This is a genomic window from Paraburkholderia sp. CNPSo 3076, from assembly GCF_026343935.1.
In the GTDB taxonomy this organism is placed as follows: domain Bacteria; phylum Pseudomonadota; class Gammaproteobacteria; order Burkholderiales; family Burkholderiaceae; genus Paraburkholderia; species Paraburkholderia nodosa.
On sequence record NZ_JAPMAL010000021.1, the window covers coordinates 1 to 115343 of the forward strand.

At 64.0% G+C, this 115343-nt stretch carries 98 protein-coding genes, 2 tRNA genes and 3 pseudogenes (1 of these 103 running past the window's edge); 68 read left to right on the forward strand and 35 right to left on the reverse strand.

Translation table 11 applies throughout. The features are described from left to right. The 7 genes from pstS to phoR all read left to right on the forward strand — a co-directional run. The coding region (pstS, locus tag M3A49_RS24060) for a phosphate ABC transporter substrate-binding protein PstS (protein ID WP_266231331.1) at positions 1–665 on the forward strand (665 nt) is incomplete at its 5' end. Between the two features lie 206 nt (positions 666–871). Then, on the forward strand, positions 872–1858 hold the full coding sequence (pstC, locus tag M3A49_RS24065) for a phosphate ABC transporter permease PstC (RefSeq protein WP_266231332.1): 987 nt from the start codon (positions 872–874) through the stop codon (positions 1856–1858). Continuing rightward, the gene (pstA, locus tag M3A49_RS24070; RefSeq protein WP_254354904.1) at positions 1855–2751 is read left to right on the forward strand and encodes a phosphate ABC transporter permease PstA; all 897 of its coding nucleotides are present in this window, start codon (positions 1855–1857) and stop codon (positions 2749–2751) included. The genes pstC and pstA overlap by 4 nt, the downstream gene beginning before the upstream one ends. A gap of 20 nt (positions 2752–2771) precedes the next feature. Beyond that, positions 2772–3626, forward strand: coding sequence for a phosphate ABC transporter ATP-binding protein PstB (pstB, locus tag M3A49_RS24075; RefSeq protein WP_375542105.1), 855 nt, complete (start codon positions 2772–2774; stop codon positions 3624–3626). A 19-nt stretch (positions 3627–3645) separates the two neighbouring features. Continuing rightward, on the forward strand, positions 3646–4350 hold the full coding sequence (gene phoU / locus M3A49_RS24080; protein ID WP_028208453.1) for a phosphate signaling complex protein PhoU: 705 nt from the start codon (positions 3646–3648) through the stop codon (positions 4348–4350). Positions 4351–4380: 30 nt separating this feature from the next. Continuing rightward, positions 4381–5082 (forward strand): phosphate regulon transcriptional regulator PhoB, encoded by a 702-nt coding sequence (phoB, locus tag M3A49_RS24085; RefSeq protein WP_028208452.1) that lies wholly within the window; start codon positions 4381–4383, stop codon positions 5080–5082. Positions 5083–5214: 132 nt separating this feature from the next. Beyond that, positions 5215–6528: a phosphate regulon sensor histidine kinase PhoR gene (gene phoR / locus M3A49_RS24090; protein WP_254354901.1), complete on the forward strand. Its 1314-nt coding sequence runs from the start codon at positions 5215–5217 to the stop codon at positions 6526–6528. An 81-nt stretch (positions 6529–6609) separates the two neighbouring features. On the opposite strand, the gene ppk1 is transcribed toward phoR, so the two are convergent. Beyond that, a complete protein-coding gene (gene ppk1, locus M3A49_RS24095) occupies positions 6610–8673 on the reverse strand; it encodes a polyphosphate kinase 1 (RefSeq protein ID WP_254354900.1) in 2064 nt (687 codons plus the stop codon). 214 nt (positions 8674–8887) lie between these two features. On the opposite strand from ppk1, the gene ppx reads away from it, so the two are divergent. Next, complete coding sequence (ppx, locus tag M3A49_RS24100) at positions 8888–10489, forward strand: exopolyphosphatase (RefSeq protein ID WP_254354899.1); 1602 nt, start codon at positions 8888–8890, stop codon at positions 10487–10489. 115 nt (positions 10490–10604) lie between these two features. On the opposite strand, the gene M3A49_RS24105 is transcribed toward ppx, so the two are convergent. Both M3A49_RS24105 and sixA read right to left on the reverse strand, forming a co-directional pair. Continuing rightward, the gene (locus tag M3A49_RS24105; RefSeq protein ID WP_254354898.1) at positions 10605–11423 is read right to left on the reverse strand and encodes a GNAT family N-acetyltransferase; all 819 of its coding nucleotides are present in this window, start codon (positions 11421–11423) and stop codon (positions 10605–10607) included. 284 nt (positions 11424–11707) lie between these two features. Next, positions 11708–12172, reverse strand: a complete 465-nt coding sequence (gene sixA, locus M3A49_RS24110; RefSeq protein ID WP_266231333.1) for a phosphohistidine phosphatase SixA — start codon at positions 12170–12172, stop codon at positions 11708–11710. A gap of 164 nt (positions 12173–12336) precedes the next feature. Between sixA and M3A49_RS24115 the strand changes: the two genes are divergently transcribed. The 5 genes from M3A49_RS24115 to M3A49_RS24135 all read left to right on the forward strand — a co-directional run bounded on the left by M3A49_RS24115 (position 12337) and on the right by M3A49_RS24135 (position 20385). Beyond that, positions 12337–12413 (forward strand) — tRNA-Pro (locus M3A49_RS24115). Positions 12414–12585: 172 nt separating this feature from the next. Continuing rightward, positions 12586–14208, forward strand: a complete 1623-nt coding sequence (locus M3A49_RS24120) for an NAD(P)/FAD-dependent oxidoreductase (protein WP_254354897.1) — start codon at positions 12586–12588, stop codon at positions 14206–14208. Between the two features lie 295 nt (positions 14209–14503). Continuing rightward, positions 14504–15361 (forward strand): translesion DNA synthesis-associated protein ImuA, encoded by an 858-nt coding sequence (gene imuA, locus M3A49_RS24125; protein WP_266231334.1) that lies wholly within the window; start codon positions 14504–14506, stop codon positions 15359–15361. Continuing rightward, a complete protein-coding gene (locus M3A49_RS24130) occupies positions 15270–16868 on the forward strand; it encodes a Y-family DNA polymerase (RefSeq protein WP_266231335.1) in 1599 nt (532 codons plus the stop codon). Before imuA ends, M3A49_RS24130 begins: the two co-directional genes overlap by 92 nt. 34 nt (positions 16869–16902) lie before the next feature. Then, entirely contained in the window at positions 16903–20385 is a 3483-nt protein-coding gene (locus tag M3A49_RS24135) for an error-prone DNA polymerase (RefSeq protein ID WP_266231336.1), read from the forward strand. 29 nt (positions 20386–20414) lie between these two features. Here M3A49_RS24135 and M3A49_RS24140 read toward each other — a convergent pair whose 3' ends face one another. Then, complete coding sequence (locus M3A49_RS24140) at positions 20415–21338, reverse strand: dTDP-4-dehydrorhamnose reductase family protein (protein WP_266231337.1); 924 nt, start codon at positions 21336–21338, stop codon at positions 20415–20417. Positions 21339–21349: 11 nt separating this feature from the next. After that, positions 21350–21556, reverse strand: a complete 207-nt coding sequence (locus M3A49_RS24145) for a heavy-metal-associated domain-containing protein (protein ID WP_201698136.1) — start codon at positions 21554–21556, stop codon at positions 21350–21352. A gap of 164 nt (positions 21557–21720) precedes the next feature. Here M3A49_RS24145 and cueR point away from each other — a divergent pair, with 164 nt between their 5' ends. The 3 genes from cueR (at position 21721) to M3A49_RS24160 (ending at position 23171) form a co-directional block, all read left to right on the forward strand. After that, complete coding sequence (gene cueR / locus M3A49_RS24150) at positions 21721–22146, forward strand: Cu(I)-responsive transcriptional regulator (RefSeq protein WP_266231338.1); 426 nt, start codon at positions 21721–21723, stop codon at positions 22144–22146. Between the two features lie 297 nt (positions 22147–22443). Beyond that, entirely contained in the window at positions 22444–22593 is a 150-nt protein-coding gene (locus tag M3A49_RS24155; RefSeq protein WP_081772024.1) for a DUF3563 family protein, read from the forward strand. A gap of 287 nt (positions 22594–22880) precedes the next feature. After that, a complete protein-coding gene (locus tag M3A49_RS24160) occupies positions 22881–23171 on the forward strand; it encodes a hypothetical protein (RefSeq protein WP_254354890.1) in 291 nt (96 codons plus the stop codon). Positions 23172–23201: 30 nt separating this feature from the next. Here M3A49_RS24160 and M3A49_RS24165 read toward each other — a convergent pair whose 3' ends face one another. After that, positions 23202–24047 (reverse strand): 23S rRNA (adenine(2030)-N(6))-methyltransferase RlmJ, encoded by an 846-nt coding sequence (locus M3A49_RS24165; RefSeq protein ID WP_254354889.1) that lies wholly within the window; start codon positions 24045–24047, stop codon positions 23202–23204. 209 nt (positions 24048–24256) lie between these two features. Further along, complete coding sequence (locus M3A49_RS24170) at positions 24257–25228, reverse strand: potassium channel beta subunit family protein (protein ID WP_028208437.1); 972 nt, start codon at positions 25226–25228, stop codon at positions 24257–24259. A 262-nt stretch (positions 25229–25490) separates the two neighbouring features. On the opposite strand from M3A49_RS24170, the gene M3A49_RS24175 reads away from it, so the two are divergent. Together M3A49_RS24175 and M3A49_RS24180 are read left to right on the forward strand one after the other, a co-directional pair. Next, positions 25491–26294, forward strand: a complete 804-nt coding sequence (locus tag M3A49_RS24175) for a 3-hydroxybutyrate dehydrogenase (protein ID WP_266231339.1) — start codon at positions 25491–25493, stop codon at positions 26292–26294. Positions 26295–26323: 29 nt separating this feature from the next. Next, positions 26324–27589 (forward strand): patatin-like phospholipase family protein, encoded by a 1266-nt coding sequence (locus M3A49_RS24180; RefSeq protein ID WP_266231340.1) that lies wholly within the window; start codon positions 26324–26326, stop codon positions 27587–27589. 124 nt (positions 27590–27713) lie between these two features. On the opposite strand, the gene M3A49_RS24185 is transcribed toward M3A49_RS24180, so the two are convergent. Next, positions 27714–28913: an amino acid aminotransferase gene (locus M3A49_RS24185; RefSeq protein WP_266231341.1), complete on the reverse strand. Its 1200-nt coding sequence runs from the start codon at positions 28911–28913 to the stop codon at positions 27714–27716. Positions 28914–29249: 336 nt separating this feature from the next. Between M3A49_RS24185 and uvrB the strand changes: the two genes are divergently transcribed. The 6 genes from uvrB to M3A49_RS24215 all read left to right on the forward strand — a co-directional run bounded on the left by uvrB (position 29250) and on the right by M3A49_RS24215 (position 35506). Continuing rightward, the gene (gene uvrB / locus M3A49_RS24190) at positions 29250–31331 is read left to right on the forward strand and encodes an excinuclease ABC subunit UvrB (protein ID WP_266231342.1); all 2082 of its coding nucleotides are present in this window, start codon (positions 29250–29252) and stop codon (positions 31329–31331) included. 318 nt (positions 31332–31649) lie between these two features. Beyond that, a complete protein-coding gene (locus M3A49_RS24195; RefSeq protein ID WP_266231344.1) occupies positions 31650–32198 on the forward strand; it encodes an iron transporter in 549 nt (182 codons plus the stop codon). Positions 32199–32280: 82 nt separating this feature from the next. After that, positions 32281–32634, forward strand: a complete 354-nt coding sequence (locus M3A49_RS24200) for a cupredoxin domain-containing protein (protein ID WP_266231345.1) — start codon at positions 32281–32283, stop codon at positions 32632–32634. A 52-nt stretch (positions 32635–32686) separates the two neighbouring features. Further along, positions 32687–33532 (forward strand): FTR1 family iron permease, encoded by an 846-nt coding sequence (locus tag M3A49_RS24205; RefSeq protein ID WP_266231346.1) that lies wholly within the window; start codon positions 32687–32689, stop codon positions 33530–33532. After that, positions 33529–34956, forward strand: coding sequence for a 4Fe-4S binding protein (locus M3A49_RS24210; protein WP_266231347.1), 1428 nt, complete (start codon positions 33529–33531; stop codon positions 34954–34956). Before M3A49_RS24205 ends, M3A49_RS24210 begins: the two co-directional genes overlap by 4 nt. A gap of 142 nt (positions 34957–35098) precedes the next feature. Then, on the forward strand, positions 35099–35506 hold the full coding sequence (locus M3A49_RS24215) for a GlcG/HbpS family heme-binding protein (RefSeq protein ID WP_266231348.1): 408 nt from the start codon (positions 35099–35101) through the stop codon (positions 35504–35506). 328 nt (positions 35507–35834) lie between these two features. Here M3A49_RS24215 and hemP read toward each other — a convergent pair whose 3' ends face one another. From hemP to M3A49_RS24235, 4 genes are all read right to left on the reverse strand, one after another. Continuing rightward, entirely contained in the window at positions 35835–36095 is a 261-nt protein-coding gene (gene hemP / locus M3A49_RS24220) for a hemin uptake protein HemP (protein ID WP_266231349.1), read from the reverse strand. Positions 36096–36269: 174 nt separating this feature from the next. Next, positions 36270–36755, reverse strand: coding sequence for an SRPBCC family protein (locus M3A49_RS24225; protein ID WP_133183540.1), 486 nt, complete (start codon positions 36753–36755; stop codon positions 36270–36272). A 38-nt stretch (positions 36756–36793) separates the two neighbouring features. After that, positions 36794–37192, reverse strand: a complete 399-nt coding sequence (locus M3A49_RS24230) for an OsmC family protein (RefSeq protein ID WP_028208425.1) — start codon at positions 37190–37192, stop codon at positions 36794–36796. A 137-nt stretch (positions 37193–37329) separates the two neighbouring features. Further along, the gene (locus M3A49_RS24235; RefSeq protein ID WP_266231350.1) at positions 37330–38211 is read right to left on the reverse strand and encodes a pirin family protein; all 882 of its coding nucleotides are present in this window, start codon (positions 38209–38211) and stop codon (positions 37330–37332) included. 121 nt (positions 38212–38332) lie between these two features. Between M3A49_RS24235 and M3A49_RS24240 the strand changes: the two genes are divergently transcribed. Then, positions 38333–39373 carry a LysR family transcriptional regulator gene (locus tag M3A49_RS24240; protein WP_254354876.1) on the forward strand — a complete coding sequence of 347 codons (1041 nt, stop codon included), beginning with the start codon at positions 38333–38335 and terminating at the stop codon, positions 39371–39373. Positions 39374–39790: 417 nt separating this feature from the next. Here M3A49_RS24240 and M3A49_RS24245 read toward each other — a convergent pair whose 3' ends face one another. The 9 genes from M3A49_RS24245 to M3A49_RS24285 form a co-directional block, all read right to left on the reverse strand. Next, positions 39791–40210, reverse strand: coding sequence for an ExbD/TolR family protein (locus M3A49_RS24245; protein ID WP_254354875.1), 420 nt, complete (start codon positions 40208–40210; stop codon positions 39791–39793). Positions 40211–40228: 18 nt separating this feature from the next. Beyond that, positions 40229–40975, reverse strand: coding sequence for a MotA/TolQ/ExbB proton channel family protein (locus M3A49_RS24250; RefSeq protein WP_069262508.1), 747 nt, complete (start codon positions 40973–40975; stop codon positions 40229–40231). 47 nt (positions 40976–41022) lie between these two features. Continuing rightward, a complete protein-coding gene (locus tag M3A49_RS24255; RefSeq protein ID WP_266231351.1) occupies positions 41023–41754 on the reverse strand; it encodes an energy transducer TonB in 732 nt (243 codons plus the stop codon). 288 nt (positions 41755–42042) lie between these two features. Next, positions 42043–42297, reverse strand: a complete 255-nt coding sequence (locus tag M3A49_RS24260; RefSeq protein ID WP_266231352.1) for a (2Fe-2S)-binding protein — start codon at positions 42295–42297, stop codon at positions 42043–42045. A gap of 366 nt (positions 42298–42663) precedes the next feature. After that, the gene (gene murI, locus M3A49_RS24265) at positions 42664–43524 is read right to left on the reverse strand and encodes a glutamate racemase (RefSeq protein WP_266231353.1); all 861 of its coding nucleotides are present in this window, start codon (positions 43522–43524) and stop codon (positions 42664–42666) included. Positions 43525–43594: 70 nt separating this feature from the next. Then, complete coding sequence (gene bfr, locus M3A49_RS24270) at positions 43595–44074, reverse strand: bacterioferritin (protein ID WP_028208418.1); 480 nt, start codon at positions 44072–44074, stop codon at positions 43595–43597. A 200-nt stretch (positions 44075–44274) separates the two neighbouring features. Beyond that, a complete protein-coding gene (locus M3A49_RS24275; RefSeq protein ID WP_266231354.1) occupies positions 44275–45798 on the reverse strand; it encodes a fumarate hydratase in 1524 nt (507 codons plus the stop codon). A 53-nt stretch (positions 45799–45851) separates the two neighbouring features. After that, positions 45852–46496, reverse strand: coding sequence for a TIGR00645 family protein (locus tag M3A49_RS24280; protein WP_266231355.1), 645 nt, complete (start codon positions 46494–46496; stop codon positions 45852–45854). A 247-nt stretch (positions 46497–46743) separates the two neighbouring features. Continuing rightward, entirely contained in the window at positions 46744–47640 is an 897-nt protein-coding gene (locus tag M3A49_RS24285; protein ID WP_266231356.1) for a DMT family transporter, read from the reverse strand. A gap of 337 nt (positions 47641–47977) precedes the next feature. On the opposite strand from M3A49_RS24285, the gene acs reads away from it, so the two are divergent. From acs to M3A49_RS24320, 7 genes are all read left to right on the forward strand, one after another. Then, a complete protein-coding gene (gene acs, locus M3A49_RS24290) occupies positions 47978–49960 on the forward strand; it encodes an acetate--CoA ligase (protein WP_266231357.1) in 1983 nt (660 codons plus the stop codon). 100 nt (positions 49961–50060) lie between these two features. Beyond that, entirely contained in the window at positions 50061–50426 is a 366-nt protein-coding gene (locus M3A49_RS24295) for a DUF4212 domain-containing protein (protein WP_254356092.1), read from the forward strand. After that, entirely contained in the window at positions 50423–52441 is a 2019-nt protein-coding gene (locus M3A49_RS24300) for a sodium:solute symporter family protein (protein WP_266231358.1), read from the forward strand. Before M3A49_RS24295 ends, M3A49_RS24300 begins: the two co-directional genes overlap by 4 nt. Positions 52442–52840: 399 nt before the next feature. After that, positions 52841–53203: a hypothetical protein gene (locus M3A49_RS24305; protein WP_266231359.1), complete on the forward strand. Its 363-nt coding sequence runs from the start codon at positions 52841–52843 to the stop codon at positions 53201–53203. Positions 53204–53696: 493 nt separating this feature from the next. Continuing rightward, a complete protein-coding gene (locus M3A49_RS24310) occupies positions 53697–53963 on the forward strand; it encodes a hypothetical protein (RefSeq protein WP_266231360.1) in 267 nt (88 codons plus the stop codon). Positions 53964–54025: 62 nt separating this feature from the next. Next, entirely contained in the window at positions 54026–54724 is a 699-nt protein-coding gene (locus M3A49_RS24315; RefSeq protein WP_266231361.1) for a site-specific integrase, read from the forward strand. Between the two features lie 258 nt (positions 54725–54982). Then, positions 54983–56227 (forward strand): tyrosine-type recombinase/integrase, encoded by a 1245-nt coding sequence (locus M3A49_RS24320; protein ID WP_266231362.1) that lies wholly within the window; start codon positions 54983–54985, stop codon positions 56225–56227. A gap of 29 nt (positions 56228–56256) precedes the next feature. Here the strand turns inward: M3A49_RS24320 and M3A49_RS24325 are convergent, their stop codons facing one another. Then, positions 56257–57303 (reverse strand): hypothetical protein, encoded by a 1047-nt coding sequence (locus tag M3A49_RS24325; protein WP_266231363.1) that lies wholly within the window; start codon positions 57301–57303, stop codon positions 56257–56259. A 577-nt stretch (positions 57304–57880) separates the two neighbouring features. Between M3A49_RS24325 and M3A49_RS24330 the strand changes: the two genes are divergently transcribed. The 4 genes from M3A49_RS24330 (at position 57881) to M3A49_RS24345 (ending at position 65178) form a co-directional block, all read left to right on the forward strand. Then, positions 57881–58081, forward strand: coding sequence for a helix-turn-helix transcriptional regulator (locus M3A49_RS24330; protein WP_266231364.1), 201 nt, complete (start codon positions 57881–57883; stop codon positions 58079–58081). Between the two features lie 299 nt (positions 58082–58380). Next, positions 58381–60444 (forward strand): VapE domain-containing protein, encoded by a 2064-nt coding sequence (locus M3A49_RS24335; RefSeq protein WP_266231365.1) that lies wholly within the window; start codon positions 58381–58383, stop codon positions 60442–60444. Between the two features lie 537 nt (positions 60445–60981). Then, the gene (locus M3A49_RS24340; protein WP_266231366.1) at positions 60982–63444 is read left to right on the forward strand and encodes a hypothetical protein; all 2463 of its coding nucleotides are present in this window, start codon (positions 60982–60984) and stop codon (positions 63442–63444) included. A 297-nt stretch (positions 63445–63741) separates the two neighbouring features. Beyond that, complete coding sequence (locus tag M3A49_RS24345; RefSeq protein ID WP_266231367.1) at positions 63742–65178, forward strand: hypothetical protein; 1437 nt, start codon at positions 63742–63744, stop codon at positions 65176–65178. 279 nt (positions 65179–65457) lie between these two features. Here the strand turns inward: M3A49_RS24345 and gvpU are convergent, their stop codons facing one another. Further along, positions 65458–65919 carry a gas vesicle accessory protein GvpU gene (gene gvpU / locus M3A49_RS24350; protein WP_266231368.1) on the reverse strand — a complete coding sequence of 154 codons (462 nt, stop codon included), beginning with the start codon at positions 65917–65919 and terminating at the stop codon, positions 65458–65460. 120 nt (positions 65920–66039) lie between these two features. After that, positions 66040–66810, reverse strand: a complete 771-nt coding sequence (locus M3A49_RS24355) for a hypothetical protein (protein ID WP_266231369.1) — start codon at positions 66808–66810, stop codon at positions 66040–66042. Positions 66811–67253: 443 nt separating this feature from the next. Here M3A49_RS24355 and M3A49_RS24360 point away from each other — a divergent pair, with 443 nt between their 5' ends. After that, positions 67254–67670, forward strand: coding sequence for a hypothetical protein (locus tag M3A49_RS24360; RefSeq protein WP_266231370.1), 417 nt, complete (start codon positions 67254–67256; stop codon positions 67668–67670). 234 nt (positions 67671–67904) lie between these two features. Here M3A49_RS24360 and M3A49_RS24365 read toward each other — a convergent pair whose 3' ends face one another. Together M3A49_RS24365 and M3A49_RS24370 are read right to left on the reverse strand one after the other, a co-directional pair. Next, positions 67905–68336, reverse strand: coding sequence for a hypothetical protein (locus tag M3A49_RS24365; protein WP_266231371.1), 432 nt, complete (start codon positions 68334–68336; stop codon positions 67905–67907). A gap of 16 nt (positions 68337–68352) precedes the next feature. Next, positions 68353–68443 (reverse strand) — tRNA-Ser (locus M3A49_RS24370). Positions 68444–68745: 302 nt separating this feature from the next. Between M3A49_RS24370 and M3A49_RS24375 the strand changes: the two are divergent. Both M3A49_RS24375 and M3A49_RS24380 read left to right on the forward strand, forming a co-directional pair. Next, a pseudogene (locus M3A49_RS24375) lies at positions 68746–69461 on the forward strand (porin); the annotation flags it as partial. Between the two features lie 88 nt (positions 69462–69549). Continuing rightward, positions 69550–70064 (forward strand): annotated as a pseudogene (locus M3A49_RS24380) (nitroreductase). A 37-nt stretch (positions 70065–70101) separates the two neighbouring features. Here M3A49_RS24380 and M3A49_RS24385 read toward each other — a convergent pair. Further along, positions 70102–70518: an HIT family protein gene (locus tag M3A49_RS24385; protein ID WP_254356097.1), complete on the reverse strand. Its 417-nt coding sequence runs from the start codon at positions 70516–70518 to the stop codon at positions 70102–70104. Between the two features lie 234 nt (positions 70519–70752). Here M3A49_RS24385 and cfa point away from each other — a divergent pair, with 234 nt between their 5' ends. Continuing rightward, a complete protein-coding gene (cfa, locus tag M3A49_RS24390; RefSeq protein ID WP_266231372.1) occupies positions 70753–71916 on the forward strand; it encodes a cyclopropane fatty acyl phospholipid synthase in 1164 nt (387 codons plus the stop codon). Between the two features lie 67 nt (positions 71917–71983). Here the strand turns inward: cfa and crcB are convergent, their stop codons facing one another. The 5 genes from crcB to M3A49_RS24415 all read right to left on the reverse strand — a co-directional run bounded on the left by crcB (position 71984) and on the right by M3A49_RS24415 (position 77916). After that, a complete protein-coding gene (gene crcB / locus M3A49_RS24395; protein WP_028208288.1) occupies positions 71984–72364 on the reverse strand; it encodes a fluoride efflux transporter CrcB in 381 nt (126 codons plus the stop codon). Between the two features lie 179 nt (positions 72365–72543). Beyond that, the gene (locus tag M3A49_RS24400) at positions 72544–73290 is read right to left on the reverse strand and encodes an SDR family oxidoreductase (RefSeq protein ID WP_266231373.1); all 747 of its coding nucleotides are present in this window, start codon (positions 73288–73290) and stop codon (positions 72544–72546) included. Between the two features lie 123 nt (positions 73291–73413). Next, entirely contained in the window at positions 73414–74892 is a 1479-nt protein-coding gene (styD, locus tag M3A49_RS24405; protein WP_266231374.1) for a phenylacetaldehyde dehydrogenase StyD, read from the reverse strand. Positions 74893–74945: 53 nt separating this feature from the next. Then, positions 74946–75926, reverse strand: coding sequence for a hypothetical protein (locus M3A49_RS24410; protein WP_266231375.1), 981 nt, complete (start codon positions 75924–75926; stop codon positions 74946–74948). 7 nt (positions 75927–75933) lie between these two features. Next, complete coding sequence (locus M3A49_RS24415) at positions 75934–77916, reverse strand: primary-amine oxidase (RefSeq protein WP_266231376.1); 1983 nt, start codon at positions 77914–77916, stop codon at positions 75934–75936. A gap of 206 nt (positions 77917–78122) precedes the next feature. Between M3A49_RS24415 and M3A49_RS24420 the strand changes: the two genes are divergently transcribed. The 9 genes and pseudogenes from M3A49_RS24420 to M3A49_RS24460 all read left to right on the forward strand — a co-directional run. After that, positions 78123–79139, forward strand: coding sequence for an AraC family transcriptional regulator (locus M3A49_RS24420; protein WP_154678170.1), 1017 nt, complete (start codon positions 78123–78125; stop codon positions 79137–79139). 356 nt (positions 79140–79495) lie between these two features. Beyond that, the gene (locus M3A49_RS24425) at positions 79496–80905 is read left to right on the forward strand and encodes an APC family permease (protein WP_266231377.1); all 1410 of its coding nucleotides are present in this window, start codon (positions 79496–79498) and stop codon (positions 80903–80905) included. A 140-nt stretch (positions 80906–81045) separates the two neighbouring features. Further along, positions 81046–82257 (forward strand): porin, encoded by a 1212-nt coding sequence (locus M3A49_RS24430; protein WP_266231378.1) that lies wholly within the window; start codon positions 81046–81048, stop codon positions 82255–82257. Positions 82258–82377: 120 nt separating this feature from the next. Then, the gene (locus M3A49_RS24435) at positions 82378–83121 is read left to right on the forward strand and encodes a (Fe-S)-binding protein (RefSeq protein ID WP_266231379.1); all 744 of its coding nucleotides are present in this window, start codon (positions 82378–82380) and stop codon (positions 83119–83121) included. Beyond that, a complete protein-coding gene (locus tag M3A49_RS24440; RefSeq protein ID WP_266231380.1) occupies positions 83118–84512 on the forward strand; it encodes a lactate utilization protein B in 1395 nt (464 codons plus the stop codon). Before M3A49_RS24435 ends, M3A49_RS24440 begins: the two co-directional genes overlap by 4 nt. Further along, positions 84499–85086, forward strand: a complete 588-nt coding sequence (locus M3A49_RS24445) for a LutC/YkgG family protein (RefSeq protein WP_266231381.1) — start codon at positions 84499–84501, stop codon at positions 85084–85086. Before M3A49_RS24440 ends, M3A49_RS24445 begins: the two co-directional genes overlap by 14 nt. Positions 85087–85098: 12 nt before the next feature. Next, positions 85099–87339, forward strand: coding sequence for a cation:proton antiporter (locus M3A49_RS24450; RefSeq protein ID WP_266231382.1), 2241 nt, complete (start codon positions 85099–85101; stop codon positions 87337–87339). Then, positions 87336–88142, forward strand: coding sequence for a hypothetical protein (locus M3A49_RS24455; RefSeq protein ID WP_266231383.1), 807 nt, complete (start codon positions 87336–87338; stop codon positions 88140–88142). Before M3A49_RS24450 ends, M3A49_RS24455 begins: the two co-directional genes overlap by 4 nt. A 64-nt stretch (positions 88143–88206) precedes the next feature. Further along, positions 88207–88437: pseudogene (locus M3A49_RS24460) on the forward strand (hypothetical protein); the annotation flags it as partial. Between the two features lie 262 nt (positions 88438–88699). Here M3A49_RS24460 and M3A49_RS24465 read toward each other — a convergent pair. Continuing rightward, positions 88700–90052, reverse strand: coding sequence for an NYN domain-containing protein (locus M3A49_RS24465; protein ID WP_266231384.1), 1353 nt, complete (start codon positions 90050–90052; stop codon positions 88700–88702). A 282-nt stretch (positions 90053–90334) separates the two neighbouring features. Between M3A49_RS24465 and M3A49_RS24470 the strand changes: the two genes are divergently transcribed. The 3 genes from M3A49_RS24470 (at position 90335) to M3A49_RS24480 (ending at position 93870) form a co-directional block, all read left to right on the forward strand. Then, the gene (locus M3A49_RS24470; protein WP_266231385.1) at positions 90335–92212 is read left to right on the forward strand and encodes an alkaline phosphatase family protein; all 1878 of its coding nucleotides are present in this window, start codon (positions 90335–90337) and stop codon (positions 92210–92212) included. Positions 92213–92288: 76 nt separating this feature from the next. Next, the gene (locus M3A49_RS24475) at positions 92289–93530 is read left to right on the forward strand and encodes a cytochrome-c peroxidase (protein ID WP_266231386.1); all 1242 of its coding nucleotides are present in this window, start codon (positions 92289–92291) and stop codon (positions 93528–93530) included. 61 nt (positions 93531–93591) lie between these two features. Beyond that, positions 93592–93870, forward strand: coding sequence for a hypothetical protein (locus M3A49_RS24480; protein ID WP_416339001.1), 279 nt, complete (start codon positions 93592–93594; stop codon positions 93868–93870). Here the strand turns inward: M3A49_RS24480 and M3A49_RS24485 are convergent. Further along, complete coding sequence (locus M3A49_RS24485) at positions 93867–94751, reverse strand: IclR family transcriptional regulator (RefSeq protein ID WP_266231387.1); 885 nt, start codon at positions 94749–94751, stop codon at positions 93867–93869. The genes M3A49_RS24480 and M3A49_RS24485 overlap by 4 nt on opposite strands. A 164-nt stretch (positions 94752–94915) precedes the next feature. On the opposite strand from M3A49_RS24485, the gene M3A49_RS24490 reads away from it, so the two are divergent. From M3A49_RS24490 to M3A49_RS24505, 4 genes are all read left to right on the forward strand, one after another. Beyond that, positions 94916–97255: a cytochrome P450/oxidoreductase gene (locus tag M3A49_RS24490; protein ID WP_266231388.1), complete on the forward strand. Its 2340-nt coding sequence runs from the start codon at positions 94916–94918 to the stop codon at positions 97253–97255. Positions 97256–97302: 47 nt separating this feature from the next. Continuing rightward, positions 97303–98676, forward strand: a complete 1374-nt coding sequence (locus tag M3A49_RS24495) for an MFS transporter (protein ID WP_266231389.1) — start codon at positions 97303–97305, stop codon at positions 98674–98676. 269 nt (positions 98677–98945) lie between these two features. Further along, positions 98946–100478, forward strand: a complete 1533-nt coding sequence (locus tag M3A49_RS24500; protein ID WP_266231390.1) for a class I adenylate-forming enzyme family protein — start codon at positions 98946–98948, stop codon at positions 100476–100478. A gap of 69 nt (positions 100479–100547) precedes the next feature. After that, positions 100548–101705, forward strand: a complete 1158-nt coding sequence (locus M3A49_RS24505; protein ID WP_266231391.1) for an acyl-CoA dehydrogenase family protein — start codon at positions 100548–100550, stop codon at positions 101703–101705. Between the two features lie 42 nt (positions 101706–101747). Here M3A49_RS24505 and M3A49_RS24510 read toward each other — a convergent pair whose 3' ends face one another. Then, positions 101748–102650 (reverse strand): LysR substrate-binding domain-containing protein, encoded by a 903-nt coding sequence (locus tag M3A49_RS24510; protein WP_266231392.1) that lies wholly within the window; start codon positions 102648–102650, stop codon positions 101748–101750. Between the two features lie 303 nt (positions 102651–102953). Between M3A49_RS24510 and M3A49_RS24515 the strand changes: the two genes are divergently transcribed. From M3A49_RS24515 to M3A49_RS24570, 12 genes are all read left to right on the forward strand, one after another. After that, the gene (locus tag M3A49_RS24515; RefSeq protein WP_266231431.1) at positions 102954–103859 is read left to right on the forward strand and encodes an SDR family NAD(P)-dependent oxidoreductase; all 906 of its coding nucleotides are present in this window, start codon (positions 102954–102956) and stop codon (positions 103857–103859) included. After that, entirely contained in the window at positions 103859–105151 is a 1293-nt protein-coding gene (locus M3A49_RS24520) for an acetyl-CoA hydrolase/transferase family protein (RefSeq protein ID WP_266231393.1), read from the forward strand. Before M3A49_RS24515 ends, M3A49_RS24520 begins: the two co-directional genes overlap by 1 nt. Positions 105152–105210: 59 nt before the next feature. Further along, entirely contained in the window at positions 105211–106410 is a 1200-nt protein-coding gene (locus M3A49_RS24525) for an acetyl-CoA C-acetyltransferase (RefSeq protein WP_266231394.1), read from the forward strand. A 45-nt stretch (positions 106411–106455) separates the two neighbouring features. After that, the gene (locus M3A49_RS24530; protein ID WP_266231395.1) at positions 106456–107631 is read left to right on the forward strand and encodes a phenylacetate--CoA ligase family protein; all 1176 of its coding nucleotides are present in this window, start codon (positions 106456–106458) and stop codon (positions 107629–107631) included. Next, the gene (locus tag M3A49_RS24535) at positions 107628–108764 is read left to right on the forward strand and encodes a lipoate--protein ligase family protein (RefSeq protein ID WP_266231396.1); all 1137 of its coding nucleotides are present in this window, start codon (positions 107628–107630) and stop codon (positions 108762–108764) included. Before M3A49_RS24530 ends, M3A49_RS24535 begins: the two co-directional genes overlap by 4 nt. Beyond that, positions 108761–109552 (forward strand): enoyl-CoA hydratase/isomerase family protein, encoded by a 792-nt coding sequence (locus M3A49_RS24540; RefSeq protein ID WP_266231397.1) that lies wholly within the window; start codon positions 108761–108763, stop codon positions 109550–109552. Before M3A49_RS24535 ends, M3A49_RS24540 begins: the two co-directional genes overlap by 4 nt. 21 nt (positions 109553–109573) lie before the next feature. Beyond that, positions 109574–110443, forward strand: a complete 870-nt coding sequence (locus tag M3A49_RS24545; protein WP_266231398.1) for a MaoC/PaaZ C-terminal domain-containing protein — start codon at positions 109574–109576, stop codon at positions 110441–110443. Between the two features lie 32 nt (positions 110444–110475). Continuing rightward, positions 110476–111264 (forward strand): citryl-CoA lyase, encoded by a 789-nt coding sequence (locus M3A49_RS24550; protein WP_266231399.1) that lies wholly within the window; start codon positions 110476–110478, stop codon positions 111262–111264. 157 nt (positions 111265–111421) lie between these two features. Continuing rightward, complete coding sequence (locus tag M3A49_RS24555) at positions 111422–112267, forward strand: FAS1-like dehydratase domain-containing protein (RefSeq protein ID WP_266231400.1); 846 nt, start codon at positions 111422–111424, stop codon at positions 112265–112267. 38 nt (positions 112268–112305) lie between these two features. Continuing rightward, positions 112306–113469 (forward strand): acyl-CoA dehydrogenase family protein, encoded by a 1164-nt coding sequence (locus tag M3A49_RS24560; protein WP_266231401.1) that lies wholly within the window; start codon positions 112306–112308, stop codon positions 113467–113469. Positions 113470–113484: 15 nt separating this feature from the next. Further along, positions 113485–114663 (forward strand): CaiB/BaiF CoA transferase family protein, encoded by a 1179-nt coding sequence (locus M3A49_RS24565; RefSeq protein ID WP_266231402.1) that lies wholly within the window; start codon positions 113485–113487, stop codon positions 114661–114663. A gap of 45 nt (positions 114664–114708) precedes the next feature. Next, positions 114709–115343, forward strand: the 5' end (the start) of a protein-coding gene (locus M3A49_RS24570) for an MmgE/PrpD family protein (protein WP_266231403.1). Its footprint extends 745 nt past the window's final position; the window shows 635 of its 1380 coding nt (coding positions 1–635); the start codon lies at positions 114709–114711; its stop codon lies beyond the right edge, outside the window.

Sequence of the window (115343 nt, forward strand, 5' to 3'; positions counted from 1 at the left end):
ACATCTACCTCGGCAAGATCAAGAAGTGGAACGATCCGGCCATCGTCGCGCTGAACCCGAAGGTCAAGCTGCCTGATCTCGACATCGCCGTGGTCCGCCGCGCCGACGGCTCGGGCACCAGCTTCATCTGGACGAACTACCTCTCGAAGGTCAACCCCGAGTGGAAGAGCAAGGTCGGCGAAGGCACGACCGTGAGCTGGCCGACGGGCACGGGCGGCAAGGGCAACGACGGCGTGGCAGCCTTCGTGCAGCGTCTGCCGGGCGCGATCGGCTACGTCGAGTGGGCGTACGCCAAGCAAAATCACATGGTCTACACTGCCATGAAGAACGAGTCGGGCGCTGTGGTTCAGCCGGACACCGAAACGTTCAAGGCAGCGGCCGCTGGCGCGGACTGGAAGAAGTCGTTCTACCAGATCCTCACGAACGAGCCGGGCAAGGACGCATGGCCGGTCGTCGGCGCGACCTTCGTGCTGCTGCACACGGCACAGGACAAGCCGGACCAGGGCAAGGAAACGCTCAAGTTCTTCGACTGGGCGTTCAAGAATGGCACGCCGGCTGCTGACAGCCTCGATTACATCTCGCTGCCGCAGTCGGTCGTGAGCGAAATCAAGTCGCAGTGGAAGGAGAAGGTCAAGGACGCGAGCGGCAAGCCGATCGCTGAGTAAGCAAGGCGTCAGGCAAGCGTAAAAGAGGCCGCCGCGTGACGCGCGCGGCCTGTTCGCTTGTGGCTTGCCTGAATCCGCGCTGTCCAAGATGTGCCGCCTGCCTTCCGGCTGTCAGTGTTTACGGCCGGAAGCCGGGCGATCTGCAGTCCCACGGCTGCATCAACGTCGTGAGCCCCGCGCTTGCGGCAACTGGAACCCAGGTCACCATGTCCGACGTCCCGCTCGTGTCGAACCCGCCCGGCAACGCCGCGCAGCAGAAAGCGCCCAGCCCGGCAGGGGACATCATTTTTGGCGGCCTCGCACGCCTCGCCGCCATCGTCACGTTGTTGCTGCTCGGCGGCATCATCGTGTCACTGATCATCGCCTCGTTGCCGACGATCCAGAAATTCGGTCTCGCATTCCTCTGGACTGCCGACTGGGATCCACCCAGCGAGCAGTTCGGCGCGCTCGTGCCCATCTACGGCACGATCGCCACCTCGATCATCGCGCTCGTCATCGCCGTGCCTGTGAGCTTCGGCATCGCACTGTTCCTCACCGAGCTTTCGCCCGCGTGGCTGCGCCGCCCGCTCGGCATCGCCATCGAACTGCTCGCCGCGATCCCGTCGATCGTCTACGGTATGTGGGGTCTGCTCGTATTCGCGCCGATCTTCGCGCAGTGGTTTGAAAAGCCGCTCGGCTCGCTGCTTGGCGGCATGCCGATCGTCGGCGCGCTGTTCCAGGGCGCGCCCATCGGCATCGGCATTCTGTGCGCTGGCGTGATTCTCGCGATCATGATCATTCCGTACATCGCCTCGGTCATGCGCGACGTGTTCGAAGTCACGCCCGTCCTGCTCAAGGAGTCGGCCTACGGCATTGGCTGCACGACCTGGGAAGTGATGTGGAAGATCGTGCTGCCGTTCACCAAGACCGGCGTGATCGGCGGCGTGATGCTGGGTCTCGGCCGCGCGCTCGGCGAGACGATGGCCGTCACGTTCGTGATCGGCAATACGAACCTGCTCGACAACGTGTCGCTCTTTTCACCGGGCAACAGCATCACCTCGGCCCTCGCCAACGAGTTCGCGGAAGCGAGCCCGGGCCTGCACACCGCCGCGCTGATGGAACTCGGCCTGATCCTCTTCGTGATTACGTTCATCGTGCTGTCGATCTCGAAGCTCATGTTGCTGCGCCTTGAAAAATCGGAGGGTGCGCGATGAGCGAACCGATGCTGAAAATTCCAGGTGCGATTTACGGCACCGAACTGGATCGCATGCGCGACAAGCTGCAGCGCCGCCGCCGCATGACCAACGCGATCGCGCTCACGCTCTCGCTCGCCGCCATGGCGTTCGGCCTTCTTTGGCTCGTGTGGATTCTCTACACGACGATTTCGCTTGGCATCGGCGGTCTTTCGGTGGATCTGTTCACGCAGTCGACGCCGCCGCCGAACACCGATGGCGGCGGTCTTGCCAACGCCATCGTCGGCAGCCTGCTGCTCGTTGTGATCGCAACGTTCGTCGGCACGCCGATCGGCATTCTCGCGGGCATCTATCTCGCGGAATATGGCCAGAAGGGCTGGCTCGCCAGCGTCACGCGCTTCATCAACGATATTCTGCTGTCGGCGCCTTCGATCGTCGTGGGCCTGTTCGTGTACGCGCTCGTCGTGGCGAAGATGGGCCACTTCAGCGGCTGGGCCGGCGCGATTGCGCTCGCATTGCTGCAGGTTCCGATCGTGATCCGCACGACCGAGAACATGCTCAAGCTCGTGCCGAACGCGCTGCGCGAAGCGGCCTTCGCACTCGGCACGCCGAAGTGGAAGATGGTGCTCTCCATCACGCTCAAGGCGTCGATCGCGGGCATCGTGACGGGCGTGCTGCTCGCAATCGCCCGTATCGCTGGCGAAACCGCGCCGCTGCTCTTCACCGCGCTGTCGAACCAGTTCTTCAGCGCCGACATGAATCAACCGATCGCGAACCTGCCGGTCACGATCTTCAAATTTGCGATGAGCCCGTTTGCGCAGTGGCAGTCGCTTGCGTGGGCCGGCGTTTTCCTGATCACGCTGGGCGTGCTGGGTCTGAATATCCTCGCGCGCACGGTATTTTCGAAGAAATAAGGGCGGAGTTCCCGATGAACATGGCTGAGAGTCACCTCAACACCGCTGCCCACGGCAATGCGCCCTCCGCTGGGTTTGAACCTGCGGATCCCGCCCAGAACGCACGCCTGCCGGCGCTGGGCAAGCCGAAGATCGAAGTGAAGGACCTGAACTTCTTCTACAACAAGTATCACGCGCTAAAGAACATCAACCTGCAGATTCCCGAAGGCAAGGTGACGGCGTTCATCGGCCCGTCGGGCTGCGGCAAGTCCACGCTGCTGCGCACGTTCAACAAGATGTACGCGCTCTATCCGGAGCAGCGTGCCGAGGGCGAGATCCTCATGGACGGCGAAAACCTGCTCACCACGAAGCGCGACATCTCGCTCTTGCGTGCGCGTATCGGCATGGTGTTCCAGAAGCCGACCCCGTTCCCGATGTCGATTTACGACAACATCGCGTTCGGCGTGAAGATGTTCGAGAAGCTCTCGCGCCCGGAAATGGATGACCGCGTGGAATGGGCGCTCACCAAGGCCGCGCTCTGGAACGAAGTGAAGGACAAGCTCGGCCAGAGCGGCTACGGCCTCTCGGGCGGCCAGCAGCAGCGCCTGTGTATCGCGCGCGGCATTGCGATCCGCCCCGAAGTGCTGCTGCTCGACGAGCCGTGCTCGGCGCTCGACCCGATTTCCACGGGCCGTATTGAAGAGCTGATCGCGGAACTCAAGAGCGACTACACGGTGGTGATCGTCACCCATAACATGCAGCAGGCCGCGCGTTGCTCGGACTACACTGCATATATGTACCTTGGTGAACTGATCGAGTTCGGCGACACCGAAAAGATCTTCATCAAGCCGGTCCGCAAGGAAACGGAAGACTACATCACCGGCCGCTTCGGCTAATCGGAGCAGGGAGCAAATCATGTCCGACAAACACTTGTCCAGCCAGTTCGACGCCGATTTGAACCTCATTTCGTCGAAGGTGCTCGAAATGGGCGGCCTCGTCGAATCGCAGATCATCACGGCAATGCAGGCGCTCAACGACTTCGACAGCGAGGCCGCCGCACGCGTGATCGCCGCCGAAGACCGCCTCAACACGATGGAAGTCGAGATCGACGAGGAGTGCAGCAACATCATCGCGCGCCGCCAGCCGGCCGCGCGTGACTTGCGCCTCGTGCTCGCCATTTCGAAGACCATCACGAATCTCGAGCGCGCCGGCGACGAAGCCGAGAAGATCGCCAAGCGCACGAAGCGCCTGATGGAAGACGGCGCTTCGCGCACCGTCAACATCGCGGAGATCAAGGTCTCGGGCGAAATGGCCGTGTCGATCCTGCGCCGCGCGCTCGACGCGTTCGCACGCCTCGACACCGTGGCCGCCGCGCAGATCGTGCGCGACGACAAGGCGATCGACGAGGAATTCCGTGCGTTCGTGCGCAAGCTCGTGAGCTACATGATGGAAGATCCGCGCACGATTTCGGTGGGCCTCGATTATCTGTTCATCGCCAAGGCGATCGAGCGGATCGGCGACCACGCGAAGAACATCGCGGAATTCATCATCTACATCGTGAAGGGTACCGACGTGCGCCACAAGTCGCGCGACGCCCTCGAACGCGAAGCACTCAGCTAATTCAACAGGTAACAAGGTCAAGAGGTGCCGATGCCTAGCAGCATTCTCGTCATCGAAGACGAGCCCGCCATTTCCGAGCTGATTTCGGTGAACCTGCAGCACGCAGGCCACTGCCCGATCCGCGCCTACAACGCGGAGCAGGCGCAGAACCTGATCAGCGATGTGCTGCCCGATCTCATCCTGCTCGACTGGATGTTGCCGGGCAAGTCGGGTGTGAACTTCGCGCGCGACCTGCGCACCAACGAGCGCACGAAGCATATTCCGATCATCATGCTGACCGCGCGCGGCGACGAGCAGGACAAGGTGCTCGGCCTCGAAATCGGCGCTGACGACTACGTGACGAAGCCGTTCTCGCCCAAGGAGCTGATGGCGCGCATCAAGGCGGTGCTGCGCCGCCGCGCGCCGCAACTCACGGAAGACGTGGTGGCGATCAACGGTCTGAAGCTCGATCCGGCCACGCACCGCGTGGCGGCCGCCGCCGAAGGCTCGGAAATCAAGCTCGATCTCGGCCCGACCGAGTTCCGCCTGCTGCACTTCTTCATGACGCATCCCGAGCGTGTGCACAGCCGCACGCAGCTGCTCGACCAGGTGTGGGGCGATCACGTGTTCGTGGAAGAGCGCACGGTGGACGTGCATATCAAGCGTCTGCGCGCCGCGCTCAAGCCGGCTGGGTGCGATGCTATGATCGAAACGGTGCGCGGCAGCGGCTACCGTCTCGCCAAGAGCGCCTGAGCTGGATCCATGGCCGCGCCGCAGGGTGAATCACCGGGCGGCGCGGCCGTTTCACTGCCGCCGGTACTCGCGCGGTAGTCACTAGATGTCGCGTGCCCGCAACCGACCGTATTTATCTTCGATCGCAGGAACATGAACATCATCTGGGCGCGCTCCCTCGTATCGATCGTGTTGCTCGCGCTCATTTGCGCGGGTGTTGGCGCGATTTTCGGCGTCAAGATTGCGCTGAGCATCGCCGTGCTGGCGCTGCTCGCGCAGATGCTCTTCAGCACGTTTCACAAGCAGCGCCTCTGGCGCCTGCTCGACGCGCCGGTCTACGGCGAAGTGCCGAGCGCTCCCGGCATCTGGGGCGATATCTACTACCGTCTGCACAAGCTCGCGAAGCGCTGGCACGCTCAGGTGCGCCAGGTGGAGCAGCAGCACTCGCGTTTCATCCAGGCGATCCAGGCTTCGCCCAACGGCGTCGCCATGCTCGACGACCACGACCAGATCGAGTGGTGCAACGCGATCTCGGAAGTCCACTTCGGCCTCGACGCCAAGCGCGACCTGCGCCAGCACATCACGCATCTCGTGCGTCAGCCCGACTTCGTGCGCTACCTCAATTCGCACGATTACAAGGACATGCTGATCATGCGCGGCATGGGCGCGAAGCGTCAGAACGTGATCTCGGTGCAGGTGTTTCCGTACGGCGAGAACCGCAAGCTCATCCTTTCGCAGGACATCACGGAACTCGAGCGCACCGACGCCATGCGGCGCGATTTCGTGGCCAACGTCTCGCACGAGCTGAAAACGCCGATCACGGTGCTCTCGGGCTTCCTCGAGACGATGCGCGAACTGCCGCTTGGCGAAGCCGAGCGCAGCCGCTACCTGGAGCTGATGGAGCAACAGGCCTCGCGCATGCGCCACATCGTCACCGATTTGCTCGTGCTCGCCAAGCTCGAAGGCGAGGGGCGCCAGCCCGGCGACCATATGGTCGATATGCGCGCAGTGCTCGGGCACGTGCGCGAGGACGCCGAAAGCCTCTCGGGCGGGCATCACCGCATCACGGCCGATTTCGACGATGGATTGAGCGTCACCGGTTCCGAAACCGAGATCATGAGCGCGCTCGGCAATCTGGCGACCAACGCAGTGCGCTACACGCCGGACGGCGGCACGGTGCATCTGTCCTGGCGCGCGGAACACGGTAACGCGGTATTTGCGGTCACCGACAGCGGCCTTGGCATTCCGGCCGCCGATATTCCACGCCTGACCGAGCGCTTCTACCGCGTGGATCGCAGCCGCTCGCGCGACACGGGCGGCACGGGACTGGGCCTTGCGATCGTCAAGCACGTGCTGCAGCGTCACGACGCCGCGCTCGAAGTGAAGAGCGAGGAAGGGCGGGGCAGCACGTTCACGGTGCGCTTCCCGACCGCGCGCACGACGAGAAGGCAGCCGGCGCCGGTGTAACGAAACGCCCCCGCAATTGAAAAAGCCGCTTCATTCGAAGCGGCTTTTTTTTGCGTCCAGCGTTATCGAGCCGTCAAGGCATCACGGACAGAACTTCGCCAGCAAGCTCAACTGCGCATTGCGCACGGCCTTGCCCGCCCGGCGGCGGCGATAGTGGCCGTCGCTTTGCATGAGCCACGCCGATTGATTGTCGCCGAGGAAGGTGGAAAGCCCTTCGGCGATCACGCGGCGCTTGAGCCTGCGGTCGTGAATCGGGAATGCCACTTCGACGCGGCGGAACAGGTTGCGATCCATCCAGTCCGCGCTCGACAGGTAGACGTCTTCCTTGCCGCCCGCATAGAAGTAATAGATGCGGTGGTGCTCGAGGAAGCGCCCGACGATCGAGCGCACCGTGATGTTCTCGGAGAGCCCGGGCACACCCGGCTGCAACGAGCACACGCCACGAATGATCAGGTCGATCTTCACGCCGGCTTGCGATGCTTCGTACAACTCGTCGATCACGGTCGGCTCGAGCAGCGCGTTCATCTTCGCGACGATGCGCGCCTTCTTGCCCGCGCGCGCGGCATCGGCTTCGTTGCGGATCGCCTCGATCATCTTCGGATGCAGCGTGAACGGCGACTGCCACAGATCGTGCAGCTGCAGCTCGCCGCCGATGCCCGTGAGCTGCTGGAAGACGTGGTGCACGTCCTCGCACATCTTCGGCTCCGAGGTCATGAGGCCGAAGTCGGTGTAAAGGCGCGCCGTGCGCGGATGGTAGTTCCCCGTGCCCAGGTGGACGTAGCGGCGCAGCGCCATGCGCCCGTTCACGGGCACGCGGCGCACGATCAGCATCATCTTGGCGTGGCACTTGTGGCCCACCACGCCGTACACCACGTGCGCGCCCACGGCTTCGAGCTGCGCGGCCCAGTTGATATTGGTCTCTTCGTCGAAGCGCGCGAGCAGCTCCACCACCACCGTCACTTCCTTGCCGTTGCGCGCGGCCTGCATGAGCGCGTCCATGAGCGGCGAGTCGGTACCGGTGCGGTAGATCGTCTGCTTGATCGCGAGGACGTTCGGATCGTTGGCGGCCTGCAGCAGCAGTTCGAGCACGGGCTGGAAGCTCTCATACGGATGATGCAGGAGCACGTCGCCCTGATCGATCACGTCGAACATGTTGCTGTTCGCGGCGATGCGCCGCGGAATGGCAGGCACGTGCGGCACGAACTTGAGGTCGGGGCGATCGACCATCTCGGGCAGCTGCATGAGCCGCACGAGATTCACGGGGCCATCGACGAAATAGCAGTCTTTTTCGTCGAGACCGCTTTCGTCGAGCAGGCGCTTCACGAGATGCGGGGGCGTTTCCGCCGACACTTCGAGCCGCACCGCATTGCCCAGGTGCCGCGCGGGCAGTTCGCCCTGCAGCGCCACGCGCAGGTTGGTGATTTCGTCTTCGTCGACGAAGAGTTCACTGTTGCGCGTGATGCGGAACTGGTTGCAGCTGCGCACGACGAGGCTCGGAAACAGCTCGCCCACGAAGCGCTGCAAGAGCGAGCCGAGCAGCACGAAGCCGTGCTGGAAGCCGGAAAGCTCCTGCGGCATGCGCACGAGGCGCGGCAGTGCGCGGGGCGCCTGCACGATGCCCATGACGGCTTGACGCCCAAAGGCGTCCTTGCCTTCGAGTTCGACCACGAAGTTCAGGCTCTTGTTGAGCACGCGCGGGAACGGGTGCGCGGGATCGAGCCCGATAGGCGTGAGAACGGGCAGCAGTTCGTCGAGGAAGTATTTGCGCGCCCAAGCGGTTTGCGCTTCGTTCCATGCGTCGGTGCCGTGGAAGTAAATGCCTTCCTGTTCGAGCGCGGGTAGCACGGTGTCGTGCAGCATGCGGTACTGGCGATGCACGAGACGCTGCGCGCGCTCGACCACGAGGTCGTACACGTGCTGCAGCGACATGCCGTCAGGCGAGAGCACGCCCGGGTTGTCGCGCATCTGCTCCTGAAGCCCGGCCATACGGACTTCGAAGAATTCGTCGAGGTTGCTGCTGGTGATACAGATGAAGCGCAAGCGCTCCAGCAAAGGAACAGCGGGATCGGACGCCTGTGCGAGCACACGCTCATTGAATCCCAGAATGCCCAGTTCGCGATTGAGTAGGGGATAGCGGATGGACATCGGCAATGAAAACGGAATGTCAGGAATTGATTCGAACGGACGCTCGGAAATTCTCACAGTAATATGACTTTATTGTGACATTCGAAGTGTCATAAATTTTACGCCGCATTTTCACGAAATCGACAAGACGCGTTGCGAACATGCACCCTGGGTAAAAGTACCCATGGTCATGACCAATGCGAGGAGCGACATGGTGAAGTCGGCTACGCTTAAAATGACGCATTTGGACAGCGCGGCGGCGGCGCAACAAGCCCGCATGGCCGCGCGTTCGTCTCTGTATGCACGCATGGAGCCTGCCCCTTCGATGGTCACCAACCCCCAACTGCTTGCCGCCGTCGATCTCGGTTCGAACAGCTTTCGTCTGATCGTAGGCCGCGTCGAGGAAACCGACGCCGGCAGCCAGATCTACCCGGTGGACGCGCTGCGCGAACCGGTGCGCCTCGCGGCCGGCCTCTCGAGGGACAAACTGCTCGACCGCGCCTCACAGGTGCGCGGCTGGGATGCGCTCAAGCGCTTCGGCGAGCGCCTGCGCGACTTCCATCCCGATCAGGTGCGCGCGGTGGCGACCAATACGCTGCGTGTCGCCAAGAACTCGCGCGAGTTCCTCACCGAAGCGGAAGCCGCGCTCGGCTTCCCGATCGAAGTGATCGCGGGGCGCGAAGAAGCGCGTCTCATCTATGCGGGCGCCGCGCACTCGGTGCCGGCGAGCGCGGGCAAGCGCTTCGTGGTGGACATCGGCGGCGGCTCGACCGAGTTCATCATCGGCGCGCACTACACGCCGATCCGCATGGAAAGCCTCTATATCGGCTGCGTGAGCCATAGCCGCCAGTTCTTCCCCTCGGGCAACGTCGACGAGTACACCATGCGCCAGGCCGAACTCGCGGCCACGCGCGAAATCCAGATCATTTCCGCCGACTACCGCAAGACCGGCTGGGACCAGGCGATCGGCTCGTCGGGCACGGCGCGCGCGCTCGCGGAACTCGTCGAGGCGAACGGCTTCAACGATCCCGGCATCACGCACGGCATTTCGCGCGGCGGCCTCGAGCGCCTGAAGCGCGCGCTCATCAAGGCCGAGAACGTCAACCGGCTCAAGCTCGTCGCGCTCAAGCCCGACCGCATCCCGGTGCTGGCGGGCGGCCTCTCGATCATGATCGCGGTGTTCGAGGAGCTCGGCATCGACTATGTCGACACCACGGACGGCGCGCTGCGCCTGGGCGTGCTCTACGACCTGCTGGGCCGCTCGCAGCACGAGGACATGCGTACGGTCACGGTGGAGGGCTTCATGCGCCGCTACGGCGTGGATCGCGCGCAGGCGGGGCGCATTGGCGAGCTGGCCGTGAAGTTCTACGATCAGTTCGAGGAGCCCGACGAGGAGCGCCGCGAAGAGAACCGAATGTTCCTTACGTGGGCGGCGTCGCTGCACGAAATCGGGCTTTCCATCTCGCACAGTGCGTACCACAAGCATTCGGCCTACATCGCCAGCAACGCGGACATGCCCGGCTTCTCGCGCACCGACCAGGCGCGCCTCGCCGCGCTCGTGCTCGGCCACGTGGGCAAGCTCGGCAAGCTCTCGCAAACGCGCGATGTGGAATGGACGCTGCTGTTCTGTCTGCGCCTCGCTGCGCTGCTGACGCGCCGCCGCGCCGATGTCGGCCTGCCGCACATCACGGTCGAGGAGGAGGGCAACGGCTACGAAGTGCTGTTGCCCAATGCGTGGGTCCAGAACAATCCGCTCACCGATTACAACCTCGTTCAGGAAGCGGCGGAATGGGGCAAGATCGGCATTCCGTATCGCGTGGTCTATACGGAGGAGTGAGCGCCGCGCGCGGCGCGTCTCGCCGATAAAAAAGCCCGGCTCGTTTGTGAGCCGGGCTTTTTTTGTCCGCTGATTTTGCCCACCGATTTTTGCCGACTGAAGGGCGGGCGAGGCCTTAACGCGTGACGGCTTCGCCGAGGAAGTGGCGCGCGTAACGTTCGTTGATTTCCGAGAGCCGGAAGAGGGTGAGGAAGTCGGCGGTGTTGAAGTCGGGGTCCCAGGCGGGCGCACCGCAGATCTTCGCGCCAAGGCGCAGGTAGCCCTTGATGAGCGGCGGCGGCACGGCGGGCGTGCCGGTGCGCAGTTCCTCGACGGGCAGCGGCGTGTGCGGGAACGCGCGGTATTCGGGCGCGGTCAGCGCGTTCGCGCCGAGCGCGCAGTACAGGTTCGCTGCGTAGTGGCCACCGTCGGCCATGGCGACGCTCGCGCAGCCGAGCATCGTCTCGTAGCCGTTGTGCTGCATATAGCCGCCCAGACCGCCCCACAGCGACATGATGACCGAGCCGCTGCGGTAGTCGGGGTGCACGCACGAGCGGCCCACCTCGACCATTTTCGGGCGCAGATGTGCGAGGCGCGAGACGTCGAATTCGCTTTCGGCATAGAGGCGGCCGATGCGCGCCGCCTGGTGCGGCGGCAGCACGCGGTAGGTGCCGACGACCTTGAGCGTGTCGAGGTCGCGCACGAGCAGGTGGTCGCAGTAGGCGTCGAAGGCGTCGACGTCGAGGCCGGCGGGGCCGGTCAGGCGTGCGCCCATCTCTTCGGCGAAAACGCGGTAGCGCAGGCGCTGGGCTTCGCGCAGTTCCTCGTCGGTGCGAGCCCAGGCCACCTGCAGCCGATGCTGCGCGGTGACCGTTTCTTCGGCACGCGGCAAGCGTCGGTTCGACTCGAACAGCGTCGAGGCGAACGGCAGGGTGGGCGTCGGCATATCTCGCATGGGGCGTCCTGGTCGGAAGTAAGAGAACTTTTCCGGCAATGTAGTAATACGCGGTTACGTTTCCATGAAAACGCAATGACGATTCGATGACGTGGTGTAAGGCACACGGACGCGGCTGCCGAAGGCCGGGGGCGGTGGGAGCGTTTGAAGCGCGCTTGAACCGCGCTTGAACCGCGCTTGAACCGCGCTTGAACCGCGCTTGAACCGCGCTTGAACCGCGCTTGAATCGTTGTAGGGGCCGCATGCAGGCGGCCCGGTGAGGCAGGCGTAGGCGGGGGGGAAGGCTAGACGAGATCGGGCGTGATGGCCGCGTGCAGGACGGCCTGGTCGCCGCCGTCGCGCTCGCGGCTCGCGAGCCAGAGCACGCCAGCCTTCTTCACGGCCCAGTTGCGCGAATCGGCGCCGCCCGAGAGCAGCCGCGCGGCGACTTCGCCGAGCGTGGGCTGATGGCCGACCACCACGACCGTGGACGCGAGGCCCTCGGGCCAGCCGACGGCGGTCAGCACCTCCTCGACGCTCGCATCGGGCGCGAGTTCGCGCACGACGCGATACTGGTCGGTCAGCGCCTCGGCTGTCTGGATGGTGCGTGCGGCGGGGCTGGCGAGGATCACGGCGTCCTCGGGCAGGCGCGCGCGCAGCCAGCGCGCGACGTTCTGCGCCTGCTTGCGCCCGCGCGTGGTGAGCTGGCGGGAGAGGTCGCTGGCGGCGATGTCTTCGGCTTCGGCGTGGCGCCAGAGGATGAGGTGCATGGCGTCTCCTTTTTTTGGGGTATGGGGGTGCACGTGCTGTGTGTGCTCTCATGGTGCACGCCTCGCTGGTGTGCGGCAAGCACGTGCTGCGGATCTCTTTTCGTCGTTATCGTTCGCGCAGATTTGACGGCATGGCATCAGTACCGATACAATCGATGATTCGTCGGAGCGTAGCGCAGCCTGGTAGCGCATCTGATTTGGGATCAGAGGGTCGTAGGTTCGAATCCTATCGCTCCGACCAGCAATACCGAGGGGTTACACGCCATTGGCCTGTAGCCCCTTTTTCTTTTTCTCCCATGTTGGGTCATACGCGCTCGCGTTTCGTCGTACCGCTTGCGTTCCATTTGAAAAGCCGCCGAGCTTATAAAATATGGATCGGCCACAATCCCCGTGGCGATCGCACCCTGGCAGCCATGTTACGTTTATCCGAAGTCAAACTCCCCCTCGACCACGCCGAAAGCGAACTTGAAGCCGCGATTCGGGGACGCCTCGCGGATCTCGGCGTAGCGGCGGACGCGCTCGTGCGTTACACCGTATTCCGCCGTGCGCACGACGCACGCAAGCGCTCGGATATCAAGCTGACCTATATCGTCGACGTCGAAGTCAAGGACGAAGCGGCCGTGCTCAAGCGGATCGCCGGCCAGCCGCATTGCGGGGTGACGCCGGACATGACCTACCGCTTTGTTGCGAAGGCGCCCGAGCATTCGACGCGTCCGCGTCCGGTGGTGATCGGCATGGGACCGTGCGGCCTGTTCGCGGGACTGATCCTCGCGCAGATGGGCTTTCGTCCCATCATCCTCGAACGCGGCAAGGCCGTGCGAGAGCGCACCAAGGACACCTTCGGGCTGTGGCGCAAGTCCGTGCTCAACCCCGAATCCAACGTGCAGTTCGGCGAAGGCGGGGCCGGGACGTTTTCCGACGGCAAGCTGTACAGCCAGATCAAGGATCCGCACCACTACGGCCGCAAGGTGCTCGAGGAGTTCGTCAAGGCGGGCGCGCCGGAAGACATCCTGTATCTGAGCCGGCCGCACATCGGCACGTTCCGTCTTGTCAGCATGGTGGAAAAAATGCGCGCCACCATCCACGAGCTGGGCGGTGAAGTGCGCTTCGAAACCCGCGTCGAAGACATCGAAATCGAACAGGGCAAGGTGCGCGCGCTCAAGCTTTCGAACGGCGAGACGCTGCCGTGCGACCACGTCGTGCTGGCCGTCGGCCATAGCGCCCGCGACACCTTCCAGATGCTGCACGAGCGCGGCGTGTTCATGGAAGCCAAGCCGTTTTCGCTGGGCTTTCGCATCGAGCATCCGCAGGGGCTGATCGATCGCAGCCGTTTCGGCAAGTTCGCGGGCCACAAGCAGCTCGGCGCGGCCGACTACAAGGTGGTGCATCACGCCAATAATGGACGGGCGGTCTATAGCTTCTGCATGTGTCCGGGCGGCACGGTGGTCGCGGCGACTTCCGAACCCGGCCGCGTGGTCACCAATGGCATGAGCCAGTATTCGCGGGCCGAGCGCAACGCGAATGCGGGCATCGTCGTCGGCATCACGCCGGAGGACTATCCGGGCGGCCCGCTCGCGGGCATCGCCTTCCAGCGCAAGTGGGAAGAACGGGCGTTCGAACTCGGCGGCGGCAATTACCAGGCGCCGGGCCAGCTGGTGGGCGACTTTATCGCCGGCCGTCCGTCGACGTCGCTGGGCTCCGTGGTGCCGTCTTACAAGCCGGGTGTGCACCCGACCGATCTCAGCACCGCGCTGCCCGACTACGTGATTGAAGCCATCCGCGAAGCCCTGCCTCAGATCGACAAGAAGATCGCAGGCTTCGCGATGCACGATGCCGTGCTCACCGGCGTGGAGACGCGCACGTCGTCGCCGCTGCGGATTCGGCGCAAAGACAATTACCAGAGCATGAACGTCGAAGGTCTGTATCCGGCCGGCGAGGGCGCCGGGTATGCCGGTGGTATCTACTCGGCGGCCATCGACGGCATCGAAGTGGCGCAAGCCGTGGCGCTCGATCTGACGTCGGCGCACGCGTCCTGATAGCAACAAGGTCCGCGCCCTTTATCGCCGTCACCCGCATCGGGCTGGCGGTGTGTATCAAGCGGCGTTTGCCCCGGACGTAAGCACGACGTCCGGCGGCCGGTCCATCGCGCAAGATGCATGGATCATGCATCTTGCAATGGATCGCAAAATGATAAGTCTCCAATTTCAGCCTCCTCCAATCTCTCAAAATACTGTATAAATATACAGGTGGAGGCGAGTCGACCTCCTTCCTGCCGATGCCCCATTTCTTGCCGGGCAGGGCGGAGCGTTCCCATCAATCAGGCCACGAACCATGGCAGCAGCCGCCCACATCACTGCGCAGACCACCGCGCAACTCGCCGCGCACTTGCCCCCCCGGCTGCAAAGCCGCGTGTGGCAAGGCGATCAGCTCGCGCGCGCCAGCGAGCGCACGGTGCCGAGCGGCCACGCCACGCTCGACGCCCAGCTCCCCGGCGCCGGCTGGCCCGCGGGCAGCCTGACCGAACTGCTCGTCGAGCAGGGCGGCGTGGGCGAGATGCGGCTCGTCGCGCCGGCGTTGCGTGCGCTCAGCGCGCAGGCGGGCCGGCACGTGCTGCTCGTCGCGCCGCCGTGGCGCCCCTACGCCTGCGCGCTCAAGGCATGGGGAGTCGCGCTCGAGCGCGTGATCTGGGTGCGCGCGGCCGAAGACGAAGCTGCCTGGGTGGCCGAGCAGGCGCTCAAGCAGGAAGGCATGGGCGCCGTGCTGCTCTGGCAGACGAAGGCGCGCGCCGACGCCGTGCGCCGTCTACAGGTCGCCGCCCAGGATTCGCAGGCGCTCGCGTTTCTCGTGCGGCCGCTCGCCGCGCGCAACCAGTCGTCGCCGGCGCCGCTGCGCATGACCTGCGCGCCGGTGCCGCCGCCCGACGACGCGAACCTGAACCGTCGGCAATGGATGCAGTTCGCCGCGCTCTCCGTCGATATCTTCAAGCGCCGCGGGCCGCCGCCCGCCCAGCCACTCGTCATTACATTGCCGCTGCAGGACGCGGTGCTGCCCCAGCCGGACGCAGCCTCCGTCGTCATGCCGTGGCCCGGGGTCAATCATGCTGTGGATCGCCGTCACCTTGCCGTTGTTGCCGCTGGAGGCCGTCAGACCTCTGATGCCGCCGGCGCCGTCAACGCCGCTCCTGTCTGAGAGCGTCGATGCCGATGTCGCCAGTGCGCCGCGCTGCTACGCGCTCGCCGACCACACGCGCATCCTGATCGCCGATCTCGACGCGCTGCGCTCAGGCGTCGAGCCCGGCAACACGCGCTCGCACGCGCTTGCGCTCGCGCCGGGGCTCGTGCTGCTCGAAGCCGATCCGGCGCGCGAGACCCGCGCGTTCGAGGCGCTCGCGCTCGCGTTGCTCGCCTATACGCCCAAGGTGTCGTTCGCGCCGTCGCACACGTTGTTGCTCGAGGTCGGCTCGGGCTTGCGTCTTTTCGGCGGCGTGCGTGCGCTGCTCGCCAGGGTCGCGGCGACGGTGGCCGGTTGCGGGCACACCGCGCGCATGGCGTGTGCGCCCACGGCTTGGGGGGCGTGGACGCTCGCGCAGGCGCACGTCACGCGCTCGTCGCGCCGCTGGCACGTGCTCAAGGAAACGACGCTCGCACGCGTGCTCGATTCGCTGCCGGTCACGCTCGCGCCGTTCGCCGCGCAGCACGACCACGCGCTCACGCAGATCGGCTGCGCGACGCTCGGCGACTTGCGGAGGTTGCCGCGCGACGGCATCGTGCGGCGTTTCGGCGACGGCGTGCTCGGCTGGCTCGCGCAGGCGCGCGGTGAAGCGCCCGATCCGCGCGTCTGGTTCGCCGCGCCGCCGTCGTTTCACGCGTCGCTCGAATTGCAGGCGCGCGTGGAGAGCGCCGAGGCGCTGCTCTTTGCCGCGCGCCGGCTCGTGATGCAGCTGGCCGGCTGGCTGGCCGCGCAGCACGCGGCGTTGAGCGGCTTCGAGCTGCGTCTGGAGCACGAGCTGGCTTCGCGTCACGCGCCGCGCACGTCTAGCCTCACGATCGCCTGGGCGTCGCCTTCGCGCGACGCCGAGCATCTGCTATGGCTGCTTCGCGAGCGCCTGAATCAGACCGAGCTCGCCGCGCCCGTGATCGGCCTTGCACTCGTCGCCTCGCAGGTGAGCGAATACGCGGCGCCCACCGACACGCTCTTTCCGATGGCCGAGGCCGCCGAGGCGTCGCTCGGGCAGCTCTTCGAACGCATCGGCGCGCGGCTTGGCGAGCAGAACGTGCTGCAGCTTTTCATCGAGGACGATCATCGGCCCGAACTGGCGATGTCGGCCCGGCCTTACCGCGAGAGCGGCGCGAAGCGTACGCGCAAGCCGCGCAAGGCCGGCAAGCCGCAGCAGGACGCCGGCGCGAGCGCGCCCGTGCAAAGCGCCTTCGACCTGCCCGAGGTGCCGCTGCCGACCCAGCCGCGCCCGGCGTGGCTGCTCGAAAAGCCGCTCAAGCTCGCGACGCGCGGCGACCGGCCCGTTTATCGACGGCCGCTGAAGACGCTCACGCGGACCGAGCGCATCGAGTCCGGCTGGTGGGACGGCGAGGGCGTCGGGCGCGACTACTACGTCGCCGCCGACGACCAGGGCCGCATGTTCTGGCTGTATCGCGAGCGCATTGGCGGGCAGTGGTATCTGCAAGGGCTTTTCGGCTAGCGCTTATTCGTCGTTCTTTCGGATTTCAGGAATCATGTCGATCAGCGGGACGGGCGCGTCGTCGCCTCCACAGTTGCCGGCGCAGTGGGCCGCGCAGCTGCCTGACTACGCCGAGCTGCACTGCCTGACCAATTTCACCTTCCTGCACGGCGCGTCGCGCCCGGGCGAGATGGTCGAGCAGGCGATCCGCCACGGCTACCGCGCGCTCGCGATCACCGACGAATGCTCGTTCGCGGGCGTCGTGCGCGCCTGGAGCGCGCTCAACGAATACGACGAGGCGCGCAAGAAGGCGTATGACGAAGCCGTGCGCGAGGCCCGCGAACGCGGCGGCCATACCGCCGCCGCAGCCCTGGGCCCGTTCGAGCCGTCGCTGCACCTGCTCACCGGCAGCGAGCTGAATCTCGTCGACGAACATGGCGCACCGTTCTGCACGATCGTTGCGCTCGCCATGACCCGCGAAGGCTACGGCAATCTTTGCGAGCTGATCACGCTTGCGCGCTCGCGGACGGCAAAGGGCAGCTATCGCGTGCATCCCGCCGATTTCACCGAGCCCGGGACGGGCTTCGAGCATCTGAAGCACTTGCGCGAGTGCGTGTTGCTGCTCGTGCCGCAGCGCACGGCCACGCTCGCGCAAACGCTGCGCGCCGCGCACTGGCTCGCGGGGTTCGCGGCCGAGCGCGCCTGGCTCGCGCTCGAACTCTGGCAAACCGGCGGCGACGACACGCAGATCGAAGTGCTGCGCCACGTCTCGCAGGAGAGCGGCCTGCCGCTCGTCGCGGCGGGCGGCGTGCTGATGCACGCGCGTTCGCGCAAGCCGTTGCAGGATACGCTGAGCGCGATCCGTATCGGCAAGCCGCTCGCTTCGTGCGGGCGCGCGCTGGAGGCGAATGCGGAGCGGCATCTGCGCTCGCGCGTGCGGCTTGGCGCGATTTATCCGCGCGAGGCGCTCGACGCGACACTCGACGTCGCGCGCCGCTGCACGTTTTCGCTCGGCGAGCTGGCCTACGAATATCCCGAGGAACTGGTGCCGCCCGGCGAGACGCCGCAGTCGTGGCTGCGCAAGCTCGTGATGAAGGGCGCACTGGAGCGCTGGCCCGACGGCCTGAACGACAAGCGCCGGAATCAGATCGAACAGGAGCTCGAGCTCATCGACGAGCTGAAGTACGAGAAGTACTTCCTCACGGTGCACGACATCGTCCGCTTCGCGCGCGATCAGAAGATCCTGTGCCAGGGGCGGGGCTCGGCGGCGAACTCGGTGGTCTGCTACTGCCTGAAGATCACGGAGATCGACCCCGTGCGCATGAACATGCTCGTGGCGCGTTTTCTCTCTCGCGCGCGCAACGAGCCGCCCGACATCGATGTCGACTTCGAGCATCAGCGCCGCGAAGAGGTCATTCAGTACATCTATCGCAAGTACGGCACGCGCCGCGCCGCGCTGGCCGCGACGCTCATCACCTATCGCTCGCGCAGCGCGTTGCGCGATGTCGGCAAGGCGCTCGGCCTCGACAGTGCGCTCGTCGAAAAACTCTCGGGCGCGCATCAGTGGTGGGACGGCCCCGATTCGATTGCGCGCCATCTGGAGGAAGCGGGCTTTTCGCCCGACTCGCACGTCACGCAGCAGCTCATCCGCCTCACGCGCGAGCTGCGCGGTTTTCCGCGCCATCTCTCGCAGCACGTGGGCGGTTTCGTGATCGCGCGCGACAAGCTCTCGCGCCTCGTGCCGATCGAAAACGCGGCGATGAAGGACCGCTACGTGATCGAGTGGGACAAGGACGATATCGACGCGCTGCGGCTGCTGAAAGTGGACGTGCTCGCGCTCGGCATGCTCTCGGCGATCCGCCGCTCGCTTGAATTCGTGGCGCTCAGGCGCGGGCTGCCCGAGATGCGCGTGCAGGACATTCCGGTCGAGGACCCGGCGGTGTATCGCATGTGCGCCAGGGCCGATACGGTCGGCGTGTTCCAGATCGAGTCGCGCGCGCAGCAGAGCATGTTGCCGCGTTTGCGGCCGCGCACGTACTACGACCTCGTGATCCAGGTGGCGATCGTGCGGCCGGGGCCGATCCAGGGCGACATGGTGCATCCGTACCTCAAGCGCCGGCACGGCGACGAGGCGGTGGAATATGCGAAGGAAGAATTGCGCCCGGTGCTCGAACGCACGCTCGGCGTGCCGATCTTCCAGGAGCAGGTGATGCATCTCGCGATGGTCGCCGCCGACTACACCGGCGAGGAAGCCGACAAGCTGCGCCGCGCGATGGCCGCATGGCGGCGCGATGGAGACCTGCGGCCGTATCAGGCCGATCTCACGAAGCGCATGCTCAAGAAGGGCTACTCGCTGGAATTCGCCGAGCGCATCTGCAAGCAGATCGAGGGTTTCGGCGACTACGGCTTTCCGGAAAGCCATGCGGCGAGTTTCGCGCTGCTCGTCTACACGAGTTCGTGGCTCAAGCGTTACGAGCCCGCGGCATTTCTGGCAGGATTGCTGAATAGTCAGCCGCTCGGTTTCTATTCGCCTTCCCAGCTCGTGCAGGATGCGAAGCGTCACGGCGTGCAGGTGCGCGCGCCCGATATCGCGTTAAGCGACTGGGCGTCGGTGCTGGAGCGGCGCGGCGCACCCGGCGAGCGGCTCGATGACGAGGCGGTTCGCGCGCGCAACGCCGAGGGGCTGCGTTATCGCGCGCTGCTGGGCGCGGCCGCGTTGACGCGCAGGGGCACGCTCAAGCGCGGCGGCCGGCGGCACAGGTTCATGGACGGCCTCAAGCGCGTCGTGCGCTCGCGCATTGCGCTTGCGCCGCGGCGCTATGGACGCGGCGGCCCGGCCGTGCGCCTCGGCTTCAGTCTCATCAAGGGCTTTTCCGAAGATGCCGCGCGGCGTGTGATTGAGGCGCGCGATCGTGCGCCATTCACCGACGTCGACGATCTCGCGCGCCGCGCGGCGCTCACGCGGCGCGAGCTGGAGGCGCTGGCGGCGTCGAACGCGCTCGCGAGCATCGCGGGCCATCGGCGCGAGGCGTGGTGGGCCGTGACCGCGCAGCACGCGGTGCCCGCGCTGTTGCGCGACGCGCCCGTGGCCGAGGCGCCGCTGGCGTTGCCGCGCGCTTCCGAAGGCGCGGAAATCGTCGCCGATTACGCGAGCCTGCGTCTCACGCTCAATCGCCATCCGCTCGAGCTGCTGCGCCACGGACTCGCGAAGCAGCGCTTTCGCACGGCGGAGCAACTGGCGCACTGCCGGCACGGCATGCTCGCGCGCGTGTGCGGGATCGTGACGGTGCGGCAGCGGCCGGGCACGGCGAACGGCACGATCTTCGTATCGCTCGAGGACGAGACCGGCAGCGTCAACGTGATCGTGCACGCGTCGCTCGTCGAATCGCAGCGCAAGGAACTGCTAGGGTCTTCGCTGCTGGCGGTGGCGGGCGTGGTGCAGCGCGAGGGCGAGGTCGTGCACCTAGTGGCGCACCGGCTGGAGGACCACAGCCGGCTGCTCGGGCGGCTCGCGACGGAGAGCCGCAATTTTCACTGAATTCTCGCTGGCGAGCGGCTGGCTCGCCGCTACGCGTTGCGCTGCCCGCCGTCTCTCATGAAAGCGTCGAGCACGGCGCGAATCGCCACGTCGAACGGCGTGCGGCGGCCCATCCCCAGTGTTTCGAGGCGGCTCGAATCGAGATGACAGTCGCGCGGGCGCGGCGTGGCGTCGGTGGGCGTCGGCTGGGCGAGCAGACGCGCCTCTACGCCAAGTGCCTGGGCGATGCATTGGGCGATGTCGTACTTCGTCATCGGCTCGTCGCCGGACCACTGCGCGACCCCGCACACGGGCTTGCCATCCGCGCAGCGCAGTAACAGTTCGCGGATCACGAACGCCACGTCGGGCGTGAAAGTGGGGTAGCGCGTGGCCCACGCGTCCATCGGTGCCGCCTGCGCCCCGGGCTTTCCCGAAGCGACGATGGCTGGCACGAGACTCGTGACCGCGGATTCGTGCCAGCCGACGATCGGCCCGTATAGCAAGGGCAGGCGCAGCACGAGGGCGTTGTCGCTGGTTTCGAGCAAGGCCCGTTCACCTTCGAGCTTGCTGTGGCCGTAGGCGTTGAGCGGATTCGGCGTGTCGTCGACGCGGTATGGCGGCTGCGTGCCGTCGAACACGTAATCGGTGGAGATCGACAGCACCCACGCGCCGCGCTGCCGCGCCGCCGCAGCGATGCTGCGCACCGCATCGACGTTGAGCGCGCGCGCCGCCGCCGGATCTTGCTCGCACACGTCGGGGCGGCGCTCGGCGGCGGCCAGCACGATCGCGTCGGGCGCCTCGCGCTCGACGAAGGCGTTCACGGCCTGCGCGTCGCGCACGTCGAGCACAGTCTGCTGCGGGCCGCCGTGACGGAACGCGGTCGGCACGACTTTCCAGGTGGTCACGGCGGCGAGTTCGCGCACCACGGCGCGCCCGAGCAGGCCAGACGCGCCGATCACGGCAACCTTGAACATGGCTCGGCCCGTCAGACGCTGGCCGTGCCGACGACGGTGTAGCCGGCTTCGTCGATCGCCGACTTCAGGACTTCGGCGCTCTGGCTCGATTCGACCTTCACGCGGCCGGCAGCCAGATCGATCTCGACCCTGGCTTGTGCGTCGTGTTCGTGGATCGCGCGCGTGACGGCGCCTACGCAGTGCTGGCAACTCATGCCTTCGACGTTGAACTGGATCATCGTGTGTTCCTTTTTTCAGAGATTGAGGCTTGTTACTACTCGATATGAGGCCGCCGGCGGATTATGCCAGCGGGGACCGCTTGTCGCGCTGGACCTTCCCATCATGGGAAGGTGTACGATCAAAACCATCGACCAAACGATTGACCAGACAGCGGGAGAACGGCGTGAACATCGGCGAAGCGGCTCGTGAATCGGGCGTTACGGCAAAAATGATCCGGTACTACGAAAGCGTCGGGCTGCTGGCGCCCAAAGGGCGCACGGAGTCCGGCTACCGGGTCTATGGCGCGGAGGAAGTGCATTCGCTGCGCTTCATCCGCCAGGCGCGCCGGCTTGGTTTTCTGGTGGAGGACATCCGGCGCCTGCTGGCGCTCTGGCACGACCGCTCCCGCGCGAGCGCCGAGGTCAAGTCGATCGCGCTCGAACATGTCGCCGAACTCGACCAGCGCATCGCCGAGCTCTCTCAGATGCGCGACACGCTCGCCCACCTGGCTTCGCACTGCCAGGGCAATGACCGGCCCGACTGCCCGATCATCGAGCGGCTTGCCGACGTTGCCACGACAGACTGCCCCGGGCCGGGCCACGTCCACTGAACGCAGGTGCAACCGCGGCGGGCAAATTGACGCAACCGCATTGGCTGCGTGCACCGTATTAGTGCAATTTGGCGTGATTGCGCCTAAGCGCCAGCGAAGTCGCTGGGAAATGTGTCGATAAAACATGATGTTGCCGATTCGTATTCCAAGGTCATTCCAAATTGGAATGCACGGTATTCGGGCAATTCACTAGCAAAGTTCGGTGCAACCGTTATAATGCGGGTTATCCCTAATGAGGGTTATCCCTGATGCGACTTCACCGGGGATCGCCGAACCGAATCCTTGGAGCACACCATCATGTTTGCATTCCTTCTTGAAAAGCTGAGCAACTGGTTTGAAACTGCCGAACGTCGTCGCCGCGAAGCGTATCTCGCATCGTCCGCCGATATGGTGCAGCTCGAGCAGCGCATTCGTACGATCGAATCGAACGGCTACAACTCGCTGTAAGCCAGTTTCAACCGGGCTTCAGTCCGGTTGGAGCCGCACTATCTCAAGCCCCGCATTGGCGGGGCTTTGTCATTTCTGCACCGCCGATGGCCGATGGAACAGAGTCTGAGCCTTCCCACCGGGGTAAGGTAAAGTCTTTTTTGCGACGAGCCGTCATAGCAATGGTGTCGCTTTCTCTCCGGGGGCCGTTCATGGTGCAAGACCGCATTTCCCACCGCACGTCCGTGTCGCCTCGCCGCGTGTTGCGTCGTTTTTCTGTTACGCGTGCGGGTCTGATCGCCGTTGTCATGGCGTGCGCCAGCGCCGGCGCACATGCCGGGCAGCCGCTCATTCTGGATACACAAAGAGGGATTAGCGACGGCCAACCGGGGCTGGTGCTGCAAAACGCGCCCCTCTCGCACGAGCCGATGGTTCAGGCGGTGCAACCGGCGGGTCTCGCACCGGATTCGTCGCAGCCCTACGTCGTCGCGCCGTACGTGGAAGTGCAGCAGGGCGGCGGGCGGCCGACTCCGCCGCCGCGTCCCCCGCATCATCGTCCAACGCCGCCGCTTCCCCAGCCGCTGCCGTCCGGGCAGTGACGCCGCTCGTGCGGGGTTGAGTCCGCGGGCTCAGTCGCCGCGCGACTCGATCCTGAATTGTGCGCCGGCGTCCTGGCCGAGCGTTTTCACGAGCCACGGCAGCGCCTCTTTCATCGCCGCTTCGAGCGTGTAGGGCGGGTTCAGGATGAACATGCCGCTGCCGTAAAGGCCGAAGCCGTCTTCTGGCGGGTTGCTCACCGAAAGCGTGAGGTGCAGCCAGTTCTTGTTCTGCAGGCGCTTGAGCTGCTCCGGGAAGCGCTGCGATTCGGGACGCGTGACCTGCGGATACCAGACCGCGTACGTGCCGTTCGCGAAGCGTTTGAGGCTTTCCTCGACGCACGCCAGCGTGCGCGCGTAGTCGCGCTTGTCCTCGAAAGACGGGTCGATCAGCACGAGCGCCCGGCGCGGCGGCGGGGGCAGGAGCGGCTTGATGCCGTCGAAGCCGTCGCCCGCGTAGATCATTACGCGGCGGCCCGCGTCGTGGAAGCGGTGGCGCAGCACGTCGATTTCCGTGCTGTGCAATTCGAACAGCCGCATGCGGTCCTGCTCGCGCATGAGACGCCAGGCGAGATAGGGCGAGCCGGGGTAGAAGCGCAACTCACCGTCGGGGTTCAGCGCCGCCACTTCGTCGACGTAGTCGGCGAGCGCCGCAGGCAGGTCGTTGCGGCCCCACAGCTTGCCGATGCCGGTGTCGAACTCGGCGTTCTTCGTCGCGTAGCCTTCGCGCAATGCATAGGCGCCGGCGCCCGCGTGGGTGTCGATGTACCAGTACGCCTTGTCCTTCTTGCTGAGGTAATGCAGCAGTTGCACGACGACGGCGTGTTTCAGGACATCGGCATGATTGCCGGCGTGGAAGGCGTGACGGTAGCTCAGCATGATGGACGGGACACGAGGTCCGGTGAGAACGGGGAAGACGGCAGCGGCGGCGCGATGACGGCGGCGCCTGCGAGGCCGCGTATTGTACGCCACAGCAAGTACGCCACCGCAATACGTGACCCGCAGTACGCCGCCCGGCCGGCTACGCCGGCGCGCGAGCCCACCCCACGGTTTCGGCCGCGCCGCGCCTTCCGGGCATGCGCGCTACGTCAGTCGTAAGCGTCGCCGACGATCGCCTCGATCTGCGCCTTGATGTCCGGCGTGATCTTTTCCGCCACGTCGCGCGCTTTCATGTTTTCGCCGATCTGCTCGATGCGCGAGGCCCCGGTGATGACCGTGCTCACGCGCGGATTCTTCAGGATCCACGCGAGCGCCAGTTGTCCCACCGAACAGTCGAGCTGTTTCGCGAATTCGGCGAGCTTGCCGACGATCTCGTTCTTGTCGGGGTCGGTGACGTTCTTGCGCAGCCAGTCGTAGCCCTGCAGTTCCGCGCGGCTGCCCGACGGCACGCCGCCGCGGTACTTGCCGGTGAGCAGACCCGAGGCGAGCGGGCTCCATGTGGTGAGGCCGAGGCCGATGTCCTCGTAGAGCCGACGGTATTCGTCTTCCACGCGGGTGCGGTGGAACAGGTTGTATTGCGGCTGCTCCATGGCCGGCTTGTGCAGGTGATGGCGCTCCGCGATTTCCCACGCGGCGCGGATTTCGTCGGCGCTCCACTCCGAGGTGCCCCAGTAGAGCGCCTTGCCGCGCGTGATCATGTCGCTCATCGCCCAGACGGTTTCCTCGACCGGCGTGTTCGGGTCGGGGCGGTGGCAGAACACGAGATCGACATAATCCAGCTGCAGCCGCTTGAGCGAGCCGTCGATGGCGTCCATGAGGTACTTGCGGTTGAGCGTGTGGTACTGGTTGGGCGCTTCGTTCAAGCCCCAGTAGAACTTGGTCGAGACCACATAGCTCACGCGCGGCCACGCGAGCTCCTTGAGCGCCTGGCCCATGAGCTCTTCCGACTTGCCGCCGGCGTAGGCCTCGGCGTTGTCGAAGAAGTTGATGCCCGCGTCGCGCGCCGCCGCGAGCGATTCGCGCGCGAGCCTGGCGTCGACCTGGTTGCCGTAGGTGACCCACGAGCCGATGGACAGTTCGCTTACCTGCAGGCCTGAGCGGCCCAGTCGCCGATAGTTCATTAACGCCTCCTTGTGAGCCGATAAACCTAGCACGACTTGGCCGTTGCTGCTGAACGGCTTGCGCCGCGCGCGCCGCGCCTTGCAGTGCGGCGAAACTCGCTTTTGCCTGTCGTGCTCGATGCTTCGACGAGGCGCCTTCATGCACAATAGCCTGGTTGGCCGCGACGCAACATCCGGCCGGATGGCATACGCCATTCGTCAGGTTTGACGGCGCGCGCTCCGAGGTTTCATCCTGTCCCGTTCACTCACCTGGAGGTGCCCGATGTCGTCTCTCTCCCTGAACACGAAACTCGATGGCAAGGTCGCCGTCGTTACCGGCGCGGCCAGCGGCATTGGCAAGCAGATTGCCCTCACGCTCGCGCAGGCGGGCGCCGCTGTCGCCATCGCCGACCTGAACCAGAGCGGTGCGGACGCCGTGGCCGAGGAGATCAAGGGCGCAGGCGGCAAGGCCATCGGCGTCGCCATGGATGTCACGAGTGAAGAGGCCGTGAATCAGGGCATCGACCGCGTTGGGGCTGAACTCGGCCCGGTGGATATCCTGATCTCGAACGCCGGCATCCAGATCGTGAACCCGATCGAGAACTACGCGTTCTCCGACTGGAAGAAGATGCAGGCCATCCACGTGGACGGCGCGTTCCTCACCACCAAGGCGGTGCTCAAGCACATGTACAAGGACGACCGCGGCGGCGTCGTGATCTACATGGGATCGGTGCATTCGCACGAAGCGTCGCCGCTCAAGTCGGCCTATGTCGCGGCCAAGCACGCGCTGCTCGGCCTCGCGCGCGTGCTCGCCAAGGAAGGCGGCAAGCACAACGTGCGCTCGCATGTGGTGTGTCCGGGCTTCGTGCGCACGCCGCTCGTGGAAAAGCAGATTCCCGAGCAGGCGAAGGAACTCGGCATCTCCGAGGAAGAAGTGGTCAAGCGCGTGATGCTCGGCGGCACGGTGGACGGCATTTTCACGACCGTCGAGGACGTCGCGCAAACCGTGCTGTTCCTCTCGGCGTTCCCGAGCGCAGCGTTTACGGGCCAGTCCTTCGTGGTGAGCCACGGCTGGTTCATGCAATAACGCAGGCATTGGGGCGAGGAGGCGCGGCAATGGCGCAACGCAAGAAGGGGCAGGTCCAGTCGAGCGCAGTCGACGACGAGGTCGGCGCGCATACCGGCGCGCGTATCGGGAACGCACCGCAGCCGCATGTTTCGCACTGCGGCGCGGAAGCGAAAGAATGGGAAACCATCGCGCTCACGCTGCAGGGGGGCGGTGCGCTCGGCGCGTATCAGGCGGGCGTGTACGAAGGGCTCGTCGAGGCCGGCATCGCGCCCAACTGGATCGCGGGTATCTCGATCGGCGCGCTCAATACGGCCATCATCGCGGGCAATGCGCCCGAACATCGCGTGGCGCGGCTGCGCGAGTTCTGGGAGACGATCTGCCAGCCCGCCTTCAGCTTCCCGTTGCCGCCCTTCGTCGAGCATGCGCTGTTCAATGCGAACGCCGCCGTGCGCAAGACCTTCACGGCCATGCAGGCGGCAGGCGCGATCGTGGAAGGGCAGAAGGGCTTTTTCGTGCCGCGCTTTCCGCCGCCGCTGCCCAACGGATCGGGTTCGCCCGAAACGGCCAGCTACTACGACACGAAGCCCCTCAAGGCCACGCTGGAACGCCTGTGCGACTTCGAACGCATCAACTCGGGCGAAACGCGCGTGTCAGTGGGCGCGGTCAACGTGGGCAGCGGCAACTTCGTCTATTTCGACAACAAGACCACGACCTTGCGGCCCGAGCATTTCATCGCCTCGGGCGCGCTGCCGCCGGGCTTCGCGGCGGTGGAGATCGACGGCGAGTACTACTGGGACGGCGGCCTGATGTCGAACACGCCGCTCTATGAGGTGATCCAGACCACGCCGCGGCGTGACACGCTCGCGTTCCAGGTCGATCTCTGGAGCGCGCGCGGGCCGGTGCCCGACAACCTCATCGACGTGCAGGGCCGCGTGAAGGACATTCAGTATTCGAGCCGCACGCGCCTCGTGACCGATATCCTGCAGCGCTCGCAGCGTTACCGGCATGTGCTGCGCGAGGTCCTCGATCGCGTTGCGCCCGAGCATCGCAATGACCCGTGGGTCGCGCTGGCGGACGAGCTTTCGTGCTCGAAGAAGTACAACGTGATCCACCTCATCTACCGGCAGAAGGAGTACGAGGGGCATTTCAAGGACTACCAGTTCGGCCTCTCGACCATGCACGAGCATTGGACTAGCGGCTTGCAGGACATCCGCGCCTCGCTCGCGCAGCCGGGCTGGCTCGACAAGCCGGACAACGACTCGGGCTTTGTTACGCACGATATCCATCGCGATTCGCGAGGCCACGGCGGCTGACGCTTTCCGGCAAGTTTTCCGCAACCTTCGCCAAAGAAAAAGGCGTCCGTTCGAAAGAACGGACGCCTTTTTTTATCGCGCCAGCAAGCCGCATCGGAGCGGCCTGTCTTGCTGGCGAACGACCTTACTTCAGCACTTGGGCAACGGCGCTCGCCACGACGTCGAGGTTGCGCGTGTTCAGCGCGGCCACGCAGATGCGGCCCGTGCTGACGGCATAGATGCCGAACTCTTCGCGCAGGCGGTCGACTTGTGCAGCGGTCAGGCCCGAGTACGAGAACATGCCGCGCTGCACGTTGATGAAGTTGAAGTCGCGGTCCACGCCGGCGGCCGTGAGGCGCTCGACGAGGCCCGTGCGCATCGCGCGGATGCGGTTGCGCATTTCGCCGAGTTCCACTTCCCACATGGCGCGCAGGTCGGCCGAGCCGAGCACGGCTGCGACCACCGAGCCGCCGTGCGTCGGCGGGTTCGAGTAGTTCGTGCGAATCACGCGCTTGAGTTGCGAGAGCACGCGCGACGACTCTTCCTTGCTGCTCGTGAGGATCGACAGCGCGCCCACGCGCTCGCCGTACAGCGAGAACGACTTCGAGAACGACGACGAGACGAACACGTTGAGTTCCGAAGCGGCGAAGAGGCGCACGACTTCGCCGTCTTCCGCGATGCCGTCGCCGAAGCCTTGATAGGCGATGTCGAGGAACGGCACGAGGCCTCGCGCCTTCACGACCTCGATGACCTGCTTCCACTGGTCGATCGTGAGGTCGACGCCGGTCGGGTTGTGGCAGCACGCGTGCAGCACGACGACGGTGCCGGCGGCGTAGCCGTTCAACGCGCTCAGCATGCCCTCGAAGTTCACGCCGTTGGTTTGCGCGTCGTAGTACGGATACGCGATGACTTCAAAACCCGCGCTTTCGAACAGGGCGCGGTGGTTTTCCCAGCTCGGGTCGCTGATCGCGACCTTGGCGCTCTGGTTCACGCGCTTGAGGAAGTCGGCGCCGATCTTGAGCGCGCCCGTGCCGCCCAGCGCCTGCGCCGTGACGACGCGGCCCGCGGCGATCAGCGGCGAGTCGTCGCCGAGCAGCAGCTTTTGCACCGCGGCGTCATACGCGCCGAGACCTTCGATCGGCAGGTAGCCGCGCGGCAGACCGGCTTCCACGCGGGCCTGTTCTGCTTCGCGCACGGCGCGCAGCAGCGGAATCTTGCCTTCCTCGTTGGTGTACACGCCCACGCCGAGGTTCACCTTGGTCGCGCGCGCATCGGCGTTATAGGCTTCGTTCAGACCCAGGATCGGGTCGCGGGGGGCGAGTTCGACAGCGGAAAAGAGGGACATGATCGTTCGGCAAAAGTGAAGGAAGATCGGTTGGGCCACATGCTGCATCGGCCACGGAACTCGCTATTGTAACGAATCCTCAAGCGGGATTTCCGCGGATTTGGCATTCTCCGCGCCGTTTTCAGGGCTATTTCCGGCACGATTGGGCGATTTCTGGCGCGTCGTTGCGCAGCGTTCGCCGCCCGTCGACCGTCGCCGCTGCGGGCGGCCCTTGCAGCACCGCCCGCCGCACCCCATCTAGCATCCAGACCCACCCAGGGCCACCCAGGCTCGCCCCTCGGCAAGATCCGGCGAGACGCTAGAATAGTTGTTTGCTTCGCGCACAGGATGCCCCACATGTCCGACCACACCGTCGCCGACGCGCCCGCGCTCGACGAGTCGAAATTCGTCCAGTACGAAGGCTCGCCGTTCCAGCTCTACCAGCCGTACCTGCCGGCAGGCGACCAGCCTACGGCCATCGAAACGCTCGTGGAAGGCGTGGAAGACGGCCTCTCGTTCCAGACGCTGCTCGGCGTGACGGGCTCGGGCAAGACCTATACGATGGCGAACACCATCGCGCGCCTCGGCCGCCCGACCATCGTGTTCGCGCCGAACAAGACGCTCGCCGCGCAGCTCTACGCCGAATTCCGCGAGTTTTTTCCGCGCAACGCTGTCGAGTACTTCGTCTCGTACTACGACTACTACCAGCCGGAAGCCTATGTGCCGCAGCGCGATCTCTTCATCGAGAAGGATTCGTCGATCAACGAGCACATCGAGCAGATGCGGCTTTCGGCCACCAAGAGCCTGATGGAGCGGCGCGACGTGGTGATCGTCGCGACGGTCTCGGCGATCTACGGTATCGGCAATCCGTCCGAATACCACCAGATGATTCTCACCCTGCGCCACGGCGACAAGCTCGGCCAGCGCGACGTCATCGCGCGCCTGATCGCCATGCAATACACGCGCAACGAGCAGGACTTCCAGCGCGGCACCTTCCGCGTGCGCGGCGACACCATCGACATTTTCCCGGCCGAGCACGCCGAAATGGCCGTGCGCGTGGAACTGTTCGACGACGAAGTGGAAACGCTGCAGCTCTTCGATCCGCTCACGGGCCGCGTGCGCCAGAAGATTCCGCGCTTTACGGTGTATCCGTCGTCGCACTACGTCACGCCGCGCGAGACCGTGCTGCGCGCCGTCGAAACCATCAAGTTGGAATTGCGCGAGCGCCTCGAGTTCTTCCATACGGAAGGCAAGCTCGTGGAGGCGCAGCGCCTCGAGCAGCGCACGCGCTTCGATCTGGAAATGCTTCAGGAGCTGGGCTTCTGCAAGGGCATCGAGAACTACTCGCGGCACTTTTCGGGCGCGCTGCCCGGCGAGCCGCCGCCCACGCTCGTCGATTACCTGCCGACCGACGCCATGATGTTCCTCGACGAATCGCACGTGCTGATCGGCCAGTTCAACGGCATGTACAACGGCGACCGCGCGCGCAAGGAAAATCTCGTCGATTACGGCTTCCGGCTGCCTTCGGCGCTGGATAACCGGCCGCTCAAGTTCAACGAGTTCGAGCGCAAGATGCGCCAGGTGGTATTCGTCTCGGCCACGCCGGCCGACTACGAGAAGAGGGTGACGGGCCAGATCGCCGAGCAGGTCGTGCGGCCCACGGGCCTGGTCGACCCGATGATCGAAGTGCGGCCCGCATCGACCCAGGTCGACGACGTGCTCGGCGAGATCAACGAGCGCGTGGCCGTGGGCGAGCGCGTGCTCGTTACCACGCTCACCAAACGCATGGCCGAGCAGCTCACCGAGTTCCTGGCCGACCACGGCGTGAAGGTGCGCTATCTGCACAGCGACATCGACACGGTCGAGCGTGTGGAGATCCTCCGCGACCTGCGTCTGGGCACGTTCGACGTGCTCGTGGGCATCAACCTGCTGCGCGAGGGCCTCGACATTCCCGAGGTCTCGCTCGTGGCGATTCTCGACGCCGACAAGGAAGGTTTCCTGCGCGCCGAGCGCTCGCTTATCCAGACGATCGGCCGCGCTGCGCGCAACGTGAACGGCAAGGCGATCCTCTACGGCGACCGTATGACCGACTCGATGCGGCGAGCGATCGACGAAACCGAGCGCCGCCGCGCCAAGCAGATCACCTTCAACGAGGAGAACGGCATCGTGCCGCGCGGCGTGGTCAAGCGCATCAAGGACATCATCGACGGCGTCTACAACGTCGATGATGCCCGCGCCGAACTGCGCGAGGAGCAGGAGCGAGCGAAGTTCGAGGACATGTCCGAGAAGCAGATCGCCAAGGAAATCAGGAAGCTCGAAAAGCAGATGATGGACTACGCGAAGAACCTCGAATTCGAGAAAGCCGCGCAGACGCGCGACCAGCTCGCCGTGCTGCGCCGGCGCGTATTCGGGGCGAACGTGGGCGACCATCCGATCTGACAGGCTTCGAGCAGGCTGTGAGTTCGGGCTGGCAGGGTGGCATGCACGTCGCTCTGCGCCTGCCTCGATCCAGAATTCATTCCATTTACCTCTCGAGCACTCGCGGCCCTGCAATCGTGCTGCAAGGCGTCCTAAGCCTGTGTTAACAAAGCGCTGCTAAAACCCTGTTCCGCTGAGGCTTTTCGTGGCGCTGAATTTGTCCCTCATCTGCATCGGTGTTAAACTCCGCCATTATTGAGAATTGTTCGCATTAACTTTTTCATGTGCATGCGGCAGGCTCAGCGGGTTGTAACCCTCATATAAAAACCAGGAGTTTCGATGCGGATTCACACTCTCTTGCGCGGCGCTGCCGTCATCGCGGCCGCCACGGCGGCAATTGCGGCCAATGCGGCTGAATACCCGATCGGCAAGCAAGCAATCCAGAGCGGCATGGAGATCGGCGCGGTCTATCTGCAGCCGATCACGATGGAGCCGGAAGGCATGATGCGCAAGGCATCGGATTCCGATATTCACCTCGAATCGGACATCCACGCGGTCAAGAACAACCCCACCGGCTTCGCCGAAGGTGACTGGATGCCGTATCTGCAGGTTCACTACGAACTGACGAAGCCGGGTTCGAGCTATGTGCAAAAGGGCGACCTGATGCCGATGGTTGCGAACGACGGCCCGCACTATGGCGACAACGTGAAGCTGGCCGGTCCCGGCAAGTACCACCTCAAGTTGATCGTGGACGCGCCGATGCAGACGGGCCACATGGCGTTCGGCCGTCACGTCGACAAGGAAACGGGCGTGGGCCCGTGGTTCAAGCCGGTCACGCTGGAATACGATTTCCCGTTCGCGGGCATCGGCAAGAAGGGCGGCTACTAAGCCGTCGCGAGGCAGCTCGGGCGGCGGCGCGCATCTTGTGCAGCGCCGCCGCATGAATGGCAGCAAGGAGCAGGTAAAACCAATGACTGAAATGCGGAAGTTTGCGGCGCTCGCGCTCAGCGCGTCTTTTGCGGTGTCGCTGGCGGGCGTGGCCACGACGGCGCACGCCGAAGATCTGCCCACGTTCAAGCTCGAAATGACCGACGGCAAGCTCAACCCCGCGCGCATCGAAGTGCCGGCGGGCAAGCGCATCAAGATCGAGGTGCGCAATACGGGCAAGGGCGCGGCGGAGTTCGAGAGCGTGCAGCTGCGCAAGGAGAAGGTGCTGGCGCCGGGCGCGGACTCGTTCGTCGTGATCGCCCCGCTCGATCCGGGCGAGTACAAGTTTTTCGACGATTTCCATCAGCAGGCGCAGGGCGTGATCGTCGCCAAGTGAGCATTGAGAAGTCAGGCCGCTGGCGCGTATCGCCGGTAGCAGGAGGTGTTGAATGGGTCAGGTGATGTTCATCGTATGGCGGGAGAGCGTCGAGGCGCTGCTCGTCGTCGGGATTCTTTATGCGTGGCTGAAAAACGGCGACGCGGATGCGCGGCGCGGCGTGCCGTACCTGTGGGGCGGCGTGGCGCTCGGCATTCTTGCCGCCATCGGCCTCGGCGCGGCGCTGGTCGGCTTTACCGAAGTCCTGTCGGGCGACGCGCAGGACTACTTTCAGACCGGCATGGTGCTGGTGGCGTGCGTGCTGATCGTGCAGATGGTGCTGTGGATGAAGCAGCACGGCCGCACGCTCAAGCGCGAGATGGAAGAGTCGCTGGAACAGAGCACGCGCGACGCGAACTGGTGGGGCGTGACGATTCTTGTCGCGCTTGCCATCGCGCGTGAGGGCAGCGAGACGGTGATCTTTCTCTACGGCCTCGGCTTCGGCCAGTCGGGCCATGTGGACGCGAGTCAGTACCTCGCGGTGCTGATCGGCCTCGCGCTTGCGTTTCTCACGTTCTATCTCCTGCAACTGGGCGGCAAGATCTTCTCGTGGCGGCACTTCTTCCGCGTCACCGAGATCATGCTGCTGTTCCTCGGCGCGGGTCTGTTCCAGAGCGGCGTGGACAAGCTGATCGACAAGGAAATCCTGCCGACCCTCGTCGACCAGGTGTGGAACTCCTCGGCGATCCTCGACGACTCGAGCACCTTCGGCTCGCTCGTCGCGACGCTCACGGGCTACCGCGCGCATCCGGCGCTCATGAACCTGATCGCCTACGCCGTCTACTGGCTCGTGGTGTGGTTCCTCGTGCGGCGCGCCACCGGCCGCGCGGGTGCGGTTGCGAAGAGGAAGGCAGCATGAGTTGTGCATCCGCTCGCCCGACGCAGGCAAACGGGCGCCCTGGCAAGCTCGCCCAGGCGGGCCAGTGGATGCAACGTCACGGCGCGGCGATCCGCGCCGTGCAGTGGGCCGTGGTCGCTGTCTACGCGTTCCTGATTCTCGTGCCGGCGGCGATGCCGCTGCCCGGCGACACGGCGCACCTGTGGAACAACCTCACGCTCGCGGCGCAGTTCGTGTTCTGGGGCATCTGGTGGCCGTTCGTGCTGCTCTCGATGGTGATGCTCGGCCGCGTGTGGTGCGGCGTGCTCTGCCCCGAAGGCGCGCTCACCGAGTTCGCCAGCAAGTTCGGCCGGGGTCGCGCCATCCCGCACTGGATGCGCTGGGGCGGCTGGCCTTTCGTGGCCTTCGGTCTCACCACGATCTACGGACAGATGGTGAGCGTCTACCAGTACCCCAAGGCGGTGCTGCTGGTGCTGGGCGGATCGACGCTCGGCGCGATGGTGATCGGCTTTCTGTACGGGCGCGAAAAGCGCGTCTGGTGCAAGTATCTCTGCCCCGTGAACGGGGTTTTTGCGCTTTTGGCGCGTCTCGCGCCGTTTCGCTACAAGGTCGACGAAGACGCCTGGCGCAACTCCTACACACACGGCGAGCACGGCGGGCATCGCGTGATTCCCGTGAACTGCGCGCCGCTCGTGCCGCTGCGCAACATGAAGGGCGCGGCGCAGTGCCACATGTGCGGTCGCTGCAGCGGCCACCGCGACGCCATCGCGCTCTCGTGGCGCTCGCCGGCGGAAGAAGTGGTCGAACTCGGCGACAGCCAGGCCAGCGCGTGGGACACGGCACTGATTCTCTACGGCCTGCTGGGCGTGGCGATCGGCGCTTTCCACTGGACCGGCTCGCCGTGGTTCATCGGCATCAAGCAGTGGCTAGCGGGCTGGCTCATCGACCGCGACATCACGTGGCCGCTCGACACCAACGCGCCGTGGTTCCTGCTCACGCATTACCCGGCGCAGAACGACGTGTTCTCGTGGCTCGACGGCGCGATGATCGTCGGTTATATCGTCGCGACGGGGCTCGTCTATGGCACGGTGCTGCTCGCGATCCTCGCGGGCTCGACTGCCGTGCTCGGGCGTTTCGAGATGCGGCGTGTGCATCACTTCGCGCAGTCGCTGATCCCGCTGGCGGGGGCGGGCGTGTTCCTCGGCCTGTCGGCCACGACGCTCTCGCTGCTGCGCGCGGAGCACGTGCCGCTCGACTGGGCCGCCGAGGTGCGCATTGCGATTCTGGTCATCACGAACCTCTGGAGCGCCTGGCTCGCGTGGCGCGTAACGGGGCGCTACAGTTCGCGGTTCTGGCAGCGCGCGCTCGCGCTCGCGGGCTTCGCGCTCGCGCTCGCCGTGGTGGACAGCGCGTGGTGGCTCATGTTCTGGGGCTGGGTGCGCTGAGCATGCTGCGGCGTTTCTTCATCTGCCGCTGATATAGGCGACATACGAGGGATCATTGCGTCGCGGCACAAGTCTGGGTGTTACTCTCAAAACCGGGTTGGCGATTTCGCCAAACCCGGTTTTTGACTTTTCGGAGAGACGCATGCGAACGCGAGCAGTACTGACCGATGAAGACGTGATCCGGGTAGCCGACGCGGCCGTCGCGCACGCCCGCTCGAATGAATGGAACGTGACGATCGCCATCGTCGATGACGGCGGCCATCTGCTGTATTTGCGCCGCCTCGACGGCGCCGCGCCCGTCAGCGCGGAGATCGCCGTGGCCAAGGCCCGCACTGCGTCGCTGGGCCGCCGCGAGAGCAAGATGTACGAGGACGTGATCAAGCAGGGCCGCACGGCGTTCCTGAGTGCGCCGCTCACCGGCATGCTGGAAGGCGGCGTACCTGTGAGCGTGAACGGCGACGTGATTGGCGCGGTCGGGGTCTCGGGCGTGAAGTCCGATCAGGATGCCGCCATTGCGCGTGCGGGCATAGCGGCGCTCGGGGTGGAGTAAGCCCATCCATCGTCGCGCCTGGCGACGCCAGAAAAAACAAAAGCCGCGGACGGATGCCGCGGCGCTTGTCTCGGGCGGCTCACGCTTCGCGCGCCGCCCCGTGCTTTGCATGGGACCGGAGTAAGCGCTAAAGCGCCAACTCAGGATCGACACAGAGGTATGAGAACAAAAAAATGGCGTGGCTTGCTTCGACGGCCGGCTTGAAGCTTGAAGGATGTCTGCACGAAGGGGTCTAGATCTCGCGTGCAAGCCGTCGTTGCTGGCTAATGCCCCAACGCCTCTCGGTGGAGGCGGTCCCCACAATACCCGGTTGAAAACTGCTTGAAGCCTATTTCGTCAGGATCAGCTTGCCGAGCCGGGTGGCCCGCAGCTGATACGTTTCGCCGTTGTGCATGATGCTCACATGGCTGCGGCCTTGCAGCAGCGCCGCGCTATCCAGTTTCCTCTCGTCGCTTGCCGCGGCGACCGCCGGCTCGGCGCTCCTGCGCGGCTTGGGCTCTGCGACGGCAGGCTTCGGCCGCGCGCTGGTCAATGCCGAGCCGCCGTTGCGGCGCAAGCTTAGCGTGGAGGTGCGGTTCAGTTCGGTCATGAACGTGACGTCTTTGTCTCGATTCGATGGATCAATTCTAAATGATAATCGTTCGTATTTTCAACTATGAGATATTCATCGAAATCGAATGCCGATAGCCTGAGGCGAAGCGGGCGGTAGCGTGAATCGGCGCTTGCCGTGCCGCGCAGGGCGGGAGGGCAAGCGCCGGGGGCTTCAGTGCAGCGCGTTCGGCGCGCTGCCGTCGCCCTGCACGAACTGGCGGATGAGACGCACGGTGTCGATGTCCGACTCGCGATAGGCCGACTTCACGATCTCGGAAGTCTGCCGGTCGTCCTCGGTATCGGCGGTCGGCAGCGTCGTGCGGTACTCGAAGCGCAGAAAGAGCTGCAGCGGATCGGGCTGCTCGATCGTCATCGTGAGCGAGCCACCCACGTACTCGGCGGTCGCCATGATGTCGTAGCGCACGCTCTCATTAGGCGTGAGCGTGACGCGATCGCGTACCGTGGCGTGGCCATAGTGCAACTCGCGCTCCATCGTGCTCTCGGTGCGCGAGAGGATCGTGCAGCTGTCGAGCCCGATCACGAAGAGCTGCGGCTGCTCGGCGCGCAGCACGAGCCCTTCCCAGAGCTGCTCGCGCGTCATGGCCTCGACGAGCGGGTTCAGCGGATCGTTGATCTGGATGAGGTGTTCAAAATTCAAGGCGGCGCCTTCCTGTGTCTGTGTCCGCGCGCCGCCGCTCAAGCGACGACGAGACCCGTGCGGATCGTGATCGTGTTCGTGAGGACCTTGTGGACCGGGCAGGCGTTGGCGATCTGCAGCAGGCGCTCGCGCTGCTCTTCGGTGAGCGCGCCTTCGAGCACGATCTGGCGGTCGATCTTCGTGCCTTCGCTGCCGGTTTCCATCGCGAGCTTCACGCGTACGCCTTCGAGTGGCCACTCCTTGCGCTGCGCATACATCTTCAGCGTGATGGAGGTGCAGGCGCCAAGGCTCGAGAGCAAGAGCGAGAAGGGCGACGGTCCGCGGTCGCCGCCGCCGAGCGAGGCGGGTTCGTCGGCGATCCAGGTGTGGGTGCCGTCGTCGAACTGGACCTGATAGTTCGTCGAGCCAATGTGTGCGGTGACTGCGGGTTCGGCCATGCGCTCCTCGCGGACGGGACGGTTAAAGAGGGACGGACGCGCAACCTGTGGTGCGCGCCCCGCAAACCTTATTGTGACGGAAAGCGGGCGGGCCGGTAGCGATGCTTCGGAAACCCGCGTCCCGGCGCAACCCGGATTCAGTGCGCGATGCGCCCCATGCGCCCGGCCTGATAGTCGAGCACGGCCTGGCGGATCTCCTGCTCCGTGTTCATCACGAACGGGCCGTAGCGCACGACCGGCTCGTTCAGCGGCACGCCGCCGATCAACAGGACGCTGATCGGCGCGCTCGCGTCGGCCGGGGCGGCGAGCGTGACGGTGTCGCCGTCGCTCGCGAAGGTCACCATCTGCTGGGCATCGATCGCTCGCGCGTCGGGCCCGTACAGACCCGTGCCCGAGAGGCCGTACGCAAACACGCGATAGTCGCTTGGCACTGGTTGCTCCACGCGCGCGCCGGGCGCGAGCGTGAAGTGCTGGTAAAGGATGGGCGTGCGCGTTTCGATCGCGGCCTTCGCGCCCAGCGCTTCGCCGGCAATCACCTTCACCGAGACTTTGCCGTCCTTCGAGCGGCCCACCGGAATCTGCTCCGTGGGCAGTTCCTGGTAGCGCGGCGCCATCATCTTGTCGCGCGCGGGCAGATTCACCCACAACTGCAGGCCATGCATGCGGCCGCCCGTGCGCGTGAATTCGGGGTCGGGCATCTCGCTGTGGATCACGCCCGCGCCGGCCGTCATCCATTGCACGTCGCCGGGGCGCAGCGTGCCCGAATGGCCCGCCGAGTCCTTGTGGCCGAAGCGGCCTTCGACCATATAGGTGACGGTTTCGAAGCCGCGGTGCGGATGATCGGGCGCGCCCTTGGCCTCGCCGGGCGCGTAATCGACGGGGCCCATCTCGTCGAGCAGCAGGAACGGATCGAAGTCCATCAGCTGGCGGGTCGGAAACGGCCGATGGACGATGAATCCGCCACCCTCGGTGGTGCGAACCGCGGGATACACGCGTTCGATCGTACGGGACGTGGTCATGGATATCACCTCGAATTGTGGGAATTGCGTTATATGCGAAACAAACCGCTATTATAGGTAGCCAATTTGGCCTGTTTTACGGCCTCATCGCAATGGATTGTCCCATCGCTGGAACGACGACATGAAGATCGATTCGCATAACCTCAACGACCTGATGTACTTTTCGCAGGTGATCGAGCATGGCGGCTTTTCCGCTGCCGAACGCGTGCTCGGCATCTCGAAGTCGCGTCTGTCGCGGCGGGTGAGCGAACTCGAGGCCTCGCTCGGCGTGCGCCTGCTGCAGCGTTCCACGCGCAAGCTCGCGCTCACCGAAGCGGGCGAACTCTTCTACCAGCATTGCCGCTCGATGCTCGCCGAGGCGCAGGCCGCGGTGAACGTCGTTCAGTCGCTGCGCTCGTCGCCGCGCGGCACGGTGCGCGTGAGCGTGCCCGTCACGCTTTCGCAAACGATCTTTTCGCAGGTCATTCCGGAATTCATGCATCGCTACCCCGAGGTGCGGGTGGTGATGCGCGTGACGAACCGCGTAATCGACCTGTTCGAAGATTCGGTGGATATCGCGCTGCGCGTGCGCTCGGAGCCGCCGCAGAACGCCAATATCGTGGTGCGTCCGCTGTGGCGCACCGAGCAGATGCTGGTGGGCGCGCCGAGCCTGCTCGCGCAGAACGCGCCGCCGCTCACGCCAGACGACCTCACGCGCTTCGAAACGCTCGATACGCCCACGGGCGACGGCCGCCACGTGTTTCAGCTCATCGCACCCGATGGCACGCGACATTCGCACGAACACGAGCCACGCCTTATCACCGCGGACCTCACGACGATCCGTGAAGCGGCGCTGGAAGGCCTCGGCATCGCGGCATTGCCGGAGATGATGTACGGCGCTGCGCTGCGCTCGGGCAAGCTTTCACCGGTGATGCCGGGCTGGACGCTGCCGGTGCCGCAGCTCTATGCGGTATTTCTCTCGCGCCAGGGCATGGTTCCGGCCGTGCGTGCCTTTGTCGATTACCTCGTGGAAGTGCTCGATGCCGATAAGGGCTTGCAGCAGGAATGTCCGCTGAGAAGCGAGATCGCCGCGCTTGCAGCGCCTGCAGAAGGGCAGAGTGCACCCAGCAGAGAGGTTGGGTTGTCGCGCACAAAGAGCGCGAGCAGGATCGAAACGGCATGAAGCTTTGCGAACGTGCACGCGCGTGCGCTTGTATGAAACTTGAGTTTTCACGTAGTGCATTTGTGCGCAACGTTTAGCGCCATTTGTTTTTAGGCATTCAAGCGTGAGCGGCCATCGCTACATTCAATGGCCGAACTCTTGTAGGCGCGAAGCGAGAGGAATATATTGAAGTCCTTCTCGCCAAGCACCGGTCTTGAGCGGGAATTGATGGCCGCTATCATAGTGGGCCTTCAGGGCCGAAAGCGCAGTCCGTGTTGCCCACGGCAGTCGCATGTGCCGACGTGAACCGATCGATTGTCGGGGAGTCGCCGCCACCGCCCGAATGCGCCGCGTGCGCACGAAAAAAGGCCTTCATCTGACGATGAAGGCCTTTTACTTTGTACCGCTCAATTTTGCGCGCTGCGCGCAGTGACGCGATCAGTGATGCGCAGGGTCGGTGACGAAACCGAGCTTCGTGAGGCCGCCGCTTTGCGCGGCGGACATCACCTGGGCAACGCGTTCGTACTGCACCTTGCGGTCCGCGTTCAGATGCAGTTCCGGTTGCGGTGTCGTTTGCGCGGCTGCTGCGATCTTCTGGTTCAGCGCCGCGTCGTCGACCTGCGCGCCGTCCCACAGCACGGTGCCGTCCGCTTCGATCGAGATGTTGATCTGCGCGGGCTTCGCGTCTTCCTTCTGGCTGCTCGCATGCGGCAGGTCGATCTTCACGGCGTGACGGATCACGGGAATCGTCACCATGAAAACGATCAGGAGAACCAACATGACGTCGACGAGCGGCGTCATGTTGATCTCGTTCATCAGGCCATCGTCGTCGTCGCTGGCAAAGGGGCTCATCGCCATGATGCTTGCCTCCGCTCTTTAGTGGCTGCGCGCAGCGACACGCAGGTTGCTCGTGTTGCCTTCCTTCGCGCCGCCACGTGCGGTCGAGGTGAGGCGCGCGCCCGTCACGAAGAAGGCATGCAGGCCGTGCGCGAAGCGGTTGAGCTTCGTGACGATCGCCTTGTTGGCGCGGGTGAGGGCGTTATAGCCGAGCACGGCGGGAATCGCGACGAACAGGCCGAAGGCGGTCATGATGAGCGCTTCGCCCACCGGGCCGGCCACGGCGTCGATCGAGGTTTGACCCGTCGCGCCAATCGTAAGCAGTGCGTGATAGATTCCCCACACCGTGCCGAACAGGCCGACGAACGGCGCCGTGCTGCCGATCGAGGCGAGAATGGCGAGGCCGCTTTGCATCTTCGCGACCGACTCGTCCATCGTGTCCTTCAGGCAGCGCGTGACCCAGTCTGACACGTCCATGCGGTCGTGCAGATGCGGCTGCGTCTGATGATGGTGATCGGCGGCTTCCTGGCCCGACAGTGCAAGCGCGAGGAACGGGTTGTCTTCGCGCGAGCCGCTGCCGAGCTTCTTCACACCGTCGGCGAGATCGTCCGAGTGCCAGAACTGCTGCTCGGCGTTCTTCGTGAGGCGTTTGAGGCGCGCGACATTCCAGCCCTTCACGACGATCACGCACCACGACAGCACCGACATGATCAACAGCGCGAGCGCGATGCCGCGCGTCACGAAATCCCCTTGCGCCCAGACGTGGGCGATACCGTAGTTCTGCATTCCTGATCCTCTTTATTCAATTCATGTAAGCGTGTGGCTTCAGCCGGTCAATTATTCAGGCTGAACTCGAATGGTTGCGTGTAGGCTGCGCGGACGGCTTCGCCGTTTTCCAGGTACGGCTTGCACGAGCTTTGGCGCATCGCGTCGAGCGCGGCGTCGTCGAGGCGGGCGGAGCCGCTCGACTTCTTCAGTTCGATGTTCTCGATCTTGCCCGTGAGGCCCACGACGAAGTGCACGAATGCCGTGCCGGTTTCGCCGCGCCGGCGCGAAAGCGTCGGATAGTCGGGCTGCACGATGCGGCAGTCGAGGTGCGATACGTTCTTCGGCGCCGACAGCGCCATGGTCGGCTTGGCGTCGGTGGCCGCCGCGGCTTGCAGAGCGGGCGCGGGCGGCCTGGGAGCCGGCGGTGTGGGCGCGGTGGGCGCGGCCGACTCGATCGCGTGCTGCGAGGGCGCTTCGGCCACAGGCAGCGGCGTTGGCTTCGGCTTGGGCTGAACCTTCGGCGTCTCGCGCGTCACGTGCGGGACTGGCTTGGGCGGCGGTGGTGTGGGCGTGGACTGAATCGCAGCGGGGGCGGCGACCGGCTCGGGCTTGAGCAGTTCGGCCGTCATCGTCTGCGACTGGAGCGCAACGGGCGTCACGGGTTCGCGCTTCATCAGCACGACGGCGATGAGCGCGGCATGCAGCGCGACCACGATCGTGCTCGCAGTGACGACACGGCGATTGACGCGAACGGAGGGGGACGGCAGCGTGCCAGCGGTGGTTTGGAAAGCCTGCATGTTTAGCGTGGCTGCCATGCGGACGGCGGCGCGCAGGCGAACCGGCGCGTCGTGTCGGGCAGCTTTATTTGCGAAAGATCAACAGCGAGATGCACAACGTCGTTACGAATCCGAGCAGCAATTCCATCACGACCTCCTTTGAGGGTCACGAGCGGTAGCTGGCTGGTCGGGAGACGGGCTTGCTGTCGGCGGCGATTTGAGGTCCGCGGCGCGTGGCGCCTGAGGCGCCTTTGGCTAAACGGGCGGACGGGGCGGGCGCGCATCGGTGGCCGGATGCGCGCCATGGCTTCAGGCAGCCTTGCGCTCGTAAAACGTGAGCGGAACCGCAGGGGGGACCACCGCGGGGTGCGCCGGTTGCGTGACCCCGCAGCGGCTCGCACAGACACCGCTTTGCGCCATCACGTCACGAACGGATTCTTCGCACTTGCCGCAGCAGGTCGCGACGCCGAGCTCGAACTGCAGCTCGTCGAAAGAATCCATGCCTTCCTGAATGGAGGCGCGGATCGTCCGGTCGGAGACGGATTTGCAAACGCAGACAATCATGATGGACCGCAATAGAGAGAGTTAATGCGAATTATTATCATTATGTTTGCTGGGTTTGGCAAGCGCGTAGACGGATTTTTTGTAACATAACCGGATGCTTAGCAGGGGTTTTGCTTTGCGTCAGGAAAAGGCTAGCCAGGGTGGGGCGCTCGCCGAGGCATTTGACGGGCCGGCTAGCGGCTATCCGTTGTGTGACTGCTCGCATGATTGCGCGTTGCCGCCGGATCCCGCCAGCGGGCTTCTGACAGGAGTCAGACCGAACGAGGCAGGTGAGTCAGATGTGCGGAAACGGGGTTGAAACGCGAACGCCCGGGCGAGACGCGGATCGCCAACTTCGCGCCGCGCGCGGTGTGTGGCGCCGGCACGTCAGGCCGCGTTCGCTTCCAGCTCCCGCGTGCGGCGCGACGGGATAACCACGCGCTCGACATGGGCGTCGAGACCCAGCAGCGCAGCCGCCAGTTCGTGCAGGTGCGCGCCGTCGCTCGTCGAGCAGAAGCGAATCCCGTCGCCGCTTGCGCCGGCCGGCTCGCCGCTCGCGCGCAGGCCGTGCTGGTCGAGCACGCGTTCGAGCTGCCGTGCGATGGCGACGCTCGTGTCGACGAGCATCATGCGTTCGCCGACGATCGAGCGGATCGCCGCGTCGAGAAACGGGTAGTGCGTGCAGCCGAGCACGAGCGTGTCCGCGCCCGCGTCGAGCATGGGCTCGACGTACGCGCGCAGCAGCGCGAGCAATTCGGCCGAACCGATGTCGCAGCGCTCCACGGCCTCCACGAGGCCATGGCCCGGCTGGCACAGCACGCGTAGATCGGCCGCGTGGCGCTCCACGAGCGCCTGAAAGCGCGCGCTGCGCAGCGTGACCTGGGTGGCGAGGACGCCTGCCACGCGCGATTTCGAAACCAGCGCCGCCGGTTTGATCCCCGGCTCGACCCCGATGAGCGGAATGGAGAGCCGCTCGCGCACGAGCGCGATCGACTGCGCCGTGGCCGTGTTGCAGGCCACCACCAGCGCCTTCGCGCCCTGCGCCACGAGCCATTCGCCGATCGCGAGCGTGCGGTCGGCGATGAAGTCGTCGTCGCGCTGGCCGTAGGGGGCGTAGCGCGAGTCGGCAGCGTACACGAGCCGCTCGGCGGGCAGTAGCGCGCGCACGGCGCGCAGCACCGACAGGCCGCCGAGACCGGAGTCGAAGATGCCGATGGGCGCAGCGCTGGAAGAGGCCGGAAGGTTCACGGGGATGGGCGCAAAAGGGTTGGGGCGCACCCGCAAGGCGGACAGATGCGCGCGGGCGCGAGGCGCGCGATCAGGATTCTACCGAACCCATGGCCGACTGCTGGTAATTCTGGATGCCGACCTTGCCGATGAGGTCGATCTGCGTTTCGAGCCAGTCGATGTGTTCTTCGGTGTCTTCGAGAATCGTCACGAAAATCTCGCGCGAAACGAAGTCGCGTACCGATTCGCAATAAACAATGGCTTCCTTGCAGGTGGACTGGGAAATTTGTTCGAGCTTCAAATCGCACTCGAGAATTTCCTTGGTTTCCTCGCCAATCAGCAGCTTATGCAGGTCCTGGAGGTTCGGCAGACCGTCGAGCATGAAAATACGCTCGATGAGCATATCGGCATGCTTCATTTCGCCGATCGATTCGTCATATTCATGCTTGCCGAGTTTCTCGAGGCCCCAGTGCTTGTACATGCGGGCATGCAGGAAATACTGATTGATAGCCGTGAGCTCGTTCTTGAGCTGCGCGTTCAGATATTCGATGACCTTCTTGTCGCCTTGCATAGTCTTTCCTTTCTTTGTGGGGCGGTGACTGGTTTCCAACAATAAACGCTCAATTCACAAAAGCCAAGGCCGAATCCACGTTGAATTGCGGTAAATATCGGCGATTTACTCAGTGCTGGGAATTAATCTCAGTACGCCTGGCGTGACGCAAAAAAACCGGGGCGCGCGGCCCCGGTTTTTAAACAGGCATCAGGCAGGCATCAAACCGTGGCGACCGGAATCTTGCCGATCTTCGCCTGCCATTCGGCGGGGCCGGTCTTGTGAACCGAGGTGCCCGACGAATCGACTGCGACCGTCACCGGCATGTCCTGCACGTCGAACTCGTAGATGGCTTCCATGCCGAGGTCTTCGAACGCGAGGACCTTCGAGCCGCGGATCGCCTTCGACACGAGGTAAGCCGCGCCGCCCACCGCCATCAGGTAAGCCGCCTTGTGCTTCTTGATCGCCTCAATGGCGACCGGGCCGCGCTCAGCCTTGCCGACCATCGAGATGAGGCCCGTTTGCGAGAGCATCAGCTCCGTGAACTTGTCCATGCGCGTGGCCGTGGTGGGACCTGCCGGGCCGACCACTTCGTCGCGTACCGGATCGACCGGGCCGACGTAGTAGATCACGCGGTTCTTGAAGTCCACCGGCAGCTTCTCGCCCTTCGCGAGCATGTCGGCGATGCGCTTGTGCGCGGCGTCGCGGCCCGTGAGCATCTTGCCCGAAAGCAAGAGCGTCTGGCCAGGCTTCCACGAAGCGACTTCTTCCGGCGTGAGCGTGTTGAGGTCGACGCGCTTGCTCGTTTCCGTGTTCGGTTCCCAGTTGACCTTCGGCCATGCGTCGAGCGAGGGCGCTTCGAGCCTGGCCGGCCCCGACCCGTCGAGCACGAAGTGCGCGTGGCGCGTGGCGGCGCAGTTCGGGATCATCGCGACGGGCTTCGAAGCCGCGTGCGTGGCCGTGGCCATGATCTTGACGTCGAGCACGGTGGCGAGACCGCCCAGACCCTGTGCGCCGATGCCGAGCGCGTTGACCTTCTCGTGCAGTTCGACGCGCAGTTCTTCGACCCAGTCCTTCGGACCGCGCTTGATGATCTCCTGGATGTCGATCGACTCCATGAGCGATTCCTTCGCCATCAGCATCGCCTTCTCAGCGGTGCCGCCGATGCCGATGCCGAGCATGCCCGGCGGGCACCAGCCCGCGCCCATCGTCGGCACGGTCTTGAGCACCCAGTCGACGATCGAGTCGGACGGGTTCAGCATCACGAACTTCGACTTGTTCTCCGAGCCGCCGCCTTTGGCTGCAACCTGCACGTCGACCTTGTCGCCCGGCACGATCTCGTAGTGGATCACGGCCGGCGTGTTGTCCTTCGTGTTCTTGCGGCCGCCTTCGGGCGGGCTCACGATCGAGGCGCGCAGCACATTGTCCGGGTTCAGGTAACCGCGGCGCACGCCCTCGTTGATCATCTCGGTCACGCCCATCGTGGCGCCGTCCCAACGCACGTCCATGCCGACCTTCACGAAGATCGTGACGATGCCGGTGTCCTGGCAGATCGGGCGGCGGCCCTCGGCGCACATGCGGCTGTTCGTGAGGATCTGCGCGATTGCGTCCTTCGCGGCCGGGCTCTCTTCGAGTTCGTAGGCGCGGCCGAGCGCTTCGATGTAATCCTGCGGATGGTAGTAGCTGATGTATTGCAGCGAATCCGCAATGCTCTGGATGAGGTCTTCCTGTTTGATGACGGTCATGGCTAGCTTCTGTGGGGACGGGTGTTTTGAATAATGTCTGCCGTGTGCGCGGTTCAGTCGGACTCGGCGTGCTCGGGAACCGCGCGACGCGCAGCGGCGGGCCCGCCCGGCGCCGGATGGCGGGCGGCGAGTTCCTGATAGTGTTCGGGGTGCGTATGCGTGGTGATGCGGTCGATCCACGCCATTACGAGCGCGGAAGCGAGGAACGCCACGTGGATGGTCACCTGCCACATCACCGTATGCGCCGAAGCGGCGTCGGGATTGATGAAGGTCTTGAGCAGGTGGATCGACGAAATGCTGATGAGCGCCATGGCGAGCTTCACCTTGAGCACGCCGGCGTTCACGTGGTCGAGCCATTCGGGCTCGTCGGGATGGCCTTCGAGATTCAGGCGCGAGACGAAGGTCTCGTAGCCGCCCACGATCACCATGATGAGCAGGTTCGAGATCATCACCACGTCGATCAGGCCGAGCACGGCCAGCATGATGCTGGTTTCGTCGAGCGTGGTGGCGTGGCTCACGAGGTGCCAGACCTCCTTGAGGAACAGCACGCAGTACACCGCTTGCGCGACGATCAGGCCCAGATAGAGCGGCACCTGCAGCCAGCGGCTCATGAAGATGATGCTGGGCAGCGGGCGCATGCGGCGACGGGCTTTACCCGGTGCGGCGGCGGAAGGCGGCTGGGGGCGTGCGGCGGACATGGGCAATCACGGTGACGAAATCGGGTGGGGCTGCCAAAGCGGGGCTGCCCAAGTGGGGCTGCCCAAGTGGGGCTGCCCAAGTGGGGCTGCCCAAGTGGGGCTGCCTGAGCGCACTCGTCTGGTTAGGGCCAGAAGGCGCGCGCGAGGGGCCGGGGCGGGCGCTATTGTACAGCGTCGCACAAAGGGCTCGCCGGGATTCCGGCAGCGCTGCCCGCGCCCCGATACTTTCAACCTCATTACGGAATGGTTACGAGGCCACCGGCGGCAGACGCCTTATCTTGAGGCTCGCGAGCCCGATGCCGGCCACCACGCAGGCGAGCGCAATGCCGTGCGCGGGCGTGGGGCGCTCGCCGAGGAACGCGATGCCGTACACGGCCGCGGCTACCGGCAGCACGGCCGTGAACACGCCGGCGATGCTGCCCGGCACGTGGCGGATGCCCATCATCCAGAGACAGAACGAGAACACGCTCGCCGAAAGCCCGTACCAGAGCGCGAGCCACCAGATGCCCGCAGGGACGCTCGCGAAATCGAACGACAGTGCGCCGGGCAGCCCGATGGGCAGCATCAGCAGAAGCCCGAACAGGTGTGTGTATGCGCAGATGTCGAGCGGCGCCAGCGTTTGGGTGAGACGGCGCGAAAGGATCACATAGAGCGATTCGCAGCACACCGCGCCGAGCACCATCAGGTTGCCGATCAACGAACTGGCGCCGCTGTCGCCACTGCCGCCCACGTGGGCGAGATTAATGACCGCGATGCCCGCAATGGCGAGCACGATGGAAGCGAGCGCGCGCGCGTCGGGGCGCTCGCGCAGGAAGAGCCAGGAGAAGAGGGCGACCACGGCGGGGATCGTGCTCGTGATGACGCCGGCCGCGACCGCGCTCGTGCGATGCACGCCGCCGAGCATCAGCAGCGTAAACCCGAATGTCCCAAACAGCGCCTGGAGGAACAGATTGATCCATTCGCCGCGCTTCACCTGTTGCATTTTGGAGCGACGCAGGAGCGGGCCGAGCACCGCGACGGCGATCACGAAGCGCAGCAGCGCGAAGAGTGGAACGGGAATGAAGGCGACGATCGACTTGCCGATGCCGACGTTGCTGCCCACGAGCAGCATCGAGGCAATGAGAAACAGGGAATAGCGATTCAAGCTGGAATCCGGGTGCGCAGTTCAGTTAGCATTCTAAATGTCTGCTTACTTGTGTGCCATGGCGCGCCGCTTGCATTGTCTGCGTGTGCGCGCGTAAGTGGACGGTAAGTTGCTACGCTTAATCTTGCCGGCATGGGTGGTTTGCGAAGATCGCGCACGATCGTGCCTGTATTGCGCGCCCATGCATGCCGGGATGCCACAATGGTGGCTCCCGGCGCAAGCCAATAGCGCCGTGCCCGCAAGCGGGCGGCGGCGCACGGAGACGGCGCGCATGGGCATTGAAGATGCTCATGCGTGTCCACGAGTTTGACGTTTCATCTTCACCAAGGGGTTGTCGATGTCTGCGATTGAATCGGTTCTTCAGGAACGCCGCGTCTTTGCGCCTTCCGAGCAAACGGTGGCTGGCGCCACGGTGTCCGGCATGGACGCATACAAGGCGCTCGTCGCCGAAGCCGAACGCGATTACGAAGGCTTCTGGGCGCGCCTCGCGCGCGAAACCCTGAGTTGGCAAAAGCCCTTCACGAAGGTGCTCGACGAATCGAAGGCGCCGTTCTACACGTGGTTCGAGGACGGCGAACTCAATGCCTCGTACAACAGCCTCGACCGCCACGTCGAAGCGGGCAATGGCGAGCGCGTCGCGATCGTCTTCGAAGCCGACGACGGCACCGTCACGAACGTCACCTACAAAGACCTGCTCGCGCGCGTGTCGCGCTTCGCCAATGCGCTGAAGAAACGCGGCGTGAAGAAGGGCGACCGCGTGGTCATCTACATGCCGATGTCGGTCGAAGGCGTGGTCGCCATGCAGGCTTGCGCGCGCATTGGCGCGACGCACTCGGTCGTGTTCGGCGGCTTTTCGTCGAAGTCGCTCAACGAACGCATGGTCGACGTGGGCGCGGTCGCGCTCATCACCGCCGACGAACAGATGCGCGGCGGCAAGGCGCTGCCGCTGAAGAACATTGCCGACGAAGCGCTCGCCATGGGCGGCTGCGAAGCGGTGCACAGCGTGATCGTCTACAAGCGCACGGGCGGCAAGGTCGCATGGCACGAAGGCCGCGACCAGTGGATGCACGAGCTTTCGGCGGCCGAGAGCGACACGTGCGCGCCGGTGCCGGTGGGCGCGGAACACCCGCTCTTCATCCTCTACACGTCGGGCTCGACGGGCAAACCGAAGGGCGTGCAGCACAGCACGGGCGGCTACCTGCTGTGGGCCGCGCAAACGATGAAGTGGACCTTTGATCACAAGCCCTCGGACGTGTTCTGGTGCACGGCCGACATCGGCTGGATCACGGGCCACAGCTATATCGCCTATGGCCCGCTCACGATCGGCGCGACCCAGGTCGTGTTCGAAGGCGTGCCCACGTACCCGAACGCCGGCCGCTTCTGGGACATGATCGCCAAACACAAGGTCACGGTGTTCTACACCGCGCCGACGGCGATCCGCTCGCTCATCAAGATGTCCGAAGCCGACGCGAAGGTGCACCCGCAGAGCTACGACCTTTCTTCGCTGCGCATTCTCGGCACGGTCGGCGAGCCGATCAATCCCGAAGCGTGGATGTGGTACTACGAAAACGTGGGCGGCAAGCGCTGCCCGATCGTCGACACCTGGTGGCAGACCGAAACCGGCGGCCACATGATCACGCCGCTGCCGGGCGCGACGCCGCTCGTGCCGGGTTCGTGCACGCTGCCGCTGCCGGGCATCATGGCCGCGATCGTCGACGAAACCGGCCAGGACGTGCCGAACGGGCAGGGTGGCATTCTCGTCGTGAAGCGTCCGTGGCCCGCGATGATCCGCAATGTGTGGGGCAACCCGGAGCGCTACAAGTCGGGCTACTTCCCCGAAGAACTCGGCGGCAAGCTGTATCTGGCCGGCGACGGCAGCGTGCGCGACAAGGACACGGGCTACTTCACGATCATGGGCCGTATCGACGACGTGCTGAACGTTTCGGGCCACCGCCTCGGCACGATGGAGATCGAGTCGGCGCTGGTGGCGAACCCGCTCGTGGCCGAAGCCGCCGTTGTGGGCCGCCCCGACGACACCACCGGCGAAGCCGTGGTGGCGTTCGTGGTGCTCAAGGCCACGCGTCCGCAGGGCGACGAGGCCGTGAAGCTCGCCAACGATCTGCGCGCCTGGGTGGGCAAGGAGATCGGGCCGATCGCCAAGCCCCGCGACATCCGCTTCGGCGAGAACCTGCCGAAGACGCGCTCGGGCAAGATCATGCGCCGTCTGCTGCGCTCGCTGGCCAAGGGCGAGGCGATCACGCAGGACGTTTCCACGCTGGAAAACCCGGCGATTCTGGACCAGCTCGGCGAATCGCTCTAAACGCCGAGGTTGGCGCGGCGCCTTGGCTGGCGCCGCGCACCGCATCGATCCCCGCATTGCCCCGGATTGCCGGCCATACGCGTTTTTGCTACACAGGCGCATGGCCGCGCCACACACTACCCCGCAGAACAATCTCAATCCATTGCCCGAGCCACCCCCGGTGAGCGAGGCGATGGCGCGCGCGCATCGGCGCTACTGGCGTTTCAATCTCGCGCTGATCGCCGTGCTGATGACGATCGGCTTCCTCGTCTCGTTCGTCGCGCCGCTCTTTGCGCGGCAGCTCGCCGACCTGCGCTTCGCGGGCTTCAGCCTGCCGTTCTACCTCGGCGCACAGGGCGCGATCCTGCTCTACGTGCTGCTCGTCACGATCTACATCGTGCTGATGCAGCGCGCCGACCGCGTGCTGCAAGCCGCGCTCGAAGCCGACGTCGCCATTCGCGAAGCCAGCAAGGCACAGCAACGATGAGGCTTGCGCACCGGCTCATTCGCTCCTACGCGCTGTACACGCTCGGCTTTCTCGCCTTCGTCTACGTGATGTGGCGGATCGAGCTTTCCACCGGCCCCGGCATGTGGATCGGCTATGTGTTCCTGTTCGTGCCGATCGCGGTCTATGCGGTGATCGGGCTGCTTTCGCGCACCTCGGACCTCGTCGAATACTATGTGGCAGGGCGGCGCGTGCCCTCGTTTTTCAACGGCATGGCGACGGCCGCCGACTGGCTTTCCGCCGCGTCGTTCATCGGCCTTGCGGGTTCGCTCTACGCGAGCGGTTACGACGGCCTCGCTTACCTGATGGGCTGGACGGGCGGTTATTGCCTCGTTGCCTTCCTGCTCGCACCGTATGTGCGCAAGCTCGCGCGCTACACGATTCCCGACTTCCTCGGCACGCGCTTCTCGAGCAACCTCGTGCGTGCGCTCGCCGTGCTCGCGACCATCCTCTGCTCGTTCGTCTATCTCGTCGCGCAGATCCAGGGCGTGGGGCTGATCGCCACGCGCTTCATCGGCGTGGATTTCGCCATCGGCATTTTCTGCGGGCTGGCAGGCATCCTCGTGTGTTCGTTTCTCGGCGGCATGCGCGCCGTGACGTGGACGCAGGTCGCGCAATACATCATTCTCATCGCGGCCATCCTGATTCCGGTCTCGCTGATCGCGCACCGCGATGGCCTGGGCTGGCTGCCGCAAATCGAATATGGCAACGTGATGCAGCGCGTGGAAGCACTCGAGCACGACGTGCGCGGCGCGAGTGCCGAAGCCACCGTGCGCGACGCCTACCGCGAGCGCGCGGCGCAATGGCAGACGCGCCTCGACACGCTGCCGCAGTCGTACGTCGCGGAGAAGACGCATCTCGTCGAATCGCTCGCGGACCTGCGCCGCCACAATGGTCCGCTGCGCGATATCGATTCACTGGAGCGTGAATTGAACGCCTTCCCGCGCGACGTGGACGGCGCGCGCATGGTGTGGACGCGCCAGCGCGACGACCTGCTCGAGCGCGCCGCGCCGCCCGTGCCGATGAACGAACCGTTTCCCGCCGACGACGAAGCCGAGCGGCGCATTCATCAACGCAACTTCCTTTCTCTGCTCCTGTGCCTTTCACTTGGCACGGCGAGCCTGCCGCACATCCTCACGCGCTACAACACGACGACCTCGGTGGCCTCGGCGCGGCGCTCGGTGGGCTGGACGCTCTTTTTCGTCGCGCTCTTCTATTTGACCGTGCCGGTGCTCGCGGTGCTGATCAAGTTCGAGATCCTCACGCATCTGGTTGGGCAACGCTTCGACGATCTGCCACATTGGGTCATGCAGTGGCGGCGCGTCGAGCCGTACCTCATCAGCATTGCGGATGTGAACGGCGACGGCGTCGTGCGCTGGAGCGACATCCAGATGCAGCCCGACATGGTTGTGCTCGCCGCCCCGGAAATTGCGGGGCTGCCGTACGTGATGTCGGGGCTCATCGCCTCGGGTGCGCTCGCGGCCGCGCTCTCGACTGCGGACGGTCTGCTGCTCACGATCTCGAACGTGCTCTCGCACGACGTGTACTACCACATGGTCGATCCGAGCGCGTCGAGCCAGCGGCGCGTGACGATGTCGAAGATCCTGCTGCTCGGCGTGGCGCTGTTCGCCTCGTATGTGGCGTCGCTCAACGCGGGCAATATTCTGTTTCTGGTGGGGGCGGCGTTTTCGCTGGCGGCGTCGAGTCTTTTTCCCGTGCTCGTGCTCGGCGTGTTCTGGAAGCGCACGACGCGATTTGGCGCCGTGGCGGGCATGATTGCGGGGCTGACCGTGTGCGTCTACTACATCGTCTCGACGTACCCGTTCTTCACGCAGCTCACGGGCTTCGCGGGCCCGCGATGGTTCGGCATCGAACCTATCAGCTCGGGCGTGTTCGGTGTGCCCGCAGGCTTTCTCGTGGCGATCGGCGTGAGTCTGCTCGATCGCAAGCCGGACGCGTATACGGTCGCGCTGGTGGACTATATCCGCCACCCGTGAGGGCAGGGACCTGATTGCGGGTGTGCGCTCGAGCACCTAAAAAACGGGCGGGCGAGGAGATACTGAAGTCCTCTCGTTCCCGCGCCGGTCCTCGAAGCAGTACGCGGGAATTCGACGTCGGGCCACGGCCCGACGTCTTTTTCTGCTGACTGATCTGGTCGATTCGGCGTTCCTTTTAGCGTCGAGTGCTTAACGACTAGCAGCGCTGCGGTTCTCTTTTCGCCCATCAAGTCATCCGTTTTTTGTCCGATAACTAGCGGGAGCGTGCGATGCAGCGCATCCGGCGCATCCGGCGCATCCGATAGATCGCCTTGGCGGCTACGGTACAATTTCGCGCGCCGCCGGTCTGGGACTCGCGGTGAATCGAGCCAGAAAATAGGCGTTTTCTCGGGGAAGTCATTGAAGCGCATTGCACTCAGCCTGATCATTTTCGGCGCCTTTACGGCGCCCGCCGCTTTTGCCAAATGCTGGGGTAACGACGCCTTCCAGAACTGCGTCGACGAATCGGGCAATTCGTACACGGTGCAGCGCTTCGGCAACACGTCTACGGTCAACGGGTATCAGCAGAAGCTGCCGGGCGAGGCCTGGGAGCAGACCGGTGCATCCATCGGAGACACGACGTTTATCACGGGCCAGGCTGCCGATGGGTCGACGTGGACCGAGACGATCACGAACTACGGCAATGGCACGCGAACGATCTCGGGGATGGACGGGAAAGGGCTCGTGTACAACAAGTATTGCACTGTGAGTGGGTGTAATTGAGGGTGATCAGATGCGCTTGGCAGCGTGCGCTGAAGGCTTTTGAGGTGGGGGATTTCCAAGCCTGACCAGGCTTGGAAGAAAAGTGGCGGAGAGCGCTGCACGCCCGAGATGTCTACCTTTCGTGCATGCAAGAGATCGCACTGTGTTTGCATCCTTAGCCAGTGTTTGGCATCGCCGCCCTGATTGACGCCTAACTACGCCTCAATACGCAAAGCCAACTCGGCGGTCACCGGGGCTTCGGCGTTCACTACTCGCGTCAAAGCATCCAACGAGACGCCGAGTTGCGCTGCGGCTTCTTGCGGCGTGAGCTTGAGGCCATCGCGCACAATCTCGCCTGGGTGCGCGAGAGCGTGTATGTGTTTGGGTGACATTGCCGTGATTAAACGATAGCACGCTCCATCCTCTGCGGTTGTCGCTATGCGAAGGGTCGCGACCTCACGCAGAGGTTTTGGCGAGGCTTGGCCAAATGATGAGACTTTCCACGCGCGACTTCATGAGGTCGATCGACATTCTGGACACGATTCGTGTAACACAATCAGAAGACATCGACTTGGTTTTCATGAGCTTCCTCGTCATGCTGTACGTCTCGCATCAGGAATTCTTCGAGTCATATGACCAACGCGGCGCCGACCACACGCTCCGCAGGGATTTAGGTCAGCGAGTTGACCACAGAATCACTTGGCCTGAAATACAAGAGCGCGGTCCGCAGTACGGCAACCAACTAATCGAAGTGCCCGTATTCGAATGGGTGCTACGTTAGCCAATATACAGAGCGTGGCCCGTAAGGCGTTTGAGGACGCGGTGCAGGATGAGCCACCCTTGATGGAAAAGAACCCACTACACGGCTGGACCTATCGTAAGAAGGAGGCCCCGAAAGAGGAGGACGATGTAGACCCGTTCACGGCGGAGGAGCAGCGGGCTATTGTGGCGGCGCTACCGGACCAGGCCGCTAATATGATGCGGTTTGCGTTTTGGTCGGGGCTGCGGACTTCGGAGCTAGTCGCGCTCGATTGGCCTGATGTTGACTGGCGGCGGGGCGTGGTCGTGATCCGCCGTGCGCTCACTCAGACGGCTAAGGCTGCGGAGGACACCAAGACGAAATCCAGCCGCCGAGAAGTCAAGCTATTGCCCCCGGCCTTGGCTGCGCTCGACGCTCAGAAGGCGCACACGTTCCTAGCCGGTAGGGAGGTATTCCAAGACCCACGGAACAGGGCGCGGTGGGGCGGCGATTCTCCTGTGCGGATCGTCTGGACCAGGGCGCTCAAGGTGGCTAAGGTGCGTTACCGCAAGCCGTACCAGACCCGGCACACGTACGCCTCTATGATGCTATCGGCTGGCGAGCATCCAATGTGGGTAGCGCGGCAAATGGGACACTCGAATCAAAACACCACGGTACGCATTTACGCGCGTTGGATGCCGAGTGCAGATCCGGAGGCGGGTGGTAAAGCAGTGGAGAAGTTTGCAGCAGACATGCTGCGATTGTCGTGCGATTCTCAGCCGAATATAGCCGAAAACAGCTAAATCAATCGCAGTGTAGAAAATCTAAGCGCTTGATTTACAAGGTAATTCTGGCGGAGAGAGGGGCCGCCGAGCAGGCATCCATTGCCGTCGAGCAACGTCCACGCATCGCTCGCAAAGCCGCGCCAGGTCTAGGTTCTGGCATCCAGCAATGTCCACGCTACTGTCCTATATATCTAAATGCTGATGATGGGGTGTAGGATGGGGGCAGGTAGCTAGGCTACCCGTCTAACCTCGTGGACAGGATAGGAGGGCGGAGAAATGCCGAAGAAAGCCAAGGAACTCGCCGCGATAGAGGTCTCGCGCCTTGCGTCGCCCGGCTTGCACTTCGTCGGTGGCGTCGCAGGGCTAGCGCTGCTCGTTGCCGAGAGCGGCGCGCGAAGCTGGATTCTGCGTGTTGTCATCGGTGGGAAGCGGCGCGACATGGGCCTCGGCGGCTATCCGGACGTTACCCTCGCGCTCGCCAAAGAGGCCGCGCGGACAGCGCGAGAGCGCATCCGGGCTGGCGTCGATCCGATTGAAGAGGCACGGGCCGCGAAGAGTGCACTTGCCGCCGCGCAAGCCGCCGCGATTACATTCGAGCAAGCCGCGAAAACCTACATGAGCGATAAAGAGGGCGAGTGGGGCAACGCCAAGCACCGCGCGCAGTGGCAAAGCACCCTCGAAACCTACGCGTATCCGGTCATTGGCAAATTGCTTGTGCGCGATATTGAACTCGCGCATGTGCTGCGCGTCTTGGAGCCGATGTGGAAGGAGAAGACCGAAACGGCATCGCGCGTGCGTGGACGTATTGAGAAGATCCTCGATTGGGCCACCGTGCGCGGCTATCGCGCGGGACCGAACCCGGCTCGCTGGAAAGGGCACCTTGAGAATACTCTCGCCAAGCCTTCAAAAATCGCGGCGGTCGAGCATCATGCCGCGCTCGACTTTCGCGAGATCGGCTCGTTTATGGCGCAACTGCGCGCGCACGAGGGCATGGGCGCGCGAGCGCTGGAGTTCGCCGTTCTCACCGCAGCCCGTTCTGGCGAAGTGCGCGGCGCGACGTGGAGCGAGATCGACCTCGACGCGGGAGTCTGGGCTATTCCCGCCGCACGGATGAAGGCCAAGCGCGACCATCGCGTACCGCTTTCGGAGCCCGCCGTAGCCCTGCTTCGGGCCTTGCCGCGATTCGGCAGTCTCGACCTCGTATTCCCGAGCACGAAGGGCGCGCCACTTTCCGACATGACACTCACAGCGGTGCTGCGTCGGATGAACCTAGAGGTGACCGCGCACGGTTTCCGCTCGACCTTCCGCGACTGGACCGCAGAGCGCACCGCGTTTCCGCGCGAGGTTTGTGAGATGGCCCTCGCGCACACGATCTCGAACGAGGTGGAAGCGGCCTATCGGCGCGGAGACCTCTTTGCGAAGCGTCGCCAATTGATGGACGCATGGGCGCTGTATTGCGGGACGGTGGCGAAAGCTGGCGACGTACTGCCACTCCGCGCAAGGCAAGGGGCAAAGGCATGAGCGCGCGCTTTCCTGCGGTGCGGCGCAAGTTAGTCGAGCTGGAAGTCGGCTAGTGCTGGCACGGAATGGCCTAGCGGTGCGTCGAACTCATAGACCTGGCACTGCATCAGCGCGCTCTCAACAGGCAGAATGAAACGGAGACGTCGCGTTCCATTGTTTGTCACTAGCGACAACCGATTTTCGATCAAGACGTTGAGCAACTGAACTATCTTCTTGCCGAGCCCTATGCACTGGTCGATGTCCACGTTGTCCAGAAATTGAATATGCAGCAGGTTCAGGTCCTCGTGCAAGGCCCCCAAGTGTTTTGTCAGTGGTTCAAACTTGATGTTCGGGAGAAACATACTCGAACCGTACCCGAGTTGCGATACGGGCTTGTTCTCAAACGCGAACAATGGCGCGGAAAGCTCCTGCTTTCTCCGACCTATCTCCGCTTCCGGTAAGACTCCATGCAAGCCATGTAGGGCAAGCTTTAAACCATGCTTGTATTGAACATGGAAATCTGAGTGCTTGTCATAGAACGCTATCGCATCATGATGAAGGCTTTTCAACGATTGCACCTGCGCGTCTAAGGTCAACGCGTTTGTATGCGCGGTGCTCAAGTCGTGATTGGCGAAGAAGGATCCGCAGACGTCTGCGCTAGGAAGAAAGAAGAGCTTGCGCAGCGCTCCCGCGTTCGGTTCACGCAAAGACTTCGAAAGAGTAGTAACGCTCCCCGCGCTATACGCAATCGCCTTTTTAACGAACCGCAACGGCTCTCGTAGGAAGCGCAAGAGCGAGAAATAATCCTCGCACAGCATTACTAGCTCGGATGTTGCATCGGCCAATATACCGTTCGTAACGTTGTTGTAGACAAGTTGCTCGTCGTCAACCTTCTCGCCTGCGTAGATTTCCTGCACTACCGCGCGCAGCGCTTCTCTGTTAGTGAGCAGGAAGCGCAGGGAAAACAATTTGTGTAGCCGCCAAAAGCGATCGTATCGGCTGAGATAGATTTGGAGTTGATGATCGTTCGCGGCGCGTAGTTCACTTTCCGCCGCAGTCGATTTGGCAGTCTTCTTAGGTTTGCTCTTTGCGCTCATCGTACAGACTCAGATTAGACCGGGCCGAGTTATCGGGTTAAGGCTACGAATCGTACACCTTTCGCAGGACCGTTCGCTCGGGTCCATATGCGGGCCGCGTGGAAATGCTTTGCGAGATAAGAGGGCTTGTCTGCGTGCCGCATGGACAATGGGCGCGCGATGTACGGGCGGTCGGCGTCCCGGACGCACGTGGACGCTACGGGACAATGTGCAAAACGGCCCGACGCGTATAGCGGCCCGTGGGGGCGTAACTAACGCATGACGCCGCATCGACCCGCGCGCGGCGGACGAACGGCATGGCGGGCCGCGTCGTGCGTTGGCGGGGCATCCGGTTTTCGGAAACACCCCCGTCCGGGGCGGTCCGGCCTAGTTGCGAACGACCGTGTGCAATCCGGCAACGATTCCGCTTGCAATCGGCCAATCGTGGCCCATAATGGGTTCATCATAGTCCACGTCGTTACATGGGTTAAAATTAATACGTAGACCTAATCACGTGCGGTTTCATCCTTCGTATCTCGGACAAGCACAGTCCCACAGGTTGGCCTCTCGGCTAGCCAGTTTCGAAGGAGCCTCCGTAATGTCTACCGTCATTCAGATTCTGCGCTTGCCCGAGGTGTGCGCGCGATGCGCACTGCGCCGATCGACTATCTATAAAAAGGTCGCAGCTGGCGAATTTCCCACACCCATCAAACTCGGCACCAAAGCCTCCGGCTGGCTTGAGAGCGAAGTCGAGGATTGGCTCGCTGAGCAGATTCGACGGTCGCGGGGGGCGAAATGAGCCACTTTGACTTCGGCACGCACCACCGCCCGTGTCTCGCTGAACTCACAACGTTTAAGGACGCTGCGCATAGGCTCGGCATCAAGAGCGACGAAATAGTTATCGACCGCCGAGTGCATCACGCACCGCACGGGACCGGCTCTTACATTGCAATCCTCGGCTTCACAGGCGTTGTGTGGGTGCGCGTTGTGAAGCGCGAACCGGGGGAGCTCGCGAGAATCTGCTACTTACAAGGCGGACCATTGCGCGCAACGCATCTCGCGCGGGAGATGTTCGCACGACTTGAAATGGAGTCCTAAATGCCAGCCGAAAAACTTTCGAAAGATGAAGAGACCGCTGTGGCGGCGATGAGAGGAATGGTGGAAAACTATGTGCGGTGCGGAGTTGAACTTGTGCCCGTGCGGCCACGCACAAAGCGACCTTACAATCCGGCGCACCCGAAGGGAGAGAACTGGGAGCAGTACCCATTTACAGACCCGAAGCAAGCAGGCGCGCACTGGGATGAACACCAGCACGACAATGCCAGCTGGTTGATGGGAGATTGCTTCGTCGCACTCGACTTCGACGTGCAGAGTGGGAAGCAGGGACGGAGGACACTGGCGTGGCTCGCGCAGAATTACCCGGCCATCCGCGCGACCCTCACGCAGAGATCGCCGTCTGGCGGCTGGCATAAGTTTTTTGAACTAAAACCCGCGCAGCGCGGAAAACTAGGCAAGCACGCGAATGCGAACCTTGGCCCGTGGGGGAAGCAATCTGGGCTCGATATCATCGCGGGAGCGGCGACGGTGCTGCTTGAACCCTCGCGCACAATGTCAGGGGAATATCGGTGGAAGAACCAGAGCGCGGAAGTCCTCGAAATGCCGGACGATCTTTTCGCACTCCTGATAGCGCTCGAAAAACCCGGCACCGTTGGCCGTGTGAAGCTCGACCCAGCTACAACCGCGTTGCTGCGGTGGGGTTGGTTTGACGGCTGTGGGCATGCGTCGCCACGCGAGGCGCGCGCGGCAGCCTACCGCACGATGATGATGGCCGGACTCGGGCCAGAAGAGATCGCTGCGGAAATCGAGCGCAGTTTGCTGCGGCGGGACGGCGGTGGGAAACAAAAGGATCTGACCGCAGAGGCTTTGCGGGAAGACATTGGGAGAGTTTTGGCGCAGCCTCCGGAACCGGTGCTAAGCGCCCGAGGGAGCACGCTGGACACGCTCGACCGCGCAGCCGATAAGAAGATTCTCGCCAGCGAGGCGAATCTCGCGCACGTGCTCGCAAACCCGGATATCTGCGGTATGGCGTTCATGTTCGACTTGTTTCAGCAAGGCGTGCTGGTGGCAGAGCGCGGGAGCCCGACATGTCGTGCGCTGGAAGAAAGCGACTATGCCGAAGTTCGAGTGAGGCTTAGCAACGCGGGCTTTCAGCGGATCGCGAAAGACTTGATTCGGGATTTAATCTTCCGCGAGGCGATGATAAACAAATTTGACTCCGCGCAAACGTGGCTTTCTGCGTTGGGGTGGGACGGCATGCCGAGAATTGAAGAATTCCTTCCGCGCTACCTTGGTACGGAGGATTCCCCGTATCACCGCGGCATCGGACTCTATTGGTGGACCGCGATGGCGGGGCGAGTGATGAAGCCCGGAGTGAAGGCCGACATGGCGCCGATTCTCGTAGGCAAGCAAGGACTGAAGAAGTCGACCGCGCTGCAGCGACTTGTCCCGGAGGAAATGCATTTCGCGGAAATCTCCCTCAGCACGAAGGACGAGGAACTGACGCGGTTGGTACAAGGGAAGTTGATTTGCGAGATGGCGGAGTTGAGCGGGCTCTTCGGTCGCGACCGCGATGCGACGAAAGCTTATCTCACGAAGCAATACGACCGCGCGCGACCTCTCTACGAATCCCATGTCGTGAGTTATCCGCGCCGCTTTATCATTTGCGGAACGACGAATGAAGACGATTTCCTGAGCGATCCCACGGGGGAGCGCCGCTGGTTGCCTTTCACGGTTGGGAAGATTGACCTCGACGCAATTACGCGCGACCGCGATCAGCTTTGGGCTGAGGCACGGGAGATGTTTGCGCGCGCGGGCGTAGCACACGCGGTTCCTGGCCAACTCGAAGGTCAGCGGGATTTTCGCCGCGCGAGCGTGCTGGCTGAAAGCCTAGAAGAATGGATTGCGCACGAAGCCCCCAATCGCCCTTTCACCCTTTCCGAAGCCATTGCGGGAGTGACAGGGGACCTCGCGGTCAATACGAAGAAACACGAGAAAGCTTATACCGATGCGCTGAAGGAACTCGGGTTCGCGAGCAAGCAATCGCGGGTGAATGGAGAAAAGAAGCGCTACTGGGTGCAAGAACGCACGCACGACTCGGGTTGATGGTGGGACGGGGGCACAATCGATCACCGTCCAATGCGGTCCGGCATGATCCGCGTCCCACGTTGTCCCGCGTCCCGGCCTATTTTCAAAACCCCCACGCGTACGGCCATACGCATAGCAATAGCACGCATGTACGGCAACGGCACGTAGCGCCACTACATATACATATTATTTTAATTTTTTAGAAAGAGGATGGGACAGACGGGACACCCCGGCCAAACCCGCACCGGGCGGGCGTTTCGGGCGTCCCGGCCATGTCGGGACACACGCGGGACGCGCGGGACACACGGCGGGGGCCGCACTGCTCTCGAATATCCGATTCGTCCGCAAGGCTGACACTTAGGAGTTCAAATCATGCCTAACATCAGTGAACTGTTTCCAGACTCTCCCGCTTCGGCCCCAGCGCCTTCGCCTGTGGGCGCGGAACCGTTGCGCAAGCCTGATCTCCCGCCAGCTTCAGTTTCGCGCAGGGTTACGCGAGAGGCCCGCGCCCCGCATAGCGGCAACGTAGATGAACTCTTCCCGTCGAGCGGGAATGTGGATGATCTCTTCGGACCCAGCAACGCGAAAGAAGAACCGGCGACGAGTCCTCTCGCGCATAGTCGCGATGCGCTTCCGTCGCGGGCTGAGGCGGCCGAGAAATCCGTCGATGCGCCGAGCCCCGGAGACATTGCGCGAAACAGCGCGGACCTGGGTAGCGGTGTTGCGCGCGAGGTAGGTCTATTCGTGCGCGCGGTGGGCCACGCGGCTGCGGGTGCGGTCGAAGGCATTGAGCGCGTGAACCCGTTCGATCCGCACAATGATCCCGCGAGCATTGTCGCGAGCCGTGCGAGCGGGCGGGCGCAAGCTCCAACCATTGCGCAGATGCTTGAGGGGGAGGTTGACCGGCGCACACCCGAGCCAGCGACGAGCCTTGAGCGCGGCGTCGAGAAAGTGACGGAGTTTGCTGCGAGCCTTGCGATGCCGGGGCTACCGGGCGCGGCGCGCGTGACGCCAATTAGCAATCGCGCGGCGGGGCTTGGCTCCTCGCTCGCATCGACCGCAGGCACGCACGCGGGTGATGCAATAGGGCAATTGAGCGATGGTCTGTTCCGCACGACGCGCAGCGCGGAAGCGCGCATGGGGCAGTGGGTGAATGACTTGCGCGCGCACATGCCGAAGAACTGGAGTGAGATGGCGCAACGCATTGATCGAAGCTTCGAAGATGCGAGCATCAAGCTCTCGCCGGAAGAGGAAAAGATGAAGCTCAATGTGCAGCTTATCAACAGCAAGAACGCAAAGATGCGGGAGCAACTTCGAGCACACGGCTACGACGTCGGACCGGATGAGACGGGGTATGTGGGTTCGCGCGTGCCGGTTGAGCAGCAGGGTCTATTGAGCACGGTGCGGAATGTAGTGCCGACGGGGAAGGCGCGCGGACTTAGCACTTTCGCGCCGGAGCTACAGGGCCGGAAAATCTTTGGCATGGAGTCGCGCGACCCGGACGCGGGCCAGAAGAATCTCCACATGATGCAGAATCCGAACGGCACGTTCACGGTCTGGCGCAATGGCGAGAAGATCGGCGGGGGAAAGCTCGGCCCGGATGACCTTGCAAACCGCGAGGTGAACTACATGGGCGAGCGCTTTGCCCTCACGCCCTCGACCAAGGCGAAGATCATGGAGCACACGCCGCAGCGATACTATGAGGACCCGATGCTCGCGGCAGTCACGTCGAATGTGCGGTTGGGCCGCGCGCTCGACCATGCGCAATTTCTCGAGCAAGTGAAGCTGTCGCCGGAGTTCAGGCAAATTGCAACGACCGCGCGGGAGGCTCTCCCCGGCTGGCGCGAAGTGCAGATACCTCAATTTCGCGGCATGAAGTTTGACCCGCGCGCAGCAGATGTGCTCGATGACTTCGCCTATAGCGCGCACCAAGGCGGCTACAAGGTCCTGCATGATGTCTCCCGCGCACTGGTCGGTTCGATGTTTTGGAACCCACTGCCGCACGCGTTTAACATCTCGGATTTTGGGTTAATCGAGCGCGGGCTTGTAGGCAACATCGGCGCGGTGGCGCGGTTGCCGCAGGAGGTCCGCATGATGCTCAAGGCGCATGAGCAGGTCGCGACGCTCGGCCCAGACTATCGCGCGGCGATTAAGGAGGGCGCGGGGCTCCAGCATGCCGCGAACATGTCGCGCGGGTTCGCGGATAAGCTCGCGAAGCAACTCGGCACTGCGCCGGAGATGAGCGCGGTCGCTCGCGCATGGGGATATGCGAATCCGCTGGAGATGATTCGGCGCGTCTACGCGTCGGCTAACGCGCACCTCTGGTCCTGGAGCGACACGTTGATGATGCACGCTTACTATGCGCGGCAGGCAAAAGGGGCCTCGCTTCCCGAGGCGATTAAAGAAACCGAGAGCATCATGCCGAACTATCGGCTGCCGTCGCGTATCCTCGGTTCGCGTGCCGTGGCCCAAGTCATGCAGGTAGTGCCAACGTTCGCGCGATATGACTATGGGCGCTTTGCTGCCTATGGAAACATCTCGAAGAGCCTCGTGCGCGGTAGCCCGCAAGAAAAAGCCCGCGCGCTCGACCGGCTGGCGATGCTCGCTGTTTCCAGCTTCGTGATCTACCCGGCTCTGGATCGCGCGGTACAGACCGTGACGGGAGATCCCAACGCGCGGGTGCGCCGCTTTGGCCTCGCCTCAATCCCCGATGCGATTTACCGCTTTGCCAGTGGCGACGCGAAGTATTCCTCGCTCTTTGGCGCGATCATGGGAGTCTCGCCGGTATTTAGCGTTCCGACCGCGCTAGCGACAGGCGAGGATCCATTTACCGGGAAGAAGTTTCAGAACCTTGGCGACGCAATGAAGTTCGCGGCGGAGCAAATCTCCCCGGTTCAAACCGCGATGGAGTATCAGGGGCTCGGCGGTCGGAAGACTGGCGGGGAGCTATTGGCCGAGCAACTAGGCATTCAAGTGCCCGCCACGAAGCGGAGAGGAAAGAAGCAAGAAGATAGGTGAGGGCGGGTAGCCAGAGGGCTATGGCACATAAGACCAGATTGTCGCGATGCTACTGCACCGAGCGGCCACGTGAACGAGATTATGCAGATTGCATAGATCCTCTGGCGTGCTTTACGGATGGCGCGAGCAGAAGCGGAGGGCGGATTGGACGGTGCGGTCATACAATCGCGTTGACCAGCCGGAATTGTTGCGGCGAAAAAAGTAGAATCGTTGATGCCGCCAACTGCGACTGTTGCGTAGCAACGGAGTGCTTGGCGAAATTCATCCTGCAGCCAATCCAGTCGAGAGATTTTCAAATTGAATAACCAATATATCGACCAACTAAAACAAGGCAGTCCATTCGAAATTACTTACGATTCGTTTGGAAAGCCTGTGTGCATTCATATAAGATCAGAAAATTCTTCGACATCCATTCCGCTAGGAAACGATCATTTTGATTCTGTCATCGAGTATGTTCGAGCCGCTGGAATCTTTCCGAAGCCTAGCATTGAATGGGTTAGCTTGGTGAAAGACGGTGAAGGTCGACTTCTCCACTATCTCACAAATATAGGATTATTTGTTGTCGATTCAAATTACGTCACCGATTATATCGTCGATATGCTGAGTAAGAATGAGGTAGAAATACGTGAGGTATCGGATGCCAGTCCAATTGTGACGGTGCATGCGGACATATTCTTGCCTCGTAACTACACGCTAAACGGGCCGGGGATGTCAAGGATTGAGCATTATGATTTCAATTCGCGATCTCTCGGTCTGCCGATATCCGTGGATTGTCGATTGCTTGCATCCATTGAGGATGAATATTTTAAGGATGCGGATGTAATCAGGTCTCAAGTGCGATATTCGAAGGGGAATGTTCTCAGAATTGTGTTCGATGGACGCGAAATGCGCGCCGTTTATAAGTGGTCAAAAGACTATCTTGATAAAGGTGAGGGCGACAATCTTGCGGCATCAATGGCCCAGAATATTGCTTTGCATAATCGGGGTAGTCGTGGTCCGACAACCGGTTGGTATTTTGATTGGATCTCGTTGCAGCAATATATTTGGGTGCCGATTCTGGAGATTTCAAATCGACTGATTGATTTGATTAACCGGCAGGCTCATAGAAAGACTACTGCGCTGCTTTCGCGTGACGATCTCGGTGACATGGCTTGCCTTCGAGCCATAAAATCGGATGAAACGTCATATTTATGGCCGCTTTCGAGTTTGAGGGACGAGCAAATAACGTTATTTCCCTTCGAACTGAATTGGGGATATCACCCAATAGAGAAATCGTTTCAACGAGTAAGATTTTTGCTGGATCGTGGTTTGTATTTCGAGGCCATTATCGTGGCGCAGGCCGCGCTCGAAGGCGTTGTGAATCAGATGTTTACAGCTGAGGTGAGAGATGGCTGCTATGACGGGAAAGAACCAAAATGGGAGGTTAGATATCGAGCACTCAAAAAATTTATCGACAATGATGCGAGCGCCCGTTCACTAGAGCAAGGCGCTCTGCGGATGTATCTGGATACTGGGCTGAACGAAATATATGATTTGCGGAATCATTATGCGCACGATGTAATGGATAAAATTCCTGAGTATACGTACAGCAGCCAAGTAATGCATCAAACCAGAGAATTGCTCCGCCCATTGACAGACTCTTGGGAGAGTCACCTTTTCCTAAGGCAAGTTGGCATATTGCATTCGCTGCTGCCGAATTTTAAGTTGTACTTGGATCAGCGGCGCGGCGAATAAAAGCGGGGCGATTACACGATGTTTACATTCGCCTATAGATTTGGTCAAAGAGGGCTCATAAGATCTCGTAAATGGATTTCCCCCGCGGGCTTCTGCGTCGCATGCGAAAGTCGCGCCGTCGATGAGTCGATCTCTCCGATGCTTAAAGGCGAAGTCAGGCGGCGACATGCGCCGTGCGATCCCCCTTCCGCGCCGACCACTATCGGAACGTCCAAGAAGCGCTCACCGATGGGGGGCGCGCAACGCAATGCGGTCAGCAGATTAGCGGTCTGTCGGCAATCAACCGATGCTGCCAAGCGAGAAGCCGCTCACTTCGGTTAATCGGCCACGCCAGAGCATGCCCGGATTCGGCGCGGAGCCCGACGGTGTGCAGACCCTCGCGTTCTTGAGATGAATGAAGCTCGGGCCCAACGCATCGCTCTTCCCAGCACCGTACATGGACGCGGGGCGTGACAATGCATCGCGCATAGTGTTTCTTCCCTCGTCTTCCGTAGGCCATGCCGACGTGAAAGCATCCGCGAAGGATTCGAAGTAGGTCGCTCCGCTAATGAGCGTCCCACTAACAACGGAGCCCCCGCAGACTAGGGTGATGCCCATTTCTACACCGCGTTCATTGGCCATGTTGACGAGTAGCTGCAGGTACCAATCGACGCGAGGACGCTCTGCCATCGCGGGGTCCTTGGCTAAATCTTCTTCGTGGTCTGTCAGCGCGGCGGGCTGATGTTGTTGCTCTTCTTGCATTTCTCGGTCTTCCTCAAGAGTTGTGTGGCACTTCATATTATCAGGCGAAGGCGCGAATATACTGCGGCGCAATGCGCGGCGAGTAGCGAAACTTAAAGGTGCTCGGTTTGATGCCGCGCACTACTTAGCCGAAGCTTCGGCGAGGGCGCGGAGGCGCTTTTCGAGGCCGTCCTTTAGCTCCTTCATGCTGCGGAAAAAAATCGTCGGATAGTCCTTGAGATCAAATTGAAGCGGGGTGCCCGTTCGAGCCACGTAAATCGGAAGCTTGCCAATCCCGTGCGCAAAGCCTGCTTCGTAGAACACATTCGGCTTCGGGTGGGTCACGTCGACAATGACGTACTGTGCGCGCCTAATGGACTCTAGGATGCGGTCAGTAATGCGCTCGCTAGCCTGCACTTCGTCAATGCGCTCTGCTGTAATGCCACAGCGCATAGCGCCTTCTTTGATTGCATCGAGCACGTCTTCCAAGGCGGGGTCGTTCGGATCAATCGCCATCACGATGAAGGCATAGCCCTGCTGGACGGTTGCCTCAATACCGACTTCCGTTTGTGGCTTTGTCGCCGCCTTCGCTGTCGGAATCATCCCGGACTTTAGTCTGCCAATCGCGTCGTCGATCATGTCGATAACCATCGGGATAACCGGCTCCGTATAGATACGGTCAAACAGGTGATCGAAAAGATCGACGTTGCGCATGATCATTCCGCCGACTGCTGGCGGCGGGGAGATCGTGAACACTTTCAGGCAGCCAAGCTGCGCGACCTCTCTGTGCACCCAAGCCTTTTCTTGGTTTATCTCCTCCCGCAACGTTTGGTCATTAATGCGCTCCCACTCGCGCAACCTGACTTTGAAGGTTCCCAGCCGTTTGATGCGGTCTTCGATTTCCTGCTGCATTGTTGGTCCTTGGAAGCGTGGGGCAGAAAATCGACATTTTACTCGTGCTGTCCGCGTGGTCCGGTGCGTGCTGCGAACGTCGTGAGCCTGTCGTGGCTCGGTAGCTGCGCGGGTGGCGGAACCGCTGGAGGTTCGCTTTTCTGTTCTGTTAGCCTAGGTCAAGCGCTTGGCTGCGAGTGGGCCAGGATGCGCGGGTGATAGGTGGGCTATCAACCGCAGTTCTTCCACCGTTTTCGCGCTGCAACATAAGGGAGGGTCATTGCGCGCTCAACGGCGATGATTTTTTGCCCCCTCCCCGGGGCCTAGCCGTGCAGCCTTCCCCGGAGTCCGATTCGCCCGACGCGCATCGAGAACATGCTCCCCGCACGTTGCACTCAGTCGCCGGGAACGGCTCGCGCCGATCCAGTAATATCCGATCACCACACGGACGGGGCGCGGTCACTATGAAAAGGGCTTTTGCATTCGGGCTATCGTTCGCTCTGACGGCATGTGCCTATAACGTCTCGATGATGCCGAGAGATTCCGGGAAGATTTATACCGGGTCGCTGCACGGGAACGGCATGGGTTCCGGTTCAATGACCGTATCCATTGACGGGGTTGTCTACTCCGGTCCAGTTGTGCGGGTGGCATCAAACGACACGTTTGGCTTTGCCACCGCCTACGGCGTCAATAGTCGCGGCCAGTCGGCCACGGCGATTAGCTCCGCTTCTTCAATCGGAGACAAATACGCGAAGGCATTTCTTTCAAGCGCCGATGGCCACGGCCTGCGCTGCGATCTGGTCGGCCAGTTCCCTACCGCTGGCGGCATCTGCGTAGACGATCAACGCCGAGTCTATGACGTGGTAATGGTCGCAAAGTGACCGGCGATGGCGCTTGCGAAGGTCCCGCGCAGCGTTGCCGCGGAGGCGTGGCCCATTCTCCTGCGGGTGATCTATGTCGTATCAACCGCAGTTCTTTGCCCCAAACTCTGCGCGACCACAGGAGAGGGCTATATCCCCCGCGCGCGTTCGCGAGTTTTTCCCCCACCCCCGGCTGGTCCGCGCGGGAGTGCTAGGGGAGGGCCCGGCGAGGCGTTGATCTATCGCGGTCGTGACTTACTTCTGCTCCATCTGCTCTCGTTGCTGTTGCAGCAATGCTGCTTGTTGCCGCAATAGTTCGGCCTGTTGCTGGAGCAGTTCGGTTTGCGCGTTCGATTCTTCCGCGCGCTGATATGCACCGTAGATGGAGCCTTGGCCTTGCGGCTGCGATTGCGGCAGGACCATGTAAGTCCGTCCATCGGAGCCAATGACGGTTTGCGCGTGCGCGGCGACCGCGAACGTGGCGGCTAGGATGGGAAGCAGCTTTGTTGAATTCATGACGGTCACCTCGCGCGCCCGGTAGGGGCGCTGGCGCGAGTGTAGCTCTGGCCGGTAGCGTGCGGAAGCGATGCCGCGCCATTGCGAAAACGCGATGCGTTCGGGGCGGGCGACGATTTGGGAATGATGGGCGGGATGATGGGGCGCGTCGAAAATCGCCCGAAAACCCACATCAATTGGGGGTGTTTGGCGGAGAGAGGGGGATTCGAACCCCCGATAGGCTATTAACCTATACACGCTTTCCAGGCGTGCGACTTAAACCGCTCATCCATCTCTCCGGCGGGAGGCGAATTATAGCAGACTCCGCGCGCCGGAGGAAAGCGCTCACGCCGCGTCTGGCACGATCTGCGCTTTGCAAAGTCCGCCGCACCCCTAAGCAACGCAGAAATCGTTCGTTCCCCGCTTGCCGGGCGTTCCGTAACGTTGCCGCACCGGCCTTGCAGCCGCCTCGCAAGGACCGCGTAGCGACAATCACCACACGCAACGGAACGCCCCGCATGAACAACAAAAACGCCTCTCTCTCACTCGCCGCCCGCTAGCCGCCGCTCTCGCGCTCGCCTTCGCCGCATCGGGGGCCACAATCGCCGCGAGTGCCCACGCGCAAAGCAGCGTCACGCTGTACGGCATCGTCGATGCGGGCCTCGCCTACGTGCACAACGCCCAGGGCGCGAACGGCCCGAACCAGTCCACGCTCGTCAAGCTGAGCAGCGGCAATCTCTCGGGCAGCCGATGGGGCCTGCGCGGCACCGAGGATCTCGGCAACGGCCTCGCCGCCATCTTCCAGCTCGAAAACGGCTTCAACGTGGGCACCGGCGCGCTCGGGCAGGGCAGCCGCGAATTCGGACGCAAGTCGATCGTCGGTCTCGCCAGCACGACGTGGGGCACGCTTACGCTCGGCCGCCAGCACGATCCGCTCGTCGATCTCGTGCAGCCGCTCACCGCGGACGGTCCGTTCGGCGGTGTGTTCGGCACGCCCGGCGACCTCGAAAATTCAACAGCGGCTCGGCGTTCCTGAACTACCAGATCACACCGGCGCTGCGCGCGGGCGCGGGCTACAACTACACGTCGCTCACGGGGCCGTCGTCCGCACACTACAACCAGGTGAACCTCGGCAGCGATTACTCGCTCTCCAAACGCACCGATCTCTACGCGCTCGCCGGCTACCAGAAGGCGAGTGGCCACACGCCCGACGCGCAGGGTTCCAGCATCGTTGCGCAGGCATCGATCGGCGACTTCGGCGTGAGTTCGGGTACCGACAATCAGGCGCTCGTCGTAGTGGGGATCCGTCACAAGTTCTGGGGCAGCACGGACCTATGCGGCGAGCATCGGCAGCCGTGCGGGGGATCGCCGATAATGCTTCGTCGATCCCCCGAGGAGAATCTGCTTGAAGGTCAGCGAAGCCGTCACCAGCCGCAAGTCCGTGCATCAGTTTCTGCCCGATCCGGTGGACCCCATCGTCATTCGCCGTGTGCTCGATACCGCTGCGCGCGCGCCCTCGGGCGTTATCAGGTGGGCGAGGATCTTTACCGCAGCATCGACGTCGCGCGCGAGGACCGGCCAGGCAGGCTACAGCAATTCGCGCGCAACTACGCGTTTTTCGACGCGCCGCTCGCACTCTTTTGCAGCGTGGATCGTCAGATGGGGCCGCCGCAATGGGCCGACCTTGGCATGTTCCTGCAGACGGTGATGCTGCTCCTGCGCGAAGCCGGCCTGCATAGCTGCGCGCAGGAATGCTGGGCGCGCTACGCGCAGAGCGTTGGCGAGTTTCTCGCCTTGCCGCGCGAACGCATGGTGTTCTGCGGCATGGCGATCGGTCACGAAGACCCGGACGCGCCCATCAACCAGTGGCGCTCGGCTCGCGTACCGCTCGACGAATTCGTTCAGTTCGACGGCATTTGAAACTTAAGCGCAGCCCACGCCAGCATTTACATATCGCTTACAGTGCGGCGCGAATGCGCGCGGCCAGCGCTTCGAGTTGCGCCATGTCGGCCATGTCACGCGCATGCGGGCGCAGTTCTTCGCCCGCGCGGCGCGGAATCAGGTGAAAGTGCACGTGCGGTACGGTCTGCCCGGCGGCGGCACCGTTGAACTGCGCGATCAACAGGCCTTCGGGCGCAAGCACCTTGCGCATCGCAACCGCCATCTTCTGCACCGTCGCCATCGCGGCGGCGCCGGCTTCCAGCGAAAGGTCGTAGATGAACTCGGCGCCTTCCTTCGGCAGCACGAGCAGGTGGCCTTCGGATTGCGGCATGACGTCCATGATCGCGAGCGTCGCGTCGTCCTCGTACACCTTGATGCAGGGTGCTTCGCCGCGCAGGATGCGCGCGAAGATGTTTTTGTCGTCGTAGGCCATGGTCAGTCTCTCCAGTTCGGGCGCGCCGTTTGCTCGCGCCGGGGCGATGGGTTTGGTCGAGTTTGCGATTATGGCCCGCCCCATATGGCCTGTGCGTGTTCCTGCACGTTTTTTGAAGTAGGTGCATCATAGAGTTTCTCGCAGCGCGCGCGACGACGAATGTCTTGAAAGCAACCTCTTGAATGGCATCGGAGCAAGGTACCAAGGACCCGACTCCAGCCGCATGGAGCACGTATGGCAACGACTGATCTCGAAGCAGTTCAACCCGTTCGTGAGGCCACCGTTTCGGGGGCCTGGCGGTTTACAGCCCAGCTATTGGCGCGCGCTGACGTGAAGTTCAACGGCACCCGGCCGTGGGACATGCGCATCCACGATCCGCAGGTGCCCGAGCGCGTGCTGGCGCTAGGCAACCTGGGCCTTGGCGAGGCCTACATGGACGGCCAGTGGGACTGCGAGCGGCTCGACGAATTCTTCGCACATGTGTTGCGCGCGCATCTAGATGACCAGATCGATCCCTCCCGTCTCGTCTTCCACGCGCTCAAGGCGCGCCTCATGAATCGCCAAACCGTGCGCCGGGCATGGAAGGTGGGCCAGCAGCACTACGATATCGGCAACGAATTCTACGAGGCGATGCTCGACAGGAACATGGCCTATACCTGCGGCTACTGGTCGGGCGGCGCGAAGACGCTCGACGAGGCGCAGGATGCCAAGCTCGATCTCATCTGCCGCAAGCTGGGCCTGAAGCCCGGCATGCGTCTGCTCGACATCGGGTGCGGGTGGGGTAGCCTCATGAAGTTCGCGGCCGAACACTATGGCGTGTCGTGCGTGGGCGTGACGATCTCGAAGGAGCAGGCCGCGCTCGGCGCCGAGCGCTGCAAGGATCTGCCGGTTGAATTCCGCCTGCAGGACTATCGGCTGCTCGACGAGAAGTTCGACCGCATTGCGAGCGTGGGCATGTTCGAGCACGTGGGCCCGAAGAACTATCGCACCTATATGGAAGTTGCGCAGCGCTGTCTTGTTGACGACGGGCTGTTCGTACTGCATACGATCGGAAAGAACCGCCGCGACACCACGCCCGATCCGTGGGTCGACAAATACATCTTCCCGAACGGCGAGTTGCCGACCATTGGCCAGATCGCCGACGCTTCGGGCGGTCTCTTCGTGACCGAAGACCTGCATAACTTCGGCGCCGACTACGACCGCACGCTCATGGCGTGGCACGCGAATTTCGAGGCCGCGTGGCCGCGTTTCAAGGCGCAGATGGGCGAGCGGTTCTACCGCATGTGGCGTTACTACCTGCTTTCGTGTGCCGGGGCGTTCCGTGCGCGCGACATTCAGCTGTGGCAGTGGGTGTTTTCGAAGAACGGTTTGCCGGGCGGTTATCAGCGTCCTGCCTGATCTTCCCGTCGCCTCACCCATGCGGCCGCGTTTCGCGAATGGCGAACGCGGCCGTTTTCGTTGCAGATCAACGAATCAGTGCCGAGACCGTTGCGATGCCAAGGATCGTCATGACGACCGAGGCGCACACGTGAATGGCAATCTCGCCCGCAGCCCAGCCGAAACGTCCGTGCTGCAGATGCGACACGACTTCGGCTGAGAAGGTCGAGAACGTGGAGAGGCCGCCCATGAGGCCGGTAATGACGAAGAGGCGCCACTCGGCGGAGAGCTGGGGCATGCGCCCGAAGTATGCGACCGCAACGCCGATCACATAGCCCGCGATGATGTTCGACGCAAGCGTGCCGAGCGGCAGCTCAGGGTAGAGGGCATTCAGGCGTATCCCGAGCACCCAGCGCAGCAGCGAACCGAGCGCGCCGCCAATGCCGACGGCGAAGATGGACAAATACATGGTCTGGAGTGGTTGAGGGCGCAATATGAGCCGGCGCGCCATGTCGCCGCCTCTGTCTTTCTACCGTTTTCGAGCACGGAGTGTAGCACCGGCCGTGACCGGCGGTTTCACGCCACGGCGGCTTGCCCTCAGACCACGTGCTGCCCGGGTTCTGCCGCGAACCCGCGCCGGGCGGCGTGTCAGACGATGCCGCCGTTCGCGCGCAGCACCTGGCCGTTGACCCAGCCGCCGTCCGGGCCCGCGAGGAATGACACGACACCCGCAATGTCGTCGGGTTGCCCGAGGCGCTGCAGCGGCGGCATGTTCGCGAAATGCTGGACCTGCTCTTCGCTTTTGCCGCTGAGGAACAGTTCTGTCGCCACCGGCCCTGGCGCAACCGCGTTCACGCAGATGGAGCGTCCGCGCAACTCGCGTGCGAACACGCGCGTGATCGTCTCCACGGCCGCCTTGCTTGCCGTATAGAGCGCGTAACCGGGCAGATTCATCGCGAGCACGGAGGTGGAAAAGTTGATCACGCGGCCACCGTCCGCGAGCTTCGTCGCCGCTTCGCGCAGCGTGTTGAGCGTGCCGCGCACGTTGATGTCGAAGGTTTCGTCGTAGATCGCGTCGGTCGAATCGGCCATCGTGACCGTCTTCATGATGCCCGCGTTGTTCACGAGCAGCGTGGGTTGGCCCAGCGTTTCGGCGGTGGTCTCGAAGAGGCGGCGCACGTCCTCGGCCTTCGCGATGTTCGCTTGCACGGCGACGGCGCGCCCGCCGCCCGCCGCGATCTTCGCAACGAGCGCCTCGGCTTCGGCGCTGCGCGATGCATAGTTGATGACGACGGCGTAACCGTCGCGTGCGAGACGTTGGGCAATGGCGGCGCCGATGCCGCGCGAGGCGCCCGTGATGATGGCGACGCCGCGCGAGTTCGTAGATGCGTTCATGATCGGAGTCCTTCTCGTGAGTGGTGAGAACGGGCTCGATCATGGACGAAACCATAACGGCGATCATTGCGCGCCGCCGGGTTTCATCATTCCATTTCGATTAACAATGCTGCATGGCGGCGCTCAGTAGGCGATGCAGACGGATTTCGTCTCCGTGTACGCGTCGATGATCGCCCGGCCGTGCTCGCGGCCGATGCCCGAGGCCTTGAAGCCGCCGAAGGGCAGTGCCGGATCGACCATGTTGTGCGTGTTCACCCATACCGTGCCCGCCTGCACGCCGTCCACCACGCGCAGCGCGCGGTCGAGCTGATTGGTCCAGACGCTCGCGCCCAGACCGTACTCCGAAGCATTCGCCGCCGCGATGGCTTCCTCGACATCGTCATACGGCATGGCGACGAGCACCGGCCCGAACACCTCTTCGCGCACGACGGTAAGCGGCTTGTTGGCCGGGTTCGAAATCACCGTGGGCTCGATGAAGAAGCCGGGCCGATTGCCGTCGCCGCCGCCCGCTACGATCTCGCCGCCTTCGGCGCGTCCCTGTGCGATCATGCTGGCGACCTTGGCGCGATGGCGCGCCGAAACGAGCGGGCCCATCTGCGTGGCGGCATCGAAACCTGAACCGAGCACGGTTGCGCGCGCAACGTGTGCAATGCCGTCGACGATCTCATCAAAACGCGCGCGCGGCAGATACAAGCGCGAGCCTGCCGTACAGACCTGGCCGTGATTGAAGAAGATCGCGCCAGCCGCGCCTTCGATCGCCCGCTGCGTATCGCAGTCGCCGAGCACGATCACGGGGCTCTTGCCGCCCAGTTCCAGCGATACGCGCTTGAGGTCGCTCGCGCATTGCTTGCCGATGATGCGGCCCACCTCGGTCGAGCCAGTGAAGGTGACCTTGTCCACCTGCGCATGGCGCACGAGCGCGGCGCCCGCTGTTTCGCCCTGGCCCGTGACGACATTGAACACGCCCGGCGGAAAGCCGGCTTCATGCGCGAGTTCGGCGAGGCGGATGGCGGTGAGCGGCGTTTCCTCGGCGGGCTTGAGCACCACGGTGCAGCCGCAGGCGAGCGCGGGCGCGATCTTCCAGACCGCCATCAGCAGCGGGAAATTCCACGGCACGATCGCGGCGACCACGCCCGCGGGCACGCGCCGCGTGGAGGCGTTGTAGCGCACGCCGGGCGGGAAGGCGAGCGAGAGATCCACGGTGCTGCCCTCGATCTTGGTCGCCCAGCCGGCCATATAGCGCAGCCATTGCACGCTGCCGCCCACTTCGAGCATCTTCGAGAAACCGAGCAGCTTGCCCTGATTGAGCGTTTCGAGCGCCGCGAGTTCTTCGCCGTGCTGCTCGACGAGGTCGGCGAGTTTGAGCAGCAGGCGTTCGCGCGCGGCGGGCGGCATGCGCCGCCACGTGTCGGCTTCGAAAGCGCGGCGCGCAGCAGTGACGGCGGCGTCGATGTCGGCGTCGCTGGCGTCGGGCACCTGCGCGATCTCCGCGCCCGTCGCCGGATTGAATACCGCGAACGTGCGGCCTTTGCCGCTTTCGCTAAAGCGTCCGTCGACGAACATCTGTGTGCGGATCGTGTGCGTGAAGTCCTGGCGGTCCATACCGTCTCCTGATTTCGGTAGTCATGCGAATGTTTTGTTCGGTGGTGATTGTTTCAGCGTAAGTCGATTGTGCTCCTCGCAGCGAGTGCAGATGAAGCAGGGTAGGGCGTGTGCGTACGGATTCGGCGAGGCGTCGCGAATGCATATGGGCATGCAAGATTGAGCGCGCCTCCAACGATGAACAGCGCGTAAAAACCTTGTCCAAAGCCCCATGACGTGGTGGCGAGCGCCGCGCCTGCCAGCATGCCCGCGTGATGTGCGAGGCCAGGGCAGCCGGCACCCGACGCGCGCGACGCTCGCCCACCGCGTATGAGCATGGGAAGCGTCAGGTAGTCGAGCACGGCGAATGCGGGGGCGGCGAGCGCGGCCCACGGCGCGAGGCAATCAAGCGTGAGCGCCGCGAGCAGCGCGCCGCGCAACATGAAGAGCACGAGCAGCGCGCGGCGGTAATCGACGCGATCCGCGAGCCAGCCTGCGAGACTCACCACGACGAGTGACGTCACGACCTGCGTCACGGTTAGCGCAGCGCCGCCGCAGAACGCAAAAAACTGGAAGCGTGCGAGCATGCCGCTCGACAGTCCCGCAAGCAGCGCGGGCGCGAGGACCAGCATGCCGTCGCGCCATGCGGGCGCCTTTGCGTGCGTATGCACCGATGTTGCCGCGATATCACGCGTGCGCCGCAAGTGCATGCACGCAGCGGCGATCAGGGTGACGCCGCCCAGAATGAGCGGCGTCTGCGGGAGCGTTTCGCCAGCGCGTGCCCCGGCGCTCATTGCCGCCATCGTGAGTACGAGTGCGCTCGCGATCGGCACGGTGGCACGCGTGGTGAAACCGCGAGCCAGCGCGCCAGGGATCAACGCCATCGCGAGCAGGGCAAGCGCGCTCGCGGCGAATGCGGCAAACGGCGCGCCGGCCTGCATCGCCGCGATCATGACGCCGCCCGCAAGCGCGCTCGCGCCGCCCGTGATCGACGCCCAGACACACAGCGGGCGTGCCGCGTGCATCACATCAAGGCGGCGCTCGCACGGCATCATCGTGTGCTCACTGCTTGCTATGGCAGCACGATTTTGCTTCGGGCGCGTCTGCGCCATCCTGCACGCTGTGCGGATCGCGCCCGCCCGGCAGGTCCATCGCGGGATTGCCATAGAAGAAGTTGTTGGGCTTGAGCATGAAGCCCGCATATTCCACCGGCATGACGGGGAAGTCTTCGGGCTTGCACACGTGCGTGTGGCCGAAGCTGTGCCACAGCACGATGTCCTCGTTCTCCACGTTGCGGTTCGCCTCGATATAGCGCGGCAGGCCGTCGCCGCCCGCGTGCTGGTTCGGGTAGTCGCCGCTTGCGTAGCGCTGCGTCGTGTCGTACGGCGTGACCCACACGTGGCGTGTGGCAAAGCCGCCGCGCTGGCGCACCTTCGAGTTGGGATCGGCGAGCATGAGTGGGGAGTCGTTGATGATGAGCTTGTAGCCGGGATTCGCGCCCACGCGGTTCTTCACGTTCGGGTTCACGACTTTCCAGAAACGCCCGGTCTGACCGTTGGCGTTGCGCGCCGCCTCCTGCTCGGACTTGAGCACGCGCTTCGTCGTATCGAACACGTTGCCGTACGGGTTCTCCGCACCCATCGCGCGCGGCACGAATTCGTGCTCGGTGACGGAGTTCTTCTCGCCATCCACCATCATGTGCAGGCGCGCGTTGAAGAAGTGCTGATGCGTCGGGCCGCCCAGGTTTTCGGTGACCATGCCGCCCCACGGATACGTGTCGCCGTCCGCCACCGCCGAGGTCTGGATGATGCCCGTGAGCTTGCATTCGAGCTGGATCGTGCCGTCCTGATAGAAGTACCAGTAAAAGCCGTAGTCGTAATTGCCCACCGTCGCGAAGAACGAGATCACGAGCCGGCGCGAGCGGCGCATCTCGAATACGCCGGTGCGGAACTCGTAGTGTTTCCAGAGCGTGCCGTAGTCTTCTTCGTGCAGGCACACCGCATTCTTCATCGTGAAGCCGTTGCCGAAGTCGTCGGCGGACGGAATGTCGAAATAGCGGATCGTGCCGAGGCAATCGCAGCCAAGTTCGAGCTGGTTCGCGAGCTTGCCGAGTCCGTATTCGCCCGCATCGAAGGCGCTTTTCCAGTAGTGGTTCGTCGTGGGGTCCGAGTAGGGCACGCACATCTCGGTCACGCTCGCGCGGTAGACGATCGGGCGCGGCGCGCTCTTGCCGTCGTCCCACGTGATTTGATGCAGCACGAGCCCTTCGCGCGGCGTGAAGCCCACGCGGAATTTCCAGTTCTGCCAACTAACCTGCCAGCCGTCTATCGTGAAGCTCGGGCCTTCGGGCTGGCTGATGGAGAGCGGCTTGACGGTGGCGCGCGGCTCGCCGAGGCTCGGCGTGTCGTAGTTGTGCCTTGCGCGCGGAATGGGGACGATGCGGCCGTCGTCGATCAGCTCGATCACCTTGTGCGCGAGCAGGTCCACCACGGCGACGACGCCTTCGATGGGGTGCGCGTAACCATTGTCGGTCAGGGACTCGCGGTAGTAGCTCACGCAGCGCACGAGGCGGCGACCATTCTCGTTCGGGCGGTCGAAGGCGCCCGCGGAGAACGGGTCGACCTGCACGCGCTCGAGTTCGTCTTCGGTGAGGCCGCGCTTTTTCACGGCCTCGCGCCATGTGGCGTCTTCCTTGACGATGCGCTCCGCATTCATGAAGTCTTCGATCATCACGGGCGGCTGGCCATAGGGCGCGCTTTGCAAGGCGAGCGCCTTGCGCGATTCCACTTTCTTCTCGCGCAGGTCCACGACGAATTCGAGCGTCTGGATGCGGGTGCGATCGATTGCGATGACGAAGGCGCGGCGCGAGTAGTAATCGCCATGCTTGTACGCGAGCACTTCCGCCTTGGGCGGCTCGCGCAATTCGGTGACAGGAAAGCGCCCATATTCATCGAGCTGCTCCGCGGCTTTCACGATGTCACAGGCAAGCTGCATTTCGGCGAGGCTCAACGGGTCGAGCGGATGCGCATTCGGATTCGTGTTCATAAGCATTTCGTAAGGATGACGTTGGGCGCAACAGGGCATGGGACGGTATGGAGAATCCGCATACGTCTCACACGATGTCGATGGGTCAATCGTAGAAACGCCGTATTTTTTTCGCGCTTGCAAAACGCGCCAAAGGGGCGATAGAGTGCGCCATCGACGATCGATGATTAAAACGTCGGCACATACAGGCCCTAATGGAGCGAGACATGAAAAGAGTGCCTGTCAATAGCGGTTTCCCGATGATTCGCGGTGCCGTGATGGGTCCCATCGTGCGTGCACTCGACGCTGCTGGTGCGGACTGCGATGCATTGCTGGCCGAGTTCGGTCTGAGTCGCCGGCAGCTTTCCAACCCCTATGAAATCGTGGCGCTGGGGCGTTACGTGGGCGCGTTCGAACGCGCGGCGCAGGTGCTCGACGAACCCTTTCTCGGCCTGCGTTTAGGCGCCGAACTGCAGCTCACGGAACTGGGGCCGGCTGGCCTCGTGTTCATGTCGTCGCCCACGCTCGGTGCCGCAATCCGCAAGTTCACCGATACGCTCGGCTCGTGGCAAAGCGCGACGGCCGTCGATCTCGTGAGCGACAACGCATGGCCGATGTGGAGCTATCGCATCGCGCATGCGCAGATCTGGCCGCGCCGCCAGGACGCCGAGTACAGCGTATCCGCCATGTGCCACATGATTCGCCAGGTACGGGGCGCGGCGTGGACGCCCTGTGAGATTCATTTCGAGCACGCGGCACCCGAGGACCTCAAGCCCTATTTGCGCCTCTTTCGCGTGCCGGTGCGCTTCCAGCAGCCGGCAAACGGCGTGGTCATGCATCCGCACGATCTCGACACGCCGCTCAAGAGTGCCGACGTGCAGATGGCGCGCATGATGGAGCGCCACGCCACCGACCTTATTTCGCGGGACACGATCCCGCATACCCTCGTGGACCAGGTGCGCGATCTCGTCACGCGCCGGCTCGCGCGCGAGAAGCTCGTGGTCGGCGATATCGCCAAGGACCTCGGGCTTTCGGACCGCTCCTTGCAGCGGCATCTCGCCGATGCCGGGACCTCCGTGCGCCAGATCATTCGCGAAGAGCGCGAGCGCAGCGTGGCGGTGCTGCGCGAGCAGGAGGGCATGACCAACGCGGCCGTGGCCCGCGCAGTGGGTTATGCCGACGCCACCGTGCTATGGCGTGCGACGCGCAACTGGGGCCGAGCAGGCGCCAAGCGCACCCGTTAGCGCGCAAATCGTGAAAGCGAGTTGATGGCTTCCAGTAAGTTTGTGGGCTGAATAAAGTGCGAATGCCCATTCCACGGCATTAATCAGGATGCCGAAGGTAATATCGACCGCTTCAACCCGGTTAAGTGAAAACCCGCTCCAGCTCTGGCGCACTTTATCGAGTAATTGGCGCGTTGCGCCAAGCCGGCGGGTTTATTAGCTGCCTACCATGCGCTCAATCCGAATCGGGAAATTTGATTCGTCGAGCGCCAGAGGCACGCGGTTCTTCATCGTGTCGTATGGCGAACCCAGAACAGACACCAGCAGAGGCAACGATGAACGAACCGTATTCTCCCGCTCACCTCGTTGGAGACAACGTGGCAGTGGACTCACACCGCGGCCTGCTCGGGCTTTGGCAGATCGTCTTTCTTGTCATTTCCGCAGCGGCGCCGCTCACCGGTATGCTTGGCGCGGTGCCGCCCGCCATCAGCCTTGGCAACGGTGCGGGCATTCCCGGCGCATTCGTGATCGCGGGCGTGGTGCTGCTCGTGTTCAGCGTGGGCTTCGCTTCGATGAGCCGCCACATCGTGCGCGCCGGCGCGTTCTACGCGTACATCACGGCGGGGTTCGGCCGCCCCGTTGGCATGGCCGGCGCACTCGTCGCGCTGCTCTCGTACACGAGCATCCAGATCGCGCTGTACGGCCTGTTCGGCTTCTTCTGCACGGTGGTGCTCGGGCCATTGCTACATGGTTCGCTGCCGTGGTACGCGTATTCATTCGCGTGCCTCGTGGTCGTGCAGTTCACCGGCATTCGCGGCATCGACCTGAACAGCCGCCTGCTCGGCGTGCTCATGTGTCTTGAACTCGGCATCCTGCTGCTGCTGAGCCTCGCGATCGTGATTCATCATGGCGGTCCGGATGGCCTCACGCTCGCGCCGTTTTCGCCGCATCACGTCTTCAGCGGCCACCTCGGCATCGCGGTGATGTTCGCGCTCGCGTCGTTCATCGGCTTCGAGGCAACGGCGATCTACGGCAAGGAGTGCCGCGACCCGAAGGTCACGGTGCCGCGCGCCACTTATGTTTCCGTTACGCTGATTCTCGTGTTCTTTGCGTTCGTCACGTGGGCCATTGTTTGTGCTTATGGCATCAGCAACGTCGCGGACGTCGCGACGAAGCAGCCGGGCGACTTCTGGTTCATCCAGTCGACGAAGTACCTGGGCGGCGCGATGACCACGACGATGAGCTTCCTGCTGCTTTCCAGCATCTTCGCGAGCCTGCTGTCGTTCCACAACACGATCGTGCGTTACATCCACGCGCTCTCGGGTGAGGGGATTCTTCCCGCGGTGCTCGATCGTCTGCATCCGAAATATGGGTCGCCGTATCTCGCGAGCTATCTGCAGACGCTATCGGTCGCTGTGCCGGTGGGCCTTTTCGTAGTCGCGGGCAGCGATCCGTTCAATATCGTGTTCAGTTGGGGCTCGGCGCTCGGCACCATCGGCATCGTCATGTTGCAGGCGGTCACGAGTTTCTCGGTGGCGGCGTTTTTCCGCGCCACGAAGAAGGATACGCGCGTCTGGCACGCGTTCCTCGCGCCGGTGCTCGGTGGTTGCGGTCTGCTCTGCATCGGCATCGTGCTGATCGGCAATCTCGACGCGCTCGCCGGCTCCGATAGCCCCGTCGTGGGCGCGTTCCCGTGGGTCGTGCTCGCGGTGGCGCTGATCGGCGTGTTGATCGCCTTCGTGCTCAAGCGTTCGCGGCCGGACATCTACGCGCGCTTCGGCCAATAGCAAGACGCCCGGGACGCGCTTCGCACAAAGCCCCCGATTCACGCAGTTCCTGACTAGTGCGGCGCGCTCTCCGGCGCCGCGCTCCGGCCGCGCACGTGCATGCAGCGCGGCGGCCCACCTCTTTTCGAACAGACAACGACATGGCAAATATCGTCAAGTGCACGGCGCTGGCGCTGGCTTCGTGCGCCCTCGCGATTAGCGCACACGCGCAATCTTCAGTCACGCTCTACGGCACGGTGGACGCGGGCCTCATTTATTCGACCAACCAGCAGACCACGCACGCAGACGGCAGCACGAGCGGCCACGCGAACTGGCAGCTGGGCGGCGGCAACCTCGTGCCGTCGCGCTGGGGCCTCACGGGCAGCGAAGACATTGGCGGCGGCACGAGCGTCAACTTCACGCTCGAAAACAGCTTCTTCTCGCAGAACGGCGCACTATTGCAGGGAGGTACGCTCTTCAATCGCAACGCCTGGGTGGGCGTTGCGAACAGCCGCTACGGCACGCTCACGCTGGGCCGCCAGTACGATCCGTTTTCCGACGATCTGGGCGCTTATGTGTCGAGCAACAACTGGGCGACGCTCTATGGCTCGCACTTCGGCGACGTGGACAATCTCAACGAAGCGTTCAACTTCAATAACTCGATCAAATACGTGAGTCCCAGTTTCGGCGGCTTCACGCTAGGCGGCCTGTTCAGTTTTGGCGGCGTGGCGGGGAACTTCTCGCAGAACCGCGGCTGGTCGGTGGCTGCGAATTACGCCAACGGGCCGCTTTCGCTTTCTGCCGGTTACCTCGAGTTGCGCAATCCGCTGCAGGCAGCGCTGGGCGCAGAGGCCGGCTATATCGGCGACTTCAGTTGCAGCAATCCGAGTGCATCGTACTGCGAACTTCAAAATGCCCAGCGCGTGAGTATTTTTGGCGCGGGCGGATCGTACGCGTTCGACAAGGTCAGCGTGGCGCTCAGCTATACGCATACGCGTTTCTCGCAGAGTCTCTATTTCGCGGAGGCGGCGCGGCCGCAGGGCGCGGACGTCTCGTTCGATATTGCCGAGCTGAATACGTCGTGGCAATACTCGCCCGCGCTGCAGTTCGGCTTCGCCTATATCTTCAACGACGCGCATCCGGACGGCGGCTCGTCCACGCGGCTTCACCAGATCAATCTGGGCGCGGTGTACAGCCTCTCCAAGCGCACGGCGGTTTATGCGGTGGCGATCGGCCAGAAGTCGTCGGGGGCCGGTCTTGGGATCGATGCCGCGAGCGGGGCGACGCAGAACCTGGCGCAGATTCCGAACCTCGTGAATTCGAACACCGACCAGCAGCTTGCCGTGATCGCGGGCATCCGCCATAACTTTTGAGCGAAAAGCCGCGGCGCAGCATGATGCGCCGCGGCAACCCGCAGCGCGTACACGCTTCGCGCGACGCCCGCGCCGTTCGGCAGTAGAATGTTCGGGTCCGCTTTTCGTGTGAGCTCGCGCATGAAAGTTGCCTTGTTCGTCCCTTGCTTCATCGACGCGTTCTACCCCGAAGTCGCAATCGCCACACTGGAACTGCTGGAGCGGTTCGGCTGCGAGGTCGACTATCCGCTCGAACAAACCTGCTGCGGCCAGCCCATGGCCAACAGCGGCGCGCAGGCCGAGGCAGCCGGCGCGGAGCGGGTGTTTGCGCGCGCCTTCGCGGGCTACGACTATATCGTCGGGCCTTCGGCGAGCTGCGTGAATCACGTGCGCGACCACTTCACGGCGATCGAGCAGACCGACGCCGTGCGCAAGGTGCGCGAGAGCACCTATGAGCTTGTCGAGTTCCTGCATGACGTGCTGGGCGCGCGCGAATTCCCCTGGGCCGAATTTCCGTGGCGCGTGGGTTTGCACAATAGCTGCAGCGCGCTGCGCCATTTGAAGGAAGCTTCCGTTTCGGAAATCGCCGGTCCGACATTCTCGAAGCCGCTCGCACTGCTCGAACATGTGAAGGGCATCGAGTTCGTGAAGCCGGCGCGGCCCGACGAATGCTGCGGCTTCGGCGGCACGTTCGCCGTGACCGAAGAAGCGGTGTCGGTGCGCATGGGCCAGGACAAGGTGGTCGATCACGTGAGCGCGGGTGCGCAATACATCGTTTCTGCCGACATGTCCTGCCTCATGCACCAGCAGGGCTGCGCCGAGCGAATGAGCGCGGACATCCGCTTCATCCATATTGCCCAGGTGCTCAACGGAGCGCGCGAATGAAGCGAGTCGAACACGCGAAGCTCGCTGGCACGTTTCTCTCTCGGCCGGAGCATGTCGCCTTCCACGACAAGCGTCTGTGGGACTTGCGCTCGAAGCGCGACGCCCAGGCGCATGCCATTCCCGAATGGGAAATGCTGCGCACGCTCGCCTCGCAAATCAAGGCGCATACACTTTCGCATCTCGCCGACTACCTCGACCATTTCACGCGCACGGCGCAAGCCAATGGCGTGCAGGTCCATTTCGCGGATACGGCCGAGGAACACAACGAAATTGTTTTTCGCATCCTGAGCGAGCGCGGCATGACGGCGCTCGTGAAGAGCAAGTCGATGCTCACCGACGAGTGCGAAATGCGCCCGTACCTGGAGTCGCGCGGCATTTCGGTGATGGAAACCGACCTTGGCGAGCGCATCCAGCAGCTCGACAAGCAGCCGCCCAGCCATATCGTCGTGCCCGCCGTGCACAAGCTGCGCGACGACGTGGCCGAAGTGTTCGGCCGCACCATCGGCACGGACCCGCACAACAACGACATTCACTATCTGGCGGAAAGCCAGCGTATGAATACGCGGCCGTGGTTCGTGCGCGAGAAAACGGCGGGCATGACCGGGTGCAATTTCGCGGTGGCCGAAACGGGCACGGTGGTGGTGTGCACCAACGAGGGCAACGCGGACCTTTCCGCTAACGTGCCGCCGCTGCACATCGTCTCAATGGGCATCGAGAAGCTGATTCCGCGCCTGTCCGATCTCGGCGTATTCGTGCGTATGCTCTCGCGCAGCGCGCTCGGCTCGCCGATCACGCAATACACCTCGCATTTCCGCGCGCCGCGGCCCGGTGCGGAAATGCATTTCGTGCTCGTCGACAACGGCCGGTCCGAGCGGCTCGCCATGCCCGAGTTCTGGTATTCGCTCAAATGCATTCGCTGCGGCGCGTGCATGAATACCTGTCCCGTGTACCGGCGTAGCGGCGGCCTCTCGTACGGCAGCACCTATGCGGGGCCAATAGGCGCGATCATCAATCCGACCTTCGACCTCAAACGCTTCAGCGCGTTGCCGTTCGCTTCGACGCTCAACGGCAGTTGCACGAATGTGTGCCCCGTGAAGATCAATATTCACGAGCAGATTTACCAGTGGCGGCAGGTCATCGCGGCACAGCACGAAGTGCCGTTCGTGAAGCAGGAAGTGCTGAAGATGGCTGGCCGATTGCTCGGCAGTCCGACGCTTTATCGCGGCACGGTGAAGTCGCTCGAGGGCGCGTTGCGGCGCTTGCCGAACTTCATGCTCTACAACCCGCTCAATATCTGGGGCAAACAGCGCGATCTGCCGCATGTGCCGCATACCACGTTCCATACGTGGTACCGGAAAAACCGCAAGGGAGGCGGCGATGGCGGATCGTGAGGCGTTCCTCGCGCGCGTGCGCGCCGCGCAGCCCGCGCACGAACCGTTGCCCGAGGTGCCGCTGTTCGACGCGCCCGCCGGCGATCTGCGCGAGCGCTTTGGCGCCGCGCTCAAACTGATGGGCGGCAGCGAGACGCAGGTGCAAAGCGCGGCCGACGTGCGCGCCATGATCTTGCGCCGTTTTGGCAGCGAGGCGCGTATCGCGTCGGCCACGCCAGAGGTGCAGGGCACGCGCGAGATCAGCGCCGCCACGAAGCCGGCCTCGCTCGAAGACGTCGACGTGGGCGTGGTGCGCGCGCGCTTCGGCGTGGCGGAAACGGGGTCGCTGTGGCTGAGCGAGCGCGAGTACGTGGTGAACGCGCTCGGCTATATCGTGCAGCATCTCGTGGTGCTGCTCGATCCCGCGCAGCTGGTGGCGGGGCTGCAGGACGCATACCGACGCGACGATTTTCGCAGCGCGCGCTACGCTGCGCTCGTCACGGGGCCGTCCGCGACGGCCGATATCGAAGGCGTGCTGATCCAGGGGGCACAAGGGGTGAGGTCGTTGACGGTGGTGTGGCTGCCGGCGCCGTGACGGTTGCACGCCATGGTCATCCACGTCCTTCTCCTGAGCGGCTTTCTGTTGGCGAGTATCGCCCTCGTCCAGGCGGTGAGCCTGCGCTGGTCAATTTCCGAATCGGTCTTGCTCGCCGCGTGGGGTTTCACGCTGGGCGGCATCTATCTCGTGAGCGGCGAGGCCTGGCCCACGCTCGCCGCTAACTTCGTGATGCCCGCGCTTGCGCCTCGGCTGCCGCCCGAGGCTTACCTGTGGATCTTCCTGCCGCCGCTGCTGTTCCAGGCCGCGCTCAGCGTGAACGTGCGCGAGATGCTCGGCGACTCGGCGCCCATTCTGCTGCTTGCCGTGGTGGCCGTGTTCGTTGCGACCGGCATGGTGGGCGGCGCGGTCCGGCTCACAGGTCTCGGTCCGCTCGTCGACGGCCTCCTGCTCGGCGCGATGATCGCGACGACCGACCCTTCCGCCGTGCTCGCCGTGTTTCGTGAAGTGGGCGCGCCCGAGCGGCTCGTGCGCCTCGTGGAAGGCGAGAGCCTGCTCAACGACGCAGCCGCGATTGCGATTGCCAGCGTGCTGATCGCCGCGATCACGGGAGACGCCGCCAATGTCTCGGCAACGGCCGCGCTGCGCGCGCTCGGCATCGCGCTCGGCGGTGGGTTGCTGGTTGGCGCGCTGGCCGGGCGCGCGTTCGCGTGGCTCCTGCCGACGCTGGGCGGCGAGGGTAAAGCCGAAATCTCGCTCAGTTTCGCGCTGCCGTATCCGCTCTATCTCCTCGCCGACCAGATGTTGCACGTCTCGGGCGTGGTGGCCGTGGTCGCGGCCGGGCTCGTCATTAGCGGTCTGGGAAGCACGCGCCTGTCGCCTGTCAACTGGAAGCATCTGCAACTGATCTGGGAACAGATCGCGGCCATGGCGGGCGCGGCGATCTTTCTGCTCGCGGCCATGCAGATTCCGGCCACGCTGCGTAACGCGCAGTGGATCGACCTCATCGCGCTCGCCGTCGTGGTGGTGGCGGCGTTCGCGGCGCGCGTCGTCGTGGTGTTCGGCATGCTGCCGCTACTGAGCCGAATGCGGCTCACCGAGCCCGTGAGCGCCGCCTACAAGCTCGTGATCGCGTGGGGCGGACTGCGCGGCGCGGTGACGCTCGTGCTCGCGCTCGGCCTCGCGCAGGACACGGCGCTGCCCGATTCCACGCGCCGCTTCGTCGCAATTCTCGCGACGGGCTTCGTGCTCGTGAGCCTGATCGTGAACGGCACGTCGCTCAAGCTGCTGATCCGGCGGCTGCACCTCGATCTGCTTTCGCCCCAGGAGCAGGCGCTGCAGCAGAAAGCGGTGCAGCTTTCGTCGATCGGCGTCTCCGAGCGCGTGCATATGGCGGCCCGCACCTTTCACATTCCCGATGCGATCGCCGACCAGGCCTGCCACACGTTCCGGCGCAGCGTCGACATGAGCGCGACGGCATTCGATTTCGAAGCGGCGCTGTCCGACCGCGAGCGTCTCGTCATCGGCCTCGTGACCCTCGCGGCGAAGGAGCGGGACCTCATTCCGCAGTATGGCAGCGGCATTATTACGATCCGCAATCTCGACGCCATGATGCGCAATACCGACGCCATGATCGAAGAGGCGCGTGTGGGCGGGCGCCTCGGATATCAGCGCGCCGCCGCAAAAATACTCGCGGATACGATCGAGATGCGGGTCGCGCGCCTTCTTTATCGCTGGCTGCGCGTGCGGCAGCCGTATGGCGACGCGCTCGCCGATCGCTTCGAGCTCCTGATGTGCCGCCGGGTGGTGCTGCATCAGCTGATCGTCTTCAACGACCGCAGCCTCACGCCGCTGCTGGGCGAGCGTCTCGCGGCGCTGCTCAAGACGATACTCAAGGCGCGTATCGCGACGGCCGAGCATGGACTGGCGGACGTGCGCCGTTGCTTCGGCCACGCTTCGGACGTGCTCGAGCGGCGCATGCTGCTGCTCTACGCGCTGCGCGAAGGGCGCGAACGCGTGCAGGCCATGTACGAGGACCGCTCGATTTCGAAGGAGATCTACGATTCGATCCGGCGCGAGCTGGACGCTGCGTGGAAGCTCGCGGTGCCGCGGGCGCATCCGGATCTCGTGCCGGGCGAGGCACAGGCGAAGGAGATTCATACGCGCATCGACGCATTGAGCGTTGGCGACGCCGAAGCGCAACCAGCGCCCTCAGCACCCATGGCGGCGCACACCGACACCGCCGCGCAGGTGGAAAACGCCACCGCCGAAGGGCGGAGGCCGTCGTCATGACCGAAATCCAGTCGGCGTTGCTCGTGTTCGCGCTGCTGCTCGGCGGCACGGGCCTTGGCGTGCTGTTGCGGCCGTTATTGCCCGAGGAGCATCGCAAGCATGAAACCGTGCAGCTCGTGCAACTCGTGATCGGCATGCTGGTGACCTTTGCGGCGCTCGTGCTGAGCCTGCTCACCGCGTCCGCGAAATCGAGCTTCGATACGGCGACCAACGACATGCGCGCCTACGCCGCCGACCTGATCCAGCTCGACCAACGCCTGCGCGAATACGGCTCTGACGCGGCCGCGGCGCGCACCTTGCTGCGCGCCTATACGGCAAGCGCCATCGCCTCGACCTGGACGCAGGAAAAGGCGCCGCCGGGCAACTACTATCCGCATGATCCAGGCGTCGGCAACGACGAACTCGAAAGCCGGCCGCTCGGTGCGCTGCTCGACTCGGTCGGGCACGAAATCGAAACGCTCGCGCCAGGCGATGCGTACCACCAGGCGCTCGTGAGCCCGCTCTCGCAGATGTTCGATCGCGTGACCGATACGCGCTGGCGTCTCATCGAAGAGGCGCACGGCACGATTTCGCGGCCGTTCTTCACGATGCTCGCGCTCTGGCTAATCCTGATCTTCCTGAGCTTCGGGCTCGTCGCGCCGCATAACGCGCTGGCGATCGTGCTGATCGTGCTCGGCGCGGTGTCGATTTCGTCGGCGGTCTATGTGATCGCCGACCTCGATACGCCGTTCACGGGGCAGCTCGTGGTGCCGAGCGATTCGATGCGCGACGCGCTCGCGCACATGAATGCGCCGGCGACGTAGCGACGCGAGCGAGCCACTGCGCTAGACTCGCGCGACGTGACGCGTACAGGAAAGGAGGTTTGCAATGTTGCGCAAGACGCTCAATGCTTCGCGGCTGCAGGAGGAAGTGCACCGGCGCATCCACAAGCTCCAGGAAGTGGTCGACGACGGCGTGAAGATCGGCGTGCCGCGCCCGCAGCTGCAGGAGCCCGACCGCAGCGGCTGCAACTGGACGATGCAGCACTTTCATAACGCGGCTGGCTTCGAAGCGAGCGTGGCGCGTGTGCTGGAGCAGGTGCGGGCCGAGTACAACCTCCCACAGGCACAGGATGAAGCCGTGGAGGACGATGCCGACGAGGCGGCCGACGCACACGATCCGTTCGGCGGATCGAAACCGGCGCAGGCCGCGAACCCGTTTGGAGCGGCTAGACCGTCGGGCAAGCAGGATCCTTTCGGCGATACCACGCCCGCGAGTGAGGAAGCGCCGCCTGCGAAGGGCAAGCGTCCCGCGAATCCGTTCGGCGATTGACCGATGCGCCGCGCGCCGCCCACTGCGAGCGGCGCGCGTGGCGCAATATTCAGCTTTCTTCCGCAGTGGCCTTGCTGCGCGCGCGGCGCGCACGCGACGGTGCTTTCTTAGCAGCGGGCTCGGCCGGCGCTGCGGCCTCGCTCGCCGGTTCGTCCGCGGCGCTGGCCGGCGACTCGGCTGCTTTCTTCGATGTCCTCTTGCGCGCGGGGCTCTTGCGAGCCGCCGTCTTGCGCGCTCGCGCGGGGGCGGGCGCGGCGGTCTCGACATCGGTGGCCTGTTCGGGCGCCTCGTATGCCTCATACGGCGCCTGGGTGCTCCCGTTCGCGTCGTATGGCTCGGCGGAGAAGGGCGGCGCGGCGTCGTGCCGATGCGCTGCGTGCGCGAGCGCTTCGACCGGCTCGAACGGAATCTCGCCTTGCGTCTCGACCGGTTGCTCGACTGCCGCTTCGCGCACGTCGGCCGCGCCGCTTCCACGCCCATTGCGGCGGCCCTTGCGCCTGCCGCGCGGCTCCTCGGCACGCGCCGCCGTGTTTTCCGGCGCTGACACACTGGCGGCGGCAGCCGCGAGCGGGGGCGGGTTCAGCCGTGACACCCACGTACCCGACTTGTCGTCGCGGCCCACTTCGAGCAGGCCGCGCGACTGCGCCTCTTCGAGCAGATTGCCAAACGCGCGGAAGCCGTAGCGCGTTTCGTTGAAGTCAGGCCGGCGGCGCTTGATGGCGCTCTTGAGCACGGAAGCCCAGATCTTGCCGCTTTCGCCACGCTCCAGCACGAGCGCGTCGAGCGTTTCGATCGCAAAGGCAACGGCTTTCGACTTGCGCTCGTCGCCGTCCTGCTTGGGCTGGCGCTCCTCGCCGCCCTGGCGCTTCGCGCCGCCGGCGTCCTTGCTCTTGCCCTTGCCATGCGTCTGCTGATCGCGCACGAGGTCGCGCACCAGATCGTCATAGAAGATGAATTCGTCGCAATTGGCAACGAGCAGGTCGGAGGTGGAGTCCTTCACGCCCACGCCGATCACCTTCTTGGCGTTTTCGCGCAGCTTCGAGACGAGCGGCGAAAAGTCGGAGTCGCCGCTCACGATTACGAACGTGTCCACGTGCGACTTCGTGTAGCAGAGATCGAGCGCATCCACGACGAGGCGGATATCGGCCGAATTCTTCCCCGACTGGCGCACGTGAGGAATTTCGATCAGCTCGAAGCTCGCTTCGTGCATCGCGGCCTTGAAGCCCTTGTAGCGCTCCCAGTCGCAATAGGCCTTCTTCACGACGATGCTGCCCTTGAGCAAGAGCCGCTCCAGCACGGGCTTGATATCGAAGCGGTCGATCTTCGCGTCGCGCACGCCGAGCGCGACGTTCTCGAAGTCGCAGAACACCGCCATGCTGACGTTTTCCTGTGGGGAGGCCATGTGATTGATTCGTTCCATCTACCGTTTGAATTCACATGATAGCCGGTTGCACAGCGATGGGCCGGGAATCGTCATAGTGGCGTGTCGCCCCGCGCACCTGTTAGTTGTGTGCGCAAGCATGGTTATCTGGAGCGGTTTTTGAACATGCGGCCGTAAAACGCAGTCGTTTTCACGTTTATCTAGTTCCCTAACAGCTCCTTAACAAGTGTGTAACACAACTTACATAGACTTTCGGCGAGTCAAAATCCGTCGGGTGTGTCCGACTTATAACGAGGGACAGTTGTGAAGAAAATACAGTCGCGCAGGGGGGCGCTCGCGATGCTGACGAGCATCGGCGTAATGGCGGGGTTATCTGGTTGCGGAAGCAACGGTTCGGACGGCGGACCGAAGGTCACCGGTCAGGTGCTCGGCAGCTATATCCAGAATGCGGCGGTCTGCCTGGATGTGAACAACAATGGCAAGTGCGACCCGGGCGAGCCGGTCGCGCGCTCGGATGCCCAGGGCAAGTTCTCGATCTCCGATACGAGCAATGGGTCGTGGAAGTACATCGTTGCCGACCTGAGCGGCGCCACGGAGAACGACGCATCGGGCAAGAACATGGGCACGGCGTTCAACAGCACGGCTACGTTCCGTTCGCCGCGCGGCGTCAGTTCCGTCAGCGCGATCACCACGCAGCTTTCGCAACTGATGGACAGCGGCCTGTCGCAGTCGGATGCTCAAACGCAACTGGCGAACAAGATCGGCACGACGCCGGACACCCTGCTGGGCGACTTCAACACCAACGGCAACGCCGTGGTGAAGGCAGCGAGCGACCAGTACATTGCAACCGTCGCTTCGAGCAAGGCGATCAAGCACGTCTGGGTTATCGTGCTCGAAAACAAGAGCGCGGAATCGACGTACGGCACGACGGCCTCGGATTCGAACCAGGACCCGTACCTAAAATCGCTGATGCCGCAGGGCACGTTCCTCTCGAACTACTACGGCACCGGTCACGTTTCGCTGGACAATTACATATCGATGGTGTCGGGTCAGCCGTCGACGCACGACACCGAAACGGACTGCTTCCAGATTTGGTCCGATATCGTGGATGCCGGCAACGACTCGGCGAACCCCAAGGTTCTCAAGGCAGGCACGGACGTCAACGGCCACCAGAGCGGCGGCTGCGTGTTCCCGGCTCGCGTGCAGCATATTGGCAACCAGATGGAACAAGCCAGGCTCACGTGGCGCAGCTACAACGAGGACATGGGCAACGACCTGAACCGTGACGGCACGAGGACCTGTTCGTTCCCGCGCCGTACCGCGCAGCTTTCGGGCACCGACCCGACGAAGGCTGTGGACGGCACGCAGGCCGCGCAGGCTCCTTCTGCTTCGGGTGACGTGGCGGGCGATGAGTACGCAACGCGCCATAATCCGTTCCCGTATTTCCATTCGACCATCGATGATCTGGCGAACTGCGACGCGCACGTGGTCAACCTGCAAGACGACCTGGCAACGGATCTTCAGTCGATTGCCACCACGCCGAACTTCTCCTTCATCACGCCGAACCTGTGTGACGATGGTCATGATGGGGACGGTACGGGTACCGCAGGCAAGGGCTGCGCAAACGGCCAGCCTGGTGGTTTGACTTCGATCGACGCATTCCTGAAGAAGACGATCCCGCTGATCGAGGCTTCGCCCGCCTACAAGCAGGACGGCCTGATCATCATCACCACGGACGAAGGCGTCGTGACAGGACTCACGCCGACAACGCAAGTCAGTGCTGATGGCACGACGCTTTCCCTGCTGGAGCCGGAGATGGGCAACCAGTGCCCTGGCTGCAACCAGCAAACGGGTCCGAACGTGACGCGTCCGGAACAGGTCACGATGTCCACGCTGCCGGTTGCTGAAGCAAGCCTGCTCGGAATTAACCCGGCGACGCTGCCTGCATCCGTGCAGAAGGTGTCGATTGCGTTGAACTACCTCGGAGTCGGTGGCGATCAGATTGGTACGCTTCTGCTGTCGCCGTTCATCAAAGGCGGTCACGTGGATAGTACGGGCTACAACCACTACGCGATGCTGCGTTCGCTCGAAGACAACTTCGGCATGGGCTCGTATCTCGGCTACGCCGATGATGCATCGCTCAAGCCGATCTTCACATCGGCCAACATTGATAACCGCTAATTCCTGGCGGTCTCACAAGAACTCTGTTGTCTAAGCCCGGTTCTCCGTTCGAACCGGGTTCTTTTCTTGATCCGTCATGCGCCATTTTTCTACAAGGGCTGTTCTCGCAACGGCCCTTTGCATTTTCCTTCTGTCCGCTTGCGACAAACGAGCACCGGACGCTCAAGCAGCCCCGGTCAATGCAGGTGCTTCTGATCTGGCAGCTATCGGCAAGGCAGCGTTCTTCGATCCATCGCTCTCAGCTTCCGGCAAGCAGTCATGTGCCTCCTGTCACAGCCCTGCGAATGCCTATGGGCCGCCAAACGGTCTGGCTGTCCAGTTGGGTGGCCCAAACCTCGATCGAGCCGGACTGCGCTCGGTGCCGTCGCTGCGCTATCTGCGTGCTGTGCCTTACTGGACCTACACGCAGGCAAATAGCCTGAAAGAGCGTCTCGAGGACGGAGATAATCAGCCCAGCGGCGGATACACCTGGGATGGGCGCTACAACTCCCCCGCGGATCAGGCTGCATTTCCCCTGCTCAATCCGGATGAAATGGCAAACAGCAGCGCGGATGACGTGGCGAAGAAGCTGAGCAAAAGCGCCTACGCACAGCAGTTCCGGGAAGCATTCGGCCAGTACATTTTCTCGCGACCGGCGCAGGCACTGGCGGACCTTGGAAAGGTATTGCAGGCATTCCAGTTCAATGATCCTTCGTTCGCGCCGTACGCCAGCAAGTTCGACCGCGTGCTCGACGGCAAGGATCAATTCACGCCACAAGAAGCGCACGGATTGAAGCTGTTCAGCGACCCGGACAAGGGGAACTGTGCAAGCTGTCATCTAATTAACAAAGGCGCTCATGGCTCGCATCCGGCATTGACGGATTACAACTTTCAGACGCTGGGTGTGCCACGCAACATGGACATTCCGGCCAATCGCGATCCGAACTTCTTCGACATGGGGTTATGTGGGCCGCTTCGTCAAGACCAGGCGAAGCAGCAGAAGTGGTTCTGTGGGATGTTCCGCACGCCCACGCTTCGCAACGTCGCCACGCGGCGCGTGTTCTTCCACAATGGCATGTTCCATACGCTTGAAGATTCGATGCGCTTCTATGTCGAGCGCGACACGAACCCGGAGAAGTGGTATTCGAAAGACGCGCACGGCCAAGTCGTAAAGTTTGACGACCTGCCGAAGGATCTGCGCAGTAATGTGGATACCAAGACGGAGCCGCTGACGAATCAGCTGGGCGGCAAACCGGTCTGGTCAGACTCGGATATCCGCGACGTGGTGGCGTTCCTGGATACCCTGACTGACGCGGACGCACAGACAGTGCCTCGCTAACATCGTGCAGAAAAATGAAAAGCCCGGTCAGTTTTTGAACCGGGTTTTTATGCGATCAGGCGTGCCGCGCAATCCCGAGCGGCGCGCGAACCGCGATCCGAAGTACTACGACGAAGGCCTGTGCGGCCATGTGGTGAAGTTCGACGATCTGCCGCCCGAACTGCGCGCCAACATCGACACCGTGGACGAGCCACTCACGCGCAAGGCGGGCGAGCGCCCGGCATGGAACGCACGCGATATCGACGACGTGATCGCCTTCCTGAAGACGTTGAACGACGGCTATCTGCCCGCACCCACGAAGCCGGTTGCCCCCGCGCCGACCACGCTGACGAAGCGTTAAGCGCCGCGCGCCACGTAGCCGAGGAGGGCGCTCACGGCGTCCGCTTCGCGGCGTACGGCGCGCCCGTTCGGGCCCTCGGGCGTGGCGTCGAAGCCGCCCGTGGCGCCCAGCGCCGTGAGCACGCCGCAGAGCTTGCCGGTGTGATCGAAGAGCGGCGCCGACACGGCGCTGATGCCCTTGAGATTCGTGTCGCGCACGCTCGCGCAGCGCGCCGCCTGCACGTCGCGCCGCAACGTGCCGATCGGATCGCTCGCATTCAGTTGCGCACGCAACGAAGCGTCGGCATGCGCGAGTTCTTCCTGCGCTTGCGCGAGCACGCGCGTGTCGTCGAGCAGGCCGAGAAACACGCGGCCCGTGGACGACCACAGCAGCGACATCACCGAACCCACCCGCACGTTGACGGTCACGGGCAGCCCCGGCTCCTCGAAACGGATGATCGTGGGCCCCTTATTGCCCATCACCGCGACGAACGACGTCACTTCGAGCGTCTCGCGCAGGCGCACGAGCGCGGGTTCCGCAATGCGCACCGGATCGGCCTGGCGCATGGCGGCCACGCCGATCATCATCGCCTCGACGCCGAGCAGATACTGCTGGGTGGCGGTGTCCTGCGCGACGAGGCCTTCCTCGATCAGGCTCACGAGATAGCGATGCACCTTCGCGGGGCTCTCGCCCACGCAGGCGGCGAGCCCCGAGAGGCTCGCGCGGCCGCCCAGGCGCGCAAGACCCTTGAGCACGGCCATGCCCGTTTGCGCGGATTGCACGCGCTGGCGGCGCTCGCGCGGTGCGGCTACGGCCTTCGTCTCTCTCGCGACTTTGGGGGACGTCGAGACTTCGGCGACTTTGGCCGCGGGGCGACGGGGGGTGGTTTTCCTGCTTTCCATGCTGGACGGGGACGCTGGGGTATCGGTTGGATTCACGCGGATTTTAGGGCGCGTAGGGGCGGCGTGGTGCCTGAGGTGCTTGCACGTTAACCCCTATCTCAGAATTACGCAATGCGTACTAGAGTTACGCAAAACGTAATGCACGCAGCATGCAGGAGAGGCCTATGAGCGAGACACCTTCCCCGTCGGCGGGCCGCTGCCCGTTCCCCCACGCAGCGAGTCACGACGCAAACGCCGCGCCGCGCTGCCCGGTCAGCGCCAATGCCGCGGCATTCGACCCGTTCAGCGACGGCTACCAGCAGGACCCGCCCGAATACGTGCGCTGGGCGCGCGAGCAGGAGCCCGTGTTCTATAGCCCTCAGCTTGGTTACTGGGTGGTCACGCGCTACGACGACATCAAGGCGATCTTTCGCGACAACCTCACATTCTCACCCTCCATCGCGCTCGAAAAGATCACGCCCACCGGTCCCGAGGCGAACGCGGTGCTGGAGTCGTACGGCTACGCCATGAACCGCACGCTGGTGAACGAGGACGAGCCTGCCCACATGCCGCGCCGCCGCGCGCTGATGGAGCCGTTCACGCCCGAACATCTCAAGCACCACGAACCAATGGTGCGGCGCCTCACGCGCGAGTACGTGGACCGCTTCATCGACGCAGGGCGCGCCGACCTCGTGGACCAGATGCTCTGGGAAGTGCCGCTCACCGTGGCGCTGCATTTTCTGGGCGTGCCCGAAGAGGACATGGACCTGCTGCGCAAGTACTCGATTGCGCACACGGTCAATACATGGGGCCGGCCGCGCCCCGAAGAGCAGGTCGAAGTCGCACACGCGGTGGGCAACTTCTGGCAGTTCGCGGGCAAGGTGCTCGACAAGATGCGCCAGAACCCGGATGGCCCGGGCTGGATGCAATATGGCATCCGCAAGCAGAAGGCGCATCCCGAAGTCGTCACGGATTCCTATCTGCATTCGATGATGATGGCCGGCATCGTGGCCGCGCACGAGACCACGGCCAACGCCACGGCGAACGCAATGAAGCTGCTGCTGCAGCACCCGCACGCGTGGCGCGAGATCTGCGAGGACCCGAGCCTGATTCCGAACGCGGTGGAGGAGTGCCTGCGCCACAACGGCTCGGTGGCGGCCTGGCGGCGCCTCGCGACGAAGGACGTGCAGATTGGCGGCATCGACATTCCGGCGGGTTCGAAGCTGCTCATCGTGACGTCCTCGGCGAATCACGACGAACACCATTTTGCCGATGCCGACCTGTTCGACATTCGCCGCGACAACGCAAGCGACCATGTCACGTTCGGCTATGGCTCGCACCAGTGCATGGGCAAGAACCTCGCGCGCATGGAGATGCAGATCTTCCTCGAAGAGTTCACACGCCGCTTGCCGCACATGCGTCTGGCCGAGCAGACGTTCACCTATGTACCGAACACGTCGTTCCGGGGTCCCGAGCATGTGTTGGTGGAATGGGACCCGGCGCAAAATCCGGAGCGCGCGAATCCGGCGCTGTTCGGCGCGCAGGTGGCGGTGCGCATCGGCGAGCCATCGGCGCACGCGCTTTCGCGGCCTGTGGTGGTCGAACGTGTGGACGCCGTGGCCGAAGGCATCGTTCGTTTGCGTCTCGTCGCGCCGGACGGCGGCGCGCTGCCGCGCTGGGCGCCGGGCGCGCATATCGACGTGGAGTGCGGCGACACCGGCATCTCGCGCCAGTACTCGCTGTGCTCGGACCCCGCCGACACGGGTGCGTTCGAGATCGCCGTGCTGCGCGAAACGCAAAGCCGCGGCGGTTCGGCGTGGGTGCACGACGCGTTGCGCGCAGGCATGCGTCTGAAGATTCGCGGCCCGCGCAATCACTTCCGGCTCGACGAAGCAGGGCGGCGCGCGATCTTCATTGCGGGCGGCATCGGCATCACGCCGGTGAGCGCCATGGCGCGCCGCGCGCGCGAGCTGGGCATCGACTACGAATTGCACTATAGCGGGCGCTCGCGCAAGACGATGGCGCTCGTCGACGAACTCGCGCAGCTGCATGGCGAGCGCCTGCATCTGCACGTCTCGGAAGAAGGCACGCGCAACGATTTCGCCGCGCTGCACGTCGACGAACACACGCGCGTCTACGCATGCGGCCCCGCGCGCATGCTCGAATCGCTCGAAGCCTGCCGCGAGGCGTGGCCCGAGGACGCGCTGCGCGTGGAGCACTTCGCCGCGACCGGCGGCAAGCTCGATCCCTCGCAGGAGCGGGCGTTCGAAGTCGAGTTGAAGGACTCGGGGCTCGTGCTCAACGTGGGCGCGGACCAGACCGTGCTAGACGCGCTGCGCCGCGCGAATATCGACGTGCAAAGCGATTGCGAAGAAGGCTTGTGCGGCTCGTGTGAGGTGCGCGTGCTGGCGGGCGAGATCGACCACCGCGACGTGGTGCTCACACGCGCCGAGCGCGACACGCAAACCCGCATGATGACCTGCTGCTCGCGCGCGAAAAGCGGGCGATTGATCCTCGAACTCTAGTCGCCGCAGAGCGATCGAGACGACACAATAATGATTGGAGACATTGCATGAACAAGGCGGTGGAGGTTACCGGCATCATCGACGAAAGCCGGTTCGGGCCGTATCAGCTACTGGTGGTCACGCTGTGCGCGCTGTGCCTCATGATGGACGGCTTCGACGTGCAGGCGATGGGCTATGTCGCGCCGGTCGTGATCCGCGAATGGGGCATTGCGAGGGAAACGCTCTCGCCGGTGTTCGGCGCGGGCCTGTTCGGCATGCTGGTGGGCTCGCTCACGTTCAGCACGCTCGCCGACAAGATCGGCCGCCGCCCGGTGCTGATCGGCGCGACGCTGTTCTTTTCTGCGTGCATGGTCGCGACGGGCTTCGCGCATTCGATCGCGGAACTGGTGGCCTGGCGCTTCGTCGCGGGGCTGGGGCTTGGCTGCATCATGCCGAATGCGATGGCGCTCGCGGGCGAGTACAGCCCGCGCCGCATGCGCGTCACGCTCATGATGATCGTCTCGTGCGGCTTCACGCTGGGCGGCGTGGTGGGTGGCCTGATCACCGCGGCGCTGATTCCCGCGTTCGGGTGGCGCGCCGTGTTCTTCGTGGGCGGCGCGATTCCGCTCGTGCTCGGCCTGCTGATGTGGCTCGCGTTGCCCGAGTCGATCCAGTTCCTCCTGTTTCGCGGCCGTGGTGAGCACACTCAGGCGCGCGTGCGCCGCAATCTGTCCCGCGTGGCGCCGGCGCTCGCGTTGCCGGCCGGCGTGCAGTTCACGACCGGGGAAACGCGCTCGCGCGGCGTGCCGTTCGTCGAACTGTTCAAGGAAGGGCGCGCGCGGGTGACCGTGCTGCTGTGGGTCGTGAACTTCGCAAACCTGCTCGCCATGTATTTCCTCTCGAACTGGCTGCCGACCGTGATCCGCGACGCCGGCTATTCGACCCAGACCGCCGTGTTCGCCGGCACGGCGTTGTGGGGCGGCGGTGTGATCGGCACGCTGCTGCTCGGGCGCATCATCGACCTCGCGGGCTTCACGCGCGTGCTCGCCACGACGTTCCTGATCGCCATCGTCTCGACGGCCGCCATCGGCAATCCGGCCGTGATGGTCTCCGTGGCCGCGATGTTCGTGGCGATCTCCGTTACGGGCTTCACGATCATCGGCGGCCAGCCTGCGCTCAACGCACTCGCCGCGACCTACTATCCGACCTCGCTGCGCTCGACCGGCATCGGCTGGAGTCTCGGCGTGGGGCGGATCGGCTCGGTCGTCGGTCCGGTGCTGGGCGGCGCGCTCCTGCACCTGCAATGGTCGTCCTCGGCGCTCTTTCTCGCGGCGGCCGCGCCGGCCTGTGTGTCGCTCGCGGGCATCGTGGCGATTCATCGGGCGAATAGCGCCGCTAAGGGCGCGATGGGAGGCGAGCGTGCGGCGGCGCAGGTGGAGTGACTGGCGGCAGCGCCTGCGTAGGGCCGCGCCGGTGCCTCGCACGCGTCACGCGCGAGCGCTGAGTGCCTCGCGAGCACGCGCCCGGTCGAGACGCTAATCGCCTCGAAGCCCCGGCCATCGGGGTGATTTCCGACTTCTCGGCAGACGAATGCCGGCTTTCTCGAAAACGAATTGTTGGCAGGCCGCGCCTGAACCACACTGATACCTGTCGCGATGCGGCGTGCCACGGCGCGCCGTACGCAGTCAAAGAGCAACGACGGGAGGTGACAGTGGTGAGGCGAGCGGCGCGCAAGATCAGCGATATCGCGCGGCACTGGGCGGAGGCGTCGCCCGAGACCGTGGCGATACGCGAAGAAACAAAGGTGACGAGCTTCGGGCAGCTCTGGAGCGACGTAGGGCAGGCGCAGCGGTTTTTGCGCGAGCAGGGCGTGGACGTGGGCGACCGCGTGCTGATCGTGGCCGAAAACTGCTCGGCCGTGGTGACGCTGCTGTTCGCGCTTGCGGAAATCGGCGCGTGGCCGGCCGTGGTCAATGCGCGGCTCTCGGAGCGCGAGATCGAGACGATCCGCGCGCATTGCGGGCCGCGTCTCATGCTGTTTACGCACGGCGCATCGCCTGACGCGCTGCGTCACGGCGTGCGCTATCGCGCGCGCGAAATCGCGCCCGCCGGGCTCGGCCCGCTGATGATGGCCGCGCCCGACCTCAACGCGGCGCGCGAGGCCGAGGCGCTCGCGCACGAGGTCGCGGTGCTCATCTACACGTCGGGCACGACGGGCCAGCCCAAGGGGGTGATGGCCACGCATCGCGGCCTGCTGCATTTCGCGCATGTCTCGGCGACGTCGCGCGACATGACACAGGCGGACTGCGCGTACGCGGTCATGCCGATGTCGCATATCTTCGGCCTCGCCACGCTGCTGCTCGCCACTTTCGAAGCGGGCGCGAGCCTGCATCTCGCGGCGCGCTTTTCGGCGGAAGAGGTCGTGAAAGCGCTCGGCGCCTCCGAAATCTCCATCCTGCAGGGCGTGCCGACGCTCTTCACGCGCATCGTCGCCTACGTGCGCGAGCACGGCGGCACGGTGCACGCGCCGCGTCTGCGCTACCTATACACGGGCGGCGGTCCGCTCGATCCCACACTCAAGCAGCAGGTCGAAACACTCTTCGGCATGCCGCTGCATCACGGCTACGGCATGACCGAGTACGCGGGCTCGCTCTTCATCACGCGCATGGACCGTCCGCGCAAGGACGTGTCATCGGGCGAAATCGTCGAGGGCGCCGAGTTGCGCGTGGTCGGCCCCGACGGCCACGACGTGCCGCGCGGCGAAGCGGGCGAATTGTGGGTGCGCGGTCCCGGCGTCATGCACGGCTACTATCGCGAGCCAGGCCTGACTGCGGAAGTGCTCGATGCAGAAGGCTGGCTCAAGACCGGCGACCTCGGCCGGCTGGACGCGGACGGCGCGCTCTTCATCGTCGGCCGCTCGAAGGATCTCATCATCCGTTCAGGCTTCAACGTCTATCCGATCGAAGTCGAGTCGGTCATCAACACCTACGCGGCAGTGCGCCAGAGCGCCGTGGTGGGGCGGCGCGACGCCGAAGGCAACGAGGAAGTCGTGGCCTTCGTGGAAGCGAAGGAGGGCGCGACGATCGATGCAGACGACCTTGCCCACTACCTGAGCGAGCGGCTCTCGGCCTACAAGCGCCCCTCGGAGATCGTGACCATCGACATGATTCCGACTACGGCCAGCGGCAAGCTGCAAAAGCAGCCGCTGCGCGAAATGGCCAAACGGGCCGTGCGCGCTCGCTGAGCATTCCCGATTTTCTTTTCCTCACGGGCGGCGTCGTGCCGCCCGATCAACGATTGCAGGGCATACTCCATGATTCGCGACCAGGAAACGATGAACGTTCTGCTCGACAACGTCGCGCGCTTCGTGCGCGAGCGTCTCGTGCCGAACGAAGAACGCGTGGCCGAAACCGATGAAATTCCGGCCGATATCGTCGACGACATGAAGGCCATGGGTCTCTTCGGCCTGACCATCCCGGAGCAGTACGGCGGGCTCGATCTCACGATGGAAGAAGAAGTGCTCGTGATGTTCGAACTCGGCAGGACCTCGCCTGCGTTTCGCTCGATCATCGGCACGACGGTGGGCATCGGCTCGCAGGGCATCGTGATCGACGGCACCGACGAGCAAAAGGCGACGTGGCTGCCGAAGCTTGCGAGCGGCGAGATCATCGCGAGCTTTGCGCTCACGGAACCGGGCGCGGGCTCGGACGCCGCCTCGATCAAGACGCGCGCCGAGCGGCACGGCGACCACTACGTGGTGAACGGCACCAAGCGCTTCATCACGAATGCGCCGCAAGCCGGCATGTTCACGCTGATGGCGCGCACCAATCCCGACGAGCCGCGCGCGGGCGGCGTCACCTCGTTCATCGTCGACGCGAAGACGCCCGGCATCAGCTTCGGCAAGCGCGACAAGAAGATGGGGCAGCGCGGCGCGCATACCTGCGACGTCATCTTCGAGGACGTGAAGGTGCCCGCGGGGAACCTCATCGGCGGTAAGGAAGGCGTGGGGTTCAAGACCGCGATGAAGGTGCTCGACAAGGGGCGCATCCATATCGCGGCGATCTGCGTGGGCGTAGCGCAGCGCATGCTCGACGACGCGCTGCGTTACGCGATGGAGCGTGAGCAGTTCGGCGAGAAGATCGCCGAGTTCCAGCTCGTGCAAGCCATGCTCGCCGATAGCCAGACCGAACTCTACGCGGCGCGCTGCATGGTGCTCGACGCCGCGCGCCGCCGCGACGCCGGCCAGAACGTGAGCACGGAGGCCGCGTGTGCGAAGCTGTTCGCATCCGAGATGTGCGGGCGGGTGGCAGACCGCGCGGTGCAGATCTTCGGCGGCGCTGGCTATATGTCCGACTATGGCATCGAGCGCTTCTACCGCGATGTGCGCATCTTCCGCATCTACGAAGGCACGAGCCAGATCCAGCAGATCGTCATTGCGCGCAACATGATTCGCGCGGCTGGCGGGCGGTAAGCGATCGGGGCGGCGCGCAGCACGCGCGCCGCGTCATGGGTTTTATTCGAGGCGGCCGATGCCGTCGGCCACCAGCAGATCGACGAGCTTGCGCGCGAACAGCGGCAGGGCGTCGCGATCGGCCATGCAGATCTGCAGTTTGCGCACCGCCCACTCGTCGGTGAGCGGCACGATCTTGAGCGACATGGTTTGCGCGTGGCGACGCGCCGTGCCCTCGGGCAGCACGCCAATACCGATGTTCGCCTCGATCATGCGGCACGCGGCTTCGAAATTGCCGATCTGGATGCGCCAGCGTATCGTGCGCTGCAAATCCGACGAGGCGCGCTTGAGAAACGAGAAAATCGCGCTTTCGTCGGGCGGCCCGATGAAGTCGTAGTCGAGCGTATCGGCAAACGCCATCTCGCTCGCTTGCGAAAGCGGGTGGCTCAGTGCGGTGACGAGCACGAGCCGGTCGCGCCGGTAGGGCAGCACTTGCAGTCCCTCCGTGCGCACATTGCCGGCCACGATGCCGATATCGATCGTGCCGTCCTGCACGGCGCGCACGATATCGGGCGAAAGGCGCTCGTGTATGTCCACGTACACGTCGGGATGATTGATGAGGTAGGTGCGCAGCACGGCAGGCAGAAACTCGCTCATCGCCGTGGTGTTCGCAAACACGCGCACATGGCCCTTCACACCCTGCGAATATTCCTGCAGGTCTCCCGTGAGTTGCTCGAGCTGCTTGAGCACGCGGCGCGCGTGCGCGAGCAGCGTCTCGCCGGGGCCCGTTAGCGTGACCCCCTGGCTCGTCCGGCTCAGGAGCTTCACGCCCACTTGTTCTTCGAGATTCTTGATACGCGTGCTCGCCGCGGGCAGCGACAGGTGCGCGCGTTCGGCGCCGCGCGTGAGGCTGCTTGCCTCGGCTACGTGGGTGAAGAGCTTCAGGTCGACGAGATCGAAATGCATGGGTTGACTAGCCGTAACTCCAATGTACGTCAGCTCGTTCGTTCGAGGGATACAAAAAACATGCGGGACGAGCAGACTCCAGGCATTATTGCGCCGCAGCGCAATGCACGCCATTAGCGATAGTACGGGTTAATCCTGGCCGAAACAGGCGTTCGGGATATCCAAATTGTGCAGCCTTGGCCGATGCGTCAAGCTGCAACACGAACGGCACAGCTTGCCGCATAACAAATCCAATCGAATCAAATCGGATCAATGCCCGGCGCAACGCGGGCTGGAGGAGCGAAAACGATGACGACGCAACGAATGCTGGACGGTAAGGTCGTGGTGGTGACGGGATCGGGCGGGGGCATTGGCCGCGATATCGCGCTCATGATGGCGCGCCACGGCGCGAAAGTCGTGGTGAACGACGTGGGCGCCTCGCTCACCGGCGAAGGGCATAACGACGGCCCCGCGCAGGCCGTGGTGAACGAGATCAAGTCGTTCGACGGCCAGGCCACGGCGAACACCGACAGCGTGGCCGATGCCGGCGGCGCCGCCCGCATCGTGCAGAACGCGCTGGACGTGTTCGGCCGTATCGATTGCGTGGTGAACAACGCGGGCATCCTGCGCGACCGCTTCTTCCACAAGATGAGCGAAGAAGAGTGGGACGCCGTACTGAAGGTTCACCTCTACGGCTCTTACTACGTCTCGCGCGCCGCCGCCGACCACTTCAAGGAGCAGCGCAGCGGGGCGTTCGTGCATATGACGTCCACGTCCGGGCTGATCGGCAATCTTGCGCAGGCCAACTACAGCGCGGCGAAGCTCGGCATTGCGGGCCTGTCGAAATCCATCGCGCTCGATCTGGAAAAGTTCGGTGTCCGTTCGAACTGCATCGCGCCGTTCGCCTGGAGCCGCATGATCAACTCGATCAAGATCGATTCGCCGGAACAGGAAGCGCGCGTCGCCAAGATCAAGCAGATGACGCCCGCGAAGATCGCACCGCTCGCCGTCTACCTCGCCAGTGAGCAGGCCGCTGACGTGACGGGCCAGATTTTCGCAGTCCGCAACAACGAAATCTTTCTGATGAGCCAGCCGCGCCCCGTGCGCTCGGTGCATCGCGGCGAAGGCTGGACACCGGAGACGATTGCCGAGCATGCCATGCCGGCGCTGCGAAAATCGTTCCATACGCTCGATGTTTCCGCCGATGTCTTCAGCTGGGACCCCGTCTGATGACGCGCGGCCCGCGCGCGGCGCGCATCGTCGACGCCGCGCAGCTCGATTTCGCGCAGTACGTGCGCCCGGGCGACACGCTCGCGTGGGGCCAGTGCGGAGCCGAGCCGTGCACGCTCACCGCGCTGCTGATGGCGCAGCGCAAGGCGATAGGCGGGCGCTTTCGCGTGTTCGTGGGCGCGTCGTGGTCGGAAACGCTCGAGCCCGCGTATGCCGACTGCGTGGACTTCATGGCCTATGGCGCGTCGGGAACCAACCGGCGCCTCGAACGCGAAGGCGTGCTCGACATTCTTCCGTGTCACTACTCGCAGTTTCGCAGCGCGTTGACCAGCGGTCCGAACCGCATCGACGTGTTGCTGCTGCAAGTTGCCCCCGCGGACGAGGCGGGACGCTACAGCCTCTCGATCGCCCACGAGTATCTCGTGCCGCTGATCGACAGCGCGCGCGTGGTCATTGCGGAGGTGAATGCGGCAGCGCCCTGGACCTACGGCGAGCGCATGTTGCGCGCAGACGATTTCGACGTGCTGATCCATACCGACCGCACGCCGCTGGAAGCGCCGGCCGCGCAGGCCGGCGACATCGAGCGGCGCATCGCGCAGCACGCCGCTTCCCTGATCGAAGACGGCTCGACGATCCAGTTCGGGCTGGGCGCGCTGCCCGAGGCCATCGTCGCGCAGTTGCGCGACCGGCGCGACCTTGGCGTGCATAGCGGCACCATCGGCGACGCCGTGGTCGATCTGATCGAAGCCGGTGTGGTGACGAATGCCCGCAAGGCGCGCGATCGAGGCGTGAGCGTGGCCGGCACGATGATGGGCACGCGCAAGGTCTACGCGCATGCGCACCGCAATGCGCAGATTCAGTTTCGCGCCACGGCCTATACGCACGATATCGACGTGCTCGGCAGCCTCGATCGCTTCGTAGCGATCAACTCGGCGCTCGAAGTCGATTTGACCGGGCAGGTCAATGCGGAGGCCGTCGGCGGCCGCTATGTGGGCGCGGTGGGTGGGGCGCTCGATTTCATGCGCGGCACGGCGCGCTCGCACGGGGGCGTCGCGATCGTCGCGCTCGCATCGAGCACGCGGCATGGCAGCCGCATCGTCGCGCGTCTTTCGGGGCCGGTCAGCACGCCGCGCAGCGACGCGGCGGTGATCGTCACCGAGCACGGCGTGGCGGACCTGCGCGGGCTCACGCTCGCGCAGCGCACCGAGCGCATGCTCGCCATCGCGCCGCCGGAGTGGCGCGAGCAACTGGCAGCGCAACACCATGCGCGGCGGGATGCGATAGCGGTTTGACGGTACGCAGGCGCATGATGCGGCAAACAACAATCAGACAACATGCAAAGGAATACGAAATGAGAAGAGCAGCGATAGTGGCACCCGTACGCACGCCGGTCGGCACGTTCGGCGGCAGCCTGCGCCCTGTTTCCGTCGAGATGCTCGCGGCCGCGGTGCTGCGCGAAACCATCGCGCGCAGCGGCGTGGACCCGGCGCGTATCGAAGACGTGGTCTTCGCGCAATCGTATGCGAACAGCGAAACGCCTTGCATCGGCCGCTGGGCCGCGCTCGAAGCGGGGCTTCCCGTGCAGGTGCCCGGCATGCAGCTCGATCGCCGTTGCGGCGGCGGCCTGCAGGCGGTCGTGACCGCCGCGATGATGGTGCAGAGCGGCGCGGCGGACGTGGTCGTGGCCGGTGGCGTGGAAAGCATGAGCAATATCGAGTACTACACGACCGATATGCGTTGGGGCGCTCGCGCGGGCTCGGTGAAGATGCACGATCGTCTCGAGCGCGGCCGCGAACGCTCGCAGCCCGAAGCGCGCTTCGGCTATATCTCCGGCATGATCGAAACGGCGGAGAACCTCGCGAAGCAATACGGCATTACGCGCGAGGAAGCCGACGCTTACGCTGTGCGCAGCCACCAGCGTGCGGCGGCGGCATGGGAGTCGGGCCGCTTTGCCGAGGAGGTGGTGGCGGTATCGGTGCCGCAACGCAAGGGCGACCCGGTGCTGTTCGCACGCGACGAAGGCGTGCGCGCCGACGCGAGCGAGGCGTCGCTTGCGAAGCTCAAGCCGCTCATGAAAGGCGGCACGGTGACGGCGGGCAACGCAAGCCAGCAGAACGATGCCGCGGCGGCGTGCCTGATCGTCGCCGAAGATCAGCTCGACAAACTGGGCCTCGCGCCGCTTGGCTACCTGACCGGCTGGGCGGCAGCGGGATGCGAGCCCGCGACGATGGGCATCGGCCCGGTGCCGGCGGTGCAAAAGCTGCTGCAAAAGACCGGGCTCAGCTTCGATCAACTCGACCTCGTCGAACTGAACGAGGCCTTCGCGTGCCAGGTGCTCGCCGTGCTCAAGGGCTGGGGCTGGCACGACGAATCGCGGCTGAACGTGAACGGCTCGGGCATTTCGCTCGGTCACCCGATCGGCGCGACCGGCGTGCGCATGCTCACGACCTTGCTTTACGAATTGCAGCGCCGCAAGGGCCGCTATGGCCTCGAAACGATGTGCGTGGGTGGCGGGCAGGGCATCGCGGCTATTTTCGAGCGGGCGGCTTGAGGGCAAACGCTTCGCAGCCCTACTGAACACAAAAAGGAGGAGACGATGCTCGATGCACTCAACGCGCAGCTCTCGCGGCTGCAAACGCACCCGTTCTATGCGGGACGCCTGCCGGGTAGCGTCGCGAGCGCGGCGCAGTTCGCCGAGCGCGTGCCGCTCATGACGCGCGCCGAACTGGTGGCCGAGATGAATCGCCCGGGCTACGGCGCGTTTGCGCCTGCCGTGCCGCCGGTTCGCGTGCACCTCACGCCGATGGGCGCGTCGCTCGTGCCGATCCTGCAGAGCGCGGCCGATCTGCGCGCGATCGAAGCCGCGTGCGGCCAGCATCTGGACGCGTGCGACGTCGGTCCCGGCGACGTGTGCATGGTGACGTTCGGTTATCACCTCTTCGTTGCGGGGCTTTTCTATCAGACCCAGATGGAAGCGCGCGGCGTGGCGTGCATACCGCATGGTCCCGGTGAGACCGAGCGCGCGGCGCGCGTTGCGCGGCAATGCGGCGTGACGGTGCTGGCCGGCAATCCGTCGCACGCGCTCAAGCTCATCGAAGCGGGGTGCCCCGTGCCGCGTGTGTTCTTCGCGGGCGGCGAGGCGTTCACGGGCAACGCCGCGCTTTACGCACGCGTGCGCGAAGCGATGCCGGGCACGTTGCTGATCGACAGTTACTCGCTTTCCGAATGCCTGCCCGTGGCGCGTACGTTCCCCGGTGGTACGGGTGTGCATGTGTTCGATGAACTTCTGTACGCCGAAGTCATCGACCCGGACACCGGCATGCCGGTTGCCGAGGGCGAACGTGGCGAACTCGTGCTCACTCATCTGCAGAAGGAACTGCAGCCGCTCGTGCGCTACCGCACCGGCGACCTCACCGTGCTCGAGCGCACCGCGCCCGTGCATGGGCGCTCGGTGTCGTTGCCGCGCGTGGTGTTCGGCCGCGCCGATTCGATGGTGAAGATCAAGGGTGTGAAGGTCTACCCATCCGAGTTGAAGACGGTGCTGCTGGGCGTAGAGGGCGCGACGGGTGGGTATCGGCTCGTGGTCGGCACAAAGGCTCATGGCGGCGACCATCTCAGGCTGCAGGTGGAAGGGGAGGTGCAGGGCGGCGCGATCGAGACCATAGCGGAGCGCTTCAAGCGCCAGACGCTGATACACGCGGACGCCATCGAGACGGTCGCGAAACTCGAAGGCGCAGCCCTCGTAGAAGATCAACGGAGAGAGACGACATGAATGCAAGCGCAACGCATACCCCAACCCCGTGGCGCCTCGTCGTAGGCGGCCACAGCTACGCGGACTTTTCGATTTCGGTGTCGCCGGCCGTCGAGCGCGCGGTGGCCGAGAATCTCGCGCCGCCCACGGTCTATCTGAACGTCTTCAACGAAGACAGCATCACCGTAGGCGTGAACGAAGACCCGAACCAGGTGCTCGACCTGCCGTTCTGCCGCGACAACAACGTGCTAGCGCGGCGGCGCGTGAGCGGCGGCGGCGCGATCTACGCAGGGCGCGGTTCGGCATTTCTCGCGTTCTATCTGCCGATCGGTCTGCCCGGCGTGCCGCAAACGGCGGCGCAGGCGTTTCCCACGATACTCGGCCACGTCGCCGAAGCGCTGCGCGATGTGTTCGGCCTGCAGGCCGCCTACCGACCGCTGAACGACGTCGAGATCGACGGACGCAAGCTCGTGGCCACGTCACTCAAGATCGAAGGCGGGGTGCTGACGTTCCGCATTCTGCTGAACGTGAAGGCGATCGACACGGCGATCGCGGCGCGCGCCATGCCCATGGCGCCCGAGAAGGTCAAGGACAAGAAGCACAAGGATCTCGGCTCGCGCTACACGTACCTGGAGCAGGAACTCGGCCGCAAGGTGAACGCCGATGAGTTGACTGCCTGGGTCACGGCCTGCGTTCGCCGCGCGTTCGGCGAAATGGCGCTCGAGTCCGGCGCACTGGGCAGCGAAGAACTCGTTTTCGCCCAGCAGTACGAGCGCGAACTGCACGAGGAAAGGTGGTTCCATGAAAAAAGCGAGGCCACGCGCTACAGCCCGGTCACCCTGACGGGCGACCGTATCGTGCGCGGACGCGAAAAGGCGCCGGCCGGGCTGATCTGGCTGAGCCTGCTCGTGCGTGACGGCACGGTGGTCAAAGCGATCGTCAATGGCGACTGGCACCCGCGTCCGCTGGCCTCGGTCGCCTGGCTCGAAGACGGCTTCACGGGACTCGCCGCCACGCGCGAGGCGTGCGCGGCGCATATCGAGGCATTTCTCGCACGGCCCGACGTGGAATTCGCCGGCGTCGAGCCTGTGCATCTCATCACGGCGCTCGACAAGGCGCTCGCAGAACTCGCAAGCGCCGGGGTGAGCGCATGAGCGAAAAAACGGTGCTGGTTGAACAGCACGCGGGCGTCGCGACGCTCACGTTCAATCGTCCGGAGGCGAAGAACGCGCTCAACGGCGAGATGCGGGTGGAATTGCTCGAAGCCGTGCAGCGCATACGTGCCGACCGCAGCGTGCGTGCGGTCATTTTGCGCGGCGCGGGCAATGACTTCTGCTCGGGCGGCGACGTGCGCGGCATGAACGTGACGAGCGCCGAAGCGGGACGCGACCGGATCGACGACCTGCATGGCTGGGTGAGCACGCTGATCGATCTCGACCGCCCGGTGATCGCGGCCGTGGATGGGGTGTGCTACGGCGCGGGCTTCAGCTTCGCACTCGCCGCCGATTTCGTGATTGCCAGCACGCGGGCGCGCTTTTGCATGCCTTTCATGAAAGTCGGTCTCGTGCCCGATTGCGGGGCGTTCTATACGCTGCCGCGCGTGGTGGGTCTCGCGCGCGCCAAGGATCTCGTCTTTACGGCGCGCGAAATACGCGCCGCGGAAGCGAAGGAGATCGGCGCGGTGCTCGAAGTCGTCGAGCCCGAACAGCTTCATGCGCGCGCCGCGCAGGTCGCGGCCAGCCTCGCGGCGGCATCGCCCATTGCGTTCGGTCTGGCCAAGCGCGCGTTGAATCAGTCGCTTGGCAGCGACCTGCGCGCGATGCTCGAAATCGAGTCGGCGGCGCAGGGCATTGCGTTCACGACCGAATTCCATCGGGAAGCCGTGCAGCGCTTTCGCGAGAAGGCCGAGCCGCTCTTCAAGTGGCCCGCCGCCGAGGCTTGAACTTTCATTGAACGCACTGCCATGACGATCGACTATCAGACCCTGCGCAACTGGCCGTTCGAGGACGTCGAGCAGACCTATACCGCGCGCGACGCCATGCTCTACAGCCTCGCCGTGGGATACGGCGCCAATCCCGTTGATCCGGACGACCTGACATTCGTCTACGAAAAGGAATTGCGCGTGCCGCCGACGCTTGCCGTCGTGCTCGGCTTTCCCGGCTTCTGGGCGCGCGACCCGCGCTCGGGCATCGACTGGGTGCGGCTATTGCACGGCGAGCAGAGCCTCGTGATGCACAAGCCGCTGCCGTCGGCCGCGACGGTGATCGGCCGCTCGCGCATCACGCGCGTGGTCGACAAAGGCGCAGGCAAGGGCGCGCTGCTCGAAATCCAGCGTAGCATTACCGACAAGGCAAGCGGCGAACTGTATGCCACCGTCACGCAGCTCACGTTCTGCCGTGGCGACGGCGGCTTCAGTGCGAACGGCGGCTTGAGCGATGAAGCCCCCGCGCCGCCACCGCCGATGCCCGAGCGCGTGCCCGATCATCATTGCGATCTGCCTACGCGCCCGGAAACGGCGCTGATTTATCGTCTATGCGGTGACGACAACGCGTTGCATGCCGACCCGCAGGTCGCGCGCGCGGCGGGTTTCGAGCGGCCTATCCTGCACGGGCTCGCCACGTGGGGCGTGGCTGCGCACGCCGTGCTCAAGACGCTGTGCGCAAGCGACCCGCAACGCCTGGCGGCCTTTCACGCGCGCTTTACCGCGCCTGTTTATCCGGGCGAAACGATCCGCACCGAGATGTGGCGAGACGGCAGCGAGGTGAGGTTTCGCGCGCGCGTGCTGGAACGCGACGTGCTGGTGCTCAACCAAGGCCGCGCGCAATTGCGCTGAACGCTATTCTGTATAACGAAGGAATCAAGACTATGGCCCGTCAACCGAAACCGCTCGTGCGCTCCGATATCGCGTACAGCACGCCCGATCGTATTGTCGTGCGCGGCAAGAGTCTGCCCGACGAAGTGCTCGGCCACATGAACCTCGGCGACTTCGCGTTTCTGCAACTCACGGGCAAGGCGGCCACGCCGCAGCAGTCCGCGATGTTCAATGCGATCGTCATCACGCTGGTCGAGCACGGCATGACGCCGAGCGCCATCGCAGCGCGCATGACCTATGCGGGCGCCCCCGAGTCGCTGCAGGCGGCTGTCGCAGCGGGGCTATGCGGGCTCGGCTCGGTGTTCGTCGGCAGCATGGAAGGCGCATGCCGCATGCTATCCGAAACGCTGCCTTATGACGGCCAGTGCGACGACCTGGGGAGACTCGCAGTCGATACCGTCGCCGCATGGCGCGCGCGTGGTACGCCGATTCCAGGGCTCGGTCATCCGCTGCACAAGCCCATCGATCCCCGTACGCCGCGCCTTTTCGAACTGGCCGCGCAAAACGACATGTCGGGGCGCTATGTGAAGCTCATGCAACTCATTGGCGCAGAAGCGGAGCGTGCATCGGGTAAAGCACTGCCGATCAATGCGACGGGTGCAATCGGCGCGATCTGCTGCGAATTCGGCTTCCCGTGGCGCATCGTGCGCGGCTTCGGCGTGATGGCGCGCGCGATTGGCCTGGTGGGTCATCTGCTCGAAGAAGGCGAGCGCCCCATGTCGTTCGAGTTGTGGCAGCGTGTGGAAGACGAAGCCTCCGCCCATCTGCGCGGCGAAGTGTGAAGCCGGCGCGCGGCCCGGGTTGAAAGCTGCGTGCAAGTCTCGGGCAGCAATGGTCGGGGGATTAACGAAAGCGAAAGGGCTGATTCGGCAAAGGCAACTTCGCGAAACGATGTGAGCCGTTCATAGTATGGCCCTGATCTCGCAACGGAGAATTGCCATGCCGGAATCGCAAGCGCCAACGCTCAGTGCGTGGCTCGACAAGACCGAAACGCTCACCGACGACATCACCGCGTTTCCGCTGCGCGCGCTCGCGGCCACACTCGATCGCGAAGCCCCCGATAGCGCCGTGCCGCCACTGTGGCACTGGCTCTATTTTCTGCCTGTCTCGCCGCTCGCGGAAGCGGGTCCGGATGGCCACCCGAAACGCGGCGGCTTCCTGCCGCCGGTCGAACTGCCGCGCCGCATGTGGGCGGGCGGACGCTTGACCTTTCATGCGTCGCTGCGCGCGGGCAGCGAGGCCGCGCGCACTTCCACCATCGCGAACATCGAGGACAAGACCGGCCGCAGCGGCCGCCTCGTGTTCGTGACCGTGCAGCATCGCTACGAGAGCGGCGGGGCGCTGTGCATCGAGGAAGAGCACGACATCGTCTATCGCGACGCGCCGCAGCCCGGCGCGAGCGCGCCCAAGCCGGTCGCAGCTCCTCAAGGCGAGACATGGTCGCGAACGCTCACCGCCAGCGCGCTCATGCTGTTCCGCTATTCGGCGCTGACCTTCAACGGTCATCGCATTCACTACGACTTCCCGTACGTCACGCAAGAAGAGGGCTATCCGGGCCTCGTCGTGCACGGCCCGCTCATCGCCACACTGCTGCTCGACCTCGTGCACCGTGAGCGGCCCGACGCCACGATCGCAACGTTTGCGTTTCGCGCGGTGCGGCCCACGTTCGCGGGCGACGCGTTCACGGTGTGCGGCAAGCTCGCCGACGACGCGCGCTCGGTCGAACTCTGGGCGAAAGACCACGACGGCTATCTGACGATGCAGGCCACCGCCACGCTGGCCTGAGCGGCAACACGACTATTCAAAGCGAATTCATATCGATCATGCAAACCACGCAACAAGATTCGTTTCAGGACATCCGCGAAGCCGTGCGCGATCTGTGCCAGCAGTTCTCCGGTGAGTATTTCCGCAAGATCGACGAGGCGCGCGGCTATCCCGAAGCATTCGTCGATGCGCTCACGAAAGCCGGCTGGCTCGCCGCGTTGATTCCTCAGGAGTACGGCGGATCGGGTCTGGGCCTGACCGAAGCCTCGGTCATCATGGAAGAGATCAACCGCTCGGGCGGCAACTCGGGCGTTTGCCACGGCCAGATGTACAACATGGGCACGCTGCTGCGCCACGGCTCGGCCGAGCAAAAGCGTAAGTACCTGCCGAAGATCGCGAGCGGCGAACTGCGCTTGCAATCGATGGGCGTGACCGAGCCCACCACGGGCACCGATACCACGAAGATCAAGACCACGGCGTTACGCAAGGGCGACCGCTACGTGATCAACGGCCAAAAGGTGTGGATTTCGCGCGTGCAGCATTCGGATCTCATGATCCTGCTTGCGCGCACCACGCCGCTCGCCGATGTGAAGAAGAAGTCCGAAGGCATGTCGATTTTCGTGGTGGACTTGCGCGAGGCGATCGGCAACGGCCTCACCGTGCAGCCGATTCTCAACATGGTCAATCACGAGACCAACGAACTCTTCTTCGATAACCTCGAAATTCCGGCGGAAAACCTGATCGGCGAGGAGGGGATGGGCTTCAAGTACATCCTCGACGGCCTGAACGCCGAGCGCACGCTCATCGCGGCAGAATGTATCGGCGACGGCTACTGGTTCATCGACAAGGTGAGCGCCTACGCCAAGGAGCGCATCGTGTTCGGGCGGCCGATCGGCCAGAACCAGGGCGTGCAGTTTCCCATCGCGCGCGCGTTCGTCAACGTCGAAGCCGCGAGCCTGATGCGCTTCGAGGCCGCACGTCGCTTCGACGCGCACGAGGCCTGCGGCGCGCAGGCCAACATGGCGAAGCTGCTCGCCGCCGACGCTTCGTGGGAAGCCGCGAATGCATGCCTGCAATTCCACGGCGGTTTTGGGTTCGCCTGTGAGTACGATGTGGAGCGCAAGTTCCGCGAGACGCGCCTCTATCAGGTTGCGCCGATCTCGACCAACCTGATCCTGTCGTACGTGGCGGAGCATGTGCTCGGCCTGCCGCGTTCGTTCTGACCGGAGGCGCGCGCCATGAGACCACTCGACGGTATCAAGGTCGTCACGCTCGAACACGCGATCGCCGCGCCCTTCTGCACGCGCCAGCTTGCCGATCTCGGCGCGCGCGTGATCAAGATCGAGCGGCCTGGCGTCGGGGACTTCGCGCGCGGCTATGACGAACGCGTGCATGGACTGGCATCGCACTTCGTGTGGACGAACCGCTCGAAGGAAAGCCTCTCGCTCGACGTCAAGCACAAGGAGGCTGCGCCGATCCTCGACGCGCTGCTAGCCGACGCCGACGTGCTCGTACAGAATCTCGCGCCAGGCGCTGCGGCTCGACTCGGGCTGAGCTACGAGGCGCTGAGTGAGCGCTACCCGAAGCTGATCGTGTGCGACATCTCCGGTTACGGCGACGACGGTCCTTACCGCGAGCGCAAGGCTTATGACCTGCTGATCCAGAGCGAATCGGGCTTTCTCTCCATCACGGGGTCACACGGCGAGCCCGCGAAGGCGGGCTGCTCGATCGCCGACATCGCCGCAGGCATGTATGCCTACTCGAACATCCTGAGCGCATTGCTGATGCGCGGCCGCACCGGACGCGGCTGCCGCATCGACGTTTCGATGCTGGAGAGCATGGTGGAGTGGATGGGCTATCCGCTCTACTACGCGATCGACGGGCAAACGCCGCCGCCGCTCGCAGGCGCCTCGCACGCGACGATCTATCCGTATGGGCCGTTTCCAGCCGCTGACGGCAAGTCGGTGATGCTCGGCTTGCAGAACGATCGCGAATGGAAGCTCTTTTGCGAGCATGTGCTGCTGCAGCCCGAACTGGCCATCGATGAACGCTTTGCTGCGAACTCCCAGCGTTCCGCGCGCCGTGCGGAACTGCGCGAGCTGATCGTCGAGGCGTTTTCGAAGCTGACAGCGGCACAGGTCATCGAACGGCTCGACCGCGCCGGCATTGCCAACGCCCAGATGAACACGATGGCCGATGTGTGGGCGCATCCGCAACTGCAGGCGCGCGAGCGCTGGCGCGAGGTGCAGACGTCGGTGGGGACCGTTCCGGCGCTGTTGCCGCCGGGCGCACCCTCTGCATTCGATGCGCGCATGGATGCGGTGCCCGCGCTCGGTCAGCATACCGAATCCATTTTGCGTGAGCTTGGCTACGACGCGACGCGCATCGGTGCGCTGCGCGAAGCCGGGGCTATCTGATCGCGCCTGGCGCCTCGCAAACCGACTTCACTGAACTACGCTGCCATGACAGGTCATCCCAGCCGCGCACTCGCGGCGTTTGCCTCACAACTGCGCTTCGATTCGATCCCGACTTACGTGGTCGAGCGCACCGTCAATCTCTACGTGGACTGGCTCGGCTCCGCGCTGGGCGGCAAGGGCGCGCGCCCGGTCGAGACGATTGCGCGCTTTGCCCGCACCGCCCGCGGCGCGCCCGAGGCCCAAGGCCCGTGCGATGTCATCATCGATCGCACTCGTACCACGGCGTATTTCGCCGCCATGACCAACGGCGCCGCTTCGCATTTCGTCGAGCAGGACGACGTGCACAACGGCTCGGTGCTGCATCCGGCCACCGTCGTGTTTCCGGTGACGCTGGCGCTCGCGCAGGCGCTGGGCGCCTCGGGGCAGGAGTTCATGGCGGCCTCGGTGGCGGGTTACGAAGTGGGCATCCGCGTCGGCGAATTCATGGGTCGCTCGCACTACAGGATATTTCACACCACGGGCACCGTGGGCACGGTCGCGGCTGCGGCCGCGGCGGGCCGTCTGCTCAAGCTCACGCCCGAGCAGATGCTCGACGCGTTCGGGTCGGCAGGCACGCAGGCGAGCGGCTTATGGGAGTTCCTGCGCGACGCGGCCGATTCGAAGCAACTGCACACGGCCAT

What these genes read in the sequence shown, in the direction of transcription:
- pstC (WP_266231332.1), top strand. Translation starts at nt 872, where the DNA reads ATGTCCGACGTCCCGCTCGTGTCGAACCCGCCCGGCAACGCCGCGCAG.
- pstA (WP_254354904.1), top strand. Translation starts at nt 1,855, where the DNA reads ATGAGCGAACCGATGCTGAAAATTCCAGGTGCGATTTACGGCACCGAA.
- pstB (WP_375542105.1), top strand. Translation starts at nt 2,772, where the DNA reads ATGGCTGAGAGTCACCTCAACACCGCTGCCCACGGCAATGCGCCCTCC.
- phoU (WP_028208453.1), top strand. Translation starts at nt 3,646, where the DNA reads ATGTCCGACAAACACTTGTCCAGCCAGTTCGACGCCGATTTGAACCTC.
- phoB (WP_028208452.1), top strand. Translation starts at nt 4,381, where the DNA reads ATGCCTAGCAGCATTCTCGTCATCGAAGACGAGCCCGCCATTTCCGAG.
- phoR (WP_254354901.1), top strand. Translation starts at nt 5,215, where the DNA reads ATGAACATCATCTGGGCGCGCTCCCTCGTATCGATCGTGTTGCTCGCG.
- ppk1 (WP_254354900.1), bottom strand. Translation starts at nt 8,673, where the DNA reads ATGTCCATCCGCTATCCCCTACTCAATCGCGAACTGGGCATTCTGGGA.
- ppx (WP_254354899.1), top strand. Translation starts at nt 8,888, where the DNA reads ATGACGCATTTGGACAGCGCGGCGGCGGCGCAACAAGCCCGCATGGCC.
- M3A49_RS24105 (WP_254354898.1), bottom strand. Translation starts at nt 11,423, where the DNA reads ATGCGAGATATGCCGACGCCCACCCTGCCGTTCGCCTCGACGCTGTTC.
- sixA (WP_266231333.1), bottom strand. Translation starts at nt 12,172, where the DNA reads ATGCACCTCATCCTCTGGCGCCACGCCGAAGCCGAAGACATCGCCGCC.
- M3A49_RS24120 (WP_254354897.1), top strand. Translation starts at nt 12,586, where the DNA reads ATGTTACGTTTATCCGAAGTCAAACTCCCCCTCGACCACGCCGAAAGC.
- imuA (WP_266231334.1), top strand. Translation starts at nt 14,504, where the DNA reads ATGGCAGCAGCCGCCCACATCACTGCGCAGACCACCGCGCAACTCGCC.
- M3A49_RS24130 (WP_266231335.1), top strand. Translation starts at nt 15,270, where the DNA reads ATGCTGTGGATCGCCGTCACCTTGCCGTTGTTGCCGCTGGAGGCCGTC.
- M3A49_RS24135 (WP_266231336.1), top strand. Translation starts at nt 16,903, where the DNA reads ATGTCGATCAGCGGGACGGGCGCGTCGTCGCCTCCACAGTTGCCGGCG.
- M3A49_RS24140 (WP_266231337.1), bottom strand. Translation starts at nt 21,338, where the DNA reads ATGTTCAAGGTTGCCGTGATCGGCGCGTCTGGCCTGCTCGGGCGCGCC.
- M3A49_RS24145 (WP_201698136.1), bottom strand. Translation starts at nt 21,556, where the DNA reads ATGATCCAGTTCAACGTCGAAGGCATGAGTTGCCAGCACTGCGTAGGC.
- M3A49_RS24155 (WP_081772024.1), top strand. Translation starts at nt 22,444, where the DNA reads ATGTTTGCATTCCTTCTTGAAAAGCTGAGCAACTGGTTTGAAACTGCC.
- M3A49_RS24160 (WP_254354890.1), top strand. Translation starts at nt 22,881, where the DNA reads ATGGCGTGCGCCAGCGCCGGCGCACATGCCGGGCAGCCGCTCATTCTG.
- M3A49_RS24165 (WP_254354889.1), bottom strand. Translation starts at nt 24,047, where the DNA reads ATGCTGAGCTACCGTCACGCCTTCCACGCCGGCAATCATGCCGATGTC.
- M3A49_RS24170 (WP_028208437.1), bottom strand. Translation starts at nt 25,228, where the DNA reads ATGAACTATCGGCGACTGGGCCGCTCAGGCCTGCAGGTAAGCGAACTG.
- M3A49_RS24175 (WP_266231339.1), top strand. Translation starts at nt 25,491, where the DNA reads ATGTCGTCTCTCTCCCTGAACACGAAACTCGATGGCAAGGTCGCCGTC.
- M3A49_RS24180 (WP_266231340.1), top strand. Translation starts at nt 26,324, where the DNA reads ATGGCGCAACGCAAGAAGGGGCAGGTCCAGTCGAGCGCAGTCGACGAC.
- M3A49_RS24185 (WP_266231341.1), bottom strand. Translation starts at nt 28,913, where the DNA reads ATGTCCCTCTTTTCCGCTGTCGAACTCGCCCCCCGCGACCCGATCCTG.
- uvrB (WP_266231342.1), top strand. Translation starts at nt 29,250, where the DNA reads ATGTCCGACCACACCGTCGCCGACGCGCCCGCGCTCGACGAGTCGAAA.
- M3A49_RS24195 (WP_266231344.1), top strand. Translation starts at nt 31,650, where the DNA reads ATGCGGATTCACACTCTCTTGCGCGGCGCTGCCGTCATCGCGGCCGCC.
- M3A49_RS24200 (WP_266231345.1), top strand. Translation starts at nt 32,281, where the DNA reads ATGACTGAAATGCGGAAGTTTGCGGCGCTCGCGCTCAGCGCGTCTTTT.
- M3A49_RS24205 (WP_266231346.1), top strand. Translation starts at nt 32,687, where the DNA reads ATGGGTCAGGTGATGTTCATCGTATGGCGGGAGAGCGTCGAGGCGCTG.
- M3A49_RS24210 (WP_266231347.1), top strand. Translation starts at nt 33,529, where the DNA reads ATGAGTTGTGCATCCGCTCGCCCGACGCAGGCAAACGGGCGCCCTGGC.
- M3A49_RS24215 (WP_266231348.1), top strand. Translation starts at nt 35,099, where the DNA reads ATGCGAACGCGAGCAGTACTGACCGATGAAGACGTGATCCGGGTAGCC.
- hemP (WP_266231349.1), bottom strand. Translation starts at nt 36,095, where the DNA reads ATGACCGAACTGAACCGCACCTCCACGCTAAGCTTGCGCCGCAACGGC.
- M3A49_RS24230 (WP_028208425.1), bottom strand. Translation starts at nt 37,192, where the DNA reads ATGGCCGAACCCGCAGTCACCGCACACATTGGCTCGACGAACTATCAG.
- M3A49_RS24235 (WP_266231350.1), bottom strand. Translation starts at nt 38,211, where the DNA reads ATGACCACGTCCCGTACGATCGAACGCGTGTATCCCGCGGTTCGCACC.
- M3A49_RS24240 (WP_254354876.1), top strand. Translation starts at nt 38,333, where the DNA reads ATGAAGATCGATTCGCATAACCTCAACGACCTGATGTACTTTTCGCAG.
- M3A49_RS24245 (WP_254354875.1), bottom strand. Translation starts at nt 40,210, where the DNA reads ATGGCGATGAGCCCCTTTGCCAGCGACGACGACGATGGCCTGATGAAC.
- M3A49_RS24250 (WP_069262508.1), bottom strand. Translation starts at nt 40,975, where the DNA reads ATGCAGAACTACGGTATCGCCCACGTCTGGGCGCAAGGGGATTTCGTG.
- M3A49_RS24255 (WP_266231351.1), bottom strand. Translation starts at nt 41,754, where the DNA reads ATGCAGGCTTTCCAAACCACCGCTGGCACGCTGCCGTCCCCCTCCGTT.
- M3A49_RS24260 (WP_266231352.1), bottom strand. Translation starts at nt 42,297, where the DNA reads ATGATTGTCTGCGTTTGCAAATCCGTCTCCGACCGGACGATCCGCGCC.
- bfr (WP_028208418.1), bottom strand. Translation starts at nt 44,074, where the DNA reads ATGCAAGGCGACAAGAAGGTCATCGAATATCTGAACGCGCAGCTCAAG.
- M3A49_RS24275 (WP_266231354.1), bottom strand. Translation starts at nt 45,798, where the DNA reads ATGACCGTCATCAAACAGGAAGACCTCATCCAGAGCATTGCGGATTCG.
- M3A49_RS24280 (WP_266231355.1), bottom strand. Translation starts at nt 46,496, where the DNA reads ATGTCCGCCGCACGCCCCCAGCCGCCTTCCGCCGCCGCACCGGGTAAA.
- acs (WP_266231357.1), top strand. Translation starts at nt 47,978, where the DNA reads ATGTCTGCGATTGAATCGGTTCTTCAGGAACGCCGCGTCTTTGCGCCT.
- M3A49_RS24295 (WP_254356092.1), top strand. Translation starts at nt 50,061, where the DNA reads ATGGCCGCGCCACACACTACCCCGCAGAACAATCTCAATCCATTGCCC.
- M3A49_RS24300 (WP_266231358.1), top strand. Translation starts at nt 50,423, where the DNA reads ATGAGGCTTGCGCACCGGCTCATTCGCTCCTACGCGCTGTACACGCTC.
- M3A49_RS24310 (WP_266231360.1), top strand. Translation starts at nt 53,697, where the DNA reads ATGAGGTCGATCGACATTCTGGACACGATTCGTGTAACACAATCAGAA.
- M3A49_RS24315 (WP_266231361.1), top strand. Translation starts at nt 54,026, where the DNA reads ATGGAAAAGAACCCACTACACGGCTGGACCTATCGTAAGAAGGAGGCC.
- M3A49_RS24320 (WP_266231362.1), top strand. Translation starts at nt 54,983, where the DNA reads ATGCCGAAGAAAGCCAAGGAACTCGCCGCGATAGAGGTCTCGCGCCTT.
- M3A49_RS24325 (WP_266231363.1), bottom strand. Translation starts at nt 57,303, where the DNA reads ATGAGCGCAAAGAGCAAACCTAAGAAGACTGCCAAATCGACTGCGGCG.
- M3A49_RS24330 (WP_266231364.1), top strand. Translation starts at nt 57,881, where the DNA reads ATGTCTACCGTCATTCAGATTCTGCGCTTGCCCGAGGTGTGCGCGCGA.
- M3A49_RS24335 (WP_266231365.1), top strand. Translation starts at nt 58,381, where the DNA reads ATGCCAGCCGAAAAACTTTCGAAAGATGAAGAGACCGCTGTGGCGGCG.
- gvpU (WP_266231368.1), bottom strand. Translation starts at nt 65,919, where the DNA reads ATGCAAGAAGAGCAACAACATCAGCCCGCCGCGCTGACAGACCACGAA.
- M3A49_RS24355 (WP_266231369.1), bottom strand. Translation starts at nt 66,810, where the DNA reads ATGCAGCAGGAAATCGAAGACCGCATCAAACGGCTGGGAACCTTCAAA.
- M3A49_RS24360 (WP_266231370.1), top strand. Translation starts at nt 67,254, where the DNA reads ATGAAAAGGGCTTTTGCATTCGGGCTATCGTTCGCTCTGACGGCATGT.
- M3A49_RS24385 (WP_254356097.1), bottom strand. Translation starts at nt 70,518, where the DNA reads ATGGCCTACGACGACAAAAACATCTTCGCGCGCATCCTGCGCGGCGAA.
- cfa (WP_266231372.1), top strand. Translation starts at nt 70,753, where the DNA reads ATGGCAACGACTGATCTCGAAGCAGTTCAACCCGTTCGTGAGGCCACC.
- crcB (WP_028208288.1), bottom strand. Translation starts at nt 72,364, where the DNA reads ATGTATTTGTCCATCTTCGCCGTCGGCATTGGCGGCGCGCTCGGTTCG.
- M3A49_RS24400 (WP_266231373.1), bottom strand. Translation starts at nt 73,290, where the DNA reads ATGAACGCATCTACGAACTCGCGCGGCGTCGCCATCATCACGGGCGCC.
- styD (WP_266231374.1), bottom strand. Translation starts at nt 74,892, where the DNA reads ATGGACCGCCAGGACTTCACGCACACGATCCGCACACAGATGTTCGTC.
- M3A49_RS24410 (WP_266231375.1), bottom strand. Translation starts at nt 75,926, where the DNA reads ATGATGCCGTGCGAGCGCCGCCTTGATGTGATGCACGCGGCACGCCCG.
- M3A49_RS24415 (WP_266231376.1), bottom strand. Translation starts at nt 77,916, where the DNA reads ATGAACACGAATCCGAATGCGCATCCGCTCGACCCGTTGAGCCTCGCC.
- M3A49_RS24420 (WP_154678170.1), top strand. Translation starts at nt 78,123, where the DNA reads ATGAAAAGAGTGCCTGTCAATAGCGGTTTCCCGATGATTCGCGGTGCC.
- M3A49_RS24430 (WP_266231378.1), top strand. Translation starts at nt 81,046, where the DNA reads ATGGCAAATATCGTCAAGTGCACGGCGCTGGCGCTGGCTTCGTGCGCC.
- M3A49_RS24435 (WP_266231379.1), top strand. Translation starts at nt 82,378, where the DNA reads ATGAAAGTTGCCTTGTTCGTCCCTTGCTTCATCGACGCGTTCTACCCC.
- M3A49_RS24440 (WP_266231380.1), top strand. Translation starts at nt 83,118, where the DNA reads ATGAAGCGAGTCGAACACGCGAAGCTCGCTGGCACGTTTCTCTCTCGG.
- M3A49_RS24445 (WP_266231381.1), top strand. Translation starts at nt 84,499, where the DNA reads ATGGCGGATCGTGAGGCGTTCCTCGCGCGCGTGCGCGCCGCGCAGCCC.
- M3A49_RS24450 (WP_266231382.1), top strand. Translation starts at nt 85,099, where the DNA reads ATGGTCATCCACGTCCTTCTCCTGAGCGGCTTTCTGTTGGCGAGTATC.
- M3A49_RS24455 (WP_266231383.1), top strand. Translation starts at nt 87,336, where the DNA reads ATGACCGAAATCCAGTCGGCGTTGCTCGTGTTCGCGCTGCTGCTCGGC.
- M3A49_RS24465 (WP_266231384.1), bottom strand. Translation starts at nt 90,052, where the DNA reads ATGGCCTCCCCACAGGAAAACGTCAGCATGGCGGTGTTCTGCGACTTC.
- M3A49_RS24475 (WP_266231386.1), top strand. Translation starts at nt 92,289, where the DNA reads ATGCGCCATTTTTCTACAAGGGCTGTTCTCGCAACGGCCCTTTGCATT.
- M3A49_RS24485 (WP_266231387.1), bottom strand. Translation starts at nt 94,751, where the DNA reads ATGGAAAGCAGGAAAACCACCCCCCGTCGCCCCGCGGCCAAAGTCGCC.
- M3A49_RS24490 (WP_266231388.1), top strand. Translation starts at nt 94,916, where the DNA reads ATGAGCGAGACACCTTCCCCGTCGGCGGGCCGCTGCCCGTTCCCCCAC.
- M3A49_RS24495 (WP_266231389.1), top strand. Translation starts at nt 97,303, where the DNA reads ATGAACAAGGCGGTGGAGGTTACCGGCATCATCGACGAAAGCCGGTTC.
- M3A49_RS24505 (WP_266231391.1), top strand. Translation starts at nt 100,548, where the DNA reads ATGATTCGCGACCAGGAAACGATGAACGTTCTGCTCGACAACGTCGCG.
- M3A49_RS24510 (WP_266231392.1), bottom strand. Translation starts at nt 102,650, where the DNA reads ATGCATTTCGATCTCGTCGACCTGAAGCTCTTCACCCACGTAGCCGAG.
- M3A49_RS24515 (WP_266231431.1), top strand. Translation starts at nt 102,954, where the DNA reads ATGCTGGACGGTAAGGTCGTGGTGGTGACGGGATCGGGCGGGGGCATT.
- M3A49_RS24520 (WP_266231393.1), top strand. Translation starts at nt 103,859, where the DNA reads ATGACGCGCGGCCCGCGCGCGGCGCGCATCGTCGACGCCGCGCAGCTC.
- M3A49_RS24525 (WP_266231394.1), top strand. Translation starts at nt 105,211, where the DNA reads ATGAGAAGAGCAGCGATAGTGGCACCCGTACGCACGCCGGTCGGCACG.
- M3A49_RS24530 (WP_266231395.1), top strand. Translation starts at nt 106,456, where the DNA reads ATGCTCGATGCACTCAACGCGCAGCTCTCGCGGCTGCAAACGCACCCG.
- M3A49_RS24535 (WP_266231396.1), top strand. Translation starts at nt 107,628, where the DNA reads ATGAATGCAAGCGCAACGCATACCCCAACCCCGTGGCGCCTCGTCGTA.
- M3A49_RS24540 (WP_266231397.1), top strand. Translation starts at nt 108,761, where the DNA reads ATGAGCGAAAAAACGGTGCTGGTTGAACAGCACGCGGGCGTCGCGACG.
- M3A49_RS24545 (WP_266231398.1), top strand. Translation starts at nt 109,574, where the DNA reads ATGACGATCGACTATCAGACCCTGCGCAACTGGCCGTTCGAGGACGTC.
- M3A49_RS24550 (WP_266231399.1), top strand. Translation starts at nt 110,476, where the DNA reads ATGGCCCGTCAACCGAAACCGCTCGTGCGCTCCGATATCGCGTACAGC.
- M3A49_RS24555 (WP_266231400.1), top strand. Translation starts at nt 111,422, where the DNA reads ATGCCGGAATCGCAAGCGCCAACGCTCAGTGCGTGGCTCGACAAGACC.
- M3A49_RS24560 (WP_266231401.1), top strand. Translation starts at nt 112,306, where the DNA reads ATGCAAACCACGCAACAAGATTCGTTTCAGGACATCCGCGAAGCCGTG.
- M3A49_RS24565 (WP_266231402.1), top strand. Translation starts at nt 113,485, where the DNA reads ATGAGACCACTCGACGGTATCAAGGTCGTCACGCTCGAACACGCGATC.